Here is a 115,343-nt window from a genome sequence, read left to right as displayed (position 1 = left end):
GTCGATCGCATTCACCGTGGCTGCTGGTGTCGCGGCGAACGGCGCCACCGGCCGGACCGACGCGCGATGTGTTGAGGTCTTGCCAACGAGGCGCACTGGCTTCCCGATTGGCAGGCGATGGATGTTGGTGGAGGTTTCTACGCGTGGCGGAAGCGCGTTGAGCAGCTCGTGGAGCGCGATCAGGTCGCCGGTATCTCCGGTGATCGCAGGCGAGGACGCAGTCGGCGTCTTGTCGAACACAACCAGGCGAACAGCGATCCCCGTCCCTGTCCGGCGAAACATCTGCTGCAGGCGAACATCGAGGAGCAGCGACACGTCGTCCTGTTCCTTGGCGAAGGTGGAGGTGTCGAAGCCTTCAGGCATAATGGCGACGATCCTCGTCCGATTAGCAGCGGCCCGGATTGCACCGCGTAGGTGACGCATAGCGGTCTCACCGTCCTTGCCGCGTTCCAGGCTGTGAGCGAATGGCGGGTTCATCAGCACGGCAGACGGAACAGGGCCGCCAAGCAAGTCGGCGATCAGTTCCCCGTCATGCGCAGTGATGGTGGCCGTGGGGAAGGCGTGGGCCAGACCGTCTCGTCTTGCCGGATCGATCTCGTTGAGGAGCAGCGAAGCGTTCTGGAGGCAACCCCAGAGAGCAAGGGCACCATTGCCGGCGGACGGTTCGAGGAGCGTGTCTTGCGCGCAGACAGCTGCGGCCTTCGCCATCAGCCAGGCCAGCATTGGCGGGGTCGAGAACTGCTGGAGCTCGACCTGTGCTTCGCTGCGAACGTGCCGCGGCGGCAAGGCTGCTTCGAGCCAGTCGAACCGCGCTTCGGCTTCGTGTACATTCGTCGCCAGATCGATCCGTGAGGACTCTCGAAGCCAGAGTAGTGCGCCGATCTCGACCGCGCTGTTGTAGTCGTCGATCGTCCAGGCACCTCCCCAGTCCAGAACACCGGTCTCTTCGGCGAACAGCCCGGAAATGTCGGTACGGGTAAGATGACGTCCCGAAGCAAGAAGCGCGGCAACTCGGATGCCAATGGCATAGGCCATGGGCATGGGCGGCAACTGCTCGCCGGCGGGAAACAGGTCTGATTGAAACATGGCAATTCGTCCTCCTGATGAAGGCATCGGGACACGCCCTCTGCCGGATCAGGAATTCGAGAAGCTCTCTCTCCTCTACCGCGCCGCTTTGCGGCGCAGCCATGCTGTAAGTTCATCGTTCCAGTCGCTGTCGCGTGAGGATGGTTTGCGAACGTGGATCGTCCGCCCTTCGCGGGCATAAGCGGCCAGGCCACGCGATGCAGCCAGCTCGCCGCCAGCATCACGATCGACGAAGAGATGAAGTTCGGTGACACTCTCGGGTACGCTAACGAGGCCGAACCGCTCATTGCCCAGGGTCGCCCAGACGGGGATGCCGGTGAGAGCATAGGCCGACATCGCGCTCTCGACCCCCTCGGCAAGGCCAAGCTTGCCGGAAACTGGAGCGAAGAGACGAACAGCAGCTTCACCGAGCGCGCCGAGCGCGCGTTTCGGTTTATCGAAACCGGCCTTGGCATTGCCCGAGAGGAACGTGCGATGGATGGCGATCGGCCCCTCGTCGAGGCTGACCGCCGCAATCATGGCCGGCAAAAAGCGGGTTCGACCTTTCGGACCAAGCGGCGTTCGAGGGTGAAAGCGCAGCGCCGGCGATGCGCCCAGGATACCGCGGCTCTCCAGGTAGGCCTTTGCCGGACTGTCACGCAGTAGCTGTGCATCGCGCCAGATGCGCAAGGCAACGGCCGAAGGCTTCGCTGCAAAATTGGCATCAATCGTGGGCGCAATTGCATCTCCAGAGAACAAGGCGGACGCCGGCACGCCTTCGCGAGCGAGGCCTGCGAGCACCGACTCCTGGTCGCATCCGGCGAAGCAGTGGAGGAGAATGGCCCCACGTCCGAGCGATACGCCGAGCGAGGGCGTACGGTCGTCATGTGCAGGACAGCAAGCCATACCCTTGGCGCCGGACCATTTGCCGCCGCGGCTTTCACAGATGCGTCTCGCCGTCTCGGCGAGGGGATGGTTGGTCGTGGCAACGGACATAAGGGCTCCTTCGCAGGCTCGGGTCCCCCATGACCGCAGTCCTCCCCTCTCGCTGTCGGGTCGGACGAAACGATTTCCTACATGTTCTATTTATGTTCTATTCCGATTCGCTGCAAGCGACAGGAGTTTGAACGATGAGATTGGCCTTGATGATCGGGACGTTGGCGGTCGCCTGCCCTTTCGCACCATGCGCACAAGCGCAGGAGTACGCGTTGCTGGAACATCGCTATGAGCCGCCTGAAATCGCTGGTGTAGATCTCGGGATCAACGAGGAAACGCGATCGAGGGTACTGCTCCCTGCAACCTATCGCGAAGCACTTTACGAGCCACTGATCAGGGAAGCTGAGGTTCGGTATCGGCTTCCGCCTGGACTAATGCAGGCACTGGTCTGGGCCGAGTCCCGTTTCAATCCAATGGCTATCAGCCCCGCTGGAGCTGCCGGACTTGCGCAGCTGATGCCCGCGACAGCTCGCGAACTTGGTGTCAGCAACCGGCATGATCCTCGCCAGAACATCGACGGTGGTGCGCGCTATCTGCGGCAGATGCTCGACCGCTTTGGCAATGTCCATCTGGCACTCGCAGCCTACAATGCTGGTCCTGGCGCGGTATCTCGCGCTGGCGGGATCCCGAGAAATCGGGAAACACCCGCATATGTCAGAAGCGTTTTGCAGCGTTGGATGGCATACAGGCCCTTATGAATACGAATCGGAAACGTATTAGCGGACGGCTCGAGCAACTGCCACGCGGCTTCACCATCGTAACCGAGGCGGGCGATCACTGGGTGTTAGACGATTTCGAACCTGACAACGAACAGATTGGCGAAGAAGTGACCGCCGAGGGTGAAATCGTTGGTTTCGATCGTCTGAAAGTGGATTGGTTGGGCGTTCTGGCCGATTAGCGATTACTTGCATTTCGCGCAAAACTTTGCCCACTCTGCCATGAGCTTGCGCCGCTTTTCGAAAAAATCCGTCCTGCGATAAGCTGCTTCCACGCGATTCTGGACAGCATGTGCCAAGGCGGCTTCAGCGACCTCACCCGGAAAAGAAGTCTCTTCAGCTGCCCAATCTCGGAACGACGAGCGAAAGCCGTGGACAGTCACGTTCAACTCCATGTCTCTTAAAATCTTGAGCAAGGTCATGTCGGATAATGGGCTCTTGCGTCGCTGGCCGGGAAAAACGAGGTCGCTGGCTTCGGTCCGGAAGGCCTTTGCGTGTTCGATAACTTGTAAGGCCTGGCGAGTAAGTGGGACCTGATGCTCCTCACCCATCTTCATCCGCTCCGCAGGGATGATCCAGACACCGCGCTTCAGATCGAACTCTGACCAAACTGCATTCCGGACTTCTCCTGATCTTGAAGCGTTGAGGATCAGGAATTCGAGAGCCAAACGTCCTACCGATGATCGTTCGCGCAGCTTGGTTAGAAAAGCCGGAACATCGACAAATGGCATCGCCGCAAAGTGACCCGATTTCCGCGGCTGGCGAGGCAGACCTTTCGAGATCGAGCGCATGGGAGCTTCGCTTGTGCGAAAACCCTTCGAGAAACACCAGTCGAGCACAGTACCGATACGCTGGCGCACTCTCCGAGCCGTTTCTGGCTTTTCCAGCCAGATTTCGGCTAGAGCATCGCGGATGGCCGGAGCTTCGATGTCGGAGACCAAGACGTTTCCGAAGTGTGGATATGCGTATGCTTCGAGCGTCGAAATCCACTGATCCTGATGCTTGCCGTTCTTCCAACCCTTCTTGTGTTCAGCGTGCACCTTTACTGCAGCCTCGCGAAAAGTCGGGATTACCTCTCGTTCCTTCTTCCTTTCTGCAACCACGTCGACGCCAGCCTTCGCAAGCTTTCGGACGCTCGCAGCCAGTTCACGTGCATCAGCGAGCGAGACATCTGGATATGAACCAATTCCTACATCGCGTCTTCGACCGTTCGCCTGAACCCTAACAATCCAGCTAGCCTTGCCGGACTTGTTGCGAAACAGAATCAATCCTCCACCGTCCGAGAACCGGCCAGCCTCACGCAAATTTCGCAATCCTGTCGCAGTTAGGTTTCCCATTCCTCCGCCAAACCTTTCATCGCCTCGAACATTTCCCCACACTTTTCCCCACACTTCGTGCGAGATGCGCAGAAACATATAGGGAACATTTGAAACAAGCGCAAACGGAAAAATCCCGCAATTCTGCGGGTTACAGAGACAATCTGGGGCTATGTGAGACTGGTATGGTGGCGGAGCGGGTGGGATTCGAACCCACGATACGGGGTTACCGTATACACACTTTCCAGGCGTGCGCCTTCGACCACTCGGCCACCGCTCCGCGCGCTCTTGCATGAGCGAGCCGTGCCCTAGCCGCTCCCATTCGGCGACGCAAGAGGCATGGCGATTATACCCCCGCCCTGTTCAGATTACCGCCGAACTGCCCCGCAAGGCGGCGAAATACGCGCTCATCGCGGCGACGGATTTGTCGCTCAGCGCGATGAAGGCGCGGCGGCGGTCGGCCCGGTCCTGCACCCGCTTGAGCAGGCCCGCCTCGGTCATCTGACTGATCCAGCGAAGGGCGGTCGTCGGCGGCACGTTCGCGGCGATGCACAGGCTGCTGACCGAGACTTGCGTGCGCTCCGACTGCGCCGCGGTCAGGTCGAGCAGGATGTCCCACGCAGGGTCGGCAAACAGTTCGGAATCGAAAAATTTCGCGCGCAATTGTCGCTGCCGGATGATTTCACGGATCAGCCCCGCAGGCGGCAATGTGCCGTTGTCCCGCGCCGCGGTCGCCCGTTCGTGCCGGGGGGTGAGCGCGATGAAGCCCTTGTCGGGTTCCTTTGCCAGGTTTTCGGACGCGAAACCCTCGTCTCCGCGCCCTTCGATGCGGCGGACCAGCATGCTGACCTGTTCGGTGAGGCGCATCAGCGCGGCGCGATCCTCCGACGCGATGTCCCCCACGCTCTGCCCCGGCGCGCGCGTCGCCGCGACGGCCAGAGCCATGGCCCGCTCCGCATCGGACGGATTGACCAGGATCTGCGCATCGCCCCAATCGGCCATCCCATAAACGGTGTCGATCGCATTCGCGCTGGTCGAGAGTATGAGCGCCTCGCCCCCACGCGCCGCCCGCTGGCCCAGCCGCGCCAGCACGGCGGCGAGCGTATCGTCCACGATCGGCACGTCGATAATCAATATTTCGCCAAGGGCCGGCAATGTTTCCCCCCGCAAGGGTGCGACGTCGGCGCAATGCCGCACCTGCATGCCGGCATCGCCCGCCAGGTCGGAAAGCAGGCCGCGCACTTGCGACCGATCCGCGAATATCGACGCGCTTGCCCCCGGCGGCGATGGCGACACGCTATCGCGGTTTTCACCGAATGCGTATTCGAAAGGCGCTGCGTTCTGCCCCATTGAAGCGACCCTTTGGCGCCGGGAGGATGCCCCGGCAGACGAAGATACTGAAAATACGAAGCTTCACGGTCAAGCGATTTCCACGTTAAGCCCTGCGCCGTCCTTCGAGCATTCCCTTCGTACCGCCGCGATGGAGGGTGAATTCGATGTCCGGCCATCGCGCTCGCCACCGGCGTGCGACGACCCGCTCACCCGGACGCGCCGCATCGTCGAGCAGGACCCTTCCACCCTTGCTCAACCGGTCGAACAAATATTCCGCCGCGCCGCGTACGAACGGGTTCAAGGTCCAGGGCGGACCGTCGATGATGAGCAGGTCGATGCTATCGGGCACATGATCGAGATCGTACCAGCACGACGCCCACTCGCTATCCCGCGCAACAAGCGGGGCATGCCGCAGATCCGCTTTCAACCCGTTGTCCGCCAGCCATCGCGCGGTCGCGGCGACGAAGGCCGCGTTCTGATCGAAGCTGATGAGCGTGCCGCCGCCATGCATTTGCAAGGCCCGCGCCGCGATGAGAGAGGACGCCCCCGCGCCAAGCTCCACCACGCATGAGGGGCGCGTCGCCGCGATCGTATCGGCAATGTGGGTGAGGAAGAACGTGTCCGCCTTCCAGCTTCCCAGATTGGGCAGCGCGTCATGCGGCAGGTCGAGCCGGTCCAGCAGCGCGGCCTTGTCGCGGCGGCGCCCACCCGAAAGGCTGCGCAACAACCACGGCCATTGCACCACGGCCCACCCTGCGACGAGTGCCTTCTCCTGCCAGCTGCGGTGCAGCCCTGCCTCGCCCTGCGGCAGGTAACCCGTCGTCTCGCGCGACGTCATCGTCCGGGCCGGCGCCGCGCGATCAATCCACGAACGGGTCGCGTACCAGGATCGTATCCTCGCGTTCCGGGCTTGTGGAGACGAGCGCCACCGGCGTCTCGATCAATTCCTGCACGCGCTGAATATATTTGATCGCCTGCGCCGGCAGGTCGGCCCAGCTGCGCGCACCGGCGGTCGTCCCCTTCCAGCCTTCCATCTCTTCGTAGATCGGTTCCACGCGGGCCTGATCGGCGGCGTGGGCGGGCAGGTAATCGAGGATTCGCCCGTCGAGCCGATAGCCGGTGCAGATGCGCACGACATCGAACCCGTCCAATACATCGAGCTTGGTCAGCGCGATGCCGGTCACGCCCGAAATGCTGCACGATTGCCGCACCAGCACCGCATCGAACCAGCCGCAACGCCGTTGCCGCCCGGTGACGGTGCCGAATTCATGGCCACGTTCGCCCAGACGCTGCCCGATTTCGTCGGACAGTTCGGTCGGGAACGGGCCGGAGCCGACGCGGGTGGTATAGGCCTTTACAATGCCCAGCACGAAACCGGTGCTGGCAGGGCCGAGGCCCGAACCCGCCGCCGCGGTGCCGCTCACCGTGTTAGAGCTGGTGACGAAGGGATAGGTGCCGTGATCGACGTCGAGCAGCACGCCCTGCGCCCCTTCGAACAGGATGCGGGCGCCCGCCTTGCGCACTTTCTTCAGCCGCTTCCACACCGGCTGCGCGAATTGCAGGACGTAATCGGCGATCTCGCGCAATTCGTTCAGCAGGCTCTCCCGGTCGACCGGATCCTGTCCGAAACCGTGGCGCAGCGCATCGTGATGCGCGCATAGCCGGTCGAGCTGCGGGCCGAGCGCGTCGAGATGCGCAAGGTCGCACACGCGGATCGCGCGGCGGCCGACCTTGTCCTCATAGGCCGGGCCGATGCCGCGCCCGGTGGTGCCGATCTTGCCCGTGCCCGCGGCATTTTCGCGCAGACCGTCGAGATCGCGGTGCAGCGGCAGGATCAGCGCGCAATTGTCGGCGATGGCGAAATTTTCCGCGTCGATCTCCACCCCCTGCGCGGTAAGCTTCTCGATCTCGGCCTTGAGCGCCCAGGGGTCCAGCACCACGCCATTGCCGATGATCGACAGCGTGCCCGTTACGATGCCCGACGGCAACAGCGACAATTTGTACGTCACATCGCCCACGACGAGCGTGTGGCCGGCGTTGTGGCCACCCTGGAACCGCACCACGGCGTCGGCCCGGCTGGCGAGCCAGTCCACGATCTTGCCCTTGCCCTCATCGCCCCACTGAGCGCCGATCACCGTTACATTTGCCAAGATTTTTCGCCCTTGCTTTCAGCTTTGGTAAAGCCCGCGCGGCATTAGGGTGCCTTCGCCACCGGGGCAAGGGCACACAGCCGCCATTTGCCCGATCGATACGCATTGAAACGGGATTTTTATGGATTCGCGAGTATTTCGCCCTTTCGCCGTGATGGCGTGCGCCGCCGCCCTGACGCTCGCACCCGTGCAAACCGCGCTGGCGCAGGACGCGCCGGTGGCGGATGCGGGCTCCTATGCCGCCACGGCGATGCCTGCCCATTCCTCGATCCGCTATGGCAATGATGCGTTGCAGACGCTCGATTTCTTTCCCGGCGCCGGGTCGGGCACGGGCCCGCGCCCGCTGATCGTGTTCGTCCATGGCGGGGCATGGGTGTCGGGTGACAAGTCCGATTCGACCGGTACGGCGAAGATCCGCCATTACACGCACGCAGGCTATAATTTCGCGACGATGAACTATCGCCTGTTGCCCGATGTCGACATCCGGGATCAGGCGCAGGACGTTGCCGACGCGGTCGCGATGCTGCGAAACTCCGCCCAAACCCTTTATATCGATCCGCGCCGTATCGTGCTGATGGGGCATAGCGCGGGCGGGCATCTTGCCGCGCTGGTGGCGACCGATCCGCAATATCTGCGCGCCCGCGGCATGGCGCCCGCCGACATTGCGGGCGCGGTGCTGATCGATGCGGCCGCGCTCGATGTGGGACGGCAGATCAGGGCCGCCGGGCCGCTGCTCGGCTTTGCCTACGAACTCGCCTTTTCGGGCAATGCGGCGATGCAGAACGCGCTTTCGCCCACAGCGCATGTCGAAAGCCCGAATGCGGGCGCGATGCTCATGCTCCATGTCGATCGCGATTCCGCAGGCCAGGCCCGAATCTTTGCCGATGCCCTCGAAAACGCGGGCACGCCGGCACAGGTTTCCGCCTTTGCCGGGCGCGGGATGAGGGCGCATAACGAGATCAACAACAGGCTCGGGCGGGGCGATTATCCCGCCACGCAAATCGTCGACGAATGGCTCGCGCAGGTGACGGGTGGTTGAAATTCGCCGCAGATGGCCCAGCTTTGATGGGTACCACCCGATAATTCTTGCCGGAACGGAGCATCACCCGTTCGCGCGCAATTAAGGAGATCTATGAACGCCCCTACTGCTTTTCCCACGCTCCACCTCAACGATGGCCGCGAAATGCCGCAACTCGGTTTCGGCACGTACAAGATCGAGAACGACGATGCGACCGACATCGTCGCCATGGCGATCGACGAAGGTTTCCGCCTGATCGACACGGCCGCCGTCTATGGCAACGAGCAGGGCGTCGGCAAGGCGCTTGCGGGCAAGCACGGATTGTTCCTCACCACCAAGATCTGGAACGACGATCAGGGTTACGACGAGACGAAGGCCGCCTTTCACCAGTCGCTCGCCAGGCTCGGCCGGGACGAGGTCGATTTGCTGCTCATGCACTGGCCCTGTCCTGAAAAGGGCAAGTTCGTCGAAACGTGGAAAGCCATGACCGAACTGCGCGAGGATGGCCGCGTAAAATCGATCGGCGTGTCCAACTTCAACGCCGATCATCTGCAGACGCTGATCGACGAAAGCGGCGTCGTTCCCGCGGTGAACCAGGTCGAACTGCACCCCGCGTTTCAGCAGAAGGAATTGCGCGCCTTTCACAAGGAGCATAATATCATCACGCAAAGCTGGTATCCGCTCGGCTCGGGCGAGGCGATGAGCAACCCGGTCATTCAGGACATTGCAAAGGAACTCGACGCCGATCCGGGCGCCGTCGTCCTGCGCTGGCACATGCAGAGCGGATGTTCGCCCATTCCAAAGGCGTCGTCGCGCGAACACATGATCGCCAATCGTGGCGCGATGCAGGTGTTCCTGAACCGCGATCACATGGCGCGGATCGACGCGCTCGACGATCCTGCCGGTCGCAAGGGTCCGGACCCGAAAACCTTCTGCGACTGAACCGTCAGAGCCGGACCGGTTCCCGCCCGCGCAATACATGGGTACAGCCCAGCGCGGCGGGATCGTCCGCATCCGACAATTGCGCGACCGTCTGCCAGCCAATTGCACGCAGGCGGTCCGCGATGTCGGGATCGTATCCCTCCGGCAGGAACAGGCGGTCGGCATTGCGCGCCCGTGCGCAAAGCTGTATCAGCGGATCGGGATAGAGCGAGAAACCCGTCGCGGCCTCGTCATGGCCGCCCTCCCCGCCAATGCGATAGGTGCCGCCCCGGCCCAGCGCGCCGCGAAGCCCGTCGGCATAGATCGTGAACCCGAACCAGCTCTGATACTCGAAACCGTGCCGTTCCGAAGGGTCGAGCGTGAGCGCGGCGCGCCCGCCGACATGGTCCGCAATTCGCCGCAGCCCCGCAATCCGCGTCGCCAGTGCACCGCCCGCGTCGATGGCGGCCAGCTTCTCGATCGCGGTGTCGAACGCGCCCGTCGCATAGAGCAGCGGCAGATAATCATGCGCGTCCAGCGTCTTGAGCCCGCCCGCATCCTTTGCGTCCAGCTCGCGGCGGACCGCGGCCACCCGTTCCGGCGGGAGCGGCAGAGAACCAGCCGACAAGGTCTCCACCAGATCGGGCAGGGTGAAATCCACCGAAATGTCCTCAGCGCCTGCAGCCCTTAACGCGCCAATGGCGAGGCTGACGCATTCGCATGCGGCAGCGACCGTATCCGTGCCCACGATCTCCGCCCCGATCTGAAGCCGTTCGCGTTCCGGCTCCAGCCCGTCGCCGCGAATGGCGAGCACCTGCCCGGCATAGCACAGGCGCAGCGGACGTGCCGCACCGCGCAGCCCGGTCGACGCGATGCGCCCCACCTGCACCGTCATGTCCGAACGCAGAGCCAAGGTGCGCAGCGAAACCGGATCGGTATAGCGCACCATGCGCCGCGTGCCCGTTCCCGCCATGCGGGAGGCAAGGCTGCGCTCGAACTCGACCAGCGGTGGTTGCACCATGGCGTAGCCGTGAGCGACCATCGTGTCGGTAATCGCGCGCGTAATCTGTACTGCGCTTGCGGCCTGGGGCGGCAAACGGTCGGCCAGACCTTCGGGCAGAAGATCGGCGGGCAGGAGATCGGCGGGCGGCCCTTCGCGGACCAGTTCGGCGTCCGGCAGGCTGTTGTCCGGCTGTGTGTCGGTGGCGGCGGTCATCGTCATTTCCCTTCGTGCCGCGGCCCTAGATGGCGCCGGGGGGAGAGGCAAGCCGCTCCCGCCCGGCGCATCCACGCGTGTTTCAGAACGTAAGCGCCCGCACGACCCGCACACCGGTCAGCTGACACGCGGCGTTCAGCACATCTTCGGGTACCGGATTGTCGACCGAAAGCAGCAGCACGGCCTCGCCACCCGCGGCGCGCCGGCCGAGGTGGAACGTGCCGATATTGATGCCGTTCTCGCCGAGCAGCGTGCCGATACGGCCGATAAAGCCGGGCTGATCGTCATTGACGATATACATCATGTTGCCATCGAGGTCGGCTTCGATCCCGACACCGAAAATATCGACAAGCCGCGGTTCCGCCTTGCCGAAAAGCGTGCCGGCCACCGAACGGTCACCCGCCGAGGTGTCCACGGTCACGCGCACGAGCGTCTGATACACGCCTTCGCGTTCGTTGCGGATCTCGCGCACCTCAAGCCCGCGTTCCTTGGCGAGGAATGGCGCGTTGACCATGTTCACGCTTTGCGAAAACCGCTTCATGAAGCCGGCGAGCACGGCGCCCGTGATCGGCTTCTGGTTGAGCTGCGCGGCGGCGCCTTCGACCTCGATGCTGATCTTGGTGAGGTTGTCATGCGCCAGCTGCCCGATCAGGCTGCCCAGCTTTTCCGCGAGCGCCATGTAGGGGCGCAGCCGCGGCGCTTCCTCGGCCGAAAGCGACGGCATGTTGAGCGCGTTGGTCACCCCGCCATTGACGAGATAATCGCTGAGCTGCTCGGCAACCTGAAGTGCGACATTGACCTGCGCCTCGGTCGTGCTGGCGCCAAGATGCGGGGTGCAGATGAAATTGGGCGTGCCGAACAGCGGGTTTTCCTTCGCCGGTTCCTCCTCGAACACGTCGAGCGCAGCGCCCGCGACATGGGCCGATTCCAGCGCGGCCTTCAACGCGGCCTCGTCGATGAGCCCGCCGCGCGCGCAATTGACGATGCGCACGCCCTTCTTCGTCTTGGCCAAAGCTTCGGCGGAGAGGATATTGCGCGTTTCATCGGTCAACGGCGTGTGCAGCGTGATGAAATCGGCGCGGGTGAGCAGTTCGTCCAGATCCACCTTTTCCACGCCCATGTCGATCGCGCGTTCGGCGGTGAGGAACGGATCGTAAGCGACGATCTTCATCCTGAGGCCCAGCGCGCGGCTGGCGACGATGGCGCCGATATTGCCCGCCCCGATCAGGCCCAGCGTCTTGCCCGTGACCTCCACGCCCATGAAGCGGTTCTTTTCCCACTTGCCGGCCTGCGTGGATTCGTTCGCCTCCGGAATCTGACGGGCGAGCGCCATCATCATCGCGATGGCATGTTCCGCGGTCGTGATGGAATTGCCGAACGGCGTGTTCATCACCACGACGCCCTTGGCCGAGGCGGCGGGAATATCGACATTGTCGACACCGATCCCGGCACGGCCGATGACCTTGAGATTGGTCGCAGCCTCCAGAATTTCGGGCGTGACCTTGGTGGAGGAACGGATGGCGAGGCCGTCATACTGACCGATGATCGCCTTCAATTCGTCGGGCGTCTGACCGGTGATGACATCGACGTCGCAGCCGCGCTCCTCGAAAATGCGGGCGGCATTGGGATCCATCTTGTCGGAAATCAGGACTTTGGGCTTGGCCATGGGAAATGGTCCTTTTAACTGGGCCGGATTCGCGTCGGCGCGGCGATAACCGGCGAGAATATCAGGGAAATTGCGTGCGGCGCATGATGGCCGCACCGGAGCGGATCACGCCTTCAGCGCATTCCAGGCATAATCGAGCCAAGGGCCGAGCGCCTCGATATCGGCGGTGTCGACCGTGGCCCCGCACCAGATGCGCAGACCCGGCGGTGCATCGCGATACCCGGCGATGTCATAGGCCGCGCCCTCATCCTCGAGCAACTTGGCGAAGGATTTGATGAACGCGGCGTCCGCCCCCTCGACCGTGAGACAGACCGAGGTGTTCGACCGGATCGCCGGATCGGCCACCAGATGGCCGAGCCAGCTACGATCCTGCACGATCGTGTCGAGCGCGGCGGCATTGGCATCGGCGCGGCGTTTCATTTCGGCGGCCCCGCCGATGGATTTTGCCCATTCGAGCGAAAAGATCGCATCCTCGACCGCGAGCATGGAGGGCGTGTTGATCGTCTCGCCCTTGAAGATCCCCTCGATCAGCTTGCCGCCCTTCGTCAGGCGGAAAACCTTGGGAAGCGGCCAGGACGGCGTATGGCTTTCCAGCCGTTCGACCGCGCGGGGGCCGAGGATGAGCACGCCATGCGCGCCCTCGCCGCCCATCGCCTTTTGCCAGCTGAACGTGGCGACATCCACCTTGGTCCAGTCGATATCCTGCGCGAAAACCGCGCTGGTCGCATCGGCAAAGCTCAGGCCTTCGCGGTCGTCGGGGATCCACTCGGCCCCCGGAACGCGCACGCCCGACGTCGTCCCGTTCCAGGTAAAGAGCACGTCATTCGACCAGTCGACGGCGGAAAGGTCGGGAATCTCGCCATAATCGGCGCGCATCACGGCCGGGTCGATCTTCAACTGCTTGACCGCGTCGGTGACCCAGCCTTCGCCAAAGCTTTCCCACGCCAGCGTCGTCACACCGCGCGCACCCAGCATCGTCCACATCGCCATTTCATAAGCACCGGTGTCGGAGCCCGGCACGATGCCGATCCGATGCGTGTCGGGCAGGTTCAGCACCTCGCGCATCAGGTCGATGCAATGGGCAAGGCGCGCCTTGCCGATCTTGGAGCGGTGCGAACGGCCGAGCGATTCGCTGTCGAGTTTGGAAGCATCCCATACCGGCGGCTTTGCGCACGGGCCGGATGAGAAGAAGGGACGCTGCGGGAGCGTCGGCTTGGTATCGATCATGTATTCTCTCCTTTCAGAGAGCTCGCGCGGCGTTGGGACCGCGTGGCCCGTCGGCGGCACTACAGCGTGCGCCGCCCAAGTCAAGCCGCAGCGCGAGCGTCATATGAAATTATCGTTCGCCTTCGCGGCGGTGAATGCCGCATTGGCGTCGTGGATCGGTTGTTATAGGGAGCACATATGTCGAACCGGGTCCCACCAACGAAGTTCCGCCGCCTGCCGCGCATCAGCGTCGCCATGGCGCTCTTGCTGTCCGCCTGTGCCGGCGATGCGCCTGCACCGTCGGGTGATACCCGCATGACCGGCGCAGGCGACAATGCGTCGGTGCGTCAGTGTCATGCACTGCTCGGCGATGCCGGCGTCGCCTTTACCCCGGCACAGGACCTGTTCGCGGGAAAGGGCTGCGACAGCACAAATGCGGTGTATCTGCAAAGCCTGCCGACCGACGATGCGCGCATGTCTCTTTCCAACCTCGACCGGGTTTACTGCCCGCTCGCCGACAGTTTCGCCGGCTGGGCACGCTATGGCGTCAATCGCGCGGCGGAGCAGATCCTGGGCAGCCCGGTGGCGAAAATCGAAACCTTCGGAAGCTATTCATGCCGCAATGTCGCGGGGACGGGGCGGCGCTCGGCACATTCCAATGCGCAGGCGGTCGACATCTCGGCCTTCGTCCTCGCCGATGGGCGGCGGGTCACCGTGCTCGAGGGGTGGAACGGTTCGCGCGCCGAACGCGAATTCCTGCGCACCGTGCATCAAAGCGCGTGCAAACGTTTCGGCACGACGCTCGGCCCCGATTACAACGCGGCGCATCGCAACCATTTTCACGTAGAGCCGGGCGGTGGCGGATTCTGCCGCTAGACTTGCACGGCGCGGTTTTGTGGCGCAGGCGCCGAACCTTCCCGACATCCCCTCCCGGAGCATGACATGGACGCGTTCCTCACATCGACACTGGTCGTTGCACTGGCCGAGATCGGTGACAAGACGATGCTGCTGGCGATTGTGCTTGCCACGCGGTTCCGGTGGCCTTTCGCCATTGCGGCGGGGATATTCCTCGCCACGATCGCAAATCATTTCCTTGCGGCGCTGCTCGGCGCGACGGCTGCGGCGTGGCTCGACAGCGAATGGTTTCGCTATCTCGTGGCGGCGGGCTTCGTGGCGATGGGCTTGTGGACGCTTGTCCCCGACACATTTGACGAAGATGACGAACCGCGTTCGCGCGGCGGCGCGTTCGTGACGACGCTGATCGCGTTTTTCCTCGTCGAAATGGGCGACAAGACGCAAATCGCGACCATCGCGCTCGGCGCGCAATTCGCCTCGACCGAATGGGTGACCGCCGGGACGACATTGGGCATGATGATTGCCAACCTGCCGGCGATCTGGCTTGGCGATGCGCTGGTCCGGCGGGTGTCGATGAAGGTCGTGCGCACCATCGCCGCCGCCCTGTTCCTCGCCATTGGCATCTGGCTTCTGGTGCAGACGGCAGGCTGGCTCCCCTAGCGCTCCACCGCAATCCGTTCGAGCAGCACGACCGTCTCGCCAAGATGGCAACCCTCGCCGAAAACGCGATAGCCGAGCTTTTCCGCGACACGCAGGCTGCGCATATTCTCCGGCGATATGATGCAGACCGTCCTGCGCGGTGCGAAATGCGCATCGAACCAGCCATGCGCGGCAATCGCCCCCTCGGTGGCGAAACCGTGCCCATGCGCCGCCGACGTGAACACCCACCCAGCCTCGGGAAAACCGTCGATGCCGTCGATCCCGCGCCTGAAATCGTTCAACCCGACATTGCCGAGAAACTCATGGGTCTGTCGGTTGAACGCCATGAACATGCCATAACCCTGCAAGAGCCAGTTCCCGGCCATCCGCTGAAACCGGTGCCAGCTTTCATGAGCGGTCGTTGGGCCAAGCGCGAAATCCGGCGCGAGTTCCATCGCACGATGGGCCGGATAATCCGCCATCCGCGCCGGGCGAAGCAACATGCGTTCTGTGACGATCGGTTCCATCCGGCCCGTTTTCACGCAGGTTGCGCCAGATGACAAGGCGAATGACCCTGGCAGGCCGGATGTGCGACCCACCCGACCTGCCAGGGTTCCTTCCATGCTCGTTGTCGAACCGTTAATGCATCCAGTCGCCCAGCGACGCCTCAAGCTTGAGCCGCACTGCTTCTGCCGCGTGCCGCGCGCCGAGCTTGTCCATCATGTTGCCGCGATGGATTTCGACGGTCCGCGGGCTGATGGAAAGGTCGCGGGCGATGTCCTTGTTGCTGCGTCCCTGCGTCAGCCGGTCGAGAACTTCCCGTTCCCGGTTGGACAGGATGGAGATGCGGAGCCGTGCCTCGATCGCGCGGCGGCGGTATTCGGCCTGGTTCGCGGCCTCTGCCGAAACGCGGGTGATCGCGGCCTGCAATGCGCCGTCGTCCGCCGATTGGGAGAGATAGTCGAGCGCGCCTGCCCGCATCGCGGCCACTACCCGTTCGAGCCCCGGATCCGATGCCATCGCGATGATCGGGAGCCACCCGCCATTGTCGGACATGGCCTGTATCAGCCCGTCGATGCCGCCGTTTTCGGGATCGTCCTGCGCGAGGATGATGCCCTTGTCCGGCATGTGCTGGCACAATTCGCCGACATCGGCATACACCTCCGCGTGGTGCCCGAGGTTGAAGACAACCCGGGAAAACGCGGCACGGTTGCGGGGGTCGGCATCGACGATGTGGATTGTTGTTCGCTGTTCCATATCTCGGATGATGCACCGGTGCCCGGACCACGACCATTACGGTTAAATCCGGTATGGAGCTATTCAAAATGATTAACCACGCGCGCACCGAAAATCGGGCAAATGATCATCCGATATGGTTGCAAAGGGTGCGACGCAAAGCAGCGTCGCACCCGTTACGACTGCGAATCGTCATTAAAAAAGCTGTAATCCGGCAATGAATGGAACGCCGAGCGCAACGCCTCGCTCCATCCCGAGGAAATCGCGTTGAAGTATGGATCGTCAGCCATGATGCGCCGTTCGTGTTTCGGTTCGAACAGATCGCGTTCGAGCACCGTCACGTCGAGCGGCATTCCCACCGACAGGTTCGCGGCAAGCGTTGAATCCATCGACACCATAAGCAGCTTGACCGCGTCCTCGAAGCTCATGTTCCAGTCGTAGCCGCGCAGGATGATCGGCCGACCATATTTCGTCTCGCCGATCTGGAAAAACGGCGTGTCGGTCGACGCCTCTATGAAATTGCCTTCGGGATAGATCATGAAAAGGCGCGGTTCCATGCCTGCGATCTGACCGGCGACGATGATGGAGGCGGTGAACTTGGGTCCGCCCGACTGCCCCTTGTTCGACATCTGCCGCTGCACCACGACATCGCGAAGGAGATCGCCCACCATGTTCGCGACCTGAAACATGGTCGGCGCCTTGAAGATCGTGGGCTCACGTTCTTCAGGCGTCTTGTTGCGCTCCTCGAGCTGGCTGATGACGGCCTGCGTCGTGGCCAGATTGCCCGCAGTCATCAGAGTGATAACGCGGTCCTCACCCTGAAACGTGGTCGTCTTGCGAAAAACCGAAATGTTGTCGACGCCGGAATTGGTCCGCGTATCGCTCATCATCACGATGCCCTTGTCGAGCAGCATGCCGACACAATAGGTCATGCATTCTATCCTTTGAATCTTCGGTCTGCTGCGTCGCCCTATCGCATGTAAACCGTAATGGCGACGCCTGTGCGACGTTACGCGATGCTGCGTAAGCGTGCGGTTACTGGTCCACCGTCTGTTGCGCGACGGCCAGTTCGACGGTCATGGAATCGTTGTGCCCACCACTCGAAATGCCGGTAATCGGCGCGGCTTCGCGATAATCGCGGCCCGTCGCCACGCGGACATAGCGCGCATCGGGGCTGATCTGGTTCGAAATGTCGAACCCGACCCAGCCCAGCCCCGCCACGAATGCCTCGGCCCAGGCATGCCCCGCTTCCTGATCGACCCGATCGTTCATCATCAGATATCCGCTGACATAGCGCGCCGGCACCTTCATGATACGCGCGCAGCCCAGGAATATGTGGGCATGGTCCTGACACACGCCTGTTCCCGCGTCCAACGCCTCCGACGCGGTGGTCTGCGACGTTGTCGTGCCCGTCTCATACCGCACCGCATCGATGATCGCGGCCGAAAGGGCATGCATCGTCTTTAGCGTATCGTCCCCGCCCGACACACGGTCGACAAGCGCGCGCATCGCCGCGTCGGGCCGGGTCAGGTCCGTCTGCGTATTGAAGTGCCACAACGGAAGATCGCCGGCATGGCGCCCGATGATGCCGGCCTTGTCGTCGGTATCGACCATGCCCTTACAAGCGATCTCGACATGGGTGACGCCGGGATCGACCTCGACCAGCACGGTGAGGTTGCAATTGTGATCCTCGTAACTGAGCTGTTCGCGCGCGCCGTCATATTCCATGTCCCAGGACAGAACCTCCTGCCCGTTGGTGGATTTGGGCGTCAGGCGCAGACGTTGCAGGCCATGGACGACCGGCTCGTCGAAATCGTAACGCGTGCGGTGCGAGATGGAGAGACGCATAACCCTTGTGACTTTCTATTCGACGAAGCGGTAATCGTGCTGAATCGCGGCGGCGATACGCTGATTCTGCGCGACGAAGCCGGTGAGGAATTCGTGCAGGCCCTGCTCGAATATGCTGGAGACCGTCTGATCGTGAAGCGCGATATCGGCACCCCGCATCAATTCGTGCGCCTCGACCTCACCCCCGTATTGCAGCGCCAGATTGCCGAGATTTGCGCGCAGCTTTTCGTAGCAGAAGCTGAGCGAGCGGGGGAACCGCCCGTCGAGCACGAGGAAATCGACGATGCCGCGCGCGTCCATCTGTCCGGCATTGAGCCAGCGATAGGCCCGTTCGGCACCGAGCGAGCGCAGGATCGTCTCCCACTGCACGTTGTCGAGGCTCGACCCGACATAGGAAAGCGAAGGCAGCAGCACGTAATATTTGACGTCGATGATACGCGCGGTGTTGTCCGCCCGTTCGAGAAACTGCCCGATACGCCCGAAATTGAAGATGTCGTTGCGCAGCATTCCGCCGAGCATCGCGCCGCGCACCTGCGTGGTCTGATGGCGGATGAGGTCGAGCACATCGTTGAGATTGGTGTTGCGCACCGGCCGGCGCAGCGCATCGCGCACCGTCATCCAGCTTTCGTTGACTGCCTCCCACAATTCGCGCGTGATCGCGGCCCGCACGCCGCGGGCATTGTTGCGCGCCATTTCCAGTATGCCGAGCACGCTCGTATGATTGTCCGGATCGCGCAGGATGAAATTATAGACGTTCGGCCCGGAATAATCGTCGCGCCCGTATTTCTCCTCGAACGCGGGCTGAAGCCCTGCGGTCACGATAACGGAGCGCCATTCCCCGCTGCTCACCGTCTTGTCGCGGGTGAGCGCCATGCGAAAGCCCGTGTCGATCAGCCGCGCATAGTTTTCGGCCCGTTCCAGATAGCGGAACATCCAGTAGATATTGTTCGCAGACCGGCCCAGCATCAACGCGTCCCCCCATGATTGTCGCGCATGCTCATTCCTCCAGTACCCAGCTGTCCTTGGTTCCGCCGCCCTGGCTGCTGTTGACGACCAGCGATCCGCGCTTGAGCGCGACCCGCGTCAGCCCGCCGGGCGTGATGTCGATGCCATTCGGGCTCATCAACGCGAAGGGACGAAGATCGACATGGCGCGGCGCCAGACCCTTTTTGGTAAAGATCGGGCATGTCGACAGCGAAAGCGTGGGCTGTGCGATGTAATTTTGCGGATTCGCCTTGAGCTTGGCGGTGAATTTCGCGATTTCCCGCTTGGACGAGGTCGGACCGATCAACATGCCGTAACCGCCCGAACCATGGACCTCCTTGATCACCAGATCCTCGATATTGTCGAGAACATAGGCGAGCGAATCCGGTTCCATGCATCGCCATGTCTCCACATTGGGGAGCAGCGGTTTCTCGCCTGTATAGAACTCCACGATTTCGGGCATGAAACTGTATAATGCCTTGTCGTCCGCGACCCCGGTGCCGGGCGCGTTGGCGATGGTGATGCCGCCGGCACGGTAGACGTCCATGATGCCCGGCACGCCGAGCACGCTGTCGGGATTGAAGGTGAGTGGATCGAGATATTCGTCGTCCACCCGGCGATAGATCACGTCGATCGGCGTGAAACCCAGCGTCGTGCGCATCTGCACCCGCCCGTCGATCACGCGCAGGTCCGTTCCCTCGACCAGTTCGGCGCCCATCTGATCGGCGAGGAAGGCATGTTCGTAATAGGCCGAGTTGTAGATCCCCGGCGTCAGCACCGCGACCACCGGTTTGCGCCCGTTCGACCCGTCGAAAGCAGGCGGCGCACATGCGGCAAGACTGCGCGCGAGGCGGCGGGGGTAGTTCGACACCGGCGCGACCGAGACACGGGTGAACAGCTCGGGAAACATCGCCATCATCGTTTCGCGATTTTCGAGCATGTAGGACACACCGCTCGGCGTGCGGGCGTTGTCCTCCAGCACCATGAAATCGTCCTTGCCCGTACGGACGAGGTCGATGCCGGTGATATGCGTGTAGACATTGCCCGGCGGGGTGAAGCCCGACATGTGCGGCAGAAACGCCTCGTTCCCGTGGAGGAGCCATTCGGGCACGCGGCCGGAACGGATGATCTCCTGCCGGTGATAAAGATCGTGGAGAAAGGCGTTGAGCGCCCTCACCCGCTGCTCGATCCCGCGGGACAGGCGCCGCCATTCGCTCGCCGTGATGATCCGCGGGACAGGATCGAACGGGATCAGCCGTTCCTCCGCATCGTCCTGTCCATAAACATTGAAGGTGATGCCGGTGCGACGGAAAAAGCTTTCTGCTTCCTCGTGCTTGCGGCGCAGGATCGTGCGATCCTGTTCGTCGTACCAATCGCAATAATCTTCATAGGCGGGCCGTACATTGCCATTGGCATCGTACATTTCGTCGAAATTCGCGCTCGCGTCCCCGCTCATATGACGATCAACCCCGTTTTAATCTCAGACCCATATTAACATAAGCGAGTCAGGCCGTATCCGTTCCCGAAAGATGTCGGTCGAGCACGGCCAGAACGCGCTGTATCGCGGCGGGATGCCATGCAAATCCCATATGCGTGCATCGCACGTGGTGCATTTCGTCGCGCTCCCCCGCCTTTCCGCCGGCGCAATGGCGATGGACGATACCGTCGCGCGCGCTCCACAAGGCGATGGTGGGGACCGGCGGCTTTTCCGCCAGATCGCCGCCGACCGGCGGATCGTCGACCGGGTGCCCCGCCACCGCGTGATAGATGCGCCAGGCATTGTTGCCATGCATGTCGCCCGAAAACGGCGATCCCATGGTGACGACCATCTCCACATCGTCGGGCACGCGCTTGGCCGCTTCGCGTGCGTAGACACCGCCAAGGCTCCACCCGATGAGCACGATCGGCGCGCCCGAACTTCGCGCCATGAGCGTGACGCGCGCGCACAACCGCTCGAACTCCTGCGCATCGGCGCCCAGGTTCCAGCCGAGGCCCCAGTCGACGACCGTATGCCCCGCCTTTTCGAGCGCGCGGCGCAGCGGCGCCATGCGCCAGGGATGCGAGCCGAAGCCAGGCACGAGCATGATGGTCCGCGCCTCGTCCGCCGGCGCGACGCGCACCCGCCCGTGCGACCAGGCATAGGCATGGGGAAAGATCGCCGACGCAAACTCCGACAGCATCAACCGCGCATTGGGCCGCGCCACACCATCGGGCTGCGGCATGCGTGCAAGCGCGCGGCGACGCCGCCATTCCGACACGATAAAGCGCATCTTGTCCGACGTTCGCGAGCCGGATGCCTCCCCGCCGTTTGACGTAGCGGATGCATCGCGCGTCCTGTTCCGGTCCTCCTTCATCGCCGTCACGTCACACGATCAGGCCGCACAATCGCCCAGCCGCTCCGATTCCATGGTCATCACGATATCCATGTTCATGGCCGCATTCGTCTGGTTCATGCGCATGTCGATCCGCGATCCGGTGGACGATACGTTCCCCTCCATCGCGATCGTCACCTCGCCATCCGCCCCGCCGCCGCAGGTCAGCAAGGCATCGACATCGCCATCGTCCACGCCAAAGCGATTCCACGTGCAATCCTCGTTTTCGGTGACGCGGCGAAACTGATCCGCGAACCCTTCGCTCGCCTGTTCCGGGGTGAGGCAATAGGTGCGGGTGGCGTTCTGTTCGATGGCGCTGCGCACCTGCGCGACGATTTCGTCCGGTGCGCCCGGCATGTCGAGCGTGTTGACCGTGATCGTCTGGCGATATTGTCCGGGGTCGGGACGCTCCAGCTTTTCGGCCTCGCTCGCTGCCTGTTCGACCGTGGGGTTCTCGGTCGGCGCATCGTCGGAACATCCCGGCAGGGTGAACACCAGGGCCGAGCACAGCGCCAGCGACGCGAAACGGATTGTCATAAGCGCAATTCTCCTTGTTCCGCCATGGATGATAGCGGGCCGGCGCGCCAAGCGCCAATGATGATTATCGCGCAGGCAACGCCGCGGGCGCATCGTCGGCGATTGCGAAACGCGGCATCGCCCCCCATATCCGCCCCATGTCCGAACTCGTCATCCGCCGCGGTTTGCAAGAACCCGATACCTCCGGCAGTTTTGTCCCGCACAAACCCAACCGTCCGGAAAAGAGCGAACCGGGCAAACGGTTCGAAATCGCGTCCGACTACGAACCGGCCGGCGATCAGCCGACCGCGATCCGCGAGCTTACCGGCTCCGTGCGCGAGGGCGAGAAAACGCAGGTCCTGCTCGGCGTGACCGGCTCGGGCAAGACGTTCACCATGGCCAAGATGATCGAGGAGTTGCAGCGGCCAGCGCTGATCCTCGCCCCGAACAAGATCCTCGCCGCGCAGCTTTATGGCGAGTTCAAGAGTTTCTTCCCCAATAATGCCGTCGAATATTTCGTCAGCTATTACGATTATTATCAGCCCGAAGCCTATGTGCCGCGCTCCGATACCTATATCGAAAAGGAATCGAGCGTGAACGAGGCGATCGACCGGATGCGCCACTCCGCGACGCGCGCGCTGCTCGAACGCGACGACGTGATCATCGTGGCATCGGTATCGTGCCTGTACGGTATCGGTTCGGTCGAGACCTACTCGGCGATGATCTTCGACATAAAGAAGGACGACACCGTCGATCAGCGCGAATTGATCCGCAAGCTGGTCGCGCTTCAGTACAAGCGCAATGACGTCAGTTTCGCGCGCGGCAATTTCCGCGTGCGCGGCGACAGTCTCGAAATTTTCCCCTCGCACTACGAGGACATGGCCTGGCGCGTGAGCTTCTTCGGTGACGATATCGAGGAGATCAGCGAGTTCGACCCGCTCACCGGCAAGAAAGGCGCCTCTCTGTCGAAGGTGCGCATCTATGCCAATTCGCACTACGTCACCCCCGGCCCAACGATGAAGCAGGCCGCCGAGGCGATCCGTTTCGAACTGACCGAACGGTTGAAGGAACTCGAGGCAGAGGGGCAGCTGCTTGAGGCGCAGCGGCTGGAGCAACGCACCAATTTCGATCTCGAGATGATCGCGGCCACAGGGTCCTGTGCGGGGATCGAGAATTACTCCCGCTTCCTCACCGGCCGTCTGCCGGGCGAACCGCCGCCGACCCTGTTCGAATATCTGCCCGACAATGCGCTGCTTTTCGTCGATGAAAGCCATCAGACCGTGCCGCAGATCGGTGCCATGGCCAAGGGCGACCACCGGCGCAAGATTACGCTCGCCGAATATGGATTTCGCCTGCCGTCATGCATCGACAACCGGCCGTTGCGCTTCAACGAATGGGACGCGATGCGGCCGCAGACGATCGCAGTGTCGGCAACCCCCGGCGATTGGGAGATGGAGGAGACAGGCGGCGTCTTCGCCGAACAGGTCATCCGCCCGACCGGCCTGATCGACCCGCCCGTCACGATCAAACCGGTGGAGGACCAGGTCCAGGATTGCATCGAGGAATGCAAGGCGACCGCGGCAAAGGGCTACCGCACGCTGGTCACCACGCTGACCAAGCGCATGGCCGAGGATCTGACCGAATTCATGCACGAGGCGGGCGTGAAGGTGCGCTACATGCACTCCGACGTGGAAACGCTGGAACGGATCGAGCTGATCCGCGATCTGCGCCTCGGCGTGTATGACGTTTTGGTGGGCATCAACCTCCTGCGCGAAGGGCTGGACATTCCCGAATGCGGGCTGGTGTGCATCCTCGACGCGGACAAGGAAGGGTTCCTGCGCTCTGAAACCTCGCTCATTCAGACGATCGGCCGTGCGGCCCGCAATGTCGATGGGCGCGTGATCCTCTATGCCGATCGCATCACCGGCAGCATGGAGCGCGCGATGGCGGAAACCGACCGCCGCCGTGAAAAGCAGCAGGCCTATAACGAGGAACACGGCATCACGCCGGCCACCATCACGCGCCGCATCGCCGACATCGTCGCCGACAGCGCGGCGCGCGACGATAGCGGCGGCGAACCGGGCGAGGAGGAGCCCCGCAACCTCGCCGGGCACAATCTGCGCGCCTATATCGAGGAGCTGGAACAGCGGATGCGCAATGCCGCCGCCGATCTGGAGTTCGAGGAGGCCGGACGCCTGCGCGACGAGATTCGCAAGCTCGAAGCGGACGAGCTCGGCCTTCCGGACGAGGAGCACAAGGCACCGCGCGTCGGGCGATCGAACGAGGGAAAACCCGGCACGCGCAAATTGCGTTACGGCAAGACTCAGCGCAAATGGGGAAAATGATCCGCTTCCCTACTGCCGCTGTCGTTGTCATCGCCGCCCTCGCCCTCGCCGCCTGTTCCGCAGAGGCGGAGGACGACGCCGCGATGACGCCCGGCGGCGATGGCCCCATTCGCATCATGCTGGACGAAGAGGCGCGGACCACCCTTCCGCCAAAGCGCGTCTTGCCGCCCAATCGCGACATGCCCGGCGCCATCGACCCGCCGGCGGCGCGCTGGCGCGTGGCGAAGGATGCGAGTGCCGCCGCGTACGCAGAGCCGGGGAAGCGCCCGCTGCTCGTGCTTGCATGCAGCAACGGGACCATTTCGGCGATCCGCCCCGTCGCCGACCGTGACGGGGCGAAGGCGGTGCTGGCCTTCGTCGGCTATCGCGGGATCCTGCGCCTGCGGGTTCAGAATGACGGCGGCGCGTGGATCGGTTCGCTTCCCGCCGACGATCCGCACTGGCGCGCGGTGACCGGCGGGCCTTTCTATGCCACGGTGGCGGGCGGCGGCAAGGTGATCACACCCGGCCCCGGTGATGCGATCCGCATGTTCGAGGAATGCGAGGCGCCCGAAACCGAGCGCCTCGTGCCGAGCGCCTAGAGCTTGCCGAATTTGCTTTCGTAAGCGTCGCGGTCGCCTTGGGAGAGCAGCCGCGCCTGCTCGCGCCAGTTGTCACGCTCGATCCGGCCCTGAAAATTGCCCATCTGCGCATCGATCTTCGCCACATCCTCATCCGTCCAGGCGGCGATCTGATCGTAGCGGGAGATGCCCATCGAACCGAGCATCGCGACGAGCTTTGGCCCGACGCCCTTGATCCGGGAAAGATCGTGGGCGGCGTCGTCCGCATCGTGCATCTTCGCGGCGGCGGCGACGGTTTCCCGGTCACTGATCGCCTGATCATTGGGTTCGAAGGTATGGTCCTGCGCCCCTGTTGCCGGCGCGTGTCCCTTCTCGGCATCGGTCGGCGTCGTGGGGGTGCGGTGATCGGTGGCGATATCCTCGTCCGTGCCGGGTTCGTTCGACAGCACCGCGGCGGCCACCGCCACATCGGCACCGCCAAGGGGCGGGATCGCGGGCGGCGTCTTTTCCGCATCGGGGGCGGCATCCTCGCGCGCCAGCCGTTCGCCCGCGCTCCCGCCGATGGAATCCTGCGCCGGACTAACGGGCGGCGCCCCGGCGGGCGGCGCATCGATCAACGCCTGATTGCGGCGCGCAGGCCCGACCCCTTCGTCGAGCACGTCGGGACGGTGGCTGCGTTCGCGCGGTTTCTTCGCGCGCCCCACGATCCAGAACGCGATCAGCACCGCGAGTATCGCAACGATCAGAAAGGCGACCCAGTTCGCCTCTATCAATTGCCACATGTCATTGTTCCTCTCTTTTTCGTGCGGGCGACGCCTTGCGGCGCAATTGCAACGCGCGCAATCGCCTCCGCCGCCGCAGCCACGGCACGGTCAGTGCCACGGTCCCGGCATAGACGATCAGTAACGAGACCATCAATTCTATCCAGATCGGCATGACCTACCCCGCGTCCGGCGTGTCGATGGGCGTGGGTTGCAACGGTTCGATGGCGATTACCGAAAACTCGATGCGGCGATTGGCGGAATCTTCGGGCGGAATGCCCGCGATGGGGCGCTGCGACCCATAGCCCTGCGCCCGCAGCCCGTCCCGCGGCAATCCGCGCGCAACGAGCGCCTCGCGCACGGCGCGCGCACGTTGCCGCGAAAGCCGGAGATTGATGGCCGCATCGCCGACCGCATCCGAATGGCCGGCGATGGCGATGATGCTGCCCCCGCACGGTTCGAGCGCGTCGGCCACCTCGTCGAGCAAGGTGGCGCTATCGGCCGTGATGCTGGCGCTGCCTTCGTTAAAACGGATGACCCGCTGTGCGAGCAGGGATTCGACGTCGCGCTGGCAATGATAGGGGCCGCGTTCGGGCGTTTCGCTCGTTCCGGGGGCGGGACCGGCACCGCGGCTCGCCCAATGCACCCCGCCCGCGCCTGGAAGGGCGGCAATGGCGCGCGCGATGCGGACACGCCGCCCATCGTCCACCGATTCGCCGCCATAAAGCGTGGGATGCCGGGTCAGCGCGCCGGTCGAGGTGTGGAAATCCGCGCGAATATCCGCGCCTCCTTCGCGCACGATCACCTCCTTTGCCATCCGGTCGAGCCGGCCGACGACGACCGGTGCCGTCGCCGCATCGAAGACGAGCGCGATGCCCGCCACGACGACCGCGCCCGCGCTGAGCTTCATCCAGGATCGCAAAACAAACGCCATGGCGCATGGCCTTAGCGCGGCGGCGGCGCGTGGGGAAGCGTCTCCCCCTTCTTTCCCGCCTGTTTGAACAGGACGCGGTCCTCCGGGCCGAAACCACGCTTCCATATGACGAAGCCGTAGGTGAGCAGGATCGCCGGCACGCCGAGCGCGAGCTGCGCCCATTCCGGCGTCAGCTTGAACGCATATCCGATCAGCACCGCCGGCGCGACCGCCCACACGAGCGGCCAGCGAAAATTGCTGATCGGTTCGCCGAGCAGGCGCGACAGCATGCGCGATTTCACGAAGGACGCGAACGCCAGCGCCAGCATCAGCCCGATCGCGACGCCCGCCGCCTGAAACAGCTCGTCCAAGCCGAAGTGCCGCATGATGAGGATGGCGGCCACGCTCAACCCCGCCTGCACCGCGAGCGTTGCCACCGACAGCGCGAGATTGCGCATCCTCGCCATGTAGATGAGCGCCGCCTCCGATACGACGGCGGTCGATGCGACGACCTCTGCGGCGAGCAGGAACGCCAGCGCACCCGTTCCCGCGACGAACCCCGGCCCGACGAGGCCCATGACCCCCTCCCCCGGAATGCCGAGCGCGAGGCCGATGCCCGCCTGCGCCGCGATGATCCAGAAGCCCGCCTGGCACACCTGCCGCGCGATGGCGGGGTAGTCGCCCTCGTTCAGCTTGCGCACGATCACGGGGCCGAGGATCGGCTCGAAACTGGTCTTGAGCTTTTGCGGAAGGCTGGCGACCTGCTGCGCCACGTAATAGACGCCGACGGTCGCCGGGCTGACGAAAATGCCGAGCAGCGCGATGTCGAGCCGGCGCGTCCCCCATTCGATCGCATCGGCAAGCGCGAGCGGAAGATTGTCGCGCGCAATTGAGGCAAGCTGCATCGGCCGCGGGTTCCAGCCATGCGGCAGGCCGTAGCTGCGCAGCATCGGCACCAGCGCCGTGATCGCCGCCGCCACGACCGACACGAGATAGGCCAGCGAAAGCCCCCCGTCGCGCAACCCCGGCACGAACCAGAACACGCCCGCCATGATGGACAGCGTCCACGGCTCGACCACCGAACGGCTGCGCACCGTGGCCGCGATGTCGTAACGATAGGCGAGCGCGGCCAGCATGATCTCCGTCGTGGCCAGCATCACGATCGCGATCGGAAGATAGCGGTCGATCGGTGCGTTCATGCCATTGGGGAACATCGGCGTCGGAAACACGAACAGGATCGCGGCCATCGCCGCCGACAGCCCGAGCGACAGCAACAGCCCGTCGGCCACGACATTGGCATCGGCGCGCTGCTCGCGGGCAAGTTCCTTGGCCAGGCCACGCTTCAACCCCAGCGTCGCCAGCTGGCCGCAAATCTCCACGATGATGAGCGCGGAGGCGAACCGCCCGAGATCGTCCGCACCATAAAGCCGCCCCGCAATGAACAGGAACGGCAAACGCGCCGCCAGCCGGAGCAGGAAGCCGAAGAAATTGGTGCGCCCGCCTTTCGCGAGCGCCTGGATATCGCTGCCGTCCGCGTCCTTCGCGGGGGCCGCCGCGGCCTCGGTCAAACCGTGTTCTCCGGTTCGGTCTCGGTCCGCAAGGGGCGCGACAGCAGACGCTCGACCATGGTTTGCGCATCGACCCTCCCGTCGAGCAGCGCACACACCGCATCGGTGATCGGCATCGCGATCCCCATGTCATGGCCGAGCGCGTTGAGCACCGGCGCGGTAAAGGCGCCCTCCGCCACGGTGCGGCGATTGGCCATCAGCTCCGCGGCCGAGCGCCCCTCGCCCAGCGCCTTGCCGAGCGCGAAATTGCGGCTGCGCGTCGATGAACAGGTCAGCACGAGATCGCCCAGCCCGCACAGCCCCGCCAGCGTATCCGCCCGCGCCCCGCGCGCCAGCCCGAACCGCAACATTTCGGCATAGCCGCGCGCGATCAACGCCGCCCGCGCATTCTGACCCAAGGAAAGCCCGTCCACCACGCCGCAGGCGATGGCCAGCACGTTCTTGACCGCACCGCCGATTTCGGCGCCGGTAATGTCGTCGGAAAAATAGGGCCGGAACTGCGGCCGCGCGATGGCGGGGGAAAGCCGCCTCCATTGCGCTTCCCCACTCTCGCCCGGACGGCCCGCGCATGCGAGCGTTACCGCGGTCGGAAGCCCTGCGACAACCTCATGCGCGAAGGTCGGCCCGGACAGAACCGCCAGACCCGCGCCCGGTACGCAATCGCCCGCGACATCGGCCATCAAGCGCCCGCTGCCCGCCTCGATCCCCTTGGCACAAAGGACCAGATCGCCGTCATGGCCCGACAATTCGCGCAGGACGGTGCCCAGATGCTGCGCCGGCACGACGACAAGCAATATGTCGAGCGCCGCCAGTTCCGAAAGGTCGTTCGTCGCCCGTATCTTTGGCGAGAGCACCGCATCGGGAAGATAGACGGGATTGCGATGCGTATCGTTGATCGTCGCGACAAGCTCGGCATCCCGCGCCCAGAGCGGTACGGTCCGCCCGTCGCTCGCCAGCATCTGCGCAAGCGCGGTGCCCCATGCACCCGCGCCGATCACGCCGGTCGTCGTCACGCCTTCACCCCCGCCCCGCGCGCCGGTTCGGCATCCGGGTCCAATGGCCAGCGTGGCCGCGCCACGAAATCGAGCGGATCGCCGCCCGGTTCGACCAACCCCGCCGCGATCCGTTCCTGCCCCGCCCAGGCGATCATCGCGGCATTGTCGGTGCACAGCGCCATCGGCGGTGCGACAAACCGCAATCCGTGATCGACGGCCATCGTTTGCAATGCGCCGCGCAACGCCGCATTCGCCGCGACCCCGCCCGCCACGACAAGCGCGGTCATGCCATTGGCGGCCTGCAACGCGCGGCTCGTCCGGTCGATCACACAGTCGAGCGCGGCCTGTTGAAAGCTGGCGGCGATGTCGGCGGGGGCGTACTCGCCCGTTTCGTGGGCGCGCAGGACCGCGCTCTTCAACCCGGCGAAGGAAAAATGCGGCTCCTTCGCGCCTTTCAACGGGCGTGGCAACGGCACGGCGGCCGGATCGCCCTCTTTTGCCAAACGCTCTACCGCCGGGCCGCCGGGATAGCCGAGGCCCAATATTTTCGCCGTTTTGTCGAATGCCTCGCCCAGCGCATCGTCGATGGTGGTGGCGAGCCTCCGGTAATCGCCGACGCCGCGCACCTCCAAAATCTGACAATGCCCGCCGGATGCGAGCAATAGGAGATAGGGAAAGCCGAGTTGAGGATCGGCAAGGCGCGGAGACAGCGCATGCCCTTCGAGGTGATTGACCGCGATCAGCGGCCTGTCGCTCGCCATCGCCAGCGCCTTTGCCGTGACCAGCCCGACCATCACCCCGCCGATGAGCCCCGGCCCCGCCGTCGCGGCAATCGCATCGACGTCGGCCAGCGTCATGCCCGCATCGTCGAGCACGCGCCCGACCATCGGGCCGACCACCTCGACATGGGCGCGGGCGGCGATTTCGGGCACCACCCCGCCGAACGGGCGATGCGCCTCATCCTGCGATGCGATGGCTTGCGCGACGATGGTGCGGTCGGCCCGCACGAGGGCCGCCCCGCTTTCATCACAGCTGGATTCGATACCGAGAACGATTGGCGCGGTCATGGCGGCTTTCCCTGAACGCTTTGCGGCGCTAGCACAAGACGCGCATGACACTCTCGACCCGATCCCGATCCGCATCCCGGCCCCGCCCGGACCGACCGCTCAAACTGGGGACGCGCCGCTCCCCCCTCGCTCTCGCGCAGGCGGAGGAGGCGAAGGCGCGCCTCATTGCCGCCCATGGCTGGGACGATGGCGCCGTCGAACTCGTCCCCGTCATCGCGTCCGGCGACAAGATACAGGACCGTCCGCTGGCCGAAATCGGCGGAAAGGCCCTGTGGACGAAGGAGCTGGACGCGTGCCTTGTCGACGGGCGCATCGATTTCGCCGTCCATTCGATGAAGGATGTCGAGACGATTCGCCCCAAGGCCATCGCCATCGCCGCGCTTCTTCCCCGCGCGGACGTGCGCGACGTGCTGGTGGGGGCATCGTCCATCGCGCAAATTCCGCGCGGCGCCCGCGTCGGCACGAGCGCCCCGCGCCGCGCCGCGCAGATGCTGTCTCACCGTCCCGACCTCACCATCGTCGGCATCCGCGGCAATGTCGCGACGCGGCTCGCGAAATTGAGCGCGGGCGAGGCCGATGCGACCTTGCTTGCGGCGGCGGGGCTGGCCCGGCTCGACCAGGGGGGCGTGGGGCATGTGCTGGAAGCGGAGGAATGGCTTCCCGCCCCGGCCCAGGGCGCGATCGGCATCGAATGCCGCGCCGATCGCGACGACCTTCGCCAGATACTCGGCGCGATCGACGATGCCCCGACCCGCGCGCAGGTGATGGCGGAACGCGCCCTGCTCCTCGCGCTGGGCGGCAATTGTCATAGCCCGATCGCCGCATGGACCCGCCACGATGGTGCCACCCTGCGCATGACCGCCGCGATTTTCAGCCCCGACGGAACCGTGCGCCGCGACGCCGACATCACCTTTGCCGGGGGCGAGGTCGAACCCGCGGCGGATATGGGCCGAAAGCTGCTCGCCAATGCGCCGGACGCCATCCGCGCCTTTTTCGGCCCGCAATGACCGCCATCGTCGCGATCCGTCCCCCACCGGGCGATGCCGCGACGCTGAAACGCGCAGGCGAGGCGGGCATTGCGCTGCGCTCCGTGCCGATGTTCCGGGTGGAGCCGGTGGCCTGGACCATGCCCGACATCGCCCGCCTCGACGCGCTCCTGCTCGGCAGCGCGAATATCATGCGACACGGCGGGGCGAAGCTGTCGGCATTGACGGGCCTGCCGGCGTGGTGCGTCGGCGACACCACGGCGGAGGCGGCGCGGGCGGCGGGGTTTACGGTCGCCCATGTCGGCGCGGGGGGATTGCAACCGGTCGCCGAACGAGCGGTCGCGATGGGCGCGCGCAAGCTCCTGCGATTGTCGGGGGAGGCGCATGTGCCGCTCTCGCTGGAAGAAGGTGCGAGGCTCGACACGCGTGTCGTCTATCGCGTGGCGACGCTGCCCCTGCCCGGCGCGCTCGCGGCGCTGGCCGACGAAGGGCTGGTCGTGCTGCTCCATTCGGCGGAGGCTGCACGTCATTTTTCGGCGGAGGTCGAGCGGGTCGGACTGCCGCGCGGCCGTATCGCGCTTGCCTGCCTCGCCCCGCGGATCGCACCGGCCGCGGGCACGGGATGGCGGGCTGTCGCCGTGGCGGAGACGGTGGATGATGCCGCCCTGCTGGCCCTTGCCGCCGAAATGTGCAAAGGCGGCATGGAAAGGCGACAGGGGCCAGAAGGAACACCCGCTTGAACGATCGCATGACCGAACCGAAACGCCCGCATGACCGCCAGCGAAATGCGACCGGCCCGCGCAAATCCGGCATGCGCGGGACTTTGCTTGCCGTGCTTCTCGCATTCGTGCTCGGCGCGGGCGCGGCGGCGTGGATCGCGTGGCGCACAGGCTGGATCGCAACCGAACAGAATGCCGCGGCCCCGCAGACGAAGGCGGGCGGCGCGAACGACGGCGCCGGCCCCGGCAACACCGTGCCGGCCATGACGGCGGGTTCGGGCACCGGCGCGCCGATCGATCTGCGGCTCGACGCGCTCGAACGCAGGCTCAACCGTATCGATCTTCAGGCAGAGGCCGCGTCGGGCAATGCCGCCCGCGCCGAAGGCCTGCTCATCGCCTTTGCCGCGCGCCGGTTGATCGAGCGGGGGGAGCGGCTCGGCTATCTCGGCGATCAGCTGCGGCTGCGGTTCGGGAATGCGCAGCCCAACGCGGTCCGGACCATCCTTGCCACCGCGCGCGACCCGGTCACGCTCGAACAATTGCGGCAGGGGCTCGAAAATCTGCCGCAGGAAACGGTTGAAAAACCGCGCGATCTGAACGGATGGGAGCGGGTGAAGGCGGAGCTGGGCGAACTGTTCGTGCTGCGCCGGGCGAGCGCGCCCTCTCCCCGTCCCGAACGCAGGCTGGAGCGGGCGAGCCGTCTGCTGGACGAGGGGCGCGTCGCATCGGCGCGCGCGCTTGTCGCGAGCCTCCCCAATGCCGAACGTGCGGAAGGATGGCTGCGCGATGCGCGGCGTTATGTCGCGGCGCGCGAGGCGCTCGACCTGATCGAGACGGCGGCATTGCTCGAACCGCGCAACCTCAATGACGGGAGCGGACAACCGGTGCGGCAATTGAGCCCGGCGGCGCCTGCGGGCGGAGACCCGGCGGCAGACGAGGACGACGCCGGCGCGGGGCAAGCGCCCCCGTCGCGCGCCGCCGAACCCGCCGCCTGAGCCATCACCCCTGTAGCAGCGTCGGCAGCGTTCCGCTTACCCCGCGCGCCTCGTCCATGAACCAGCGTTTGAGCGGATTGACCCGCTCGATCGCCCCCATGCCGAGCCTGCGCACGGCGGAGGCGGCGCGGCCGGGCACGCCGAATATCCGCGTCAGCCCGTCGGTCGCGAGCGACACGGTGAAATCGTCCAATGCGCGCCATTGCTGATAGCGTTTCAAGATTTCTGCGTCCCCCGGCTCCAGCCCCAGGCGCATCGCATCGTCCAGCACTTCGGCGAGCGCCGCGACATCGCGAAGGCCGAGATTGAGCCCCTGCCCCGCGATCGGATGAATGCCATGGGCCGCATCCCCGACGAGCGCGAGCCGGTGGTCGATGATCGTCGGCGCATGATGAAAGCCGAGCGGATAGGACGACCGCGGCGAGGCCAGCGTCATCGTGCCCAGAAGCGCGCCCATGCGCTTCTCCGCCTCGGCAAGGAACGCCCGGTCGCCGAGCTTGAGCCAGCCTTCCGCGTCCTTTTCCGCGACGGTCCACACCAGCGCGGTGCGATGGCGCCCGTCCGCATCGTCCAGCATCGGCAAGAGCGCGAACGGCCCTTCGGGATAGAAGATTTCCCATGCCACGTTTCCATGCGGCTTTTCATGCGCCAGACCGCAGATGATCGCCCGGTGGCGATAATCCCACTTCGCCATTTTCAGGCCCGCTTCGTCGCGGGTGGGCGAACCGCGCCCCTCCGACCCGACGAGCAGGCTCCCCTCGAAGCGCGCACCATCGTCCCGCACCGCGATGACGCCATGCGGACCGCGATGGCGTTCGGTCACGCGGGAGCGGGGATGGAACGCGATGGCGTCTTCTTCCTTCATCGCGTCGAACAGGGCCTTGCGAAGCTGACGGTTGGCGAACATGCGGCCAAGGCTGCCCTCGCCGGGCTCGGGCCGGAAATGCAGTTCGCCGGGTTTCAACTGATCGCTGACCGCGATGGATGAGATCGGACAGCCGAACGGTTCGAGCCGTTCGGCGACGCCGATATTGGCGAACATGTTCCAGCTTGCCGTGGAAATGGCCGATGCGCGCCCGTCGAACCCTTCGGCCAGCTGCGTCTCGGGGTCGGCCGCGTCGAGGACATGGCTCGTGATGCCCGCCTTCGCCAGCGCGAGCGCCAGGCTGGTCCCGACAAGCCCGCCGCCAAGGATCACCACATCGCGCCTGTCTGTATTCGTCATCGCTCGTTCCTCGCTCCCGCCATGCTGGACACGGCGCCACGCCGCGCCTAGATACGCCATGCGGTTGATGGCGGTGCGCGGGCGCGGACGCAAGTGTCCGTATCGCCTCTCCACCGCATCAGCGAGCCCGGATACGATCATTCCCATGCCTCACCGCCTGCCGCTTATCGCCGCAATTCAGACGGCTTTGCTGCGCGTGGTGCTTGCGTCGATCGCGTTTTCGATCGTCCTTGTGACCGGCGGGCTGCCGGGTACGGCGCATGCGAACAATATCGACGCGCGGCTGGTGGCCGGCACCGCCGTGTCGGGCGGAGATGCCGTGATCGCGCTCATCATGGAGCCTGCGGAGGGGTGGCACGGATATTGGTCGAACCCCGGCGATGCGGGATATGGCATGACGCTGGACTGGACGCTGCCGGACGGGATTTCGGTGGGCGATCCGCAATATCCGGTGCCGCAGACATTGCTGATTTCCGGGCTGATGAACCATGTTTACGAAGGGCGCTATGCCGTGCTCGTCCCGGCAAATGTGTCGGCGGGCATGACGCGGCCATCGCCCGTCCCGATCGCGGTAAGGGCGCGCTGGCTGGCGTGTACCGATACGATCTGCGTGCCGGAGGAGGCGGAGCTTCGCACGGCGCTCACCATCGCGGATCGTGCGGAGGCGGACCCGCGCCTTGCCGCATGGCGCGCGGCATTGCCCGCCCCGCTGGCGCAGCCGGGTCGATACGAGATTGCGGGCGGGCGGTTGCGCGCTGCGATACCCGTCGCGGCGGGTGCAAGCCTTGCCGCACCGCACCTGTTCTTCGCCGATGACGGCGTGGTCGATTATCCCGCCCGTCAGGATTTTTCGCGCCGGGGCGACTGGATCATAGTCGAGACCGATGCGCGGGACGGTGCCCAGGCCAAAGACATGCATCGGGCGGTACTCCGGCTCAACGACGGGCGCGGCGTGTCGGTCCGGCTCGACCCCGGATCCGTGGGTCCGGCGGGGAAGCCGCTCGCTGATGCAGGGCGCGCAGATGGAACGGGGGCCGGGCCGCTGGCGCTTCTGCTCCTCGCCGCGTTTGCGGGCGGCGTGCTGCTCAACGTCATGCCTTGCGTGTTCCCGGTGCTCAGCCTCAAGGCGGTCGCGCTCGCCCGCGCGCGCGGCGACAGCAACGCCGGCGCCCGGACGGAGGCGCTGGCCTATACCGCCGGGGTGCTTGCCGCCGTCGTCGCGCTCGGCGGGGCGCTGCTCGTCCTGCGCATGTTCGGGCAGGAGGTCGGCTGGGCGTTTCAGTTGCAGGAACCCGCGACCATCGTGCTGCTTTTCCTGCTCGTCACCGCGATCACCGCAAATCTGGCGGGCGCCTATGAAATGATCCTGCCGGTGGCCATCCGGCGGCGCGGGGGCGGCGCGTTCGGGACCGGCGTTCTCGCCGCGTTCGTCGCAACGCCATGCACCGGGCCGTTCATGGCGGGCGCGATGGGCGCAGCGTTGCTTTTGCCCGCGTGGGCTGCGCTGGCGCTGTTCGCGGCGCTGGGGCTGGGGCTCGCCGCGCCGTTTCTCGCCATCGGTTTCGTGCCCCGCCTGCGTGCGATGATTCCGCAGCCCGGCCGATGGATGAACGCGTTCCGGCGCACCATGGCGGTGCCGATGGGGCTGACCGGGGCGGCGCTGTTCTGGCTATGCTGGCGCGTGGGGGGATGGGCGCTGGCGATAACGGCGCTTTTCGCCGGGGCCGGTGTGCTGGCGCTGCTGTTCATGGCGGGGCGGCAACAGGCGAAGGGGCGCGGCGTCGCCTCGCTTGCGGGTGTCGCGCTGTTGATCGCGGCGTGTGCCGGCGGGCTGGCCGCGTGGATGGATCCTGCCCCCCCCGCCGGCGATGCGGCCGCCCTTCCGGGCACGCAACCGTTCAGTATGGAGGCGCTGGCCTCCGCGCGCGCGTCCGGTCGGCCCGTATTCGCCTATTTCACGGCGGACTGGTGCGTGACCTGCAAGGTCAATGAACAGGTCGCGATCGACCGCGCGCCGGTCGCGAAGGCATTTGCCGAACATGATGTGGCGGTCCTGCGCGGCGACTTTACGCGGGGCGACCCCGCCATCGCCCGCTTCCTGTCCGAAAACGGCGCGGCGGGCGTTCCGCTCTATCTATGGTACGCCCCCGGAGAAACCGCGCGGATTCTGCCGCAGGTTCTTTCGGCCGACACGCTGATTACAATCGCCCAAGGGCAATCGGCAAACGATACCGACCCGGAATAAAGGAACTGGCGTTCGTTTTTTAATTTACCGCATGGGAACCATTGTGCCGGTGGCCTGTTCGTTTTGTGCAGAATGTTAACAATAGTTGACTGTGACCCAAGGGGGCAGACGCCGATGAAAGTGTGCGAGTGGTGAGCCAACCGCAATCGAACGTGAACATGGAAGCTGGCAATTCTGCCGAACGGGGCGCTCCGGCGCAACATATCCTCCTCGTCGAGGATGAGATGATCATTGCCTTCGACCTCGTCGATCGGTTGGAGGATTGCGGTTTTATCGTGGACGGTCCGCATCCCAGCGTCGCCCGCGCGCTGGCCGCCATCGACGCGCGCACTCCCGACGGTGCCGTGCTCGACGTACAGGTCACCGACGGGACCGTCTTTCCCGTGGCGGACAGGTTGAAGGACATGGCCGTTCCGTTCGTCTTTCATTCCGGCCATGCCAGCCCCGAAGAATTGCGCGAACGCTACCCGCGCGCCGATGTGTGTACCAAGCCATGCCCGATCGGCACATTGGAATCCCGGCTGCAGAAGCTGGTTATGAAATGAACCGCGGTGCGATTGCGCCCGCCTTTGCCATCGGTTAAGCGCGAGGCCACGGTTTCAGAAGCGAAAGGCGGACCCGATGGCGCGTATTACCGTACTCAACGGTCCCAATCTCAACCTGCTGGGCCAGCGGGAGCCGGACATATACGGCCATGAAACGCTCGCCGATATCGAGCGTCTGTGCCGCGAGAAGGCGAAAGCGCTTGGCCACGGAATCGCGTTTCATCAAAGCAATGCCGAGCACGATCTCATCGACTGGATCCAGGCTGCGCGCGCCGACGCCGCGGCCATTGTCATCAACCCCGCCGCCTACAGCCACACCTCGATCGCCATTCGCGACGCCTTGTCCGCCTTTGCCGGACCGATCGCGGAGGTTCACATCTCCAACATCCACGCGCGCGAGCATTTTCGCCACCACAGCCACGTATCGGCCGTGGCGGATCTCGTCATCTGCGGCGCGGGAACGCTGGGCTATGTCCTCGCGATAGAGGCGGTTGCGCAGCGGATTTAAGCGCGGCGCCGCACGCTACATCGCGGCGACCAAGTTCAACACGCGGGTCGCATGCTCCTTGCGGCAGAACAGCAGATCGGGCAGCGCGACGTCCGCCCGGTTGTATCGAAGCGGCGCGCCATCGATGCGCGAACAATGCAGGCCAAACGCATCGCACACCGCGGCGGGCGCGCAATTGTCCCATTCGTACTGCCCGCCCGAATGGAGGTAGATATCCGCCTCCCCGCGCAGGATCGCCATCGCCTTCGCACCCGCGCTGCCCATGGGAACGAGTTCGGCGTCGAGCGCCTCTGCCACCTGCACGGCTTCCTTCGCCGGGCGCGTGCGGCTGACCACCATGCGCAACCGTTGGGGCGCAGGCGGCAAATGTTCCGTCCGGTCGGACCGCATCGTGACATTCAGCCCCGGCAACGCCACCGCGCCGACAGCCGCCCGTCCCCCAATGGAAAGGCCGACATGCACGGCCCAATCGCCGCGCCGTTCGCCATATTCGCGGGTGCCGTCGACCGGGTCGACGATCCACACCCGGTCCTTGTCCAGCCGTTCGAGCGTGTCGCGGCTTTCTTCGGACAGGACGCCATCCTCGGGCCGCTGCTCGGCCAGCGCCTTCATCAGGAACGCATTGGCGACCTTGTCCCCTGCACTGCCCAGCTCCTTGCCGTCGAGCAAGCCGCTGTCCCGCACGGCGCAGGCGATCTGCCCCGCGGTCGTCGCGAGCCTTGCGGCCAGTTCGGCGTCGTCCTCGATACGAACCTTCGTTACCATCCCAGCAATTGCTCCACGATGCGATCCGCGGCCTCTTCCGGCGAAAGCGCGGTGGTGTCGATGCGGATTTCCGGGTTTTCCGGCGCTTCGTAAGGGCTGTCGATTCCGGTAAAGTTCTTCAACGTCCCGGCCCGCGCCTTGACATAGAGGCCCTTCACGTCGCGTTTCTCCGCCACGGAAAGCGGCGTGTCGATGAACACTTCCATGAACTCGCCCTCCTCCATCATGGCGCGCACCATGTCGCGTTCGGCGCGGAAGGGGGAGATGAAGGCGGTGATCACGATCAGCCCGGCATCAGTCATCAACCGGGCAACCTCGCCAACGCGGCGCACATTCTCGATCCGGTCGGCATCGGTAAAGCCGAGATCGCGGTTCAGCCCGTGCCGCACATTGTCTCCGTCGAGGAGGAAGCTGTGCCGGTTCATCCGGTGCAGCCGTTTTTCGACCAGATTCGCGATCGTCGATTTGCCCGAACCCGAAAGCCCGGTGAACCACAACACCTTCGGCGCCTGATTCTTCAAATCGGCGCGCGCCTCGCGCGTGATGTCGAGCGCCTGCCAATGGACGTTCTGCGAGCGGCGGAGCGCGAAATGCAGCATTCCGGCCGCGACCGTGCGGTTGGTCATCTTGTCGATGAGCACGAACCCGCCCAGCGCCGGGCTCACCCGGTCCTGCTCGTCGCGATAGGGGACGAAGGCGATGGGCCGTTCGGTGGCGAGTTCGGCGACCCCGATCTCGTTGAGATTCAGCGTCTTGGCTGCCATGTGATCCATGCTGTTCACATCGACGGTATATTTCGGCTCCTGCACGCTGGCTGATACCTGCTGCGTGCCGATTTTCATCCAGTAGGACCGACCGGGCAGCATCGCATCGTCCGCCATCCACACGATCGTGGCCTCGAACTGATCCGCGGTTTCGGGCGGGGCGTCGGCGGCGGCCATCACGCTGCCGCGCGAACAATCGACCTCGTCAGTAAGGGTGAGCGTCACCGATTGCCCGACCTGCGCCTCGTCCAGATCACCGTCCAGCGTGACGATGCGCGCGATATTCGTCGTCTTGCCCGACGGCACGATGCGCACCGGGTCGCCGGGGCGCACGGTGCCCGCACTGATCAATCCGGAAAATCCGCGAAAGTCGAGATTGGGCCGGTTCACCCATTGCACCGGCATGCGGAACGGCTTGGCAAGGTCGCTATCGCTCGACAACTCGACCGTTTCGAGATGCTCCATGAGCGACGGCCCCCGATACCACGGCGTGTTGGCGGACGGCGCGGTGACATTGTCGCCCTTGAAGCCGGAAATCGGAATGGCGGTGAAATCCTCGATCCCGATCGTCTTCGCAAATTCGCGGTAATCCGCGACGATGGCGTCGAAGGTCGCCTGATCGTAATCGACCAGGTCCATCTTGTTCACGGCGAGAACGACATTTCGGATGCCGACCAGATGGGCGAGATAGCTGTGCCGCCGCGTCTGCACCAGCACACCCTTGCGCGCATCGACGAGGATCACGGCGAGATCGGCGGTCGATGCGCCGGTGACCATGTTGCGGGTGTATTGTTCGTGGCCGGGGGTGTCGGCGACGATGAACTTGCGTTTCTGCGTGGTAAAGAAGCGATAGGCGACATCGATGGTGATGCCCTGCTCCCGCTCCGCCGCGAGGCCATCGACGAGCAGGGCGAAATCGATCTCCTGCCCCTGCGTGCCGACGCGGCGGGAATCGCTTTCCAGCGCCTCCAGCTGATCCTCGAAGATCATCTTGGAATCATAGAGCAGCCGGCCGATCAGGGTCGATTTCCCGTCGTCCACGCTCCCGCAGGTGATGAAGCGCAGCATCGTTTTATGCTGATGCGATTCCAGATAGGCGTCGATATCCTTCGCGATGAGCGCGTCGGTTTCGTAGACGGGGGTGTCGTGCGCGTCGGCCATCAGAAATAGCCCTCCTGCTTCTTCTTTTCCATGCTGGCGTCGCCGGCGTCACGGTCGATGGCGCGGCCCTGCCGCTCGCTCGTGGTGGTGAGCAGCATTTCCTGTATCACGCCCGAAAGATCGCTCGCCTCGCTCTCCACCGCGCCGGTCAGCGGGTAGCAGCCCAGCGTGCGGAACCGCACCGAACGCATTTCGGGCGTCTCGCCCTCGCGTAGGGGAAAGCGGTCGTCATCCACCATGATGAGCAAGCCGTCGCGTTCCACCACCGGGCGTTTTTCCGCGAAATAGAGCGGCACGATCTCGATCCCCTCCAGCTGGATATATTGCCAGATGTCGAGCTCGGTCCAGTTGGAGATGGGGAACACGCGAATGCTCTCCCCCTTGGCCTTGCGCGTGTTGTAGAGGTTCCACAGTTCAGGCCGCTGATCCTTCGGGTCCCAGCCATGCGTCGCGGTGCGGAAGGAGAAGATGCGCTCCTTCGCGCGGCTCTTCTCCTCATCCCGACGCGCGCCGCCGAACGCCGCGTCGAAGCCATGCTTGTCGAGCGCCTGCTTCAATCCTTGCGTCTTCCACATGTCGGTGTGGAGCGGGCCATGGTCGAACGGGTTGATCCCCTGCTCCTTCGCCTCCGGGTTCTGATGCACGATGAGGTCCATGCCGGCGTCTTGTGCCGCACGGTTGCGCAATTCGTACATCGCCTGAAACTTCCAGGTGGTGTCGACGTGCATCAACGGGAACGGCGGCGGCGAGGGATAGAACGCTTTTTTCGCCAGGTGCAGCATCACCGCGCTGTCCTTGCCGACCGAATACAGCATCACGGGGTTGTCGGCCTCTGCCGCAACCTCGCGCATGATATGGATGCTTTCGGCCTCCAGACGCTGAAGGTGAGTGAGGGGTTTGGCCATATGTCGCGCTTTTCAGGTCGGCGGCGGGCAAGGGCGTGCCCGCGTGATTGTTCAACAGATGCGCACGAGCCTAGTCGCGCACCCGTCGCATTACAGCCAAGAATTTATTGCGCCGCGCCAACGGGGATTTAGCCCGCCCGGCGCGGCCGTGATGAGGAGCGTTCAGCGCGCCGGCATAAGATCGAGAGCCGCCGCCGCCAGCGCCTCCGCCCCGGTGGCGATCACGGCGTCCGCATCCGGCGCCCAGAACGGGCTGTGCAGCGAGGGAAGCTGCGCCGTTCCCGCCTGCGCCGCCTCCCACCGGTCCATCGGCACCCCGCCGACCCAGAAGATCAGCGATTCGATCTCATCGGGCGCGGCGCGTCGATACCGGCTGAAATCCTCGCCGCCCATCGTCGCGGGTTCCTCCACCACGCGGTCCGCGCCGAACCGCGTTTCGAACAATCCGGCCATGCGCGTCGCCAGCGCAGGATCGTTGTAGGTCGCCGGTGTGAATTGATCCGCGAGCGTCACGGTCGGCATCCTGTCCTCCGGCATGCCGGCGGCGATCGCCTCGCCGCGCACGATCCGGCGTATCCCATCGATAAGACCCTGTCGGCTTTCGTCGCCATAGCTGCGCACGGTAAGCTGTAATTTCGCCTCGTCCGAAATGATGTTGTGCTTCGATCCGGCGTGGATGGAGCCGACGGTGACCACGGCCGGATCCTGTGGATCCTGCTCCCGGCTGACCAGCGTTTGAAGCCGCATCACGATGCTGCTCGCCAATACGATCGGGTCCTTCGTCATATGCGGATAGGCACCATGACCGCCGACGCCCGGAACGGTGATGTCGATGCTGTCCACATTGGCCAGCGCATAGCCGGGGGAATAGCCCACGACCCCTGCGGGAAGCGCGGCGGCGTCGTGAAACGCGATGGCATAGTCGGGCCGACCGAAGCGCTCGTAAAGCCCATCGTCGAGCATGGCGGCGGCCCCCTCGCCCACTTCCTCACCCGGCTGCGCGACGAGCATCAGCGTGCCCGACCATTCGGACCGCCGCTCCGCCAAAAGGCGCGCAGCCCCGATCAGGCCGGTCATGTGCGTATCGTGGCCGCAGGCGTGCATCACCCCGCTTTCCACGCCGGACCGCGCCGTCGCGGTCACCTGCGATGCAAAGGGAAGCCCCGTCTGCTCCCGCACCGGAAGCCCGTCCATATCGGCCCGTAGCAGCACGACCGGACCGGCGCCGTTCTTCATGATGCCGACGACGCCGGTCTGGCCGACATTCTCCGTCACCTCATAACCCAGTTCGCGCATCAGACCGGCCATTTTCGCCGCGGTGCGGGTTTCCTGCATCGACAATTCGGGATGCGCATGCAGATCGCGATAAAGCGTCATGAGTTCGGGCATGTCGCCCCGAAGATCGTCGGTCAGCGTATCGGCCCATGCCGCGCCGGGCAACATCAGGCCGAGAGTGGCAGAAAGCGAAAGCGCACGAAGCGAGGAACGTATGGTCATGAACGCCACCTTACCGCGAATGCGCCGCCCCGCAATCCCGTTTCCGTGCTTGGATGACGAACCTGACAAGCCCCTGTATCGTCTCGAAAACTTTCGCAACACGCCTCTTCTTCGCCCAAATGGCGCAGCGATGCGACGAACCGGGAAACAAAGCAATCCGTTCACCCGTTTAAACACCATACAATCCGCTAAAAAGCGGGAAAGATCAGCCGGTAGGATTATTCGGCTCCGTCTTTCATGACATAGAAAAAGGAGACCTTTCATGGCCAACCGTTTTGACAACGAACGTAGAAACGAACGCAATCGCAACTATAACCGCGATTACGACCGTTTCGACGACCGGCAGCAACAGCAATTCGAATCCGGCAATTACGGATCGGAGCGCGGATACGGTCAGCAAGGCAGCTATGACGACGGCTATCGCCAGATGGACAACGATTATGGCCGCGACGACTTCGCAAGCTACGGCCGTGATGACATGATGCGCCGCGGCGGGCGCGACAGGAACGATCGCGACGGAGCACGCACGGCCGGCGATCCCATGCGTTACGACAACCGGGGCGACCGTTTCGGCAGCTTCAATTCGAACGATTATGGCGGCCGCGATTTCGAACGTGTCCAGAACCGCGGATATGGCAGCGGCAGCTACGGCAGCGGCGGCGGCGGCGGTGCCTATGCCGGGACGATGGGCCACAACCGCCGCCGGAACGAAGAGCGCGGCTTCTTCGACAAGGCCGGTGACGAAATCGCGAGCTGGTTCGGCGACGAGGATGCGGAACGCCGCCGGGAGCGTGACCATACCGGGCGCGGACCTGCGAATTACAAGCGTTCGGACGAACGTATTCTCGAAGATGCCTGCGACCGGCTGACCGATGACTGGGGCGTCGATGCGTCCGAAATCACTGTCACCGTACAGGATGCCGAGGTCACGCTCGACGGTTCGGTCGAGGACCGTCGGGGCAAGCGCCGGGCAGAAGATTGCGTCCACGACATTTCCGGTGTGCGCCATGTGCAGAACAACCTCCGCGTGACCGAACTGGACCAACGGTACGACCGGACCCGGACGGCGGAAGAAACGACAGGTTCGTGATCCCGAACAGGGTTTGTGAAATACCCTGAAGAAAGGCCCGGCCATTGCGGTCGGGCCTTTTCGTCGTCGCACGACACCGCGCTCCGCACCGGTCAACAAACGGACAGCATTATGACATCCACTCTCGACCCCATCCTTCCCGACGATCTGATCGAACGGGCACACCGCGTTCTCGACCTCGCGCATGAGCGGAAGGTTTCGCTGACCACGGCGGAAAGCTGCACTGGCGGGCTGCTGGCGGCGTTGCTGACCGATGTTCGCGGCCGTGGCCATGCCTTCGATCGGGGGATCGTGACCTATTCGGTGGATGCGAAATGCGATCTGCTCGACATCGACCGGGACGAGGTCGAAAGCTGCGGCGCGGTCAGCAGGCCGATTGCCATCGCCATGGCACGGGGTGCGTTAAACCGCTCCCGCTCCGCCATTGCCGTGTCGATCACGGGATATGCCGGCCCGGGCGGGGATGACGCCGAAGAAGGGCTTGTCCATTTCGGCTGCGCCGTGAAGAATGGCGACATTCACCATCGGGAGGAACATTTCGGGGCGATCGGTCGCTCCGGCGTTCGCAAGGCGGCGCTGAACGTGGCGCTCGACATGATGGAACAGGAACTGCTGAAAATGGACGAGGGTGCGCAGCGATGAACGACACAGGGACGGCAAACGGCGATTTCTTCTCGCTCCACCGCCATGGCTTCATCCGCGCGGCGACCAGCACGCCCCGGGTGCGCACGGCGGACATATCCTTCAACCGCGACGCGATTTTAAAGGAGGCGCGGCGGGCGCACGAGGCAGGGGTCGACCTGCTCGTCTTTCCCGAATTGTGCCTGACGTCCTATGCCATCGATGATCTGCATATGCAGGCGGCATTGCTCGACGCGGTCGAGCGCGCGCTTATCGATATTGCGGAGGCGAGCGCGGAGCTGTCGCCGGTGCTGATGATCGGCGCGGCGCTTCGCCACGAGGGGCGCATCTACAATTGCGCGATTCCGGTGGCGAAGGGGCGCATTCTGGGCGCGGTGCCCAAAAGCTACCTGCCCAATTATCGCGAATTCTACGAAAAACGCTGGTTCGCGCATGGCCGCAATATCACCGGTCAGCATATCGCCGTCGGGGGTGCCCGCGTTCCGTTCGGCACGGACCTCATCTTCGCCGCGAGCGACGTCCCCTCGTTCAAGCTGTTCGCCGAAATCTGCGAGGATTTCTGGGCCGCGACGCCGCCATCAACTCATGGCGCGCTCGCAGGTGCGACGGTCATCGCCAATCTCTCGGCCAGCAATATCACCATCGGCAAGTCGGATGAGCGGCATCTCTTGTGCCGTGCGCAATCGTCGCGGACGCAGACCGCCTACCTCTACTCCGCCGCGGGGCACGGGGAAAGCACGACCGATCTCGCCTGGGACGGCCAGGGCATCATCTACGAACTCGGCGATCTTCTGGCCGAGAGCGAGCGTTTCTCGCTCGACGCGGAATTGTGCATCGCGGATATCGATTGCGACCGCATCGTGCTCGACCGGCAACGGCTGCAAACCTTCAACGATGCCGCAGAACATGCGGGTCTGCCGCAGACACGGTTCCGCATGGTGGAATTCACGCTCGGTAACGGCATGCGGGACATCGGGCTCAATCGCCCGATCCGGCGCTTTCCCTTCGTCCCCAACCGCCAGGAAAAGCTCGACGAGGATTGTTTCGAGGCGTTCAATATCCAGGTCGATGGCCTGATGCGCCGGTTCGAGGCGACGGGCGGCGATACCATGGTGATCGGCATATCGGGCGGGCTCGATTCCACTCATGCGCTACTCGTCGCGGCGCGGGCGTGCGACCGGCTGAATCTCCCGCGCAGCACGATCCGCGGCTATACTATGCCCGGTTTCGGGACCAGCGAGGGCACGAAATCGAACGCGTGGAAGCTGATGAAGGCGATCGGCATCGTGGCGGAGGAGATCGATATAAAGCCCGCCGCGCGCCGCATGCTGGAGGACATCGGCCATCCGTTCGCCGATGGGGAGCCTGTGTATGACGTGACCTTCGAAAATGTTCAGGCGGGCCTGCGCACCGATTATCTGTTCCGGCTTGCCGGACATCATTCAGGGTTCGTCATCGGCACGGGCGACCTGTCCGAACTGGCGCTCGGCTGGTGCACCTATGGCGTGGGCGATCAGATGAGCCATTATGCCGTGAATGCCGGCGTGCCCAAAACGCTCATTCAATATCTCATCCGCTGGACCGCGCGCACCAATCAGCTCGACCATGCCGCGGATCAGGTGCTGGAGGATATTCTCGCGACCGAGATTTCCCCCGAACTCGTCCCGCAGGGCGAAGACGGCGAGATACAGAGCACGCAGAGCAAGATCGGGCCGTATGAACTGAACGATTTCTTCCTCCACCACATCATGCGGTTCGGACAGAAACCGTCGAAGGTCGCCTTCCTCGCCTGGCACGCATGGCGCGATGCGGAGCGCGGGCTGTGGCCGGCGGAATTTCCCGACGCGCTGAAGAACGCATACGACCTTCCCACCATTCGCAAATGGCTGGAGAAATTCTGCTGGCGTTTCTTTCAATCGTCGCAGTTCAAGCGGTCGGCCATTCCGAACGGACCCAAAGTATCCTCCGGCGGCGCGCTTAGCCCGCGGGGCGACTGGCGTGCGCCGTCCGATTCGGTCGCCGATGTCTGGGTGCAGGAATTGCGGGACAACGTGCCGGAATGACCGGGGCGGTTCAGCCCGGTTTCGTCATGGCCTCGGGCTTCACGATGCGGTCGTAATCCTCGCCGGTGACATGGCCGCTGTCGATCGCGGCTTCGCGCAGGGTGACGTTGCGTGCATGCGCATCCTTCGCGATGGCGGCGGCCTTGTCATAGCCGATCGTCGGCGCCAGCGCGGTGACCAGCATGAGCGAGTTTTCGACCCCCTTCGCGATATTGTCCTCCCGCGGCTCCAGCCCGGCTAGCAGGTTTGTCGTAAAACTGTTCGCCGCATCGGCCAGCAGCCGCACCGATTGCAGGAAATCATACGCCATGACCGGGCGATAGACATTCAGCTCGAACTGCCCCTGGCTCGCCGCGAAGCTTAGCGTGGCGTGATTGCCGAACACCTGCGCGCACACCTGCGTCATCGCTTCGCACTGCGTCGGGTTTACCTTTCCGGGCATGATCGAACTGCCCGGCTCGTTCGCCGGCAGGGCCAGCTCGCCAAGACCCGAACGCGGCCCGGAGCCGAGATAGCGGATGTCGTTGGCGATCTTGAAAAGGCTCGCCGCCAGCGTATTGAGCGCGCCATGCGCAAACAGCAGCGCATCGTGCGCGGCAAGGCTTTCGAACTTGTTGGCCGCGCTTCGGAACGGGTGGCCCGTATCCTTCGCAATGGCTTCGGCGACGCCGGTCCCAAAGCCGTCCGGCGCGTTCAGCCCGGTGCCCACCGCCGTGCCCCCCTGCGCCAGATCGTAAAGACCGTCCATCACGCTATCGATCCGCGCGATGCCAAGCTCCACCTGCCGCGCGTAACCGGAAAATTCCTGTCCGAGCGTCAGCGGTGTTGCATCCTGCGTATGGGTGCGGCCGATCTTGACGATACCGTCCCATCGCCGCGCCTTTTGGTTCAGATCCTCATGCATCGTGTGCAGCGCGGGCAACAGCCTTTCGGCAATCTGGGTTACGGCGGCGATATTGATGGCGGTGGGAAACGTATCGTTCGACGATTGCGACATGTTGACGTGATCATTGGGGTGCACCGGGGATTTTTCGCCCGGTTTGCCGCCCAGCATCACATTCGCGCGGTTGGAGATAACCTCGTTCGCGTTCATGTTGCTTTGCGTTCCCGAACCCGTCTGCCACACGACGAGGGGAAATTCGGCATCGAGCTCGCCCGATACCACCTCGTCCGCGGCGCGGATGATGGCGTCCGCCAGATCGGCATCGAGCAGGCCGAGATCGCGATTGGTCCGCGCCGCCGCCCGCTTCACGATGCCCAGCGCGCGTGTCACGGGGCGGGGCATGACCTCCTCACCGATACGGAAATTTTCGCGCGAACGCTGCGTCTGCGCGCCCCAGAGGCGGTCCGCCGGAACGTCGATGGCGCCCATGGTGTCGGTTTCGCTGCGTGTGTCGGTCATGGCTTTTCTGGCCCCTTTCATCGGATGCTTTCGTGCATGGCAACAAGCCGTCCCCGCGCTGCGTTCCCTGCGATCCGGTTCGATTTCCGGCGCGGCGCGTCAATGCGTGCGCCCCGTCGCAGCCACGGGGCGCCCTGACCGACGCGCGGAACACGATGGCGGACCAGCGGCTTCTATCGGTAACAGAGATCGGAGATTGCATATGAAATCGGATAACAGGGAACTGGGCGCGCTGGCCGGGGCGGGCATTGCCCTTGGCGCGGCGGCGGTCGGCGCGTGGCTTTCCACGCGAGAGAAGAAACATCACCCCGACAGCGCGCCCGGATGGACGCAGCGTCGCAATTTCGGCGATTACGAGGTTGTCGGCCGCACCGTCACCATCCGCAAGCCGCGCGCGGAGCTTTTCGCGTTCTGGCGCGAGTTTCAGAACCTGCCCCGCTTCATGGAAAACGTGGAGCGCATAACGACGAAAAGCAGCGACGGCCGCGCCGTGTGGACGATTAAGGCGCCCGCCGGACAATCCGTGGACGTCGAAACCGAAATCGCACGGGAGGAGCAGGACAAGCTCATCGCCTGGCGCTCCGTCGAAGGGTCGGACATCGATACCGAAGGCCGCGTCACGTTCGAGGATGCGCCTGGCGAACGCGGCACGCGCGTCTCTCTCGTCATTGCGTACAAGGCGCCGGGCGGAAAGATCGGCCAGGCCATCGCCAAGCTGTTCATGCGCGAACCCGAAGTACAGGCGCGCCACGATCTCAAGCGTTTCAAGATGCTCATGGAAACCGGCGAAGTCACCACCAGCGCGCGCCGCAAGGATCAGACCCGCGCCGCCCAGTATCAGAACGATCAAGCCGATCAGCAGGAGAATGCACGATGAAAGCTCTCACCTGGCATGGAAAGCATGACGTGCGCGTCGACAATGTCGACGACCCCGAAATCGTGAACAGCCGCGATGCGATCATCAAGGTGACGAGCACCGCGATCTGCGGCTCCGACCTCCACCTTTACGACGGGGTGATCCCGATGGTGCAGTCGGGCGACATCCTGGGCCATGAATTCATGGGCGAGGTCGTGGAAACCGGCGCCGACAGCACGTTGGAAAAAGGACAGCGCGTCGTCGTTCCATTCACCATTTCATGCGGCGGCTGTTTCCACTGCAACATCAAGCAATACAGCTGCTGTGAAAATTCGAACCCGGCGGAAAAACAGGACGCATCGGCGACGCTTTACGGGCATCCGATGGCGGGGCTGTTCGGCTATTCCCATCTCACCGGCGGATATTCGGGCGGGCAGGCGGAATATGTCCGCGTCCCCTACTCCGATGTCGGGCCGATCGTCGTTCCCGACCACCTCGACGATGACAAGGTGTTGTTCCTGTCCGACATTCTGCCGACCGGCTGGATGGGTGCGGAAAATGCGGAGATCAATCCCGACGATACGGTCGCGGTATGGGGCTGCGGCCCGGTGGGGCTGTTCGCAATTCAATCGGCCATCGTGATGGGCGCATCGAAGGTGATCGCGATCGATCATTATCCCCACCGGCTGGAGCTTGCGAAAAAGCTGGGCGCCGACACGATCAATTTCCGTGAAACCGACGTGCGCGAAGCCTTGATGGAAATGTCGGGCGGCATCGGCGTGGATGCGGTGATCGACGCCGTCGGCATGGAAGCGCACGGCTTTGCCTATGACAACATGATGGACATGGTGAAGCAGACCGTCGGCATGGGTGCCGACAGGGCGAGCGCATTGAAACAGGCGATCCTGGCCGTGCGTCCGGGCGGGCGCGTGTCGATCCCCGGCGTCTATGGCGGGATGACCGACAAATGGCCGCTGGGCGCGATGATGGAAAAAGGACTGCAACTGCGGGGCGGGCAGACGCACGTGCAACGCTATACCAAGGATCTGCTCGACAAGATCGAGGACGGCACGCTCGACACCACTTTCCTCATCAGCCACCGCCTCCCCCTGACTGAGGCGGCGGACGGCTACAAGAATTTCCACGACAATCAGAACGAATGGACGAAAGTCGTCCTAAAACCCGGAATGGAGGCCTGATCATGGCGAAGGACATCGACAAATTGCATGGGCTGGTCGTCATCACCGGCGCGTCGAGCGGGATCGGGCAGGAGCTGGCGAAGCTGGCGGCGAAGGACGGCTGCGACCTGATCCTCGCCGCCGACCGCGACATGAGCGAAACCGAGGCCATCGTGAAACAGCATGGCGCGGCCTCGGTCGCGACCGTGACGGGCGACCTTGCCACGCGCGACGGGATCATGGCTCTGATGACCGAAATAGGCGATCGTCCGGTGGACTTCCTGCTCGCCAATGCAGGGCACGGGCTGGGCCATGCCTTCCTCGATCAGGAGTGGAAGGACATCGCGCATGTCATCCACACCAATGTCACCGGCACGACGGCGCTGATCTACTATATCGGCAAGCGGATGCGCGAACGCGATGCGGGCCGGATCCTGGTTACCGGGTCGGTTGCGGGGCATTTGCCGGGGGCGTATCAACTCGTCTACAATTCGACGAAGGCCTATATCGACGATTTCTGTTTCGGCCTTCGCAACGAGTTGAAGGACACCAATGTCACGATAAGCTGCCTGATGCCCGGCGTGACCGATACGCAATTCTTCGACCGCGCGGGCATGGAAGATACAGGCGCCGGACAGTCCGACAGCAAGTCCGACCCAGCCAAGGTGGCAAAGGACGGCTACGACGCCCTGCTCGAAGGGGACGCGCATGTGGTATCGGGCTTCATGAACAAGGTTCAGGACGTGTTCGCCAATGTCATTCCCGATACGATGCTGGCCGAAATGCACCGCAAGATGGCCAAGCCCAAAAAGGAACACGCCGATTGACGCAGACCCCGCCATGATGGCGCCCCGATGGTGAGCGCGCGCCGGACGGCCGCGCCCACCGCGGCGGTGAAATCCCTCCTCCGCGCGCAGGTTCGCGCCGTGTTCAACGACGCGAGCCGCGGGGAAACGCCGGTTACCCGATCCGACACGGCGATATATCCGCCCGGTTCGGTCATTCGCGCCGTCCATGCCGATGTGGTGTCGATGATGGTCGGCGGCATGGCCGCTTTGTTGTTACAGATGCTGCACCCCGCGGCGCTTCGCGGCGTGCTCGACCATTCGGATTTTCGCGCCGACATGCTCGGGCGGCTGCGGCGGACGGCGCGTTTCATCGCGATCACCACCTATGCGGACCGCCATGAGGCGGAGGCCGCGATCGATCGGGTCCGCCGCATCCACCTGCGCGTGACGGGAACGCTCCCCGATGGAACGGGCTATCGCGCCTCCGATCCCCGGCTGCTGGCGTGGGTCCATGTGTGCGAGGCGCTGTGCTTCCTCGATGCGTATATCCGCTATGTCGATCCGCGCATGAGCGCGAGGGATCAGGATATCTATTTCGCGCAGGCCGCCCATGTCGCCCGCGCGCTGGGCGCCGATCCGGTCCCCGAAACGCGTGCCGCGGCAGAGGCGTTGCTGGCCTCGTTTCGGGGCGAGCTTGCCGTGCTTCCCGAAACGCGGGAGGTGGCCGATCTCGTGCTGACGCCGGCGGCGGGGAACCCTGCGTCGGCGGCGCCGCATCGCATGCTGGGCAATGCGGCGCTCGACCTGTTGCCGCGATGGGCGCCCGCCATGTTGAACCTGCGGCCGGGGCGGCTGACCGCGCTTCCCAACAGGCTGGCGACCTATGCGATGGGCGCGGCGCTCAGGTGGAGCTTTCGCGAATGATCCGCCTTCGGGCCGAGATAGGCTGGGGATAGCGGCGCGCGATGGCTTTGGCTGCGGCGCGCGGCCCGCTATTGCCTGATACGTGAGCAATTCGATCATCATCGGCAGCGACAATCGCGACACCAGCGTTCCCATCGATATCGAGGAATTGCTGGCCACGCGTCTGCTGGTGCAGGGCAATTCGGGATCGGGCAAATCGCATCTCCTGCGCCGCCTGCTGGAGGAAAGCGCCGGGCTGGTGCAGCAGGTCGTGATCGATCCGGAGGGTGATTTCGTGACGCTGGCCGAACCGTTCGGCCATGTGGTGATCGACGGCGCGGATTACGGCGATACCGAGATCGTGCAACTGGCCGCGCGTATCCGGCGCCATCGCGCCTCGGTCGTGCTCGCGCTCGACGGGCTTGAGGTGGAGGCGCAGATGCGCTGCGCCGCGATGTTCCTCAATGCCCTGTTCGATGCCCCGCGGGAGGAATGGTACCCCGCGCTCGTCGTCGTGGACGAGGCGCAGATGTTCGCACCGGCACAGGGCGGCGACGTCAGCGACGAGGCCCGCCGCCTCTCGCTTTCGGCGATGACCAACCTGATGTGCCGGGGGCGCAAGCGCGGCCTCGCCGGCGTCATCGCGACGCAGCGGCTGGCGAAACTTGCCAAGAATGTCGCGGCGGAGGCGTCGAATTTCCTGATGGGGCGGACCTTTCTCGATATCGACATGGTGCGCGCTGCCGACCTGCTCGGCATGGAACGGCGGCAGGCGGAACAGATCCGCGATCTCGACCGCGGCATGTTCCTGGGCCTTGGTCCGGCGATTTCCCGGCGCCCCGTATCGGTCCGTATCGGAAGCGTGCGGACCGGCACGCGCGGTGCGGCGCCCGGCCTCTTGCCGCTTCCCACCGCATCGGCGGAGGAGATGGAGGCATTGCTCCATGCCGCGCCGGAAACGACCGAACCGCCGCCCCCCGCCCCGCCCCGTCCCAGCCCGGGCGAGCAGGCCGACGCGCTGATGGAACGGATCGCGATACAGGATGCGCCCGCGCCGGATACGACCGGGGATCAGGCCGACGATACGCCCGACGCCGCCCCGATCATCGCCGAAGTGCTGCGCGAAATGGCGGCCGAGCCCGACAGTGCGTTTCAGACATCCGCCGCCCTGTTCCAGGATTTCACCCTGCGATGCCGCGCCCGCCGGGCGCCGCTTCACGGGCTCGACATGACGCAATTCAACCGCCGGTTCGCTATGGCCCAGGCCGGCATCGACACGGACAACGACGATCACGCCGCGCTCGTCGCGTTGTCGCAGAGCGTGCCAGACGACATGCTGGCCCCGTTCCTCGCCATCGCGCGCGCGGCGCAGGACGAGGCGCCCTGCCCCGACGACGATACGCTCGCCCGCATTTACGGCACGAGCAGTGCGGGCCGCATCCGCCGCCTGCTCGACAATTTCGAGCGTATGGAACTTCTCGTGATCCGCACCGATTTTTCGGGGCGGCGGACGGTCACCGTGCCGCGGCTTGGCCTCACGACGGCGGCGGTCTGAAACGGACATGGCGGGGCGTCGTTCATGACATCGGCGGGGCTTGCGATCGTGCTGGGCCTCGTGTTGCTCATCGGCGGGGGCGAATTGCTCGTGTCGGGCGCGGTAAAGCTTGCGGCAAAGGCGCGGGTTGCGCCGCTGTTCATCGGGCTGGTGGTGGTGGGGTTCGGAACCTCCGCCCCCGAACTGGTCGCCAGTGTCGAGGCGGTTCGCGCGGGCGCGCCGGCGATCGCGTGGGGGAACATCGTCGGCTCCAACATCGCGAACACGCTGCTGGTGCTCGGCGGGGCATCGCTGGTCGCGCCGATCCGCGTGGCGGCGGCGGGGCGGATGCGCGATCCGGTGGTGGGGCTTCTCGCCGCGCTGCTGCTGTGCGGCGTGGCGGTGACGGGCTTTTCCGGCGTGGCGCTCGGCCTTGCGATGATCGGGCTTTTGCTTGTCTATATCGCCTATTGCTTCAAGGCAGAGCGCACGCCGCCCGCGCACGATATCGCGCCGGATACGCCGCCGCCCGGCTGGTTCCGCCCGCTGTCCGGGGCGGCGGTCGGGCTCGCGCTGTTGATCTTCGGGGGCAGGATACTGGTCGGTGGGGCAACCGATCTGGCGCGGCTGGCGGGGATGAGCGAGACATTGATCGGGCTTACCATCGTGGCGGTCGGCACGTCGCTTCCCGAACTCGTGGCGAGCATTGCCGCCGCGCGCAAAGGCGAATCCGAAGTTGCGCTGGGCAGTGTGACCGGGTCCAATCTCTACAACACATTGTTCATCGGCGGCACGACCATGGCGCTTTCGGGCGATGCTTTGCCGGGCGAGCTATGGCCGTTCGACCTGTTGGCGATGGGGGCGTCGGCGGCGGTGCTGACCATGCTGATCCTATGGCAGAGGGGCTTGCCGCGCTGGTGTGCGGCGATGTTCCTTCTCGCCTATGCGGGTTATCTGGCGATGCTGGCGGCGGGATGATCGCGGGCGGCGCAATGCCCTCCTATACGATCGCGGCACCGGCGATGATGCCGAGGATGCCCGCCATCGCGCCCACGGCCCGGCGATAGAGCGCAAGCGCGCGCCAGATATCGCCCACCGCCGGATCGCGCGCACCGGCGTTCAACCACGGCTCGTCCCGCATCGCCCCATCATATTCGCGTGGCCCGGACAATCGAATATTCAGCGCACCGGCCATCGCACTTTCGGGCCATCCGGCATTGGGCGAACGGTGGCGCGAGGCGTCCCGCCGCATTGTCGCAAACGCGCGGCCTGATCCGGCGCAGAAAGCGAAAATCGCCCCTGTAAGCCGCGCCGGGATCAGGTTGGCCATATCGTCGATCCGGGCCGCGATCTTTCCGAATGCCTCGTAACGCATGCTGCGGTGGCCGATCATGGAATCGAGCGTATTGATCGTCTTGTACGCGAACAGCCCCGGAAGCCCGAACAGCGCCCCCCAGAATAGCGGCGCCGTCACCCCGTCCGAGGTGTTTTCGGCCAGGCTTTCGATGGCGGCCCGGGCGATCCCCGCCTCGTCCAGCGTCTTCGTATTGCGTCCCACGATATGCGACAGTGCGACCCGCGCCGGATCGAGCCCCCCTTCCCGCCACGCGGTGCCGACCGCCGCGGCATGATCGTGCAACGACCGCGGGGCCAGCAGGCTCGCCGCGATGACCGCGGACATGGCAAAGCCCGCAACACCGGCCGGAACGATGCGCGCGACCGCCGCGCCCACAGCGCCGGCCAGCAGGATCAGCACGACGGCACAAACCCCGCCCGCCGCGATCCGCACGGCGCGCGGCGGCCCCGGCGCATTGGCAACAGGCTCCACCAGCATCACGATCCACCCGAACCAGCGCACCGGATGACCGATCCGCCGGTCGAGCGCATCGGGCCAGCCGACCGCGCATTCCAGCGTTAATGCCGCAAGCATGACCGCCGCATTGGCCGCGACCATCATCACCGGGCCAGTGCGAAGAGCGCATCGATGTCGAGCGCCGCCTCCAGCCCGTCGGCGAGCATGTCGAGCGCCCGGTCCACGCCCGCCTCGTAATCGAGCGCGCTTACGCGTCCTTCGCGCATTCCCGAAAGCCATCGCGCACGGAACGCATCGCTTGCGAACACGCCGTGGAGATAGGTGCCGATGATGCGCCCCTCCGCCGCGAAGGCTCCGTCCTGCGTTCCGTCGTTCAGAACGCAGAACGGGTTTGACAGCGCGGGCCCGCTCGATCGGCCGGTATGAATCTCGTACCCGGTGAGCGCATCCCCATGCGCGGTGGTGCGGCCGCTGACGGGGCGCACGATCTTTGCGCCCGACATCGCCGTCTCCATCGCGAGCAGGCCGAGCGCATCTGCCGTGCCCCCCGTGCCGTCGCGCCCGTCCGGGTCAGTGACGCGCGTGCCCAGCATCTGAAACCCGCCGCACAGACCGACGATATGCGCCCCTGTCCGGTATGCGGCGAGAATGTCGTGGTCCCACCCCTCCGCCCGCATCATGGCGATGTCGGTCAGCGTCGATTTGGTACCCGCAAGGATGATGGCGTCGGCTTCCCTCGGGATGGGGCGTCCGGGCGGGATGAAGCGGACATCGACATCGGCCTCGGCGCGCAGCGGGTCGAGATCGTCGAAATTGCTGATCCGCGACAGCATGGGCACCGCGATCACGATCCCGTCCCGTCCCGCGGCCGCATGGTCGAGCACCACCGCATCCTCCGCCGGGAGCGCGCGCGCCGATCGCAGCCACGGGACCACCCCGAAACAGCGCCAGCCGCAGCGATCCTCGATGAACCGCACGCCATCGTCGAACAATGCGGGATCGCCGCGAAACCGGTTGATGGCAAAGCCCGCGATCATCGCCGCATCGCCGGCATCGATGACCGCCTTCGTACCGACGAGCGAGGCGATCACACCGCCCCGGTCGATGTCGCCGACAAGGATGACCGGTACGTCGGCGGCGCGGGCAAAGCCCATGTTGGCGATGTCGCCCCGCCGCAGATTCACCTCCGCCGGGCTGCCCGCCCCCTCCACGATGATGAGGCCGTGACGTGCGCGCAGCCGTTCGAAAGCGGCCAGCACATCGGGCAACAGGCTGCCGCGCCGGGCCATGTATCCCGCCGCCTCCGCGCTTTCGACGACGGCGCCATTGACGACGAGCTGCGCGCGCCGGTCCCCCTCGGGCTTGAGGAGGACCGGGTTCATGTCGGTCGTCGGCGCGATACCGGCGGCACGCGCCTGCAACGCCTGCGCGCGGCCGATCTCGCCCCGTTGCGCACAGGCCGCGGCATTGTTCGACATGTTCTGCGGCTTGAACGGGGCGACCGGAATGCCGCGCCGCCGCGCGATCCGGCACAGACCGGCGACGAGCACCGATTTGCCCACGTCGGACCCTGTGCCCTGAAGCATGATCGCGCGGCCGGCCATGGCGACTACATCCGGTAGCGCAAACCGCCGAACGCCATGCGGCCCGGCTGTCCATAGCGGAATACCGTTTCATATTCGGCGTCGAACAGGTTTTCGATCCGGCCGAACAGCTCCACCCTGTCGGTGAGCGCGTAGCTTGCGCGCAAGTCGCTCACGACATAGCCGTCGAGGCTTCGCGTGTTCGTGGCGTTATCGAAACTGTCCCCCACCATGAGCACGGTCGCACCGAACCCGATGCCGCCGCGCGTCCGGTAATCGAGGACGAGGCTTGCCTTGTCCCGTGCGCGGCGGGCGAGCCGGTTGCCGGTCATGTCGTCGAAGGCGTCCGCGATGCTGTAATTGAGTGCGACGTCGAAACCGTCCACCGGTCGCAGCGCCACCCCGAATTCCCAGCCATCGGCGCTCGCCCGCGCAATATTGTCATAGGTGCCGGAGGGACGATCGGAACAGATGGGCGCGGGATTGTCGAAACAGGAGACAAAGGCGATGAGGTTCGTGGAGGAACGCTCGAAATAGGTCACGCCGACCTCCGCGCGATTGCCGAGGAAGCTGTGCGTGAGCCCCACGTCCCAGCTTTCCGCCCGTTCCGGCAGCAGCGCGCCATTGCCGTATTCGCTGTAAAGCTGAAACAGCGAGGGCGCCTTGAAACCCTCGCCATAGCTTGCGCGAAGGACCGTGGCGCCCGCATTCGGCGAATAGGCCCCGCTCGCCGCGAAGGTCGTCGCCCCGCCGAAGGTTTCGTGATCGTCGCGGCGCACCCCGCCGGTGAGCGACAATCCGCCGAGCGGCGTCAGGTTCACCTGGCCATAGGCGCTGTTGATCGCGACATCGGCGGTGTTGGGCGCGCTGTCATATTCGGATTCCTCGCGCTCCGCCCCGAACACCAGCTCGGCAAAATCGGCCGCATCGACGATACCCTGATACTCAAAACGCCGGTTTTCGCCATTGGCGGCAAAGGTTTCGGTTTCGCCGTCAAGGCTGGGATCGACATTGCGGCGGTCGATATTGGTATAGGCAAAACCCAGCCGATTGCGGAACCGCCCGTCGAGGAACGCGACATTAACCCCGGCATAGCCGACGAAATCCTCCCGATGCGAAACTTCCGGCGTGTCGGCAAACGCATAGAGCGGCGCCGGAAAACCGTCGATGCCGACGTCGCTATCGGCATAGAAGCCCCGAAGGTCGAGCGAGAGATTGGTGGCAAGCGCAATGTCCAGCTTGCCGTTCACACCAATGCTTTCAAATTCGTCCTTCTCGCGTCCGCCCCGCGCCTCGCTGAAGGCCGAGATGCCGTCGGTGCGCAGATAGCTGGCGCCAAGGCTGGCGGCCACCGGCCCGACCCTGCCCGACACATTGCCGATCAGCTCGGCCGTATCGCGCGATCCGTACTGTGCGCTTGCGAACATGGCCGGTTCGTCACCCGGCGCACGGGTGATGAGATTGACCACGCCGCCGATCGCCTGGCTTCCGTAAAGCACCGATTGCGATCCGCGCACAACTTCCACCCGCGCGATATTGCCCATAATCAGCGGTCCGAAATTGAACCCGCCGCCGGTCGAGGCCGGATCGTTGAGCTTCACCCCGTCGATCAGAACGACGGTCTGGTCGCTGTCCGCGCCGCGGATCGAAACGCCGGCATTGGTGCCGATGCCGCCATTGCGGGTGAAGGTCACCCCCGGCACGGTGCGCAGGATGTCGAGTGCGTCGCTGGGTTGGCGGGCGATGATTTCGGATTCGGCGACGACGGTGACCGATTGGCCCACCTGGCTGATTGCGCGTTCGGTGCGGTTGGCGGTGACGACGATGGTGTCCTGCGCAATCGCATCGCCGCGCGGCAGGTCGATGGGTGGCGGGGCGGCGATCTGCGCAGAGGCGGCATTCGCGGCGATAAGCGCGGACACCGATGCGGCGGCCAGAAGACGGATATCAAAAGTCATGTGAAACGTCCAAAGCAATACCCGCGCGAGGGCCCCGATGCCCGCGCGGTTCGTTCGACAACAAAGGCCTGCCGACAGGTCATCGACCTGCGGCACCGGAAACCGGCCAGGCTGTCGCTACTTCGGAAAGAAACTTTCCTGTCCCTGTGGGCTGGACCCGGCCCCGGACGAACGACGCGACGGCAGGTTTCCTGGCTCACCGATCAACACCTTCGAACCGTCTTCCCGGCGTGCCTTGCAAAAGGCATTGCCAGTGACATGGTGGTTCGAGGCTCCCGGCCTACAGTTGCGGGCACAGCGCCGGCATCGCACCGGCTTCCCTCTTAGCTTCCACATGTTTTCGCATGCGCAGCACCGTCTGCGCGCAGCCATTGCGAAAGCGCGCTCGGCTTGTCAATCCCGGAAGGTTCAGAAATCGATGCCTTGCTGCGCACGGATCCCGCCGTGATAGGCGTGCTTCACCTCCGTCATTTCCGTCACCGTATCGGCATAGTCCATCAAAGCTTGCGGCGCGTCCCGCCCGGTCAGGATCACCGCCGTATCGCCCCTGGACTCCAGCGCGGCGATCACCGCATCCACACGCAAATAATCGTAGCGCAAGGCAATATGGATTTCGTCCAGCACGACGAGATCGTATTTCCCCGACGCGATCAGCCCGGCCGCGGTCGCGAGCGCCTTTTCCGCCGCCTCGATATCGCGTGCGCGGTCCTGCGTGTCCCAGGTGAAGCCTTCGCCCATGACGTGCCAGTCGATGGCATCGGGAAAGCGGGCGAAGAAATTCTTCTCGCCGGTCTTCCATTTGCCCTTGATGAACTGGACGACCGCGATCTTCTTGTCCCAGCCGAGCGCGCGCGCCATCACGCCAAAGGCCGAGCTCGATTTCCCCTTCCCATCGCCGGTATGCACCAGCACCAGCCCCCGTTCCGGATCGGTCAGCTCGCGCTGGCGCCTGGCCTGTGATTTCTGCATCTCTCGCATGCGGGCCTTGTGCTGTTCGGAGGTTTCGTCGGTCATGATGGCGTTCCAGTTCGTGATGATCTTTCCGCCATGGCTAGCAGCAATCGCGCGGGGCGCAACACACCGCCATTGTCTGCCATACACGGTGCCACAAGCCGTCTAGGCAACGCCGCCGCCCCTCGCCTATAGCGGCGCGCGAGGGAGACAGCGGATGTTGCAAGGGTTTCGGGGTCACGGGCGGGTATTGCTGGCGAGCATGGTCGGCACCGCGGTCGAATTCTACGATTTCTATGTCTATGCGACCGCCGCCGCGCTGGTCTTCGGGCCGCTGTTCTTTCCGGCGGAATCGCCGTCGGCCCAATTGCTCGCCGCCTATGCCAGCCTTGGCGTCGCCTTTGTCGCGCGGCCGGTGGGCGCGGCGGTGTTCGGTCATTTTGGCGACCGGATCGGACGCAAATCGACGCTGGTCGCCTCGCTCATGCTCATGGGCGGGTCCACCTTGTTGATCGCGTTTCTCCCCACCTATGAAATGGCGGGATGGCTGGCGCCGTTCCTGCTGTGCATCCTGCGTTTCGGGCAGGGGTTCGGCCTTGGCGGGGAATGGGGCGGCGCGGCCCTGCTGGCCGTGGAAAACGCGCCGCCGGGTTACAAGGCACGGTTCGGCATGTTCCCGCAACTGGGCGCGCCGATCGGCTTCATCCTTGCCAATGGTTTCTTTCTGTTGCTCGGCTCCACGTTGAGCGATGCGCAATTCGTCGAATGGGGCTGGCGCGTGCCGTTTTTGCTGAGTGCGGTGCTGGTCGTGCTGGGCCTGTGGGTGCGGCTCAAGCTGACGGAGACCCCGGCCTTTGCCGCCGCGATGGAGGAGGCGCCCCCGGCCAAGGCGCCGATGGCCGATCTTTTGCGCTCCCACCTTCCCGCGACGCTTGCGGGCACGTTCTCGGTCGTGGCCTGCTTTGCGGTATTCTACCTCTCGACCGCCTTCGCGCTGGGATACGGGACCACGACGCTCGGCTATGGCCGGTCCGAATTTTTGATGGTGCAGCTTGGCGCGATCGTTTTCATGGCGCTCGGCATCGTGCTCGCGGGGGTTGCGGCGGACCGGTCCTCGCCGCGCCGCGTGCTCATTGCCGGATGCATGGGCGCGATCGTCGTCGGGCTGTTGATGGGGCCGCTGTTCGGCGGGGGTTCGCTGTTCCTGATATGGCTGTTCCTGTCGCTGGCGCTGTTGTGCATGGGGTTTTTGTATGGCCCACTCGGCGCCTATCTCCCCGAACTGTTCCCGGCGCGCGTCCGTTACAGCGGTGCGTCGCTGACCTTCAACGTGGGCGGTATCCTTGGCGGAGCGGTGGCCCCGGTCGCGGCGCAGGCGCTCGCCGAAATCGGTGGGCTTGGTTTCGTCGGGCTCTATATCGCAGGGGCCGCATTGATCAGCATCATTGCTCTCGCGCTGAGCCGGGAGCGCGCGCGATCATAAACCCATCCGTTTCCGGACCGTTCACACGGCATGTCGGGACGCGAATATAAAGGTTTTGCAAAGAATAATTGGCTAGGCTCACCCCGGAATCGACAGAAATCGGGACGCGCAAAATGAACGAGGAACAGCGGCTGGCCACACTGCACGGTTATGGCCTGCTCGATACGCCACCGGAAGAAAAATTCGACGATGTCGTGCGCCGTGCGGCAAAACGGTTCGGCGTGCCGGTGGCGTTGATCTCGTTGATCGATGCCGACCGGCAATGGTTTAAGGCGAAGATCGGCCTTGAACCGAGCGAAACGCCCCGGTCGATGGCATTCTGCTCCTACGCGATCGAGGGGGACGACGTGATGGTCGTCTGCGATGCGACGGCGGATGATCGCTTTACCGACAATCCGCTCGTCACCGGCGATCCGTCCATCCGGTTTTATGCCGGCGCGCCGATCGTCGCCGATGACGGAAGCAAGCTTGGCACGGTATGCGTCATCGACCGTAAGATGCGCGATAATTTCGACGAGACGGAGCGCGCCGACCTGGTCGGATTTTCGCGCGAGGTCAGCGCGATTGCCGCAGCCCGGCGCAAGAATGCCGAAGAGCAATCGTGACCGATCTGGCACGATTTTCCAAAATGCGCTTACCAGGAAAATTTGTGTCCGCTAGGCTCGATAGTGGCGGGGCGGTTCGCTTTACGCTCGTTTCGCTGTGCTATTTCCTGCTGGCCATTGCGGCGCTGGAACTTGCGCCGCCGCCGGGCAGTTCGATCGTCATCTGGCCGGCCTCGGGCGCGGCGATCGGCGCACTGGTCATCCTCGGCTATCGCATGGCGGGCGCGGTTTTTCTAGGCGCGATGGCGAGCAATCTGTATTTCTTTTTATCCCGCGGTTTTGGGCCGTCCACCGAACTCGCGCTGTTGACGGCGACACTCGCCGCTGCGGCATCGACGGCGCAGGCCGCGTTCGGCGCATTCCTCATTCGCCGGCAGGTCGGCTTTCCGATACGTCTGGCCGGCGGACGTGATGTGTTGCGGCTGATGTTACTCGCCGTACCGGTGATGTGTCTAGTCGGGACGGTCTTCGCCATCGGCGCAATGTATGCAGCAGGTTTCCTGAATGCGTCCGACCCTCTCGCGGTAGCGCTGCGCTGGTGGTTGGGCGGCGTGAGCGGCGTGCTGATCGTGCTGCCGCTGTTTCTCCTGGCGCCGTGGATGCGGAACAAGGTGTTCTGGCGCGACAAGCCGCTCGATCCGTTTCCGCCGCTTCCATTCATGGCGGTCATACTGATGCTGATGGCGACGCTTGTCGGCTGGCACATCGCCACGCACAACCGTCATCAACAGGTGCAGGCAACGTTCGACGAATTGGTGAACGACAATGCGCAGGCGCTCACCAACCGGATGGAATCCTATGGACAGGCGCTCGACGGTGCGGCCCGGCTTTTCGAGGTATCCGATAATGTAACACCCGACGAATGGCGTACCTATGTGCTCGGTCTGCTTTCGGGCGGAACATTGCCGGGTATCGCCGGGCTCGGCATTATCGAGCCTGTGGCCGATGATCGTGTCGAGGCATTCATCGCGCAGAAGAGAGCCACGGGCCTTGAAGGCTTCGACGTTCATCCGGTCGACGACCTCGGCGAAAATCTCGTCATTTCCCTTGCCGAACCGATCGAGCGCAATGCCAAGGCCATAGGCTTCAATATCGCGTCCGAGGACCATCGCCGGCAGGCCGCGCTGCAATCTCGCGATACGGGCGAAGCGGTCATTTCCGATCGTATCACGCTCGTGCAGGATGAAACCGAGAGCGTCGGCTTTCTCCTCCTCCATCCCGTTTACGAGGCCGACATGCCCACCGGCACCGTTTCGCAACGGCGCGCGGCATTGCGCAAATGGGTCTACGCGCCCTTCATCGCGCCCCGTTTCATGAACGGACTTTCGGCCAGTCAGAACGAATTGCTCGACGTCGCGATCTATGATGGCAGGCGACCGGACGCCGACCGTATCCTCTATACCAATGTCGGCGGCGACCCGGCAGAGCGTCAGTCCATGTTCGCGCGGCAAAAGACGATTGAGGTCATGGGCCGCGACTGGACCATCGTATGGCGCAGCACGCGAGCCTTCGAAGAGCGGATGAGCACGTACGAGGCGCATCTCGTGCTTCTGGGCGGGTTGCTGCTTACGCTTATCTTCGCTGCCGTGCTGCTGGCCGGGCTGCGCCGCGAGGCCGAAGTGCGCGCCGAAGTGGACAGCCGCACCGCGCAATTGCGCGCCACCGTGACCAAGCTGCGCGACAGCGAGCGGGAATTCGCCAATCTTACCGGCCTGTCGCCCGCCGGCATATTTCGCACCGACCCGTTCGGGTTCTGCACCTATGTCAACAAGGCATGGCTGCGCACGACGGGGCTCAAAGCGTCGCGTGCGCTCGGTGCGGGGTGGATCGATGCGGTCCACCCCGACGACAAGGCCCATTTCAAGAAGAACTGGCTCGATGCTGTCCATCATTCGAAGCAGCTGAGGACCGAGGTTCGCTTCTACAAACCCGGCTTTCCGCCCTATTGGGTCGATCTGATCGCCGCGCCCAACAAGGACGAAGATGGCAATACGCTCGGTTTTATCGGCGTGGCCATCGATATATCCGAACAAAAGCGGGCGTCCGATGCGTTGAAGGAGAGTGAGGAACGCTTTCAATCGCTTTCGAACCTTTCGCCTGCCGCCATTTTCCGTACCGCACCGGATGGAATGTTCACCTATGTGAATGCGGTCTGGTCGCGCATGACCGGAATGGAGGCGCACGAGACGCTGGGCCTTGGCTGGACCAAGGCGATCCATCCCGATGACGTGACCCAGCTCATGAAACGCTGGTTCGACGCCGCGGCGAAGCGGGTCGCGCACCGGCATGAATTTCGCTTGCGAAACCGTGTGGACGGCACGGTCTTCTGGGTGGATGCGATCGCCACGCCCGAATGGGACGATAACGGCGAATTGCGCGGTTACATCTGTGTCGCCATGGATATTACCGAGCGAACGCAATTCGAAAAGGATCTGGCCGAACGCGACGCTCAGCTTTCGCTCCTCGCGCAGAACGCCACCGATGCCGTGTTCCGCATCGCGCTCGACGGCATTTGCATCTATGCTTCGCCCTCGACGCGCGAAGTGTTCGGCGTGCCGGCCGAACTGCTCATCGGCAAGGATTCGCTCAGCCTCATTCACCCCGAAGACGAAGAGATGGTCCGCGCCGCCTGGGACGATCTGATCAGCGGCCGAAAGGACAGGAACATCCTCGCCTACCGGTCGCGCATTCCGGAAACCGACGGGGATTATCGCTGGCTGGAGGCGAATGTTGCGCTGATCCGGGATGCCGCGACCGGGGGAGCGCGCGAGGTTTCGGCATCGATCCGCGATATCGAGGATCGCAAGCAGCTGGAATTCGACCTGATCGCGGCACGCCGGCGCGCCGAAGCCGCCGCCGCCGCGAAGGCAACCTTCCTCGCCAATATGAGTCACGAAATCCGCACGCCGATGAACGGGGTCGTTGGGTTCACCGAAATGCTCCTCGACAGCGATCTCACCCCGGATCAACGCGACAAGGCCCGGCTTATCGCGGATTCCGGGCGCGCGATGATGCAGATCCTCAACGATATTCTCGACATTTCGAAAATCGACGCAGGACAGATGAAGATCGAGCGTCAAAGCTTCGACCTGCGCGAGACGATCGGCGCAACCATGCGTCTGCTGGAGGCGACGGCCCGGCAGAAACAGCTTGAATTCACGCTCGACGTCGCGGACGACGTACCGCAGGCCGTGCTGGGCGATGCGCTTCGGCTTCGTCAGATCGTGACCAATCTGGTCGGCAATGCGATCAAGTTCACGAGCAGCGGTTTCGTTCGGACCGATGTCACCATCAGCCCGCATCAGGGTAACGATTGCCTCGTCATCGCGGTGCGGGATACAGGGATCGGCATTGCCGAGGACCGGCTCGAAACCATATTCCGCGAATTCAGTCAGGCGGACGAATCCACCGCGCGCCTGTTCGGCGGGACGGGGCTCGGCCTTACGATCAGCAGCGAGCTGGCCCGCCTGATGGACGGCAATCTTCACGTCGAAAGCACGCCGGGCGAGGGTTCGATTTTCACGCTCACCATTCCGGTCGAACTGACGCGCGAAGCGGTTGCCGCCGACGATGCGTCCGAGGCCCTGGAATGGCCAGGCTTCGCCAGCCCGCCCCGCGTGCTCATCGCGGAGGATCACGACATCAATCAGGTGCTCATCCTGTCGATGGCGGACAAGCTGAAGCTCGATGCCGATATCGCCGAAAACGGCAAGGAAGCCGTCCGGCTGGCGCGGGAGGCGAAGCAGTTCGGCACCCCCTACGCGCTCGTGCTGATGGATATGCAGATGCCAGTGATGGACGGGCTCGAGGCCGCGCGGACCTTGCGCGCCGAAGGGTTCGACGCACGCGAGCTTCCCATCGTCGCGCAGACGGCCAACGCCTATAGAGAGGATATCGATCGCTGTCTCGCCGCCGGGATGCAGGATCATGTGGCAAAACCCATTCGCCTCGACCTGCTCAAGAAAAAGATCGCGCGGTGGATCAATCGCGACCTTGCCGTCGTGACCCCGCCCCCGACGCCCGCGCCCGCCCCGAAGAACAGCGCGGCCAGCCCGGTCGAGATGCGCTACCTCACCCTTCGCCGAGAAACCCTGGATGCCGTGCACGCCATCGATCCCGACAATGCCGACGATGATGCGATAAAGGGCATCGTCAGCCTTCTGCATCAGCTTGCCGGGGTGGCGGGCGCATTCGGCGAAGAAAAACTGGGCGAAGATGCGCGGCGACAGCAGGCCGCCCTGAAAGGGAGCACGGGCGCCGCGCGGCGTGCCGCGCTTGCGGAGACGAAGCGTGCCTTCGCGCAGAACGAGAGCGCCCGTTGACCGGCGTGCGCCGTGCGATGATAATCCGCGACGAAGCGCCCTGCGCGCAGTGCAACAGCCGCGAAAATGGATCAATTCGACCTTTCGTTTATCCGGTTCGTCGCGGATAGTTGGCGACCATGTCTCTTTCCCTGCGCGGCCTTGCCTTTGCTCTTCCCATCGTGGGCCTTGTCATCGGGGTGATGACGTGGTTCGCCTACAACTCCACCGTAGCCGATTATCGCGACAATCGCCTTGCCGAACTGGTGACATCCAACGCGTCGGTCCATGACAGCCTGCGCCGGGAAATGCAGCTCATCGCCAATGTACAGCGTCAGGCCGCCACGATCATGGCCCGGCGGATCGAGGCAGGCCCGGATACGCGTTTCGACCGCATCTTTGAACAGGCACCGGACGGTGCCTATCATACGCGCGACGATCTCTGGTCGGGACGCCAACTCGATAGCGGCATCGTCGTAAAGGGGCTCGGCGGTTTCGTGCCGCCCGATCTGTCTGCCGAGGCGCGGCGCACCGTGCTGCCCGCCGCGTTCGAAACCATCGCGCAGATGGTCGGCGGCCTGCCTCACACGGTCGAAAGCCTCTATTTCTTTTCGCCCGACAATGAATTGCTGATCTATGCGCCGCAACGCGCCGACAGGCTCGGTTTCTATCGCAGTGCGCCGGCGGATTTCGATTTTCAGGATCTCGAATTCACGCGCATCACTACGCCGCGTAACAATCCGGCTGGTGAGATGCGCTGTACCAGCCTGCAAAACCCCGCCTATGACGACACCGGCCGGTTTTGGACGACGGGTTGCATGCTGCCCTTTCGTCCCGATGACCGGCACATGGGAGCATGGGGGATAAGCATCCCGCTGGAGGCGATGACGGGCGGGCTGCGCCCCCCTCCCCCCGGCGCGCGCACCATCATTCTGGGCCGGGAGGGGAAGCTCGTCCACGATTCCGCGTTGATCGAGGAAGGATCGCGCGGTTTTTCAGCCAATATCGACCTTTCCGTTTCAAAGGACGATGTGCTTCGCAATCTCGCGCTTTTGACCATGCGCGGCGAACTCCCCGACAACGGTTATGTTCGCCCGCTCGACGCGTATGTCTCGGTCCATCGGCTGGCCTCGCCGAACTGGACCATCGTCACCATGCTTCCGCAGTCCGAACTGAATGCGCGCGGCTGGGCCATTGCATGGCGGGTCATCGTGGTTTCCGCGTCGGGGACCATCATTCTCGCGCTGCTGCTCGCCGCGATATTCGACCGGTTTGTGGCCGCGAGGATCACACGGCTTGCCCGCCGGGCGGACAATATCTCCGCAACGCATGACACGCCCGAAACGGAAGCGCGCGCCAATGAGATCGACCGCCTCGAACAGGCGTTTCACACGATGGAACAACGGCTGGAGGCGGATCGCGTACGCGCACGCCGGTCTTTCGACACGCTGATCGATGCGGCGCAGGGCTATGCCATGGTGTTGTTCGATACCGATGGCACGGTATTGCGTGCCAATCGCGGTGCGATCGCGCTTTTGGGTGAACAAGGCATTCAGAACCTTGCCCCGTTGCGCGCGCTGGAAAATGATGAATCCTCTGCGCCCCGGCTTGTCGAGCGTCCGCATCGCAGCGGTGGCAATCTGTGGCTGGAAGAGAGCTTTCTTCCCCTGCACGATGATAACGGCGTCCTGTTCGGTGCCGCCTATATCGCGCACGACCTCACCGATCAGCGGACCAGGCAGCGCGAGATCGAGCAGAACCTGCTTTTCCTGGAACTTGCGCAGACGAATGCCCGCATCGGACATTTCATGCTCGATCCGGGAACGATGCGCGTATCGCTTTCGCGCTGGATCCGCGACCGTATCGGTATCGAGGAGGAATACATCCCGCTCGGCGAGCTGGTCAGCGTGTTCGATGCCGATAGCCAGAGCGAAACCATCGCGACAATACGCGACGTAATCGGCGAAACCGGCCCGTTCAGCTTCGAGACGCAGGCGCGCGCTGCTGACGGGACGAAAATAGACATCCTTATCAAGGGGACGGCCGTATCGGAAAAACGCGGTCAATCGGAACAGATTTCGGGTTATTACGGTATCGTTCAGGATGTGACCCGCGAAAAGGCGGCGCAGGCCGAAATCCTGTCCGCCCGCGACGCCGCACAGGCGGAGGCGGAGGCAAGAAGCGACCTTCTTGCCGTCGTCTCCCATGAAATCCGCACCCCGATCTCCGGTATTTTCGGGCTTATCGATCACGTACGTCGCGAGCGTTCGCCTGACGAGCGGAACCGCATCCTCACGCTTATCAAGGATTCAGCAGAGGCGTTGCTGAGCACGCTCGACAACACGTTGCAAGGCATGCGGGCCGAGCGTCAGGGCGGCGCGGGGGAAATCGAGAATTTTCGCCCGGACGATCTCGTCGGCCGGGTCGCGGAACTGTTTCGCCCGCTGGCCCGGCGCAAGGGTCTCATCATCGAAATGAACGCCGACAAGGGGACCGTCGCGGGCCGCCCCGCACGAATTCAGCAGATCCTCGCGAATTTCATTTCCAATGCCGTGAAATTCACCCCGTCGGGTCGCATCTCGATCCGTGCCATCGCACCTTCCGATCCGTCTGCAACAGGTGACGACGCCGCGGTGTGGACCTTTACCGTCACCGACACAGGGGGCGGGATCCCGCCAGAGCGGTTGAGCCGTCTGTTCACCCCCTTTGCAGGAAGCAGCGCCGACACTCTGGGCCGGCGATCGGGTTCCGGTCTCGGCCTTTCGATCACGCGAAAGCTTGCCGAAGAGATGGGCGGCACCGTTTCGGCGAGCAGCGAGGAGGGCAAAGGAACATGCATGACATTGCGGCTGCCGCTGCCCCCTGCGGAAAACAAAAGCGGGCAGGCAAGGATCTGCGGAACGATCGCCATCGAACTGAGCAGTGCGACGCTCGCAATTCAGGTAGAGGCAATCGCCGCCGCGCATGGTTTCCTGCCGCCTTCGGGCGATGCGCCGTCGGACGCCGCCAATATCGTGGTTGCGGACCGGATGCCGGAAGAGACGGACCATGCCGAACAGATCATCGTGGTGGGTGAACATACGCCGGGCGCAAAGGATACCGTCCGCTTCGTGCCTGGCCCGCGCGAACTGATCGACATATTGCCCGACGTGCTGCAGGCGTGCGGCGATGCGTAAGATGGACGAAATCCCCGCCGAACAGCGCGCCGAAATCCTCGCCCTCCGGCTGGAGCGGAGCGAACGCGCCCTTCGCGAGACGGAGAGCGCACTCGAAGAGCGGATGAAGGCGCTCGACCGTGCCAATCGCGGGCTGCGCTTTCGTGAAACCGAACTTGCGCATAATCTCGAGATCGAAAGCGCGCTTCTGCTCAGCGCATTGGCGACCGCGAAGATGGTCACGATCTACGGGGAGCGTGCCCGCGGGTTCAGCTTCTCGGGCGGTGCGGCCGCGATGCTTGGCTTGCCCGAACATGCCGAGGTCACGATGCAGACGCTACTCGACGCGATCCATCCGCTCGACCGGGCGCGGATCGAAAAGGCGGGCCGGGAATTCTTTTCCAGGCGTGAAGCCGGTGTCGCGCACGAATATGACCACCGCATCGTGCGGGCGGACAATGGCGAGATACGCTGGCTCAGCTGGTCGATCCGGCGCGAACGCTCGACCCGCATGCGTCCTGCCTATGTTCTTGGCGCGGTGCGCGAAATTACCGAGGAACGACGCAATCGGCGCCAGGTGCGCGCCTTGCAGCTTCGCGCGGAACGGCGTGTTGCCGAGCTGAACCGGTTGCAGGCGGAACTGGCCGCGGCGAAGGACAAGACGGAACGCACGCTTGCCCACAGGCAACAGTTCATCACCGAAATGGCGCATGCGATACGCACTCCGATGGGCGGACTTACCGGAGGGGTGGAACTGCTCGGCGGAAAGCTCGATGAGGGCGATCCCGATCTTGCCATCGTTCGGCAATCGGTTGGCGAACTCGACGAAATCGCCTCTCGCCTCCTCGAAAATGCGGGGACCGACGGCGATCATGCCGCCCACCCCGCCCCCAACCCCCTGCCGACACCGATCCATGCCGTGTCCGGTGAGGAGGACATGCACGAAGCGCCGCGCGTGCTTCTGGCCGAAGATACCGAGAGCAATCGTTACGTCATCGAGCGCATGCTCGAGGAAATGGGATGCGATGTTGAAACGGTGGAGAACGGCGCCGCCGCGGTGGAGGCCGTTCGCGCGCGCGATTTCGACCTGATCCTGATGGACGTGATGATGCCGATCATGAGCGGGAAGCAGGCGACGCAGGCCATTCGCAACCTTCCCGGCCCGGCCGCGCGCACCCCTGTGATCGGGATCACCGCACACAGCCTTCAGGAAGAGCGCGAACGCCTGTTATCATCGGGCATGACCGCGTGCCTTGCGAAACCCGTCCGCCGGGAAGCGTTGGAAACCGCGATCCGTACGGCGATGCTGGGCGGGCGGGCGGCGACGGGGGAGCAGGCTCGTTTCGACCATCAACTGCTTCGCCATACGTTCGAACAATTGCCGGCGGCGTACCGTACCCGCATGCGCGATGCCGCGAAAAAGGACATCACCCGCTATGCGAAGGACGCCCTTGCCGCGATTGCGGCCGGCGATGACGAGGCGTTGTCGCGGGCGGCCCATTCGCTCAATGGTGTGGCGCTGAACGTGGGGGCGGTGGGCATCGTGGAGGAACTCGCCCATTATCGCGAAGCGGCAGGCGCGGTTTCGCCCGAACGCTTCCGCGCGGAGGTCGCCGCGTGCCTTCTGGCATTCGACGACCTCTACGAAGCGTTGATCGATGATGTTTAGCATGCACCCCGCCCGCCGATCACGGCCGGCACCGTCGCGGCGAGCAGGCGCATGTCGGTCATGAAGGACCGCTTGCGAAGATAGGCCCGGTCCATGATGGCCTGACGCTCGAACGGGATCAGCGCGCGCCCCTTGACCTGCCAGGTGCAGGTGATGCCGGGCGCACCGTGGAGCCGCTCGATCTGGTTGCCGCGATAGGTAACGACCTCGTTGGCGAGCGCGGGGCGCGGGCCGACGATCGACATCGAGCCGGACAACACGTTGATAAGCTGCGGCAATTCGTCGATCGAGTAGCGGCGAAGGGTCCGCCCGACGGTCGTGATGCGCGGATCGTTCGTCATTTTAAAGCAAGTGCCCTGACGATCCGATCGGGCGAGCAATTCGGCACGACGCGCCTCCGCGTCCGTGTACATCGACCGGAACTTGAGCATGGTGAACGGCTTTCCTGCGCGGCCGATCCGCGTCTGGCGAAAGAAAACCGGGCCGCGATCCTCCATCCACACCGCGAGCGCGGCGACGAGGAAGATCGGCAACAGCATCAAGAGCGCGCACACCGCGACGACGATGTCGATCGCCCGCTTCGCCATTTCGGAGGCAGCACGGTCGAGCCCGCGCAATTTCGCCGCCTCCAGCGCCGTATGCGCAAGGAAAACGCCATTCCCGATGAGGTAGCGACCGGCCATCCGGCGCGGTTCCATCGCCAGACGCCATGCCCATTCCCCGCGGCATGCGCGGATCATCGCAGGGGCACGGGTAATACGGCCCGAATAATAATCGAACAATCCCCCGACGCCGAGAACGACCGGAATGTCCAGCCGATGCCGATTGCGCGCGATCCAGTTTTCCTGAAGCGGAACGCCGAACCCGACGAACAGCATACGTGCACCGGACCGGTTGATCCTCTCGATCACGGCGTCTTCGTCCGCGCGATCGAAATATCCGTCCTGCGTACCGGAAATGCGCAGGGCCGGCCATTCGCCGCATGCCCAGGCGGCGGCGTCCTCCGCGACGCCTTCTTTCCCGCCGAGCAGGAAAATGCCGACGCCGGAGTTCGCGGCGCGTTCGCACAGCATCGGGAAAAGATCGGTCCCGTTCAGGTTCTCGATCGGGGGCTGGCTGAATGCCTTTGTCGCGATTTCCATCCCGGCGCCATCGGGCAGTAGTATATCGCTACTGCGCAGGGCGGCGCGATAGGTGCGGTCCTTCTTCATCGTATTGACGCAATGGGCGTTGACGAAATTGATCGTATGCCGTGTCGCCGAGCGGGCGAGCGCGACGATATGATCGGCCGTATCTTCGCGGCTGGCATTCGCGATCGACAGCCCGAACATATCGCGGGTTTCAAACGGGCTTTGGGTTGCGAAACGCGTCGCCGGGACCGGGAACGGAACAGTGGCAGTGCGAAAGGCGGAAGCGGGTATGTTTTTCATGGTCAGGCTCCTTTGACGAACGATGCCAACCGTTCCGCAAAGCCTGTGCCAAACCTCCTAAGCTTTTGTTTATACGCTATTTAAAACCGCACCCTCCCATTTTGCGTCACCGGTCGCTCACACCAATTTCGCAAATTGCAATGGTTTGGCCGCCATTTGCGACGGACCTTTGTTGCAAATTGCGAATGGCCCCCGGCAAAATTGGCCATCACCTCGAAAAAGCGCGGAAATCTGCCCTTGGCACGGATTTTGAATAGAGGGGGCCATACCGCAAGCCGAGGACATGATGACCCATACCCCCGCCACCTCTTACACCGGACGTCTGACGACGCTGATGCGTGCGCCGCTTGTCCAGGGGCTGGTTGCCTTCGCCTCGGCAGAGGCGGCGACGCGGGTCGTTCGGCTCGCCGCCTTGCTGGTCGTTGCGCGGGCTGTTGCGCCCGAAACGATCGGTGCCGCCGCCCTCGCCCTCAGCCTTTTCGAACTCGTCCGCGTGCTCGCCAACGCAGGCATCGGACAGCGTTTGATCGTGGCCGATGACAATGCGCTTCCCGCCCTGTGCCGGACCGCCTACCGGCTGTTCTGGCTTGTTTGCCTCGCGACCGCGACGGTGCAGCTCATTGTCGCGGCGATCCTCGCCCTCGTGTTCGGGATGGCCGAACCGGCGGCGATGCTGGCCGTTCTCTCGCTCGTCTATATCGCGATGCCGCCGGGCCTGGTTCAGATTTTCCTGACCATGCGTGCCAATCGCATGGGGGCGTGCGCCCGCATCGCAGCGACGCAGAACATGACCGATAGCGCGATGACGCTGGCCCTCGTCCTCATCTGGCCGAGCGCGTGGGCGATCGTGCTGCCAAAACTGCTGGCGGCGCCCGTCTGGACCGTGCTCGCCCGCCGCTCGACAGTGTGGCAACCGGCCACGGTCGCCCCGGCACCGTTGCGCGAATTCGCTCTCTTCGGGCCCGCCATCCTTGGCACGGAAATCCTCAACGCGCTGCGCATGCATGGTGACAAGCTGGTCATCGGCGCGCTGCTCGGCACCGAGATGCTCGGCCTCTATTTCTTCGCCTTCAACGCCGGGCTCGGCATCACGCAAAGCTTTATCGCGGCGTGCAACATCGTCGTCTTCCCCCACCTCGCCAAGGCAGGCCAGGCCGGCGGCCTGCGCGAATATCGCAAGGCGTTCGCCACCGGCCTCGTGATGCTGACCCCGGTCGTCGCGGCGCAGGCTTTGCTCGCCCCGATCTATGTTCCCGTCGTCTTCGGCGCGAACTGGACCGATGCGGCGCCGCTCGTCGCGCTGCTTTCCTGCGCTGCGCTCCCGCTGTTCGCCGGTTCGCTGGTCGGTGCGAAAATGCGGGTCGCCGGCCGACCGCAGGCCGAGGCCATGCTGACCGGTGCGGCAACGGTTTCCGCGATCGCCGGGCTTTCCATCGGGGCGGCGGCGGGGCTTGCCGGCGCATGCATCGGCTTTGGCCTCGGCCTTGGCGCCGTCCTTCTTCCCGCCGCGGCGATCAGCCTGCTGCCGCGGCGCCCTTCGCTCAATTCATCCACCGCTTGTTTCAAAGGAGCCACGTCATGACCGCCCCCTTCTTTTCCGTCGTGATCGCCGCGTTCAATGCCGAACGCACCATTGCCGAAGCGATCGACAGCGTGCTCGCCCAGACCGAGCAGGATTTCGAGATCATCGTCATCGACGACGGTTCCACCGACGGTACCTTGCTTGCCGCGATGAAGCGGGCCGAAACCGATGATCGGATCAAGTTGATATCGCGGAACAATTCGGGCGTTTCGGCGGCGCGCAACTGCGGGGTCGGCAATTCGCGCGGACGGATGCTCGCCTTTCTCGACGCCGACGATGCGTGGCACCCGGAAAAGCTTGAAACGCACCGCCGCCTTCACGAGGCCGACAACACGCTTGCCGCAAGCTTTGCCCGGATCGCGTTCTGTCCCGACAGCACGGACGCGCTGCGGCCCGGCCGCACGGTTTCGACCGTGACCGGAAAGGATTGCACGTTGAACGATGTCGTGATCGAAAACGCGGTCTGCACCATGTCGAACCTCGTCGTCAGCCACGCCGCATTCGCGATGGTCGGCAGGTTCGATGAAACCATGCGCTATGTCGAGGATCAGGATCTGCTCGCGCGGCTCGTCGGCGGCGGCTACCGCCTTTGCGGGATCGACGAAACGCTGGTCTTCTACCGGCTTAGCGAAAATGGGTTGAGCTGCGATTTTTCCGCGATGTTCGATGCCTGGCATGGTCTTGCCGCGCGATGGGCCGACCGGATCGACCTGCGCCGGGGCGAGGCGCTGTATTGCCGCTATCTCGCACGCCGGACGCTGCGTGCGGGCGGCCATGCGCGCCGGGCCCGCCGCTTCGTGAAACAGGGGCTTCGCAGCGATCCGCGCGCATTCATGTCGGGTGGGATGCGCGGCGCGCTGACCGCCGCCGGCGCCCTGTTCGGTGACGTTGTGCCGGTGAGTGCGCGCACCACGATCTTTGCCTGAATCTCCGTTTGAAAAAGAGGAATGATCCCATGACCCTTCCCCGTATGTCCGTCGTGATGCCCGTCTATAACGTCGAAGCCTATGTCGAAGAGGCGATCCGATCCGTCCTCGATCAAAGCTTCACCGATTTCGAACTGATCGTGGTGGACGATGGCGGCAATGACAATTCCATGGCTCTTGTCCGCAATTTCGACGATCCGCGCATTCGCATCGTTTCGCAACCGAACCGGGGATTGCCCGGCGCGCGCAATACCGGCATTGCCCATGCCCGCGCGCCTTATGTTGCGCTGCTCGATTCCGACGACCGCTGGAACCGGGAAAAGCTGATGCTGCACTATATCCATCTCGAGGCTAATCCCGATGTCGGCGTCAGCTTCTCGGGCTCGCGCCTCATCGATTGCGATGGCAATGTGCTGCGCGTCGCGATGAAGCCGAAGCTGAATGCGATCACCGCGCGCGATATCCTGTGCCGCAATCCGGTCGGCAACGGCAGCGCCCCCGTCATCCGGCGCACCGCGCTCGACACCGTGGCCTTCCCCCATCCCGAGGAAGCGGGCCGCACATGCTGGTTCGACGAAAGCTTTCGCCAGTCGGAGGACATCGAATTGTGGGTGCGCATGATCGCGCGTCATAACATCCGTTTCGACGGGATCGCCGGGCAGCTGACCGATTACCGTATCATCGGCGGCGCATTGTCGGCCAATGTCGTGCAGCAATACGCAAGCTGGAGCCGGATGATGGACGCGCTGCGCCGGACCGCGCCCGAACTGGTCGCACAATTCGGCGATACGGCCCGAGCGTATCAGCTTCGCTATCTCGCGCGGCGTTGCGTACAGCTCGGCAATGGCTCGCTCGGCCATGATTTCATGCGCCGCGCCATGCGTTCGGACCGCCGGATCCTGGTTCAGGAGCCGATCAAGTCGCTCACCACCTGGGCCGCCGTTCATGTCGCCAGGCTGGCCGGGCCCGACCGTTTCCGCGCCCTTGCGCGCCCGTATATGAAGGCCGCGGCATGATCAGGGTCGTTCATCTGCTCGACGATTTCGCCATGGGCGGCGTCACCCGCGCGCTTTCGATGTTCTCGCACCCTCGCATAGCCCTGCATGCCACGTCGCGGACGGTGGCGATGGGCCGCACCGCGCGGGAGGCGACGCATCTCGATGCCGATCTCATCGTCATCCACGTGCCGCCGCGGTGGAGCCGTCTGCCCTATCTCGCCGCATTGCGCCTGCGCAATCGCCATGCGCGGATCGTCCAGGTCGAGCATAGCTATACGCGCGCGCTGGAACGCGATCTGGTGACCTCGCGGGGGCGTTTCCGCTTGCTTATCCGGCTTGCCGCGCGGCTTGTGGACGAGGTGGTCGCCGTCTCGACCGCGCAGCGCGAATGGCTGGCGGAGGTGGGCGTGCCCCGGGCCAAGCTGACGACGATCTATCCGTGGAGCGGGCGTTTCGACCTGTTCGACATTGCCGAGGCGCCCCCCCGCGATGGCCCGCTTCGCCTGCTCGGCTATGGCCGGTTTTCGCCGGAAAAGAATTATGCCGCGCTGATCGAGGGGGTTTCCTCCCTCTCCCGGCACGAGGCGACGCTGACGCTGTTCGGGGATGGGCCGTTGGCCGCCGACCTGCGCGCGCGCGCGTCCCTTACCGACAATGTCGAGGTTCTGCCCGCGTGCAGCGATCCGGCACCTTTCCTCGAAAAATGCCATGCGGTCATCCTGCCCTCGCGTTTTGAATCCTTCGGCCTCGTCGCGACGGAGGCCCGCATGGCGGGGCGCGCGATCGCGGTGGCCGATATTGACGGGCTTCCCGAACAGGCACGTTGTGGCGGCGGGATGGTGCGTCCGATGAACGATGCGGACGAGATTGCCGCCGCGATTGCCGAATTCGCCTATGTCGACGTGGTGCAGATGGGGCGGGAGGCGCGCAATGGCGTGCGCGCGCAACACGACCGGATCATAGAGAGCTGGCGCGCGCTGTTTCACCGGGCGGCGCGTTGAGCGCGTCCGGCACGTCGTCCGCCGTATCTTCGGCGATGGCCGGATCGTCATCGGGCGAGGAATCGCGAAAGGCGAGAGCCCGCCCGATGACGATAAGCGCGGGCCAGTAGAGATAGGCGAGAATCTCCAGGTTTTCGCCGAACGAATACAGCACCAGGATCAATACCATCGCCAGCGCCGTGCGATGCAGCGCGCCCAGCCGCGCCCGCCATAGCAGCACCGCCACCGTGACCGACAACGGCACCGCAAGCGCGAGCGCCCCCATAAGCCCCTTTACAAACAACAGGCCGTACCAGCTGTGATGGCTGCCGATGGGCATGTATTCGACGAGATGCGGGCCGTTTTCGACGATGCCGTGCCCGAACCAGAACGCCTCCTTCTCCCACCTGTCCATCGCGATGCGGCCAAGGGCGGCGCGCACGCGGCTGGAATCCGCGCGCGCGGATGAAAAATCGCTCATCATCTGATCCGCGAAGGTCATGAGGTCGGATGCGAACAGGCCGACAAGCAGCAGTGCCGGAGCCGCAAGGAACCATACCGGGGCGCGGTTCACCCGCGCAACCGCCCATACGATCGGCACAAGCGCCACCATCGCCACCAGCGCCAGCCGCGATTGCGACAGGACCGCCACCGCGAGGAATCCGACGATCCCGATGACCTTCCAGAAAAGGTCCCGTTCCTGCGCCGCGAGGAAGACATAGACGACCGCCACCATGCCCGCCGCCGGCGACCACGGCGCAAAGAATTGCCAGCGCGGCGTGCCCACCCCCGGCTCGATCGTGTAGAGGATGGTGGCGAAATATTCCGGCCCCGGCCCGCCGACCGCCTTCAATGGCGAGACATAGAGCATCTCGGGCAGACCGACGAACGGCGCGGCCAGAAACAGCGGCAGCATCACCAGCGTCCACATCCCCAGCCGGCATACCGCGCGCGCAATGACGCAAAGCCGCACATCGAGCACCGCGCCCGCCATCGGAAACAGCGCGATCAGCGCCCACCCCTTGGCCCAGCCGATGCTGCTCTTGATCGTCTGCCCGGTGCCGAGCGAGAAATTCGCGTGACCCACCCACAGGATGACGAGCATCGCCGCCATCCCCGCGTGCCACAACCATATCGTGGCGGGAATGGCGGCGATGTTCTTGCGGCCGATGTAAAGCGCGAGGAGGACCATCCCGGTCAGGACCCAGCCGATGACCGGCCCCGCGATATACAACCCCCCGATCAGCCAGAGCAGCCAGGTCGCCGTAATGCTCCGCGCGATCAGACGTTCGGCAGCAGTTTCCGGATGATGGGCTGGCGCAGCCATATCAGCATGAACCCCATGAGCGTGATCAGCGATGCGGCGATCGCCCCGATGATAGCAAGCATGGGCGTAGGCGAGGAGCGTTCGCGGGGCAATGACGGCTCTTCGAGCGTCTGAACCAGCGGGTAGGACGCAAAGGGGTCCGACTTGTTCGTGTCGAGCCGGGCGAGAGCGGAGCTGAACACCGCCTCCGCGACGCGCAGGTCGCGCAGCAGGCTGGCGAGGCGCGATGCCTGCTCGACCTGCTCCTGCGTGCTGGCATTCTGCGCGCCGATCTGGCGGCGAAGCTCGGCCAGAGCGGCGGCATGGCCTGCAACGCCCGCATCCCGTTCGGTCAGCGTGGCGAACAGGTTTTCACGCATGTCCGAAACGGCAAGGTCGGCAAAGGACAACACGGCCTCGGCGCTCGTGCCCGCAACCTGTGCGCCGCGGCGGCCGAGCGCGTTGCGAAGCGCGGCATCCTCGGCGGAAAGCTCCTCCATCGCGGCATGCGCATCGCCCAGCGTGGCGCCGCGTTCCGTCCGCTGTGTCGCGATGTCGGCATAGCGGGTGAGGAGCGCGCGAAACCGCGGATCGGCCTTCAATTGCATGGCCATGCGCGCCTGCGGCAGGCTGATGCCGAGCGTTCGGGCGAGGCGCCCGGTCCCGGCGCTGTTTTCGGCGAGATGGACGCGGCGGTCGCGTTCGCTCGCGCGCAACTGGTCGAGCGCGCTCACCCGCCCGGCGAACTGGTCGAGCGAGACGAGGCCGGTTCGCCCCTGAAACGCGAGAAGCGCCTTTTGCGCCCGGTCGACCTTCGCTTCCAGCTCGGCAATGCGCGCGGCGTCGGCATTTTCGCGGCGCTGCGCCTCGTCCGAACGCAGGTCTTCGAGCGCGGCGAGAAATGCGGCGCGCAAGGCTTCCATGCGGCCCTGCGCCTTTTCCGGCGCACCGGCCGATATTTCGATTTCGATCAGATTGGTCTGGTCGATGAGCTTGATCGCGGGGGCAGGAAAGGCGCTTTCATCCTCCCCTGCCCGGCGCGCCGCATCACGCAGCACCACGTCGGAGGTCAGCAGACGCTTGTAATTTTCGGTCGGGCTGAGCGTGGAACTGGAAAAGGCGGACGATGTCATCGAGGTCGCCTGACCGATCGATTCCACGTTCATCGAACCGCCCACGCCCGTCCCCGGCAGGATCAGCGTCATGTTGCTGTCGAACCGGTCCGGCGCAACGGCGAGATACGCGAACGTCAGCCCCCAGATCGCGGCCAGCGGCCCCGCCAGCGCCACGAGATAGCGCCGGTAGCGACCCACCGACGGCAATCCGTCACGCACGATGAGCCACAACCGTTCGATACGGCGTTTGGGAGCGGAGGGATGACCGGTCATGTCCATTGTCGCGTGCGCCTGCTTACAATGCGTTGTCGAGGAGAATGGCCGGCGTAACCGCGCCGAGCCCCTGCGATACGACGCCGATCGCCTCGCTCAGATTGGTCCAGCGGCTGTCGTAGCAGGCAATGGCGTCGCCGGGCATGAGATAGGGGTCATCCGCATCGCGGGTGGCATCGCGGACAAGCGTTTCGATGTCGCGTTCGACGACCACGCTGCGCCCGTTGATGCGGTTGCGCGAAATGAGCACGGCGCGCCGGTCGGACTGCATGTAGCTGCCGCCGACGCAATTCGCCGCGACGAGCGCCTGAAGCAGGCGTGTGCCGTAGGGCAGCGAAGTGGTCTTCTCCCCGATGGCGGCCCCTGCGTTGTTGTTCGCACTGCGCGTGAGGTTCGACATGTAGACGCGGATCCCCGGCGGGGTCAGCGGCGTCGGACGCACGAGCCCTGCATCGAAACAGCGCCGGCTCGGCACGAGAATGCGGTCGCCGGTCGTCACGGGAATATCCTGGCTCGCCCAGCCATGGACGAGGCCCGACAGGTCGAGTGCGACATAGCGTCCCTCGCGGATGAGATAGACACGCTGCACATCGGCGTCGGGGCGCACCCCGCCGGCGGCACGAATGGCCGCCGACACGGTGCGGCCGGTGTTATCGTCGCCCGCGATGCCGCCCGCGGCGACGGATCGCAGTTCCGGCGACCGTTCCCCTGCGCGGACCGCGTGCGGCTCGAACACCGCGCCGCTCACCGCGACGGAAACGCCCGCCGCCTCGATCAGGGACACGGAGACCGCATTGCGGAGCGGGCGGACCAGATTTGCGGCCACGAGCCGTGCGCGCAGGCGATCCTGCAACATTTCGGGCGATCCGCCGACCGCGCGGGTGGGGGCGATCCCGCGCAGGTCGACGGTGCCGTCACTCGCGACGACATAGGTGCCCGACAAGCCGTCCGGATCCCCGATGACCCGGATCGAGACCCGGTCGCCGGGCGCGAGCGGCGCGTTGATGTCGGCAAATTCCTCCACCCGCGCCCGGCGGTAATTGTCGAGTTCGCGCGGCACGCGCCAGTCGCAGGCCGGTGCGCCGCGCGCGACAGGCGTTGCCTGAACCCAATCGCCACGCGGATGCCCCGCCCGCCCCGTGCCGAGCTGCTGCGGCGCGTAGAGCGCGGTTTCGTAATTGCTCGGCGCCGGTCCGGACATGCACCCGGCGAGCGTGGCCGTCATGGCAATGGCGGCTGCTCCTTTGCGGAAGGCGGAAATGGACATTGCAAAAGCTCCGTGTTGGCGTTTGCCCCTGTCTTTCAAGAGCCGTGCCAAACTGCCCCGCCCCGGTTCAGACCGGCGCCTGATGCGAAATGCCACGGTCTCTTTTGCAAATTGCGAAAGGATCGTTGCAATTTGCATCGGTGTTTTGCAAAATGCGACATAGGCCATGCCCGCAATGGCCGGCCTACGCAGGCGCGTCGATGGTATGAAACTTGCATGGATCCTGCCGTCTGCAACCATAGAGGAGTGTTTCATGCGGGGCGTGGTCTATACCGAGCTGGTCGATTTTCTGGATGAAACGGGCGGGCCGCTTTTCGCGGAGCAAGTCCTGTCACAGGCCGATCTTCCGCATGGCGGTGCCTATTCGCGCATCGGCTACTATCCGTGGGAGGAGGCCGTGCGCGTCGTGACCGCAGCGGCCGAACTCAGCGGGAACGAGGTGAACGCATTGTGCCGCGCATTCGGCGAATATTTGTTCGCGCGCTTTACCGTGCTTTATGCCGATATCGTGAACGGATACGGGAGCGCGGATGCCCTGCTCGCCCATATCAACGACCATATCCATCAGGAAGTGCGCGTCCTTTATCCTGACTCCAGCCCGCCATCCGTCGTTGCCCGCAACGAGGGCGACACCCTTGTCATCACCTACGCCTCGCACCGTCCGTTCGCGCATATTGCCCATGGGCTCGTCGCGGGCGCGATGAAACATTTCGGCGATACGCGCGATCTCGACTGGATCGCGATGTCCGACGATGGGACCGCCGCTTCGTTCGCCATTTCCCGACCGGTGGGGACGAGCGCCGCGCATGGCTGATCGTTCGGTTCTAATCATCGAGGACAGTGCCTCGCTCGCGCTTGGCTATGTCGCACAGCTCGAGGAGGCGGGATATGTGGTCACGCTCGCCACCACGCTTGCCGAGGCGCGCGAGCAGCTTTCGAGGGAGCGTTTTGCCGCGGCCCTGCTCGACCTGCAATTGCCCGATGGCGACGGGCTGGACCTGCTCGGCGAAAAGACGGAAGGATCGCCGTCCTTCGTGGTGGTCACCTCCGATGGGTCGCTGTCGCGGGCCATTGCGGCGATGCGGTCGGGCGCGTTCGATTTCCTCGTAAAACCGGTCGCGGGCGCGCGGCTTCTGTCCACCATCCGGGCCGCGGTCGAACATGCGCCCGATGCGGAACCGGCGGTGCAGAAGCTGCCCGACGGGCCGGGATTTCACGGTTTCGTCGGGCGTTCGCCCGTCATGCGCAAGGTCTATGAAACCATTGCGCAGGTGGCCGATTCGCGCGCCGCGGTGTTCGTGACCGGCGAAAGCGGCACGGGCAAGGAGGTGACGGCCGAGGCGCTCCACGAGGCGGGGCGCCGCCGGCACAAGGCATTCGTTGCCATCAACTGCGGTGCGATCCCGGAAAACCTGCTCGAAAGCGAGCTGTTCGGCCATGTGAAAGGCGCGTTCACCGGCGCCGTCGAAAACCGCATCGGCGCGGCGAAGGCTGCCGATGGCGGCACGCTTTTCCTCGACGAGATTTGCGAGATGGAGCTCAAACTTCAGGTGAAGCTGCTCCGCTTCCTGCAAACCGGGATGATACAGCGTGTCGGATCGGCGCAGGCGGAGCCGGTCGACGTGCGGATCGTGTGCGCGACCAACCGCGACCCCTATGTCGAAATGGCGGGGGGGCGCTTCCGCGAAGATCTGTTCTATCGCCTGAACGTCATCCCCATCGCGCTGCCGCCGCTGCGCGAGCGGGGAGAGGACGTGATGCTGCTCGCCGAAACGCTGGCCGAACGCATCGCGCGGGAGGAAGGGCGCGGCCCGATGCGGTTGAGTGCGGACAGCCGCGCGACCATCCTCACCAATCCGTGGGCGGGCAATGTCCGCGAATTGCAGAACGCGCTGCGCCGCGCGATCGTCACCGCGCCGGGCGACACGATCGAACTGCACACGCCGATGGCCTTCGAAATGACGCCGCCCCCGCCTGTGGCCCCCCGCGGCGCCGGCGGCGGGGCCGCGTTCCACGCCCATCCCGCCGAACAATCCCCGGCTTCGGGTAATGGTGTCCTCGACCTTGCCGGGCGGACCCTTGCCCAGATCGAACGCGATGCGATCGAGGCGGCAATCGCGCGCCATGGCGGTAACATAACGCGCGCGGCGCGCGAACTCGACGTCAGCGCCTCGACGCTTTATCGCAAGATGGAGAAATGGCGCACCGTTTCGTAACGGCCGCACGCGTCATATCGCGACCGCATCGAGGACATCCGCAATCGTCGCATAAACCCGGTCGAGCTGCGTCTCTGTAATGCAGTAGGGCGGCATCACGTAGACCGTATTGCCGAGCGGGCGCAGCAGCACGCCGCCTTCGCGAAACATGCCCATCATGCGCGGCGCAAGGTCCGAAAGATATCCGCCCCCGTCCCCCACGTCGAACGCCGCGATGGTGCCGCAGCGCCGGATATTCACCACCCCGCCCCGATGCGATAGCGTATCGAGATGCGCGGCCTGCCGTGCGGCCAGCGTGGCGATCCTGTCCGTCACCGGCTCCTCCCGCCAGATGGCGAGATTGGCATTCGCCGCCGCGCAGGCCACAGGGTTCGCCGTATAGCTCGACGAATGAAAGAACATGCGCGCCCGGTCGGTGGACAGATGCGCGTCATAGACAGGCTCGCTCGCCATGGTGACGGCAAGGGGGACGGCCCCGCCCGTCAGCCCTTTCGACAGGCACAATATGTCGGGCACCACGCCGGCCTGTTCGCACGCCAGCATCGTTCCTGTCCGCCCCCACCCGGTCATCACCTCGTCCGCGATGAACAATGTCCCGTGCGCCGCGCATATCGCCCGCATCCTGGCCAGCGTGTCTGTGGCATACATCATCATGCCCCCCGCGCCGAGCACGAGAGGCTCGACCACGAAGGCCGCCGCCCCCGCGGCACATGCCGCATCGAGCGCGTCGAGCGTGGCCTGCTCCGCGCCGCCGGCGGGAAAGGGGATGCTCGTCACATCGAAGAGCAAGGGTTCGTATGCGCGGTTGAACGCGCCGCGCGCGCCGACCGACATGGTCCCGATCGTATCGCCGTGATAGCCGTGGTCCATCACCACGATCCCGTGGCGCGCCTCCCCCCGGTGCAGCCAATAGCCCAGCGCCATCTTCAACGCGACCTCGACCGAGGTGGAGCCGGAATCGGAAAAGAACACGCGCGTCAGGCTTTCGGGCATGATCGTGCGCAGCGTCCGGGCAAGCTGCTCAGCCGGTTCATGGCTCCACCCGGCAAAGATGATCTGATCCAGCCGGGCGGCCTGTTCGGCGATCGCGGCGGCTATGCGCGGATGGGCATGACCATGCGTCGTCACCCACCATGACGATATGGCATCGACGATTTGCCGCCCGTCATCGGTATGAAGGATCGCGCCCTCCGCCCGTGCGACGCGCGGGATCGGTTCGTTCAGCCCATGCTGCGTAAATGGGTGCCAGATCGGGGAGGATGTCATCGCCATTCCTTGAGGTCGAACCCGTCCGCGGCGAAACCGTGCACGAATGCGGCATACAGGTTCCGGGCATCGAGCGGCGAAAGCTGCGGCAACCGGCCGAGATGACTCACATCGCCCATCTCGCAGATGATGCGCTCGCTATCTACCACCTCCTCGCCGACGAAGGCGATGCCGAGGATCGGCACACCGCGGCTGCGCAACGCCTCGATGGTCAGCAGGCTGTGATTGATGGTGCCGAGCGTGGTCCGCGCCACGATGACCACCGGCGCACCCCACCGCGCGAACAGATCGGCAAAGAGCAGATCGCGCGTCACCGGCACCAGCGCACCGCCCGCCCCCTCCACCACCAGCGGGCCATTCACCGTCGGCACCATCAATCGCGCAACATCGATATCCACGCCGTCCCGCTCGGCCGCGAGATGGGGCGAACATGGCGTCGTCAGACGATACGCCTCCGGCACGATGCGCGCCCGTGGGACGCCGAGCGTTTCGACCGTCCGGCTGTCGCTCCCATCGTTCAGCCCGGCCTGCACCGGTTTCCAGTAATGCGCGCCCATCGCGGCGGTCAGCCCGGCGGCAAACACCGTCTTGCCGATATCGGTGTCGGTGCCGGTGACGACGATGGTGCGGCTCACAACAATCGCTCCAATACGTGGATGAGCGCGTCCATATCGTCCGCCCCGCTGTTGAGCGTGATCGAGATGCGCAGCCGTGCGGTGCTCTGTGGCACGGTGGGCGGGCGAATGCCGCGAATGTCGAATCCCTCGTTCTGCAATGCGGCGGCGATATCCATCGTGCGTGCCTCGTCCCCGATGACGACGGGCTGAATCTGCGACCCGCTGGCCGCGATGCCGAGGGCGGCGAACCGGTCGGCCGCCCCATCTACCTGTGTGCGCAGCCTTTGGCGAAGGTCGTCCCCTTGCGCTATCAGGCGCAGCGCATCGTTCACCACCGCGGCCATCAACGGCGACGGCGCGGTCGAAAAGATGAACGCCCGGCCCCGGTTGATGAGGAAGTCGCGGATCACATCCGAACACAGCACCAGCGCCCCTTCGCAGCCCAGCGCCTTGCCGCAGGTGGCGAGCACGATTCCGTGTTCCTCCCCCTGCAAGGCAGAGGCCAGCCCGCGCCCCTGTGGCCCGTAAACGCCAACCGCATGCGCCTCGTCGACAAACAGCATGGCGCCGACCGTCCGCGCCAGTTCCGCAAATTCGGCAACCGGCGCCCGGTCGCCATCCATGCTGTACAATGTCTCGAACGCGATCCATGCCGTGCCGGACCCGCCCGATGCGCGCCATCGGGCAATCGCATCGGCGGCGGCGTTCACGTCATTATGGGCAAAGGGTTGCGACCTTGCGCGCGACAATCGCATCCCTTCATGCGCGCTCGCATGGATGAGGGCATCGTGAAAGATGCAGTCCTCCTTCTGCGGCAGCGTGGAAAACAGGAGGCTGTTCGCGGCGAAACCCGTGCTCATGAACAACGCGGCCTCCGACCCGAAAAACCGCGCGGCATCCTCCTCCACCCGTGCATGTTCCGCCCTGTGACCGCGCAGCAGGCGCGACCCGCCCGATCCCATCGGCACCCCGCGTTCGAGTGCATCCATCGCCGCATCGCGCAACGCATACGACCCGGCCAGCGCCAGATAGTCGTTCGAGGAAAAATCCCGCCCACGCGGAAGAGCGAGCCCGCGGCGGCGCGCCATCGTGTCGAGTCGGGCAAGATCCTGCGCGTAGAATTGCGGCAATGTCACCTCTCGCCCTCCTCAAAGCCGTGCGATCCGCGCCGTTGCGCCGATGTCCGCCCGCCCCGCAATAGGCGGGCGCTGTGCATTCACAACCCCCCGCTTTCGGCCCGGCAGCAAAATGGCGTTCAGCGTTCCTGCAACACGAACCCGGCGATCGCATCGACCACGCCCGGCGCGACCGGCAACGACGGATCGGCATAGCTTGCCATATTGGCCGCGCGATCGCCCTGTGGCACCTCTTTCAACACATGATTGACCCCCGGCAGCAGCGCGAGCGTCGCATCGGGATTTGCCGCGTTCAGTAGCCGGGCGTCATGGGGCGTGACCTGAATATCCTCTTCGCCCTGAACGATGAGCACGGGTTTCGACACATCGGCGACAAGCGCGGCGGGATCGATGGCGAAGCTGTCGATGAGGAACCCCTGCACGGCCGGGGCGAACAGGTTGGCGAGCGCCGGGTGCATTCCGCCTGTATCGACGCGGCGCCCGTCCTCCAGCGTGGCAATCGCGGCAAGCGCATCGTCCAGCACGGGGGCGTTGGCGGGGTTCGCCTTCAACTGCTCGGCCATGATCGTGCCCAGCGGCCGGCCCGGCGCGGCGAGCGTGACGACGCCGCAAATGTTGCGCGCCGCCTCCCCCTGCGCATTCGCGGCGGCCAGAAGCGAAACCGTGCCGCCCTCGCTATGGCCGAGCAGCCAGACGCAGGTCGCGCCCGTTTCCGCCACGATCGCCCGCGTCCAGGCATGCACGTCGTCGGCATAATCGCCCATCGTCACCGCATTGGGGTCGGCGATGGCATCGGCGCTTGCGAACATGCCGCGCTTGTCGATGCGCACGCTGGCGATGCCCCTCATCATCAGCGCTGCGGCGAGCCGGCGATAGCTCGCGGCCTTGATCCCGGCGGGGCTGTTGCCATCCCGGTCAGTCGGGCCGGACCCCGGCACAATCAATACAACGGGCCCGTCATTGTTGCTGACCTTCTGGAACGTTCCGTGCAGCGTTCCCTCCGGCCCCCGTGCTTCGATTTCGCGTTCGGGATAGGGCACGTTTGTCGACGCGGCGGGGGCCAGCGATAGCCCCGTCACCACGGCAGAAAGCGCAAAAATGGCACGGCAACGCGGCGGTACGGCGGGACGAAAGCTGCGCATGTGTGCATTCTCCGAAGCAATGGATCTGGCCGGGCGCCAGGAATCCGCGCCCGCCATGAGGCTATCGCAAAACGCCCGACGCCCGCAAGCCGCGGGGGAGCGAAGCATGAAACCGGCGCCGCGCCTATTGAAAGTATGACGCAGTTGCGCGCGGGCAAGGCGCGCCGGGCTTCCCTTTCAAGCGCCCACTTGTATGACGCTGCAAAACCGCCGAATTCGTCACAAACCCGTCATAACCACGCGCCACTAACGCGCGGCAAGGCGGAGTTTTCAACCATGGACGTAGTCAACATCTTCACGACGGCGGCGCACACCGCTGCAACAGGCGACTTCGTGCATGGTTCGCAGCGGTTCGTTTTCGATTATCTGGACTGCGAAGGTCCGCAACGCCTTGTCGAAGGGCCGGTGTGGGCCTTCATCGACTGGGTCATGCCGGAGATGTCGGGACTGGAAATGTGCCGCCGCCTGCGTTCCGATCCGCGCATGGATCACGCCCATGTGACGATGATCCTCGAACAGGACGATGCCGGCGACAGGCGGCGCGCCCTTCGCGCCGGTGCCGACGATTACATGATCGGTCCGGTCGACCGCAACGATCTGCTCGACCGCGTGCTTGCGTTGCAGGCGCGGCGACAGAATTACCACGCGGCCAATATCGTCGAACTGGGCGATCTGGTCATCGACCTTGGCGCGCTTCAGGCACGGTGGGACGGCACGCCGGTCGACCTTCGGCCCAACGAGTTTCGCCTGCTCCGCTATTTTGCCGAAAACCCCAATCGCGTGTTTTCGCGTGCGCAGCTTATCGGCGGATTGGGAAAGCAGGAACCGCCGATCGACGAACGCACCGTGGATGTGTGGGTGGGCCGCCTGCGCCGCGCGCTGAAATGCGCAGGGGCGGGCGATCCTCTGCGCACGGTGCGTTCGATGGGCTACGTCTTCGACATGCCGTAAGGCGTCGCGCCGCGCCGCTATGACAAAGCCCCGGATCGCCTGCGCGCCGGGGCTTTGTCATATGGGTGGCAAGGATGTCCGGCAAAAATGTCCGGCGGCAGGGGCGGAACCGATGACGGCCCCGCCCCCCGCGCTCAGAATTCGACCGACGCGCTCAATGCGAAACTGCGTCCCACCTCGTAGGTGTTGATCTCGATCCGGTTTTCGCCGTTCGACTGATATTCGAAATGGTCGCGCCCCGTAATGTTGCGCGCCTCGAACTTCAATTGCACCGGCACACCCATGAAATCCGCTTCCTCGCGCGCGACGAAATCCACGCTCAGCCCCGGATTTTCGAGGATGTCTGGCAGCGCATTGGTACCGCGGCTCGTCACACGCTTGCTGGCATAGGAGAAGAGCAGCGTGAATTGCTGCAACCTGTCGATATCCTCAAGCCCGAGTTGCAGATTGGCGAGATGGTCGGACTGTCCGGTGAGCGCTGCCCCGTCCCGGAAATAGTTCGATGCCGGCTGACCGCCACGCGGGAACACCTGCGTCACGTCGTCCTCGCCCACTTTGATCTCGGACTTGGTATAGGTGTAGTTGGCGACGATGACCGCGCGCTTTGTCGCGAACGCCTCGCCAAGGCCGTAGAGATCCTTGCTGTACTGAAGATCGAGCTCGGCGCCATAGAGCGTCGCCTTGGGCGCATTGGCAAAGCTGGTCACCTGCGCATTGTCGGAGAAGCTGGAATAGGCCTCGATCGGGTTGTCGATATCCTTGTAGAAACCGGCGATCGAAATCCGGTCGCCGCCGCCGAGGTAATATTCGGCGCGTGCCTCGGCATTGATCAGCTCGCTGTCGATCAGGAACGGATTGCCGTTGAACTGCCGGTTGGTGTCGGGATCGTAATAGGTCTGGAAGATCAGCTCGCGAAATTGCGGGCGGGCGATCGTCTTCGACGCGGCCACGCGCAACTGCAAATCGTCGCTCGCCTCGAACGTCAATGTCGCGGCTGGCAGGAAATAATCATTGGCGAGCGCGGTGCTGCTGCCCGAATTGGTCGGCGTGGCGAACAGCTCGACCGGGTTCACGGTCTGATCCGCATCTTCGTAACGAACGCCGATGTCGAGATTCACGCGGTCGAGCGGATTGACGCGCAACTGTCCATATCCCGCATGGATGGTGAGCCCGGCATCGAAGGCCGGATCCGCCTGCGTGCTTTCGATGAGGCCAATGTCGAAATAATCGATGATCGCATCGCCCAGCAGGAGATCGGGCCGCAGCGCGCCGACGCCATCGGGAAAATCGGTCGAGGCGTTGAACAGGAATTCGCGCCGTTCCGAATAGCGGTCGGTATCGGTATAGGCATAGCCCACGCTCGCCCGCAGCCAATCGGACAATTCGTACCCGAAATCGAGCCCGCCGTAATAGAGGTCTTCCTTCAGCTGCGAAAACGTGACCGAGGCCGCGCCGCGCTGCCGGTCGAGCACGTTGACGAACAGATCGCCGAACGGATCGTTGGGCTCGTTCGTGCGGACATATTCGAAGCTGTATTCGTACGGCGCCTCGCGCTGCGTCTGCGCATAGCCGCCGCGAAGGTCGATTTCGAGCCTTCCGAATTCCATCTCGCCCACGAATTGCGTGTCGAGCAATTGCCGCTCGAACCAGCCATTGTTCTGAATCTGTTTGGAAAAACCGGACTGAAACTCGTCGCCGACCGAAATCTGCGTCTGTTTCAGCGTGTCGCGGATATAAAGATTGGTCCAGCGAAAACTATGCTCGCCAAGCTCCAGCCCGAAGCCGAGCAGGCCGTTCACGACGATGCGGTTGTCGGTCGTGTAATCGCGGAAATCGGTGTTGAGATCGAGGTCGGCGTTCACCGCCGTCTGCGAGATGATCGCCCGGTTGCGCCAGCTATTGCTGATCGAGGCGGTCGCGATCACGCCGAGCCTGCCGTCCGAAAACACGTCGAAACCGGTTCCCCCGGTGATCGAGCCGGAGAAATTGACCGGCAAATTGCCGAGGCGCTGCGCCACGACGAGATCGGGATTGCCAAGCTGTTTCGCGATTGCGGCCTGATCGACGCCGAGGTCGGACAGGCGCGCGCCGCTGTCGAAGAAATCCTGCAATGCGGGCGGCGCATCGCGCGTGCCGTCGTCAAAACCAAATGCGTCGATGTCGGAGCCGTAATAGCTGTACCCGTCATTGCCGGTCGTCTGCGTGTCGCCGCTCACCCCGCCGCCGATGCGCAGGAAGCTTTCGGTCGGCACCGCGCGGGTGGTGAGGTTGATGACGCCGCCGCCGAATTCGCCGGGGAAATTCGCCGAATAGGTCTTCTGCACCAGCGAAGACGCGACGATATTCGTCGGAAAGATGTCGAGCGGGACAACGCGGCTCAACGGTTGCGGGCTGGGCAGGGGCAAGCCGTTGAGCAGCGCCAGCGAATAGCGATCGCCGAGGCCGCGCACGAAGACATTGCCGTTGCCGACGATGGAAAGCCCGGTCACGCGGCTCAGCGCGCCGGCGATGTTGCCCTCGCCCGTGCGGGCGATCTGCTCGGCCGAAAGGACCGAGAGCACCTGCGTGCTGGCGCGCGATACGTCGCGGATGCGGCGACCGGTCACAACGATCGCGCCGCCGCCGCCGGGAATGGAAATGTCGGATTGATCGAGGCCATCCTCGATCGGTTCGCCGTCGACGCCCTGCACCTGATCGGTGAGGTCGTCATCCGCGGAGGGCCGCGGCGGGATGGCGCTTTCCCCGGTGGTGGGCGGTCCGCCGGTGCCCTGGGCCAGCGCGGCGCCGGGCAGGACCATCGCGGATGAAAGCAGCAGCAGCCCTGCGAAGCGCCTGCCGAAAGGCTGAAAGCCGGTGGACATGGTGTAAGACCCCCTCAAATTACAGGTCCGAAAAACAGATATTCGCGTTCGATGCGCGATACAGAGTGGGGCCGCCCGGATCCTTCGGACGGCCCCGTATCTGCTGCGCGTGCTTAGTAGATCGGCAGGCTGGTGCAGGTGCCGACATTGCTGCCGAAGCTGATCGCCGCCGAATTACAGGTCCATCCGGTGGTCCAGTTGTTCGCGCTGTCGCGAACGGCGCCGATGAAGTTCACGTTGTCGAAGAAGCTGGACAAGGCGGTCGGGTCGAAGGCCACCGCGCCATTTTCGTTGGAGCCATTGATGAACAGCATCGAAAGCGTGTTGGTGAAGTCCTTGTTGTTGTTCGATCCGGCATCGAAGATCGCCTGCGCCTGGCTTGCGCTGACATCGCCGCCGTCGCGGAAATTGCTCGCGCAATCGAGGACGACCGAATTGAAGCGCGGTGCGCCCCGCTCATCCGCGCCGGATGTCTGGATCGTGGCCGTGTCGTCGAGCCGGATGCAGGGCACGCCGCTCGGCGCGACGACGACGCTGTTCACCAGCGCATAATCGGTGCCGCCGCGGATGCGGATCGCCTGGCTCGACGAGGCATTGCGGTGGATGAAGGTCGCGTTCGAAATCTGCGTGTTCTGACGCGGGGTCGAGTTTTCGAGGCCGTTGCTGGAATCCGCCTCGATGATGGTGTCGCCCGCACCTTCGCGCTGCACCGCGATGACATATTGCAGATTGGCCTTCACGCCGGTGTCGGTGTCGATCGAATCGTCCTCGGCACCCACCACGATCAGGTTCTTCAGATTGACCCGGCCACCGAAGAATTCGACGCCGTCGTCGGACGAATTATAGGACATGATGTGGTCGAGCTGCGTTCCCGAACCGCTGCCGCCGGTGGTGAGCGACTGAAGCTCGCTGTCGCCCGACAGGACGAAGCCGGAATAGCGGATCTGCACATAGCTCATCCGGCCCGAGCTATCGTCGGGCGTCGCGCCGCCGAACAGGGCGGGCTGCGCCGCGCCTTCGACCTGGCGTTCGCAACCGGTCGTGCCCGGCGTTGCGCCCGGCGCGATGCAGTCGGTCACCGGCGCGCGGCCCGCGAGCACGACGCCGCCCCACTGACCCGAGGAATTTTCGTTGTTGAGGCCGAGCACATTGTCGCGGCTGGTGAAGAGGATCGGACGCGAGGCCGTGCCGACCGCGTTGATCTTGTTGCCGCGGTTGACCATCAGGAACGACGATCCGCTGGCATAGATCATCGCGCCCGGCTCGATGGTGAGCGTCACGTTGGTGTCGCTGGCGCCGTCGCTCGCATCGGCGGTCGGCCCGCCATCGGTGCCGACATCGACGCGGCCCGCCATGCGATAGAGCAGACCTTCGACATAGGGCAGCGTCGAGGAGGTATTGAAACGCGCCGGCATCGCGCAGACGCGATATTCGCCGGTCGGGCCCGAAATCGTGCCTTCGTCCGAAAGGCCCTGCGCATCGGCGATGGTGGGGCAGCCGTTCGCGGCCGTCACCGACCCGCCCGGTGTGGGCGTAGGCGTCGGCGCGGGCGTGGGCGCCGGATTGTTGATGATGACATTGCCGCCCGTGCCGGGCGATGCGATGTCTTCCGGCCCGCAGGCGGCCAGCGCCAACATGCTGCAGCCAAGAACGAGCGTACGGGAAATAGTGGTCACGGCGGCGGTCCCCCTCAAGAAAAAACCGAGAATCAAAACATGCGAATTCGGCTTCGCGAAGGCGGACCTAGATGGGCCTTGTGACAGTTTCTTTGCGCTAGTCTGATAATTCGGACGGGACGTGGCGGGGAACGCAAATCACGCGTTTCGCATGTGGCTTTCGGCGAATGTTACAAATCAATGACATTGTGACATTTTGATTGCACAGACCGGCCAAAAGACGCAAAATCGCTTTCAATAACAAATTTAGATGGAGAAATGCCATGGCTATTGCCGCCCTCGTCCTCAGCCTGATGATGAGCCCCGCCCCCGCGATCGGCGCCGAACGTGTCGACGTCGCCTACGAAGCGATGCGTGCGGGACAGGATGCCGCCGCCATCCGCCAGATCGAGGCGAACGAAGCATTGGCCGAGGACGATCCTGCCCGCCTCATCAACCTCGGCATCGCCTATGCCCGGCAGGACGATACCGCCGCAGCCCGCACCATGTTCGAGGCCGCCGCGAACAGTGCCGACCGGTTCGCCCTCGAAACCGCAAGTGGCCAGTGGGTCGACAGCAAGGTGCTCGCCCGTAGCGCGCTTGCCATGCTGGAGCGCGGCGAATTTTCCGAAGGGGAGCGGCTCGCCACCGCCGACTGACATTATATAGGTGCGGCGGATGCGCGTGTCGCTCCGCCGGCCTTTGGCGCCATGTGCGTATATTGATGCCTGCCGCACCGTTCGCGTCGTATGACAGTGTGCGGCAATCGCCCCCGCATCGGATTTCGGGAACGCTTCTTGCAAAGCCGAGTTTTTGAACTCGTGCCCTGAACGCGAGCCTGTCACACGCGTGTCATTAATCGGGTCCATTCGCCTCCTCAAGGGAGGCATTCATGATTCTTGCGCGGGACATACTGGCATTGGGGTTGGCGCTTTGCGTGCCTGCCATGCCCGCATGCGCCGATGTGATGGAGATTTCCGCCGACGGTCACCGCTGGATTGCCGGCGATCTGGTTAACGCACACGATGCCGCACCGACCGCAGCCGATGATGACATGCCCGCCGTGCCCGGCGCCGCGCTCGCGAATATTTCCGATCATGCCGCACTGTTGCCCGCGCGCTATGCCGCGAAGGTGCACGAACTATCGGCGCGCTTCGACCTCAGCCCTGCACTGATCGAGGCGCTCGTCTGGCAGGAGAGCCGCTGGCGCGAGGATGCGCGCTCGCCCGTCGGCGCGCGCGGCCTTGCGCAACTCATGCCCGGAACGGCGCGCGATCTCGGCGTGAATGCCGACGATCCCTTTGCCAATCTCGAAGGCGGCGCGCGCTATCTGCGCCAGCAGATCGACCGTTTCGACGGCGATATCGAACGCGCGCTTGCCGCCTATAATGCCGGGCCGGGCCGCGTGATGCGCGCCGGCGGCGTGCCCCGCATTCGCGAAACCCAAACCTATGTCGCGGCCGTCATGGGCCGCCTGTCCGACCATTCCCGGAGATGATTGCCATGTCTGCCGCTCGTTCCAACATGTTCACCCGCGCTTTCGCACGGCTCATTGCCGTTCTCGCGATTGCCCTCCCCGGCACCGCCATGGCGCAGGGCGCCGATCCGCAAGGGTCGGGTCCGATCGTGTCCGCGCTCGCCTGGCTTCAGGGGACGATGCTCGGCAATGTCGCCACCGCGGTCGCGGTGATGGCGGTCGCGGCGGTGGGTTTCATGATGCTGACCGGCCGGATGAACTGGAAATTCGGCGGCACGGTGATCCTGGGCTGCTTCATCCTGTTCGGCGCGGCCTCGATCGTGTCCGGCATTCAGTCGACCGCGGCGGTAGGCTGAGCCCGTGACGGCATTGTCCCGCCACCCGGTGCATCGCGCGCTGACCCGGCCGCAGATGTTCGGCGGCGTGACCTATAATTTCTTCGTCATCAACGCCGCCGTCACGACCGAGCTGTTCCTGATTACCGGAAGCTTTCTCGCGCTGCCCGCGGCGCTCGCGATTCACTGGGTCGGCTATTTCGCGTGCCTTCGCGAGCCGCGCGTGTTCGATCTGTGGCTGACGAAGGTGAGCCGTTGCCCGCGGGTGAAGAACTGGAAACGCTGGGGCTGCAACAGCTACGCCGCCTGAAAAGGAACGCATTCATGGCAAAGCAACGCAAATGGATCGGCGCCGCCGGGTGGAGCGACAAGGAAGCCCGCGCGGGCGACCGGCTGCCCTATGCGCGGCAGGTGGACGAACATTGCGTGATGCTGCGCGACGGGTCGTTGATGATGGCGATGCAGGTGCCCGGCCTCCTGTTCGAAACAGAGGATAGCGAGGCGCTGAACGCCCATGCCGCCGCGCGTGAGGTGATGCTGCGTTCGGTGCTCGATGCGCGTTTCGTGCTCTATCACCATGTCGTGCGGCGGCGGGTCGCGGTCGATCTCGATGCCGAGTTCGCCGATCCGCTTTCGGCCCATATCGACGCGCGCTGGCGCGAACGGCTCGCCGACGGATCGCTTTTCGTGAACGATCAGTTCGTCACGCTGATCCGCCGGCCCGCACGGGGCAAGGCGGGGCTTGCGGAAAAGGCGGGCCGACTGCTGCGTCGCCGCCAGGGTGAGGTCGAGGCCGACCCAAGGGATCTGCGCGCCCTTCGCGCCGCGATCACCGGCATGGCCGCATCGCTGGGCGCCTATGGCGCGCGGCTCCTCGGCGATTACGAGGCCGGCGAAGGCCGCGTGAACAGCGAGATCCTCGAATTGTTGAGCGCGGTCTACAACGGGGAAATGCGCCCCGTGCGCCGCCCGGCCGAAGATACCGACATCGGCCACATGCTGCCCTATCGCCGGGTCAGCTTCGGCCTTGACGCGATGGAATCGCGCGGCGGCGGGGGCAGCGATTTTGCCGCGATGCTGTCGCTCAAGGATTATCCCGACGCGACATCGCCCGGCCTGCTCGACGGGCTGCTTCGCCTGCCGTGCGAAATGGTCGTCACCGAAAGCTACGCCCCGACGGAGCGTCAGACCGCGCGCGAACGCATGGACCTCGCCCTGCGCCGCCTGCGCAGCGCGGACGAGGAAGCCGCCGCCGAACGGGCCGAGATGCTGTCGGCGCGCGATGCGCTCGGCGCGGGTGCGACCGGGTTCGGCGACCATCACCTGACCGTGCTGATCCGCGCAGCCGAGCTGCCCGCGCTCGACGACATGACCGCCGCTGCCGCTGCCGCGCTCGCCGATACGGGCGCGATCGCCGTGCGGGAGGATGTCAATCTGGAGCCGGCCTTCTGGGGTCAGTTTCCGGGCAACGAAGGCTATCTCGTGCGGCGGGCGATGATTTCGACCGCGAACATGGCGGGCTTCGGCTCGCTCCACGGTTTTGCGCTGGGCCAGGCCGACGGCAACCATTGGGGCGATGCCGTCACATTGTTGCAGACGACGAGCGCGACGCCGTTCTTCTTCAATTTTCACCACGGCGACCTCGGCAATTTCTCCGTCATCGGGCCGTCGGGTTCGGGCAAGACGGTGGTGATGAATTTCCTCGCCGCGCAGGCGCAGAAGTTCGAACCCCGCACGATCCTGTTCGACAAGGATCGCGGCGCCGAGGTTTTCGTGCGCGGCATCGGCGGGCGATACGACCGCATTTCTTCGGGCGAGCGGACCGGGTTCAACCCGCTCTCGCTTCCCGATACGGCGAGCAATCGCGCATTCCTGCGCGACTGGCTCGGTCTCATGCTCAAGGCCGAAGGGCCGGAGGAGCTTGCCACCATCGCGCAGGCGGTCGACGCCGCCTATGCCAATGATGCACGCTTGCGCCGCCTGCGCCATTTCCGCGAGCTTTTGTCGGGTGCGCGCCGCCCGATGCCGGGCGACCTGGCCGACCGGCTGTCCCCGTGGATCGAGGATGGCGAACATGGCTGGCTCTTCGACAACGATGTCGACCGGCTCGACCTTTCGAACCGGGTGCTGGGCTTCGACATGACGGCGCTGCTCGAAAATCCGCGCCTGCGCACGCCGGTCATGATGTATCTGTTCCACAGGATCGAAGAACGGCTCGACGGGCAACCGACGATGATCCTCATCGACGAGGGATGGAAGGCGCTCGATGACGAGGTGTTCGCCGCGCGCATCCGCGACTGGCTGAAAACCCTGCGCAAACGGAACGCACTGGTCGGTTTCGCGACGCAGAGCGCACGCGACGCACTCGACAGCCGGATCTCCACCGCGCTCGTCGAACAGACCGCGACGATGGTGTTCATGCCCAATTCGCGGGCGCGGGCGGAGGATTATTGCGATGGCTTCGGCCTGACCGAACACGAGCTTGCGTTGATCAAGGGGTTGCCTGCCCATTCGCGCTGCTTCCTCGTGCGGCAGCCCGATGCCTCCGTCGTGGTGCGGCTCGACCTTTCGGGCGCGCCGGAGGTATTGACCGTGCTGTCCGGCCGGGAAAGCATCGTCCGCAATCTCGACCGTATCCGCGCATCGGTCGGCGACGATCCGGCGCAATGGTACCCGCAATTGACAGGACAGCCATGGCCCGGCGGAAGCGCCGATGATTTCGCGCTGTGGAACGCGGCGGAATGAACGGCTGCGCAACCGAACTCGACAATGTCGGCAATGGCATTGCCGCCGCGCTGCGCGGGGTGGATTGCCTCGCCGCCGACACGACGCAGGCCGCCTTCGGGCGCCTGTTCGGGGCGGGCGGCGCGCTGGTGCCGGCGCTCACGATCCTGCTCACCCTGTTCGTGGCGCTGTTCGCGTTCGGCCTGCTTACGGGACGCAGCCGGATCGGTATTGCCGCGCTGACCCCGCGCATGATGACACTGGGCCTGGTGCTGACCTTCGCGACGAGCTGGGTCGCGTATCAGAGCGTGGTGTGGACCCTCGCCACCGGTGCGCCCGACCAGATCGCGTCGATCATCACCGGGAGCGAAGGGAGCGCCACGATTGCCTTTGCCGACAAGATCGACATCGCCTTTGCCGTCATCGGCCAGATCGCCGGGCCGGAGCAGCAGCAGGACATGAGCATGTTCTCCCCGCCGGGCCTGCTCTGGCTTGGCGCGACGCTGCTTCTGCTGGGCACCGTGGGCATATTGGTGACGACACGGATCGCGCTTGCCGTGCTGGTCGCGGTGGGGCCGGTGTTCGTGGTGATGGCATTGTTTCCAGGCACGCGGGGATTGTTTGCAGGCTGGCTGAAAGGTCTGGTCCTGCTTGCCATCGCGCCGTTGTTTGCGGTGCTGGGCGGCGGGATGATGCTGGAACTTGCGGTGCCGGTGCTCAATGCGCTGGGCCAGACGCCGGGGCAGATCGACCCGCGCGCCGCGATGGGCTTTTTCCTGATCGGGGCGGTGCATGTCGCGCTGATGATGCTGGCGTTGAAGACGGCGACGGCGATGGTCGCCGGATGGGATGTGTTCGGTCTTGCGGCCAAGGGGACGGAGAGCCGCACCCAGTCCGCCGTGCAATCGGTTGCCGCCCCGCCCGCGCCGGCCGTGCCCGCCCCGCCGGCACCCGCGGTGAGTACCGACCGCCGTATCGCACAGGCCATTGCCGTTCCCGCCCCCGCCAATGACCGGTTCGGCAGCCCCGCGCCCGCCCCGCAGACGCGCGACATCCGCATCGCCGCACATGCCGCGCATCCCGGCGCGCAGCCCGCCGCCACCGCGGCCCGTTCGCGTGCACACGGCATCGGCAGCCGTTTTCGCAGCGCGCCCGCACGCTCCACGGAGAAGTTGAAATGATCCGCCCGCTTTGCACTCTCGCCCTTGTCGCCGCGACGATGGCCGTGCCCGCCCACGCCGGTGATCCCCGGCTCGTCACGCGGATGTATGACGAAGACGCCGTTGTCCGCATCGAAGGCCGCACCAATGTGCAGGCGACCGTCGCCTTCGCGGATGACGAGAGAATCGAGAATGTCGCCATCGGTGATTCCGCAAGCTGGCAGGTGACGCCGAACAAGCGGGCCAACCTATTGTTCGTCAAACCGCTCGAACCGACGGCGGCGACCAATATGACCGTGGTTACCGACCGCCGCACCTATTACTTCGACCTGGTGGCCAGTCCGCGGGCCAAGCCGTTGTATCAATTGCGTTTCGCCTACCCTGAAGAGCCGGTGGAAGACGCACCCGCCCGCATGGCCGCCGCGCCCGGTTCGATCGAGATGCAGGCCGCGACCGATCCGCTCGCCGTGACCGATCCCGCGTCGCTGAATTTCGCGTGGGGGCGCAGCGGGGATGCAGCCCTCCTTCCCGAACGGGCCTATGACGATGGCGAGGTGACCTATCTCGCCTGGCCGCAGGGGCGCGATGTTCCCGCCATACTGGTCACCAATGCGGACGGGCGCGAAGGTCCGGTCAATTTCACGGTGCGTGGCGAGAACATCATCATCGAAGGCGTGCCGGGACGCATCATCCTGCGTTCCGGCGACAACGATGCCTTTCTTGTCAACAACGGGCCGCCGCGCCCGCCGCGCAAATTGAACGATGCTGCGCTCGCCCGCGCAGCCGATCGTACCCTTGTGGAGCAGAACTGATGCGTCTCGCCGCCAGGCTTCCCGCCGATCCCGCCAATGACGTCGATCCGCGCGAAACCGAAAGCGCGGAAATCATCGACCTCGCCAGCCGCAATTCCTTTCCCGCCGTGACGCAGCGCAAGGGCAAGTCCGACGGGCTGGGCCTTGCCGCGGGGGTTGCGATCGTCGGCCTGCTGGGTGCGTTCACGCTGTGGGGCATGAACAGCGCGCGGATCGAGGAACCGGCAGCCCCCGCACCTGTCGCTGCCGCCCCGGTCGAGACAGCCGCACCGGTCGATACGCCGCTCATCGTGCCTGACACACCGCCTATTGATGCCCCATATGCCATGCAACAGCCCGATCCCGGCCCCGCACCGGTATTGTCCGCGCCGCCGCAGATGGACACCGGCCCCGCCTCGAATCCCTATAGCAGCCCGACATTGGTCTTCGATGCGGGCAGCGCCTATGACGCGGTCGAGGACACAGGTACCCCTTACAATGGCGAAAACGCATCGACCGGCAATTCCGCGTCCGATTTTGCCAGCCGCATCGGCGGCGTCGGCGGCGGCCCGGCGCAGGCCGCGCGCATGGTCGATCCCGGCACCACGGTGACGCAGGGCACGCTGATCCCCGCGATCCTCGAAACCGCGATCGACACCGACGTACCCGGATACGTCCGCGCCGTGGTCAGCCAGGACGTGAAAAGTTTCGACGGACGCCGCGTCCTCGTCCCGCGCAGCAGCCGGCTCATCGGGCAATATCAAAGCGGGCTTCAGGCCGGGCAGAAACGCGCCTATGTCATCTGGACCCGGTTGATCCGGCCCGATGGCGTGTCGGTCAATATCGGCTCGCCCGCGACCGGCTTCGACGGCACGACCGGCCTTCGCGGCAAGGTGGACAGCCATTTCTTCAAGCGGTTCGGTTCGGCGATGCTGCTCTCCGTCGTGGGCGGATTGTCGGCGATGGGCACGGGCGGCGCGTCGGTCGTGCTGGGCGGCGGGCAGAGCGCGGCCGCGGCCGCCGTGGAAGAAAACAGCAAGATCGGCCCCACCGTGCGCGTGCGCCAGGGCGAACCGATCCGCGTGTTCACCGCGCGCGATCTCGATTTTTCGACCGTAACGAAATGAATGCCGCGATCCTTCCGATGAACCCTGACCTGCCCGCCGCCGCCGTCCCGAGCGCGGGGAGTGTCTATCTCGATGCGTATCTCGCCCCGTTCCGCCCTTTCCTCTTGCGGGACACGGTGACGGAAATCCTCGTCAATGCGCCGGGCGAGGTGTGGGTGGAGGACGCCGGCACCGCCGGGATGCAGCGGGTCGCGGTGCCCGAAATCGACGACCGGCTGATACAGCGCCTCGCCGAGCAGGTCGCGCGGGTCAGCCATCAGGGCATCAACCGGGAGCATCCCTTGCTGGGCGCGACCTTGCCCGATGGCGCGCGCGTGCAGTTCTGCGGGCCGCCCGCAACGCGCCGACACTGGACCATGGCGATCAGGCGACACCGGCGGCTCGACCTGCCGCTCGACGCCTATGACAGCGGGCCTTTGCGCGGCGCGGCGGAGCCGGCGCTCCCCGATGCGCAGGATACGCCGGTCGATTTCCTGCGCGCCGCCGTCCGCCATCGCAAGACCGTGCTGATTTCCGGTGGCACCTCGACCGGCAAGACCACCTTTCTCAATGCGCTGCTCGGCGAAATCCCGGCTCACGAACGCGTCATCCTGGTCGAGGATACGCCAGAGCTGAAACTGCCCGGCGCGAACGGGGTCGGGCTGGTCGCGGTAAAGGGCGAGCTTGGCGAAGCGAAGATTACCGCGAACGAATTGCTTCAGGCCGCGCTTCGCCTTCGGCCCGACCGCGTGGTCCTCGGCGAATTGCGCGGCGCCGAAAGCGTGAGTTTCCTGCGCGCGATCAACACAGGCCATCCCGGCAGCTTTTCCACCATCCACGCCAATTCGCTGCGCGGTGCGCTCGAACAGCTCAGCCTGATGGTGATGCAGACCGGCATCGGCCTTACCCGCACCGACACGCTCGAATATGCGGCCTCCGTCATCGACGTGATCGTGCAGCTTGGCCGGGTGGACGGGCGGCGCGGCATCGCCGCCATCGGACGCAGCGAAGACATACTCGCGCAGATCGGGTGAGCGTGGGCGAGTTCCGCCGCCCACGTTTCGCATGTGCAGCATCGCGGGCTTGACCCCGCCCGGCCGCGGGGCCAAGACGGCGGGGTGACACAGCATCTCCCCCCGCCCGCGCCGATCGATTTTTCCGGCGATGCGCTGTTCCTCGATTTCGACGGAACGCTTGTCGAACTGGCCGACCGGCCCGATGGAGTCATCGTCGGCGAACGGTTGATCGCCACGCTTCACGCATTGTCGGATCGGCTGAATGGCCGGCTCGCCCTCGTCAGCGGGCGCGACATCGCCACGCTGGACGGTTTCGGGATGGCCGGCCTCGCCATCGCGGGAAGCCACGGGGCCGAATGGCGGCTCGCCGACGGAACGGTGAGCGAAACCGCCCGCCCCCCCGGCATGGACGACGCGCGCGGGCGGTTCGAACAATTTGCCGACACGCACGGCGGCGTCTTGTTCGAGGACAAGCCGCTGGGTGCCGCGCTGCATTACCGAATGTCGCCGGAATGGGGGCAGGAATGCCGCGCGCTTGCCGAAAATCTCGCGCAAGCGCACGGTTTTCATGTGCAGCACGGTCACGAGATGGTCGAATTGCGCCGGGCCGGCGTCGACAAGGGCGTCGCCATCGCCGATATCCTGAAGCGCGCGCCGTTTGCGGGGCATCGCCCGGTATTCCTGGGCGACGACGTCACCGACGAAGCCGGCTTCGAACAGGTGGCCCGGTCTGGCGGGCATGGCGTGCTCATCGGCACGATGCGCGCGACCGCCGCGACTTTCCGCTTGCCGGATGTTAGTTCGGTGAACGAATGGCTGCACCATTCGTTAAAGGGGGGGCCGGAAGATTAGGAATTTCAGGGGGACATCATGAGCCGTCTTATCGTTGTATCGAACCGCGTTTCCATGCCATCGCCAGACGGGGCACAGGGCGGGTTGGCGGTGGCCCTTCAGGCGGCCCTGCGCGAAAGCGGCGGATTGTGGTTCGGGTGGTCCGGACGCGAGGTCGAGGAATTCACCGGCAGCGTCAATTTCGAGGAAATCGACGGCGTGCGATCCGCCGTGGTCGATCTCGAGGCGCAGGATGTCGAGGAATATTACAACGGCTTTGCCAATCGCACGCTCTGGCCACTGTTCCATTACCGGATCGACATCGCGAAATACAACCGCAGCTTCGGCGAGGGATACGAACGGGTGAACCGGCGCTTTGCCGAACCCCTGCACGTCATGATCGAGCCGGACGACGTCGTGTGGATCAACGATTATCACCTGATCCCGATGGCGATGCTGCTGCGCGATCGGGGCGTGCGCAACCGGATCGGTTTCTTCCTCCACACGCCCTGGCCGCCGACACGCCTGCTCGTGTCCCTGCCCTATCACGAGCGGCTGGTGCGCTCGATGTTCTTCTACGACGTGATCGGGTTCCAGACCGAGGAATGGCTGGAAAGCTTCCGCCATTATTGCTAGCACGAGCTGGGCGGGCGCAGCGAGGGCGAATATATCCACGTCGGCGAAAAGATGGTGCGCGCGGTGGTGTGCCCCATCGGCATCGATTTCGACAATTTCCGCGAGGCGAGCGAAACGCGCGAGGCGAACGCGATTGCCGAACGCATGCGCACCTCGCTGCGGCAGCTGACCATGATCGTCGGGGTCGACCGGCTCGATTATTCGAAGGGGATCGAGGAACGGCTCAACAGTTTCGAGCATCTGCTCCACACGCATGAGGAACTGCATCGCTCGGTCGTGCTCATCCAGGTGGCGCCCCCCTCCCGCGGCGAGGTCGAACAATATCAGAAGGTCCGCGAGAAGCTGAACGAGCTGGCCGGGCGCATCAATGGCGAGTTCGCCGAGGTGGACTGGACCCCGATCCGCTACGTCAATCGCGGCTATGCACGGGCCGAACTTACCGCGCTCTACCGTGCGGCGCGGGTGGGCCTCGTCACGCCGCTGCGCGATGGGATGAATCTTGTCGCGAAGGAATATATCGCCGCGCAGGATCCGGAGGATCCGGGCGTGCTGATCCTGTCGCGCTTTGCCGGCGCCGCTTGGCAGATGAAGGAAGCTCTGCTCGTCAATCCCTACTCGCCGGAGGAAGTGGCCGAAGCCTTGCAGCAGGCATTGAAAATGCCGTTGTCCGAACGCAAGCGACGCTTTGAAACCCTGCTCGACGGCGTGCGGACGGAAAATGTCCATTGGTGGCGCGAAAAATTCGTCGCGATGATCACGGAAACCAAAGTTCCGCCCGGCAAGGAATAGCGTCGCGCAACCGGCCATATTTGCCGCCCGCAATATCGCCGGGCGATGGTCATAACGGGCAAATGCCTAAACGCGCCTAAGGATAAATTAGGCTTGCCGTCTCATATCTTGCACGATGAAGTTTCATTGGCTCAGATTTCTTGACTGGCTGAAGATTTCTTCGGTGCCGGACGCGCTTGCGATCGCGCAGCATGACGAATTGCAGCGTCAGATTCCGATGCTCTATGCCGTGTTGAGCGTCAACGCCGTGGCCGTGGCGGCGACCCATTTCCACGTCGCGCCGCTCTACATGACCTTGTGGATCCCGCTCGTGCTCGTGACGATGAGCATAGTGCGGGCGATCGCATGGCGGTTCCGCCCCCGGATGAACGTGAACGGCGCCGGCGCGATCCGCATGTTGCGCCGCACAACGCTGCTCGCCGCGTTCATCGCCTTCGCCTACGTGAGCTGGTCGCTCGCGCTGTACAGCTTTGCGCAAGACGAGCAGCGCGCCCATGTCGCGTTGTTCATCGCCACGACGGTGATCGGGTGCATCGCGTGCCTGACCTATCTGCCGCAGGCCGCCATGCTCGTCACCGTCATCGTAATGGTACCCTATCTATCCTATCAGCTGTCGATGGGCGGTCCGATCTACACCGCGATTGCGTTCAACATCCTGCTCGTGCTCATCATGCTTATCCGAGTGCTGCTCAACAATTATCATGGCTTTCAAAAGTTGGTGGAGGCCCGCATCGAGAGCGAGAGACTTCACGAGGAGGTCACCCATCTCGCCAATACCGACACGCTGACCGGATTGCCCAACCGGCGTTATTTCTTTGCGAAGAGCACCGCCTTGATGGAGCGATGCGCGCACGATGGCACGCCGCTTGTTTTCGGCACGATCGACCTCGACCGGTTCAAGGCGGCGAACGATACGTTCGGCCATGCCCTGTGCGACACGCTGCTGGCGGCGGTCGCGGAACGGCTCTGCGAGGCGCTTGGCGAAGACGCGATGATCGCCCGGCTGGGCGGGGACGAATTCGCCTTTGTCCTGCAAACCGACCTGCATAGCGCACAGCGGATGGCGCAGGCGGCATGTCGCAAGATCGGTCAGGCGTTTTTCCTGGGCGACACGAGGATCACCGTAGGTGCGAGCTGCGGCCTTGCGATCTGCGGCGACGAACACGCGGACATCGTCTCGCTCTATGATCAGGCCGATTACGCGCTCTATTACGCCAAGAATCATGAGCGCGGTTCGTCCATCACCTATTCCGCCGAGCTGGATCAGACGATGCGCTTCGAACGCCAGCTCGAAACCGCGTTGCAGAACGCCGATTACGAGGCGGAATTCGATATTGTCCTGCAACCGATCGTGCGATTGTCCGACTTTCACGTCATCGGCGGCGAAACGCTCGCGCGGTGGAACAGCCCCACGCTCGGACCGGTGGAGCCGGCCGTGTTCATTCCCGTCGCCGAACGGCTGGGGCTGATCAACCGGCTGAGCCTCGTGCTGCTTGGAAAAATGCTCCGTGCGCTCGGCCAGATGCCACGGAACGTAGTATTGGGGTTCAACCTGTCGGCCTATGATTTGGCGAGCGAGGAGACCGTCGCCGCCATCGTGGACTCTATCCGGGGGAGCGGTGCCGATGCCTCGCGCATCGTGCTGGAGCTTACGGAAACGGCGATGCTGCGCGATCTGGACCTGGCACGTAGCGCGATGGAAGAGTTTCACGCGCTGGGCGCAAGGATCGCACTCGACGATTTCGGGACCGGCCAATCGAGCCTGAGCTATCTCCACAAGCTGCCGATCGATGTCGTGAAACTGGATCGCTCCTTCATCGTGGAAAGCAGGATAAAGCGAAGCCGGGATTTGCTCCAGGCGGTCATTACCCTGTGCCGCACGATGGGGCTGCCCTGCGTGGCCGAAGGGGTGGAGGAAACGGAGCAGCTCAACATGCTCCGCGTAATGGGGTGCGACAATATCCAGGGTCATCTGTTCAGCGCGCCCATGACCGTCGAACAGTTCGAAGCCATGGTGAAACAAGCATCGGACCCTTCAGCCTCCGTCGCCTGAGCTTCGGCCCCGCGCGTTTGCCCCGCCACTTCCACGCCGTCATCCGCCGCGCAGCAATTGCACCCCGTAATCCCGTTCGAACAGATAGAGCAGCGTGCGCGCCGCATCGCCGCGCGCGCCCGTCAACCCGCCATCGCGTTCGATCAGCAGGCGCGCATCGTCATGCGCCGGCTCCAGCAGATCGCCGATCTGTTCGTGGGTCGCCACGGCAAAGGCATGTTCGCCCGATTGCCGCGTGCCGAGCAGTTCGCCGCCGCCCCTCAGGCGCAGATCCTCCTCCGCCAGCCGAAACCCGTCCTGCGTCTCCCGCATGAGCGCGAGCCGGTCGCGCGCCGTCTCGCTCAACGCCTGTCCCCGCAGCAGCAGACACACCGATTCCGCCGCCCCGCGCCCGACCCGTCCGCGAAGCTGATGCAGCTGGGCAAGGCCGAAACGCTCGGCCTGCTCGATTATCATGAGCGAGGCATTGGGCACGTTGACCCCCACCTCGATCACCGTCGTCGCGACGAGCACCTGCATCTCGCCGCTCGCGAAACGCTGCATGTTGGCGTCCTTCACATCGCCGGGCAATTGTCCGTGGACCAACGTCACCCGGTCGCCCAGCACGTCGCGCAACGCATCGAAACGTTCCTCCGCCGCGGCGAGATCGGCGCGTTCGTTTTCATGCACCATCGGACAGACCCAGTATGCCTGCCCGCCGCCCTCGACATGGCGGCGAAGCCCTGCGACGACATCGTCCATCCGCTCCACCGCGACGACGCGCGTGTCGATCGGCTTGCGCCCCGGCGGCAGCTCGTCGAGCTTCGACACCTCCATCTCGCCATATTGCGCGAGCGTCAGCGTGCGGGGAATGGGCGTCGCCGTCATGGCGAGGCAATGGGCCGTCCCCTTCGCCTTTTGCGTCAATAGGAGCCGTTGCCCCACGCCGAAGCGATGCTGTTCGTCAATGACGACGAGAGCGAGATTGCGATAATTCACCGCGTCCTGAAATATCGCGTGGGTGCCGACGATGATGTCGATCGTGCCGTCCATCAATCCCATCAACGTCGCCTGGCGCGCGCGCCCCTTGTCCCGGCCGGTCAGTATCGCGATCTCGACGCCGGTGCCGCGCGCCATTTCGGTGAGCGTTTCGTAATGCTGCCGCGCGAGGATTTCCGTCGGGGCGAGCATCGCGGCCTGCGCGCCGGCTTCCACCGCGATCAGCATCGCGGTCAGCGCCACGACCGTCTTGCCCGATCCGACATCGCCCTGAAGCAGGCGCAGCATGGGATATTCCTGCGCCATGTCGCCCTCGATCTCGCGTATCGAACGCTGCTGCGCACCGGTCAGGGAAAAGGGCAGCTTCAACCGGTCGCGCAGATGTCCGTCGCCCTGTAATGACGGCCCGCGCCGCCGGCGATTGTCCGCCTTCACCAGCATCAGCGCCAGCGCGCTCGCGAACAATTCGTCATAGGCGAGCCGGTCGCGCGCCTCCCGATGTCCACCACGATGGGCGAGCATGAGGGCATCGCGCCAATCGGGCCAGCCGCGCTTCTCCTTCAACCCCGCATCGACCCATTCGGGCAGTTCGGGAACCAGCCCCAATGCCTGCTCCACCATCGCGGCAAGCCGGTTCTGCGTCAGCCCCTCGGCCAGCGGATAGACAGGCTCGCACTCCGCCCCCATCACCGCCGCGCCGTCGGGCGAAACGTGACCGGGATGGACGATCTGCAACATGTCGCCATATTGTTCGAGCTTGCCCGCCACCCATCGCGCCTCGCCGGTGGGCAGCAGTTTTTTCGCCGAATAGGACGCGCGCCCGAAATAGGTCAGCGAAACCATGTTCCCGGCCGCATCGCGCGCCTGCACCCGGAACGGGCCGCGGCCGGTGCTGCTCCCGCGATGGTCGGTGACGGTCAGGCGGACGATGATATGCTCGCCGACCTGCGCCTCGTCGAGGTCGGCGACCTGCCGCCGTTCGACGAAACGGTCGGGCAGGTGATAGACGAAATCCTTCACCCGCCGCAGCCCCAGGCGGTTCAACGGTTTTTCCAGTTTCGGCCCCACGCCTTTCAACGTGTCGGCACTGGCGAACAGGGGATTGAGCCTTTCGGGACGCATGCCGGGGGCTATAGCGGTGTTTTTCGCCGCTTGCACCGCGCAAGCGCGCTCGCTACCCGGTTTTCATGGCCGATCCTGTTCCCTTTCACGAACCCGCCCGTTTTGCCCGCGCAAAATTCCGTGCCTGGCATCGCGGCACGCGCGAGGCCGATTTCATGATCGGCGGCTTTTTCGACAAATATTCCAACACCTGGGACGAACGCGAGCTGAAATGGTTCGAAACCCTGCTGGACGAGGATGACGTCGACATCATGGCATGGGCGCTTGGCGTACAACCTGCCCCGCCGCTTTACGAAGGGCCGATGATGGACGCGATGCGCCGGCTCGATTACGTGCACGTCCACCGATAATCATTGCGGGAACCGCCCCGCCCCCCGTTCGTCCCGAAGGACACATGGCCGAAATTTCCGATATCACCACCGCCCGGCGCCCGTTGGTGCTGTCCTCCCTCGCGCGTGGCGCGTTGCCCATGGTCATGGCCGATCTTGCCCGTGCCGCAAAGGGTCGCGCCGTGTTCATCGCCCCGGACGAACAGGCGATGGCCGCCGTCACCGATGCGGCCCCGTTCTTCGCGCCCGAATTGCAGGTCATCGAATTTCCGGCATGGGACTGTCTCCCCTATGACCGGTCGAGCCCCGCGCTTTCGGTGAGCGCGCGCCGCCTCTCCGCGCTTCAGGCGTTGCAGAGGAAACGCAGCGGGCCGCAATTGCTCGTCACGACGGTCAATGCGGTGCTCCAACGTGTCCTGACCCCGTTCCGCATTCGCGAGGCGACGCGCATGCTCGAACCCGGCATGTCGGTCGGGCATGAAAGCCTGATCGCGCTGTTGCAGCGGCAGGGTTACAGTCGCGCCGACACCGCGATCGATGCCGGCGAATTCGCGGTGCGCGGCTCGATCTTCGACATCGTGCCGTCGGGCCTTGGTGAAAAGGACAAGCGACTGGGCCTCCGGCTCGATTTCTTCGGCGACGAGCTGGAGACATTGCGCCTCTACGATCCGGGCGATCAGCGCAGCACGGGTTCGGTGAAGAGTCACCTGCTGCTCCCCGCCAGCGAGGCGCTGTTCGATGATGATACGATCAAACGGTTTCGCGGGCGTTACCGCGAAATGTTCGGCGCGGCCGCCACGTCCGACCCGCTGTATCAAGCGGTGAGCGAAGGTCGGCGGCAGGCGGGCATGGAACACTGGCTGCCCCTGTTCGAGGAAAAGCTGTCGACATTGTTCGATCATCTCGACCCGGACGATCTGGCCGTGGTGGATGGCGGGGCGATCCGGTCGGGTGAAACGCGGTTGGAGGAGATTGCCGATTATTACCGCGCCCGCCGCGAAAGCGCCGCGCAGGCACCGGGCAGCTACCGTCCGCTCGCGCCCGAATCGCTCTACCTTTCGGAGGCGGAATGGACCGGGCGCATGGCGCAGCACCCCATTCACCGCACCTCGATCTTTGCCGAGCCGGAAAGCGACGGCGTCGTCGATTTCGGCCTTCAGTCCGCCCGCGATTTCGCGCCCGAACGCAGCCGCGGCGAAAACGTATACGAAGCCGCCGCCGCCCATCTCGCCAAAACGGCGAAGGAGGGACGCAAGCCCATCCTCGCCACCTATTCCGAAGGGTCGCGCGCCCGCATCGTCAACCAGCTTGGCGAAGCGGGCAAGAGCGCGCCGGCCATCGCCGATGGCTGGCAGGATGCGCTCGGCATCGCGGCGAAGGGCAAGGCGGTGGCCGTCGTGCTGCCGCTGGAATCCGGGTTTGCGAATGACGATCTCGATGTTCTGACCGAACGCGACCTTCTGGGCGACCGGCTGGTCCGCCGGAAAAAGCGGAAGAAGGACGCCGACGCCTTCATGGCGGAGCTGGCCGCGCTCACCCCCGGCGATCTCGTTGTGCATATGGATCACGGGATCGGGCGCTATCTCGGTCTCGATCCGATCAGTGTGGGCAAGAGCAAGCACGATTGCGTCGCGCTTGAATATCATGGCGGGGACAAGCTCTATATTCCCGTCGAAAATCTCGACGTGCTGTCGCGCTATGGCAGCGAGTCCGAAGGGGTCACGCTCGATCGCCTGGGCGGCGAGGCGTGGCAGAAGCGCAAGAGCCGGCTGAAGGAGCGCATCCGCGAAATCGCACATGACCTGCTGCGCACGGCGGCGAAACGGGCGTTGCAGAAAGCGCCGGTGATCGAGCCGGACGAACAGAGCTATGCCCCGTTCGTCGATCGCTTCCCGTGGAGCGAGACGGACGATCAGGAGCGTGCCATTGGCGATGTGCTGGGCGATCTGGCCGATGGGCGGGCGATGGACCGGCTGGTGTGCGGCGATGTCGGTTTCGGCAAGACGGAGGTCGCCCTTCGCGCCGCGTTTGTCGCGGCGATGAGCGGGCGGCAGGTCGTGATGATCGCGCCGACGACCCTGCTCGCCCGGCAACATTACAGCAATTTCGTCGAACGGTTCGGCGGCTTTCCCCTCAATATAGGGCGGCTGTCCCGGCTCGTTCCCGCAAGGGAAGCGGCCGCGACGCGTGCGGGCCTTGCCGATGGAACCATCGACATCGTCGTCGGCACCCACGCCATCCTGTCGAAATCGGTCGAGTTCAAGCGGCTCGGCCTCGTCATCGTGGACGAGGAGCAGCGGTTCGGCGTCACGCACAAGGAAAAGCTGAAATCCTTGCGAACCAATGTGCACGTGCTCACCCTCACCGCGACGCCGATCCCCCGCACATTACAGATGGCGATGTCGGGCCTGCGCGAATTGTCGGTGATACAGACCCCGCCGGTCGACCGGCTTGCGGTGCGGACCTATGTCATGGAATGGGACGACATGGTCATGCGGGAGGCTTTGCTGCGCGAACATCATCGCGGCGGGCAGAGTTTCATCGTCGTGCCGCGCATTTCCGACATGCCGGAAATCGAGGACTGGCTGCGCGAATATGTGCCGGAGGTGAAGGCCGTGTTCGCCCACGGGCAGATGGGCGCGAACGAGGTGGAAGAGCGGATGAGCGCCTTCTACGAAAAGAAATACGATGTCCTGCTCTCGACGACCATCGTGGAAAGCGGGCTCGACATTCCGTCGGCCAATACGATCATCATTCACCGCGCCGACCGGTTCGGCCTTGCCCAGTTGTATCAGCTGCGCGGGCGGGTGGGCCGCTCGAAACTGCGAGCCTACGCCTATCTCACGCACAAGCGGGGCGAGCAATTGTCCGAGGTCGCGGAAAAGCGGCTGAAGGTGCTGGGCGATCTCGATTCGCTGGGCGCTGGGTTTCAATTGGCGAGCCACGATCTCTACCATCGCGGCGCGGGCAATCTGCTCGGCGACGAACAATCGGGGCAGATTCGCGAGGTCGGCTTCGAACTGTACCAATCCATGCTGGAGGATGCGATCCTGGCCGCCAAGGCGGGCGATGCCGGGTTGGAGGAGGATCGCAGCGGGTTGTCGCCGCAGATCACCGTCGATGCGCCGATCATGATTCCGGAGGATTACGTCCCCGACCTTGCCGTGCGCATGGCATTGTATCGCCGTTTGAACGACGCCGCCGACAGCGAAGCGATCGAGGCGCTGGCCGCCGAAATGATCGACCGCTTCGGCCCCCTCCCCTCCGCGACCGAAAACCTCGTTCGCCTGATCGAGATCAAGGCGCTCGCGCTGGAGGCCTGCATCGCCAAGATCGATGTAGGTGCGCGCGGCACGCTGGTCAGCTTCCACAATGACCGCTTTCCCGAGCCGGCCGGCCTCATCGCCTATGTCGAACGGTTGAAGGGAACGGCGAAACTGCGGCCCGACATGAAGCTGGTCATCAATCGCGCGTGGAACGATCCGAAGGCGCGGCTCCACGGCCTGCACCAGTTGACGAAGGGGCTGGCGGGGATCGTGCGGCGCGCGCAAAAGCCGAAACAATCGGCCTGAACCGCGGTGCGCCGCGTTGCCAAGCCCGCCAACCGCCCATAGGGTCGCGCGCACAAGGGGAAGGATACGCCGCATGACCGAGCTGAAACCGATTTACGAAAAGCTCAGCCTGTTCGTGTCGCCGACCGAGCGTGCGCAGGACGCCGCACGCCCGCTGCGCGATGCGCATGACTGGGTGCCGCTCGCCGATGCGGACGCGATCGTGGTTTTGGGCGGCGACGGCTTCATGTTGACGGCGCTGCATACCATGCTTGATGCCGGGCGGATCGTACCGGCCTACGGGCTCAATCTCGGCACGGTCGGCTTTCTCATGAACAAGTACAAGAGTGCGCGCCCGTTGATGGAGCGGCTTGCGCGCGCAAGGCCGCTTACCGTGTCGCCGCTCTTCATGAAGGCGGTCCGGCAGGACGGGTCGAGCTTCGAGAATTGCGCCATCAACGAGGTTTCGCTGCTGCGCGAAACGCGGCAGACGGCAAAGCTGGAGGTGTCGGTCGGCGGGAAGGTGCGGATTCCGGAACTGGCATGTGACGGGGTGCTGGTCGCGACGCCGGCGGGATCGACCGCCTATAATTTTTCCGCCAACGGCCCGATCCTCCCGCTCGCATCGGGACAGCTCGCCCTCACCCCGATCAGCGCGTTTCGCCCGCGTCGATGGAAAGGCGCGATCCTGCCCGACCATCTGCCGATCGCGTTCCGCGTTTTGGAGGCGGAAAAGCGCCCGGTTTCCGCCGTCGCCGATCAGAAGGAAGTCCGCAATATTGCCACGATCGAGGTTCGCGTCGCGCATGAGCGTGACCTTACCTTGCTGTTCGATCCGGGCCACAGCCTGGACGAGCGGATCGTCACCGAACAATTCGTGATCTGACCAAAAATTTTTGCGATTTTTTGCAAGAGACGGCTTGTCAAAAATCTCAGCGCTGTTATACGCCCGGTCCTGCCTTGCAAAGGGCTGCTCCCCGATAGCTCAGCGGTAGAGTAGGTGACTGTTAATCACTTGGCCGTAGGTTCGAATCCTACTCGGGGAGCCACTACCTCTTTTCATCGACGTGCAATTTGGGGCAGGAACCTTGCGTTTCTGCCGTTTTTGCGCTGTTTGATGGTGCATGGAAGTGCATAAAAGAGCAGGTAAGCGCGGACAGTTTGGGGGTCTCTTTGGGGGTTCCGTTTCGGGGGCTCAATGCTGACCGATGCAGCCTGCCGGACAACGAAGCCTTCAGCCAAGAATCGAAAGCTTTCCGATTCGGGTGGCCTCTTTCTGCTGGTCAGGACAACCGGCTCCAAGAGCTGGAAATACAAGTACCGATTGCGCGATGGTCGCGAGAAGCTGCTGACCATCGGCAGCTATCCACAGACCTCTTTGTCGGAAGCGAGGAAGGCGCGCGACCTAGCACGCGAGCAGTTGGTTTCCGGCATCGATCCTTCGGCCGAGAAGAAACGGCGAAAGGCTGCGGACGCACTTGCCGCGCTAGAAACCTTCGAGGCCGTCGCGCGTGCATGGCACCGCGAGAAGCAAGCAACGCTGGCTCCGCGCTATGCGAAGCAAGTACTTGTGCGCCTCGAGGAGAATATGTTCCCGATTATCGGCGCCATGCCGATCGACAGTATCAAGCCCCCGCAAATACTCGAAGCGATACGCCACATCGAGGCGCGCGGTGCCAAGGAAATGGCACATCGGGTGCGAACGCACACCTCCGACGTCTTCGTCTGGGCGATCGCGTCGGGAATCTGTCAGCAGGATCCTGCCGCGATTATCCGCAAGGCATTGAAGCCTACCGATCCGAAGCTGCGCCCTGCTCGCACCAAGCTGAAGGACGCTCGCAAGGTTCTCACCTCGACCGAGGTGCTGAACGATATTTGGTGGGCGACGCGACTTGCCTCCCGCTTGTTGGCGCTGACTGCGGCGCGACAGGGCGTAATTCGGTTGGCCGAGCGCGCGGAATTCGAGAACCTGGACGGCAAGCAGCCGATCTGGCGAATTCCCGCGGAAAAGATGAAACTCACCCGCGAGCGCAAACGCGACGCGGCCTTCGAGTTTGTCATACCGCTCTCGCGCCAATCCGTCGAAACGGTAAAGGCGGCGATGGAAGCCAGCCCCAGCCCGCAATGGCTGTTTCCCGGCATCGGCGGCTGGCGCAAGCCGATCAGCGATTCGACATTAAGCAAGCACTATCGCGATGCGGGCCTCGGGGGCCTTCACGTGCCCCATGGCTGGCGCTCGAGCTTTTCGACGATCATGAACGAACGCGCGGCCGTGGAGGATCGCGAGCGCGACCGTGCTATCATCGACCTCATGCTGGCGCACGTACCCGAAGGTGTCGAAGCGGCCTACAACCGAGCCGCCTATATGCCCCGGCGACGCGAGTTGGCGCAGGTGTGGGCGGACCTGTTAATGGATGGCATGCCGCCGCCTGGAACGCTGATCCCGCGCTGACAAGCGCAGGAGGCCGCGCATGACGGCCTCTGTTTTCGGCGACAAGCTTTCGAATGGCAACGACGGCGTCCGCTCGATCGGCGCGATCGCCGCCCAGCTCGTCGGCGTCAAACTGGATCGCAAGGTACGTGCCCGGCTCGGCCGAGGCGACAGCCCGCGTACCGGCGAACCGGTCTGGCGCAACAGCTATTCCCGCGGCCAGATGGAGGACCGCCTCTGGCGACCGATCCACGATGGCACGAAACGAGGCGGGGCACGCTGGACGCGGGCGCTGCTGAAGCGTGCGCGTGAACTCGAATTTGCGTCCCGGCTCAAACGGCGCGAGAAACTGCCTGGAAGCGAGAACGGCGTCATCGGCCATGTCGGGCTTGAGGTGCTTGAATACATGTTTGGCATCGTCGACTATGAGACAGGACGCCTCGAACCTGCCATCGCAACAATCGCCGATGCAATCGGACGATCATATTCCGCAACCCATCGTGCCCTCGTCCGGCTGCGCGAATGCGGCTTCCTTCGCTGGATGCGGCGCAGCGAGCCGATCGAGAACCCCGAACCCGACGGCCCGCAGGTCCGGCAGATCAGCAATGCCTATGCCCTGCTCGTGCCCGAACAGATGCGCAATTGGCTCGGACGGCTCCTGCGGCCTGCACCGACGCCAGCATGCGCGCAGGACCGCGTAGCGGCCGACAAGGCGGAGCTGGACCGGATTGCGGGAAGCATGACCGCCGCAGACTGGCAAGCAGCGTTCGGCGCGACGAAGAACGGCGACGTTCTGGCCGATGTCGCTCGCGCGATCGACGCCCGTGATGCCGTGACCGCGAATCCTCCAGTGCTGGAGAAACCGGGGGATCATTCTGATCCATGAAAGGAATGAGAAGGCTTTCGCCTTCTCATGCGCGGGCTACGCCCAATATCTTTGCTGACCGGCCCCGAAACGTTCGAATTAATCTGGAAAGAACCGATGGACGCACCGTCGGACGGAGCGGCTTGCGCCACTCCGATGCTCGGCGAAGGGCCGAGGGGCAAAAGGCGTGCCATTCATGATCGAAGCGCTGTTCGCAGCCGTCGCGACCGCACACGATTCTGTGCATCATATCGCATCACCGGGCAGAGACGTCCGGTCTTGGCGCATTCGGGGGGTAGCTGCGGTTTTCAGCACTTCAGCGACTGCATCAAAAGCGGGGCAAAAAGCCTGCGGGCGAGGCGTGGGGGCAAGCGCGGCGCTCGGGGTGGCGGCGGGGCGCCCTCGCCATCAGTCCCGCGCGAGTGGCCCAATCGATTGCGGCCGCCGCCCACAGGCGCTGCACCGGAACCGGGTGGCCGCGCTATCCAGCCCGATCGGCCAGCGCTTTTCATGGAACCGCTGGACAACGGCCCGTCCCGACAGCATGGCCCGATGCCCACAGCTGCAGCGCAGCTCGACATCGTAACCGTGCCCGGCGAAATCATAGATGGTTCGGAAAAGCTTGCTGCCCATCCACCCGCTAGAACAAAATGAGAACGTAGTTGCAAGCCCGCCGCAGCGCAAAGCTGAGGGCAAATGCGCCGCGGCAGCGGACCGGCGAGCTAGGCTCAGGACCTATTAAATCGCTTGCTCTGGACGCAATCGGTTGATTCAGTGGCGCACCGAGGAGGTGCTGCCGATGTCCGAGCTGTGGTTGTTGAGCGAGGCGCAGATGCGCCGGATTGAGCCTTATTTTCCACTGTCGCACGGTATCCCGC

At 64.5% G+C, this 115,343-nt stretch carries 94 protein-coding genes, 2 tRNA genes, 2 pseudogenes and 1 riboswitch (1 of these 99 running past the window's edge); of the genes and pseudogenes, 53 read left to right on the top strand and 45 right to left on the bottom strand.

Going from position 1 to position 115,343, the window contains the following annotated elements:
* Positions 1-1,086, bottom strand: a pseudogene (locus tag K4G67_RS11900) (strawberry notch-like NTP hydrolase domain-containing protein); it reaches 2,927 nt to the left of the window's first position.
* A 75-nt stretch (positions 1,087-1,161) separates the two neighbouring features.
* A complete protein-coding gene (locus K4G67_RS11895; RefSeq protein ID WP_239806578.1) occupies positions 1,162-2,061 on the bottom strand; it encodes a DUF7146 domain-containing protein in 900 nt (299 codons plus the stop codon).
* A gap of 134 nt (positions 2,062-2,195) precedes the next feature.
* Between K4G67_RS11895 and K4G67_RS11890 the strand changes: the two genes are divergently transcribed.
* Entirely contained in the window at positions 2,196-2,759 is a 564-nt protein-coding gene (locus K4G67_RS11890; protein WP_239806577.1) for a lytic transglycosylase domain-containing protein, read from the top strand.
* Entirely contained in the window at positions 2,756-2,959 is a 204-nt protein-coding gene (locus tag K4G67_RS11885) for a DUF5818 domain-containing protein (protein ID WP_239806576.1), read from the top strand. The genes K4G67_RS11890 and K4G67_RS11885 overlap by 4 nt, the downstream gene beginning before the upstream one ends.
* 3 nt (positions 2,960-2,962) lie before the next feature.
* Here the strand turns inward: K4G67_RS11885 and K4G67_RS11880 are convergent, their stop codons facing one another.
* The 5 genes from K4G67_RS11880 to K4G67_RS11860 all read right to left on the bottom strand — a co-directional run bounded on the left by K4G67_RS11880 (position 2,963) and on the right by K4G67_RS11860 (position 7,575).
* Positions 2,963-4,192: a tyrosine-type recombinase/integrase gene (locus K4G67_RS11880; protein ID WP_239806575.1), complete on the bottom strand. Its 1,230-nt coding sequence runs from the start codon at positions 4,190-4,192 to the stop codon at positions 2,963-2,965.
* A gap of 90 nt (positions 4,193-4,282) precedes the next feature.
* Positions 4,283-4,373 (bottom strand) — tRNA-Ser (locus K4G67_RS11875).
* Between the two features lie 83 nt (positions 4,374-4,456).
* Positions 4,457-5,443, bottom strand: coding sequence for a winged helix DNA-binding protein (locus K4G67_RS11870; protein ID WP_239806574.1), 987 nt, complete (start codon positions 5,441-5,443; stop codon positions 4,457-4,459).
* 85 nt (positions 5,444-5,528) lie between these two features.
* On the bottom strand, positions 5,529-6,263 hold the full coding sequence (locus K4G67_RS11865) for a class I SAM-dependent methyltransferase (protein ID WP_239806573.1): 735 nt from the start codon (positions 6,261-6,263) through the stop codon (positions 5,529-5,531).
* A 22-nt stretch (positions 6,264-6,285) separates the two neighbouring features.
* Positions 6,286-7,575 (bottom strand): adenylosuccinate synthase, encoded by a 1,290-nt coding sequence (locus K4G67_RS11860; protein WP_239806572.1) that lies wholly within the window; start codon positions 7,573-7,575, stop codon positions 6,286-6,288.
* 154 nt (positions 7,576-7,729) lie between these two features.
* Between K4G67_RS11860 and K4G67_RS11855 the strand changes: the two genes are divergently transcribed.
* Entirely contained in the window at positions 7,730-8,614 is an 885-nt protein-coding gene (locus K4G67_RS11855; RefSeq protein WP_239806571.1) for an alpha/beta hydrolase, read from the top strand.
* A 93-nt stretch (positions 8,615-8,707) separates the two neighbouring features.
* Positions 8,708-9,535, top strand: a complete 828-nt coding sequence (locus tag K4G67_RS11850) for an aldo/keto reductase (protein ID WP_239806570.1) — start codon at positions 8,708-8,710, stop codon at positions 9,533-9,535.
* 4 nt (positions 9,536-9,539) lie between these two features.
* Here K4G67_RS11850 and K4G67_RS11845 read toward each other — a convergent pair whose 3' ends face one another.
* The 3 genes from K4G67_RS11845 to K4G67_RS11835 form a co-directional block, all read right to left on the bottom strand.
* Entirely contained in the window at positions 9,540-10,730 is a 1,191-nt protein-coding gene (locus K4G67_RS11845; RefSeq protein ID WP_239806569.1) for an ATP phosphoribosyltransferase regulatory subunit, read from the bottom strand.
* An 82-nt stretch (positions 10,731-10,812) separates the two neighbouring features.
* Positions 10,813-12,396, bottom strand: a complete 1,584-nt coding sequence (serA, locus tag K4G67_RS11840) for a phosphoglycerate dehydrogenase (protein ID WP_239806568.1) — start codon at positions 12,394-12,396, stop codon at positions 10,813-10,815.
* A 105-nt stretch (positions 12,397-12,501) separates the two neighbouring features.
* A complete protein-coding gene (locus tag K4G67_RS11835) occupies positions 12,502-13,623 on the bottom strand; it encodes a phosphoserine transaminase (protein WP_239806567.1) in 1,122 nt (373 codons plus the stop codon).
* Between the two features lie 177 nt (positions 13,624-13,800).
* On the opposite strand from K4G67_RS11835, the gene K4G67_RS11830 reads away from it, so the two are divergent.
* On the top strand, positions 13,801-14,478 hold the full coding sequence (locus K4G67_RS11830) for an extensin family protein (RefSeq protein ID WP_239806566.1): 678 nt from the start codon (positions 13,801-13,803) through the stop codon (positions 14,476-14,478).
* Positions 14,479-14,544: 66 nt separating this feature from the next.
* Positions 14,545-15,117: a TMEM165/GDT1 family protein gene (locus K4G67_RS11825; RefSeq protein WP_239806565.1), complete on the top strand. Its 573-nt coding sequence runs from the start codon at positions 14,545-14,547 to the stop codon at positions 15,115-15,117.
* Here K4G67_RS11825 and K4G67_RS11820 read toward each other — a convergent pair.
* From K4G67_RS11820 to K4G67_RS11785, 8 genes are all read right to left on the bottom strand, one after another.
* Positions 15,114-15,599 (bottom strand): GNAT family N-acetyltransferase, encoded by a 486-nt coding sequence (locus K4G67_RS11820; RefSeq protein WP_239806564.1) that lies wholly within the window; start codon positions 15,597-15,599, stop codon positions 15,114-15,116. The two genes, K4G67_RS11825 and K4G67_RS11820, sit on opposite strands and share 4 nt — an antisense overlap.
* A gap of 136 nt (positions 15,600-15,735) precedes the next feature.
* On the bottom strand, positions 15,736-16,353 hold the full coding sequence (locus K4G67_RS11815; RefSeq protein ID WP_239806563.1) for a response regulator transcription factor: 618 nt from the start codon (positions 16,351-16,353) through the stop codon (positions 15,736-15,738).
* Positions 16,354-16,508: 155 nt separating this feature from the next.
* Entirely contained in the window at positions 16,509-17,264 is a 756-nt protein-coding gene (locus K4G67_RS11810) for a proteasome-type protease (protein WP_239806562.1), read from the bottom strand.
* Positions 17,265-17,367: 103 nt separating this feature from the next.
* Complete coding sequence (locus K4G67_RS11805) at positions 17,368-18,180, bottom strand: transglutaminase family protein (protein ID WP_239806561.1); 813 nt, start codon at positions 18,178-18,180, stop codon at positions 17,368-17,370.
* A gap of 15 nt (positions 18,181-18,195) precedes the next feature.
* The gene (locus K4G67_RS11800; protein ID WP_239806560.1) at positions 18,196-19,146 is read right to left on the bottom strand and encodes an alpha-E domain-containing protein; all 951 of its coding nucleotides are present in this window, start codon (positions 19,144-19,146) and stop codon (positions 18,196-18,198) included.
* 31 nt (positions 19,147-19,177) lie between these two features.
* Positions 19,178-20,620, bottom strand: a complete 1,443-nt coding sequence (locus K4G67_RS11795) for a circularly permuted type 2 ATP-grasp protein (RefSeq protein WP_239806559.1) — start codon at positions 20,618-20,620, stop codon at positions 19,178-19,180.
* Positions 20,621-20,669: 49 nt separating this feature from the next.
* Positions 20,670-21,386: an esterase/lipase family protein gene (locus K4G67_RS11790; protein ID WP_239806558.1), complete on the bottom strand. Its 717-nt coding sequence runs from the start codon at positions 21,384-21,386 to the stop codon at positions 20,670-20,672.
* 150 nt (positions 21,387-21,536) lie between these two features.
* A complete protein-coding gene (locus K4G67_RS11785) occupies positions 21,537-22,073 on the bottom strand; it encodes a DUF3617 domain-containing protein (protein WP_239806557.1) in 537 nt (178 codons plus the stop codon).
* A 137-nt stretch (positions 22,074-22,210) separates the two neighbouring features.
* Here K4G67_RS11785 and uvrB point away from each other — a divergent pair, with 137 nt between their 5' ends.
* Complete coding sequence (gene uvrB / locus K4G67_RS11780; RefSeq protein WP_239806556.1) at positions 22,211-24,397, top strand: excinuclease ABC subunit UvrB; 2,187 nt, start codon at positions 22,211-22,213, stop codon at positions 24,395-24,397.
* Positions 24,394-24,978 carry a hypothetical protein gene (locus tag K4G67_RS11775; RefSeq protein WP_239806555.1) on the top strand — a complete coding sequence of 195 codons (585 nt, stop codon included), beginning with the start codon at positions 24,394-24,396 and terminating at the stop codon, positions 24,976-24,978. The genes uvrB and K4G67_RS11775 overlap by 4 nt, the downstream gene beginning before the upstream one ends.
* On the opposite strand, the gene K4G67_RS11770 is transcribed toward K4G67_RS11775, so the two are convergent.
* The 6 genes from K4G67_RS11770 to tsaD are packed head-to-tail and all read right to left on the bottom strand — an operon-like array spanning position 24,975 to position 30,261.
* Complete coding sequence (locus K4G67_RS11770; RefSeq protein ID WP_239806554.1) at positions 24,975-25,739, bottom strand: hypothetical protein; 765 nt, start codon at positions 25,737-25,739, stop codon at positions 24,975-24,977. The two genes, K4G67_RS11775 and K4G67_RS11770, sit on opposite strands and share 4 nt — an antisense overlap.
* Before the next feature lies 1 nt (position 25,740).
* On the bottom strand, positions 25,741-25,893 hold the full coding sequence (locus tag K4G67_RS11765) for a hypothetical protein (protein ID WP_239806553.1): 153 nt from the start codon (positions 25,891-25,893) through the stop codon (positions 25,741-25,743).
* Between the two features lie 3 nt (positions 25,894-25,896).
* On the bottom strand, positions 25,897-26,652 hold the full coding sequence (locus K4G67_RS11760) for an OmpA family protein (protein ID WP_239806552.1): 756 nt from the start codon (positions 26,650-26,652) through the stop codon (positions 25,897-25,899).
* Between the two features lie 11 nt (positions 26,653-26,663).
* Positions 26,664-28,199: a lipopolysaccharide biosynthesis protein gene (locus K4G67_RS11755; protein ID WP_239806551.1), complete on the bottom strand. Its 1,536-nt coding sequence runs from the start codon at positions 28,197-28,199 to the stop codon at positions 26,664-26,666.
* On the bottom strand, positions 28,196-29,212 hold the full coding sequence (locus K4G67_RS11750) for an NAD(P)H-dependent glycerol-3-phosphate dehydrogenase (RefSeq protein ID WP_338026430.1): 1,017 nt from the start codon (positions 29,210-29,212) through the stop codon (positions 28,196-28,198). Before K4G67_RS11750 ends, K4G67_RS11755 begins: the two co-directional genes overlap by 4 nt.
* Complete coding sequence (tsaD, locus tag K4G67_RS11745; protein ID WP_239806550.1) at positions 29,209-30,261, bottom strand: tRNA (adenosine(37)-N6)-threonylcarbamoyltransferase complex transferase subunit TsaD; 1,053 nt, start codon at positions 30,259-30,261, stop codon at positions 29,209-29,211. Before tsaD ends, K4G67_RS11750 begins: the two co-directional genes overlap by 4 nt.
* Before the next feature lie 44 nt (positions 30,262-30,305).
* Between tsaD and hemC the strand changes: the two genes are divergently transcribed.
* The 3 genes from hemC to K4G67_RS11730 are packed head-to-tail and all read left to right on the top strand — an operon-like array spanning position 30,306 to position 32,961.
* Positions 30,306-31,268 carry a hydroxymethylbilane synthase gene (gene hemC, locus K4G67_RS11740; protein WP_239806549.1) on the top strand — a complete coding sequence of 321 codons (963 nt, stop codon included), beginning with the start codon at positions 30,306-30,308 and terminating at the stop codon, positions 31,266-31,268.
* Complete coding sequence (locus K4G67_RS11735; RefSeq protein ID WP_239806548.1) at positions 31,265-31,987, top strand: uroporphyrinogen-III synthase; 723 nt, start codon at positions 31,265-31,267, stop codon at positions 31,985-31,987. Before hemC ends, K4G67_RS11735 begins: the two co-directional genes overlap by 4 nt.
* Complete coding sequence (locus K4G67_RS11730) at positions 31,984-32,961, top strand: hypothetical protein (RefSeq protein WP_239806547.1); 978 nt, start codon at positions 31,984-31,986, stop codon at positions 32,959-32,961. Before K4G67_RS11735 ends, K4G67_RS11730 begins: the two co-directional genes overlap by 4 nt.
* 4 nt (positions 32,962-32,965) lie before the next feature.
* On the opposite strand, the gene K4G67_RS11725 is transcribed toward K4G67_RS11730, so the two are convergent.
* On the bottom strand, positions 32,966-34,186 hold the full coding sequence (locus tag K4G67_RS11725; protein ID WP_239806751.1) for a UbiH/UbiF/VisC/COQ6 family ubiquinone biosynthesis hydroxylase: 1,221 nt from the start codon (positions 34,184-34,186) through the stop codon (positions 32,966-32,968).
* A 145-nt stretch (positions 34,187-34,331) separates the two neighbouring features.
* On the opposite strand from K4G67_RS11725, the gene K4G67_RS11720 reads away from it, so the two are divergent.
* From K4G67_RS11720 to aroQ, 3 genes are all read left to right on the top strand, one after another.
* On the top strand, positions 34,332-36,431 hold the full coding sequence (locus K4G67_RS11720) for a protein-disulfide reductase DsbD family protein (RefSeq protein ID WP_239806546.1): 2,100 nt from the start codon (positions 34,332-34,334) through the stop codon (positions 36,429-36,431).
* A 131-nt stretch (positions 36,432-36,562) separates the two neighbouring features.
* Positions 36,563-36,976 carry a response regulator gene (locus tag K4G67_RS11715; RefSeq protein ID WP_239806545.1) on the top strand — a complete coding sequence of 138 codons (414 nt, stop codon included), beginning with the start codon at positions 36,563-36,565 and terminating at the stop codon, positions 36,974-36,976.
* Between the two features lie 76 nt (positions 36,977-37,052).
* The gene (gene aroQ, locus K4G67_RS11710) at positions 37,053-37,484 is read left to right on the top strand and encodes a type II 3-dehydroquinate dehydratase (protein ID WP_239806544.1); all 432 of its coding nucleotides are present in this window, start codon (positions 37,053-37,055) and stop codon (positions 37,482-37,484) included.
* 15 nt (positions 37,485-37,499) lie between these two features.
* Here aroQ and K4G67_RS11705 read toward each other — a convergent pair whose 3' ends face one another.
* The 4 genes from K4G67_RS11705 to K4G67_RS11690 all read right to left on the bottom strand — a co-directional run bounded on the left by K4G67_RS11705 (position 37,500) and on the right by K4G67_RS11690 (position 42,576).
* Positions 37,500-38,249, bottom strand: a complete 750-nt coding sequence (locus K4G67_RS11705; protein WP_239806543.1) for a 3'(2'),5'-bisphosphate nucleotidase CysQ — start codon at positions 38,247-38,249, stop codon at positions 37,500-37,502.
* Complete coding sequence (gene cysN, locus K4G67_RS11700; protein ID WP_239806542.1) at positions 38,243-40,174, bottom strand: sulfate adenylyltransferase subunit CysN; 1,932 nt, start codon at positions 40,172-40,174, stop codon at positions 38,243-38,245. Before cysN ends, K4G67_RS11705 begins: the two co-directional genes overlap by 7 nt.
* On the bottom strand, positions 40,174-41,079 hold the full coding sequence (cysD, locus tag K4G67_RS11695) for a sulfate adenylyltransferase subunit CysD (RefSeq protein ID WP_239806541.1): 906 nt from the start codon (positions 41,077-41,079) through the stop codon (positions 40,174-40,176). Before cysD ends, cysN begins: the two co-directional genes overlap by 1 nt.
* A 162-nt stretch (positions 41,080-41,241) precedes the next feature.
* Positions 41,242-42,576 (bottom strand): amidohydrolase, encoded by a 1,335-nt coding sequence (locus K4G67_RS11690; RefSeq protein ID WP_420830031.1) that lies wholly within the window; start codon positions 42,574-42,576, stop codon positions 41,242-41,244.
* A 262-nt stretch (positions 42,577-42,838) separates the two neighbouring features.
* On the opposite strand from K4G67_RS11690, the gene K4G67_RS11685 reads away from it, so the two are divergent.
* From K4G67_RS11685 to K4G67_RS11675, 3 genes are all read left to right on the top strand, one after another.
* Positions 42,839-43,666, top strand: coding sequence for a BON domain-containing protein (locus K4G67_RS11685; protein ID WP_239806540.1), 828 nt, complete (start codon positions 42,839-42,841; stop codon positions 43,664-43,666).
* Between the two features lie 111 nt (positions 43,667-43,777).
* Positions 43,778-44,308: a CinA family protein gene (locus K4G67_RS11680; RefSeq protein ID WP_239806539.1), complete on the top strand. Its 531-nt coding sequence runs from the start codon at positions 43,778-43,780 to the stop codon at positions 44,306-44,308.
* Positions 44,305-46,371, top strand: coding sequence for an NAD(+) synthase (locus K4G67_RS11675; RefSeq protein WP_239806538.1), 2,067 nt, complete (start codon positions 44,305-44,307; stop codon positions 46,369-46,371). Before K4G67_RS11680 ends, K4G67_RS11675 begins: the two co-directional genes overlap by 4 nt.
* 10 nt (positions 46,372-46,381) lie before the next feature.
* Here the strand turns inward: K4G67_RS11675 and fumC are convergent, their stop codons facing one another.
* Positions 46,382-47,773 (bottom strand): class II fumarate hydratase, encoded by a 1,392-nt coding sequence (fumC, locus tag K4G67_RS11670; protein ID WP_239806537.1) that lies wholly within the window; start codon positions 47,771-47,773, stop codon positions 46,382-46,384.
* Positions 47,774-47,975: 202 nt separating this feature from the next.
* On the opposite strand from fumC, the gene K4G67_RS11665 reads away from it, so the two are divergent.
* From K4G67_RS11665 to K4G67_RS11640, 6 genes are all read left to right on the top strand, one after another.
* Complete coding sequence (locus K4G67_RS11665) at positions 47,976-48,650, top strand: SRPBCC family protein (RefSeq protein ID WP_239806536.1); 675 nt, start codon at positions 47,976-47,978, stop codon at positions 48,648-48,650.
* Positions 48,647-49,828: a zinc-dependent alcohol dehydrogenase gene (locus tag K4G67_RS11660; protein ID WP_239806535.1), complete on the top strand. Its 1,182-nt coding sequence runs from the start codon at positions 48,647-48,649 to the stop codon at positions 49,826-49,828. Before K4G67_RS11665 ends, K4G67_RS11660 begins: the two co-directional genes overlap by 4 nt.
* 2 nt (positions 49,829-49,830) lie before the next feature.
* Positions 49,831-50,634: an SDR family NAD(P)-dependent oxidoreductase gene (locus K4G67_RS11655; protein WP_239806534.1), complete on the top strand. Its 804-nt coding sequence runs from the start codon at positions 49,831-49,833 to the stop codon at positions 50,632-50,634.
* Between the two features lie 27 nt (positions 50,635-50,661).
* Positions 50,662-51,519: an oxygenase MpaB family protein gene (locus K4G67_RS11650; RefSeq protein ID WP_239806533.1), complete on the top strand. Its 858-nt coding sequence runs from the start codon at positions 50,662-50,664 to the stop codon at positions 51,517-51,519.
* 82 nt (positions 51,520-51,601) lie between these two features.
* Positions 51,602-53,053 carry a helicase HerA domain-containing protein gene (locus K4G67_RS11645; RefSeq protein WP_239806532.1) on the top strand — a complete coding sequence of 484 codons (1,452 nt, stop codon included), beginning with the start codon at positions 51,602-51,604 and terminating at the stop codon, positions 53,051-53,053.
* Between the two features lie 24 nt (positions 53,054-53,077).
* Positions 53,078-54,010 (top strand): calcium/sodium antiporter, encoded by a 933-nt coding sequence (locus tag K4G67_RS11640; protein WP_239806531.1) that lies wholly within the window; start codon positions 53,078-53,080, stop codon positions 54,008-54,010.
* Between the two features lie 22 nt (positions 54,011-54,032).
* Here K4G67_RS11640 and cbiB read toward each other — a convergent pair whose 3' ends face one another.
* From cbiB to cobO, 4 genes are all read right to left on the bottom strand, one after another.
* Positions 54,033-54,989 (bottom strand): adenosylcobinamide-phosphate synthase CbiB, encoded by a 957-nt coding sequence (cbiB, locus tag K4G67_RS11635; RefSeq protein ID WP_239806530.1) that lies wholly within the window; start codon positions 54,987-54,989, stop codon positions 54,033-54,035.
* Positions 54,989-56,431: a cobyric acid synthase gene (locus K4G67_RS11630; RefSeq protein WP_420830030.1), complete on the bottom strand. Its 1,443-nt coding sequence runs from the start codon at positions 56,429-56,431 to the stop codon at positions 54,989-54,991. Before K4G67_RS11630 ends, cbiB begins: the two co-directional genes overlap by 1 nt.
* A 23-nt stretch (positions 56,432-56,454) precedes the next feature.
* Complete coding sequence (locus K4G67_RS11625) at positions 56,455-58,386, bottom strand: TonB-dependent receptor plug domain-containing protein (protein ID WP_239806528.1); 1,932 nt, start codon at positions 58,384-58,386, stop codon at positions 56,455-56,457.
* Positions 58,387-58,550: 164 nt separating this feature from the next.
* Positions 58,551-58,760: riboswitch (cobalamin riboswitch) on the bottom strand.
* A gap of 34 nt (positions 58,761-58,794) precedes the next feature.
* Complete coding sequence (gene cobO, locus K4G67_RS11620) at positions 58,795-59,400, bottom strand: cob(I)yrinic acid a,c-diamide adenosyltransferase (RefSeq protein WP_239806527.1); 606 nt, start codon at positions 59,398-59,400, stop codon at positions 58,795-58,797.
* Between the two features lie 154 nt (positions 59,401-59,554).
* On the opposite strand from cobO, the gene K4G67_RS11615 reads away from it, so the two are divergent.
* The 5 genes from K4G67_RS11615 (at position 59,555) to K4G67_RS11595 (ending at position 70,550) form a co-directional block, all read left to right on the top strand.
* Positions 59,555-60,820, top strand: coding sequence for an MFS transporter (locus tag K4G67_RS11615; protein ID WP_239806526.1), 1,266 nt, complete (start codon positions 59,555-59,557; stop codon positions 60,818-60,820).
* Between the two features lie 68 nt (positions 60,821-60,888).
* Positions 60,889-61,425 (top strand): GAF domain-containing protein, encoded by a 537-nt coding sequence (locus tag K4G67_RS11610; protein WP_239806525.1) that lies wholly within the window; start codon positions 60,889-60,891, stop codon positions 61,423-61,425.
* Positions 61,426-61,469: 44 nt separating this feature from the next.
* Positions 61,470-65,747, top strand: coding sequence for a PAS domain S-box protein (locus K4G67_RS11605; protein WP_239806524.1), 4,278 nt, complete (start codon positions 61,470-61,472; stop codon positions 65,745-65,747).
* A gap of 119 nt (positions 65,748-65,866) precedes the next feature.
* Complete coding sequence (locus K4G67_RS11600; protein WP_239806523.1) at positions 65,867-68,902, top strand: ATP-binding protein; 3,036 nt, start codon at positions 65,867-65,869, stop codon at positions 68,900-68,902.
* A gap of 1 nt (position 68,903) precedes the next feature.
* Positions 68,904-70,550, top strand: a complete 1,647-nt coding sequence (locus K4G67_RS11595; RefSeq protein ID WP_239806522.1) for a response regulator — start codon at positions 68,904-68,906, stop codon at positions 70,548-70,550.
* Here the strand turns inward: K4G67_RS11595 and K4G67_RS11590 are convergent.
* On the bottom strand, positions 70,547-71,980 hold the full coding sequence (locus tag K4G67_RS11590; RefSeq protein WP_239806521.1) for a WecB/TagA/CpsF family glycosyltransferase: 1,434 nt from the start codon (positions 71,978-71,980) through the stop codon (positions 70,547-70,549). The genes K4G67_RS11595 and K4G67_RS11590 overlap by 4 nt on opposite strands.
* Before the next feature lie 283 nt (positions 71,981-72,263).
* Here K4G67_RS11590 and K4G67_RS11585 point away from each other — a divergent pair, with 283 nt between their 5' ends.
* From K4G67_RS11585 to K4G67_RS11570, 4 genes are read left to right on the top strand one after another with little or no spacing between them, the layout of a single operon-like run.
* Positions 72,264-73,562 carry an oligosaccharide flippase family protein gene (locus tag K4G67_RS11585; RefSeq protein WP_239806520.1) on the top strand — a complete coding sequence of 433 codons (1,299 nt, stop codon included), beginning with the start codon at positions 72,264-72,266 and terminating at the stop codon, positions 73,560-73,562.
* Entirely contained in the window at positions 73,559-74,488 is a 930-nt protein-coding gene (locus K4G67_RS11580) for a glycosyltransferase family 2 protein (RefSeq protein ID WP_239806519.1), read from the top strand. Before K4G67_RS11585 ends, K4G67_RS11580 begins: the two co-directional genes overlap by 4 nt.
* A 29-nt stretch (positions 74,489-74,517) precedes the next feature.
* Entirely contained in the window at positions 74,518-75,504 is a 987-nt protein-coding gene (locus tag K4G67_RS11575) for a glycosyltransferase family 2 protein (protein WP_239806518.1), read from the top strand.
* Positions 75,501-76,487, top strand: coding sequence for a glycosyltransferase (locus tag K4G67_RS11570; protein WP_239806517.1), 987 nt, complete (start codon positions 75,501-75,503; stop codon positions 76,485-76,487). The genes K4G67_RS11575 and K4G67_RS11570 overlap by 4 nt, the downstream gene beginning before the upstream one ends.
* On the opposite strand, the gene K4G67_RS11565 is transcribed toward K4G67_RS11570, so the two are convergent.
* The 3 genes from K4G67_RS11565 to K4G67_RS11555 are packed head-to-tail and all read right to left on the bottom strand — an operon-like array spanning position 76,444 to position 80,427.
* Positions 76,444-77,793, bottom strand: coding sequence for an O-antigen ligase domain-containing protein (locus K4G67_RS11565; protein WP_239806516.1), 1,350 nt, complete (start codon positions 77,791-77,793; stop codon positions 76,444-76,446). The two genes, K4G67_RS11570 and K4G67_RS11565, sit on opposite strands and share 44 nt — an antisense overlap.
* Positions 77,748-79,166: a GumC family protein gene (locus tag K4G67_RS11560; RefSeq protein ID WP_239806515.1), complete on the bottom strand. Its 1,419-nt coding sequence runs from the start codon at positions 79,164-79,166 to the stop codon at positions 77,748-77,750. Before K4G67_RS11560 ends, K4G67_RS11565 begins: the two co-directional genes overlap by 46 nt.
* Positions 79,167-79,182: 16 nt before the next feature.
* The gene (locus tag K4G67_RS11555) at positions 79,183-80,427 is read right to left on the bottom strand and encodes a polysaccharide biosynthesis/export family protein (protein ID WP_239806514.1); all 1,245 of its coding nucleotides are present in this window, start codon (positions 80,425-80,427) and stop codon (positions 79,183-79,185) included.
* Positions 80,428-80,632: 205 nt separating this feature from the next.
* On the opposite strand from K4G67_RS11555, the gene K4G67_RS11550 reads away from it, so the two are divergent.
* Both K4G67_RS11550 and K4G67_RS11545 read left to right on the top strand, forming a co-directional pair.
* Entirely contained in the window at positions 80,633-81,241 is a 609-nt protein-coding gene (locus K4G67_RS11550) for a heme NO-binding domain-containing protein (protein WP_239806513.1), read from the top strand.
* Positions 81,234-82,643, top strand: a complete 1,410-nt coding sequence (locus K4G67_RS11545) for a sigma-54-dependent transcriptional regulator (protein WP_239806512.1) — start codon at positions 81,234-81,236, stop codon at positions 82,641-82,643. Before K4G67_RS11550 ends, K4G67_RS11545 begins: the two co-directional genes overlap by 8 nt.
* A gap of 12 nt (positions 82,644-82,655) precedes the next feature.
* On the opposite strand, the gene K4G67_RS11540 is transcribed toward K4G67_RS11545, so the two are convergent.
* The 4 genes from K4G67_RS11540 to K4G67_RS11525 all read right to left on the bottom strand — a co-directional run bounded on the left by K4G67_RS11540 (position 82,656) and on the right by K4G67_RS11525 (position 86,804).
* Complete coding sequence (locus K4G67_RS11540) at positions 82,656-83,909, bottom strand: adenosylmethionine--8-amino-7-oxononanoate transaminase (protein ID WP_239806511.1); 1,254 nt, start codon at positions 83,907-83,909, stop codon at positions 82,656-82,658.
* Positions 83,906-84,544, bottom strand: a complete 639-nt coding sequence (gene bioD / locus K4G67_RS11535; RefSeq protein WP_239806510.1) for a dethiobiotin synthase — start codon at positions 84,542-84,544, stop codon at positions 83,906-83,908. The genes K4G67_RS11540 and bioD overlap by 4 nt, the downstream gene beginning before the upstream one ends.
* Entirely contained in the window at positions 84,541-85,662 is a 1,122-nt protein-coding gene (locus K4G67_RS11530) for an 8-amino-7-oxononanoate synthase (RefSeq protein ID WP_239806509.1), read from the bottom strand. The genes bioD and K4G67_RS11530 overlap by 4 nt, the downstream gene beginning before the upstream one ends.
* A gap of 119 nt (positions 85,663-85,781) precedes the next feature.
* Positions 85,782-86,804, bottom strand: coding sequence for an alpha/beta hydrolase (locus K4G67_RS11525; RefSeq protein WP_239806508.1), 1,023 nt, complete (start codon positions 86,802-86,804; stop codon positions 85,782-85,784).
* 276 nt (positions 86,805-87,080) lie between these two features.
* On the opposite strand from K4G67_RS11525, the gene K4G67_RS11520 reads away from it, so the two are divergent.
* A complete protein-coding gene (locus K4G67_RS11520; RefSeq protein ID WP_239806507.1) occupies positions 87,081-87,755 on the top strand; it encodes a response regulator transcription factor in 675 nt (224 codons plus the stop codon).
* Positions 87,756-87,889: 134 nt separating this feature from the next.
* On the opposite strand, the gene K4G67_RS11515 is transcribed toward K4G67_RS11520, so the two are convergent.
* A complete protein-coding gene (locus tag K4G67_RS11515; RefSeq protein WP_239806749.1) occupies positions 87,890-90,616 on the bottom strand; it encodes a TonB-dependent receptor domain-containing protein in 2,727 nt (908 codons plus the stop codon).
* A 113-nt stretch (positions 90,617-90,729) separates the two neighbouring features.
* Positions 90,730-92,292: a hypothetical protein gene (locus tag K4G67_RS11510; RefSeq protein WP_239806506.1), complete on the bottom strand. Its 1,563-nt coding sequence runs from the start codon at positions 92,290-92,292 to the stop codon at positions 90,730-90,732.
* A gap of 263 nt (positions 92,293-92,555) precedes the next feature.
* Between K4G67_RS11510 and K4G67_RS11505 the strand changes: the two genes are divergently transcribed.
* From K4G67_RS11505 to K4G67_RS11450, 12 genes and pseudogenes are all read left to right on the top strand, one after another.
* A complete protein-coding gene (locus tag K4G67_RS11505; protein WP_239806505.1) occupies positions 92,556-92,930 on the top strand; it encodes a hypothetical protein in 375 nt (124 codons plus the stop codon).
* Positions 92,931-93,163: 233 nt separating this feature from the next.
* On the top strand, positions 93,164-93,769 hold the full coding sequence (locus tag K4G67_RS11500; protein WP_239806504.1) for a lytic transglycosylase domain-containing protein: 606 nt from the start codon (positions 93,164-93,166) through the stop codon (positions 93,767-93,769).
* 26 nt (positions 93,770-93,795) lie between these two features.
* Positions 93,796-94,104, top strand: coding sequence for a TrbC/VirB2 family protein (locus K4G67_RS11495; protein ID WP_420830036.1), 309 nt, complete (start codon positions 93,796-93,798; stop codon positions 94,102-94,104).
* 4 nt (positions 94,105-94,108) lie between these two features.
* Positions 94,109-94,393: a VirB3 family type IV secretion system protein gene (locus K4G67_RS11490; protein WP_239806502.1), complete on the top strand. Its 285-nt coding sequence runs from the start codon at positions 94,109-94,111 to the stop codon at positions 94,391-94,393.
* A 14-nt stretch (positions 94,394-94,407) separates the two neighbouring features.
* The gene (locus tag K4G67_RS11485) at positions 94,408-96,828 is read left to right on the top strand and encodes a VirB4 family type IV secretion/conjugal transfer ATPase (protein WP_239806501.1); all 2,421 of its coding nucleotides are present in this window, start codon (positions 94,408-94,410) and stop codon (positions 96,826-96,828) included.
* A complete protein-coding gene (locus K4G67_RS11480; RefSeq protein WP_239806500.1) occupies positions 96,825-97,988 on the top strand; it encodes a TrbL/VirB6 family protein in 1,164 nt (387 codons plus the stop codon). Before K4G67_RS11485 ends, K4G67_RS11480 begins: the two co-directional genes overlap by 4 nt.
* A complete protein-coding gene (locus K4G67_RS11475) occupies positions 97,985-98,779 on the top strand; it encodes a TrbG/VirB9 family P-type conjugative transfer protein (RefSeq protein ID WP_239806499.1) in 795 nt (264 codons plus the stop codon). Before K4G67_RS11480 ends, K4G67_RS11475 begins: the two co-directional genes overlap by 4 nt.
* Positions 98,779-99,885, top strand: coding sequence for a TrbI/VirB10 family protein (locus tag K4G67_RS11470; protein ID WP_239806498.1), 1,107 nt, complete (start codon positions 98,779-98,781; stop codon positions 99,883-99,885). Before K4G67_RS11475 ends, K4G67_RS11470 begins: the two co-directional genes overlap by 1 nt.
* Positions 99,886-99,902: 17 nt before the next feature.
* Entirely contained in the window at positions 99,903-100,898 is a 996-nt protein-coding gene (virB11, locus tag K4G67_RS11465; protein ID WP_239806497.1) for a P-type DNA transfer ATPase VirB11, read from the top strand.
* A gap of 84 nt (positions 100,899-100,982) precedes the next feature.
* The gene (gene otsB, locus K4G67_RS11460) at positions 100,983-101,732 is read left to right on the top strand and encodes a trehalose-phosphatase (protein ID WP_239806496.1); all 750 of its coding nucleotides are present in this window, start codon (positions 100,983-100,985) and stop codon (positions 101,730-101,732) included.
* Positions 101,733-101,750: 18 nt separating this feature from the next.
* Positions 101,751-103,136 (top strand): annotated as a pseudogene (gene otsA, locus K4G67_RS11455) (alpha,alpha-trehalose-phosphate synthase (UDP-forming)).
* 163 nt (positions 103,137-103,299) lie between these two features.
* Complete coding sequence (locus K4G67_RS11450) at positions 103,300-105,189, top strand: putative bifunctional diguanylate cyclase/phosphodiesterase (protein WP_239806495.1); 1,890 nt, start codon at positions 103,300-103,302, stop codon at positions 105,187-105,189.
* A 39-nt stretch (positions 105,190-105,228) separates the two neighbouring features.
* Here K4G67_RS11450 and recG read toward each other — a convergent pair whose 3' ends face one another.
* Positions 105,229-107,289 carry an ATP-dependent DNA helicase RecG gene (gene recG / locus K4G67_RS11445; protein WP_239806494.1) on the bottom strand — a complete coding sequence of 687 codons (2,061 nt, stop codon included), beginning with the start codon at positions 107,287-107,289 and terminating at the stop codon, positions 105,229-105,231.
* 65 nt (positions 107,290-107,354) lie between these two features.
* Between recG and K4G67_RS11440 the strand changes: the two genes are divergently transcribed.
* From K4G67_RS11440 to K4G67_RS11415, 6 genes are all read left to right on the top strand, one after another.
* Entirely contained in the window at positions 107,355-107,639 is a 285-nt protein-coding gene (locus tag K4G67_RS11440; RefSeq protein WP_239806493.1) for a succinate dehydrogenase assembly factor 2, read from the top strand.
* Between the two features lie 44 nt (positions 107,640-107,683).
* The gene (gene mfd, locus K4G67_RS11435) at positions 107,684-111,190 is read left to right on the top strand and encodes a transcription-repair coupling factor (protein WP_239806492.1); all 3,507 of its coding nucleotides are present in this window, start codon (positions 107,684-107,686) and stop codon (positions 111,188-111,190) included.
* A 73-nt stretch (positions 111,191-111,263) separates the two neighbouring features.
* Entirely contained in the window at positions 111,264-112,055 is a 792-nt protein-coding gene (locus tag K4G67_RS11430) for an NAD kinase (protein ID WP_239806491.1), read from the top strand.
* Between the two features lie 88 nt (positions 112,056-112,143).
* Positions 112,144-112,218: transfer RNA gene (locus tag K4G67_RS11425), tRNA-Asn, on the top strand.
* Between the two features lie 149 nt (positions 112,219-112,367).
* Positions 112,368-113,621 carry a tyrosine-type recombinase/integrase gene (locus K4G67_RS11420; RefSeq protein ID WP_239806490.1) on the top strand — a complete coding sequence of 418 codons (1,254 nt, stop codon included), beginning with the start codon at positions 112,368-112,370 and terminating at the stop codon, positions 113,619-113,621.
* A gap of 19 nt (positions 113,622-113,640) precedes the next feature.
* Complete coding sequence (locus K4G67_RS11415) at positions 113,641-114,486, top strand: hypothetical protein (RefSeq protein WP_239806489.1); 846 nt, start codon at positions 113,641-113,643, stop codon at positions 114,484-114,486.
* The last annotated feature ends 857 nt before the right edge of the window (positions 114,487-115,343 follow it).

This window comes from Croceicoccus hydrothermalis (assembly GCF_022378335.1).
Classification (GTDB): domain Bacteria; phylum Pseudomonadota; class Alphaproteobacteria; order Sphingomonadales; family Sphingomonadaceae; genus Croceicoccus; species Croceicoccus hydrothermalis.
The sequence above is the reverse complement of the archived record's forward strand: the minus strand, read 5'-3'. Positions and strand labels throughout refer to the sequence as shown.

What these genes read in the sequence shown, in the direction of transcription:
- K4G67_RS11850 (WP_239806570.1), top strand. Translation starts at nt 8,708, where the DNA reads ATGAACGCCCCTACTGCTTTTCCCACGCTCCACCTCAACGATGGCCGC.
- K4G67_RS11480 (WP_239806500.1), top strand. Translation starts at nt 96,825, where the DNA reads ATGAACGGCTGCGCAACCGAACTCGACAATGTCGGCAATGGCATTGCC.
- K4G67_RS11485 (WP_239806501.1), top strand. Translation starts at nt 94,408, where the DNA reads ATGGCAAAGCAACGCAAATGGATCGGCGCCGCCGGGTGGAGCGACAAG.
- K4G67_RS11565 (WP_239806516.1), bottom strand. Translation starts at nt 77,793, where the DNA reads ATGGCTGCGCCAGCCCATCATCCGGAAACTGCTGCCGAACGTCTGATC.
- K4G67_RS11675 (WP_239806538.1), top strand. Translation starts at nt 44,305, where the DNA reads ATGAACGACACAGGGACGGCAAACGGCGATTTCTTCTCGCTCCACCGC.
- K4G67_RS11495 (WP_420830036.1), top strand. Translation starts at nt 93,796, where the DNA reads ATGTTCACCCGCGCTTTCGCACGGCTCATTGCCGTTCTCGCGATTGCC.
- K4G67_RS11540 (WP_239806511.1), bottom strand. Translation starts at nt 83,909, where the DNA reads ATGACATCCTCCCCGATCTGGCACCCATTTACGCAGCATGGGCTGAAC.
- K4G67_RS11690 (WP_420830031.1), bottom strand. Translation starts at nt 42,576, where the DNA reads ATGACCATACGTTCCTCGCTTCGTGCGCTTTCGCTTTCTGCCACTCTC.
- K4G67_RS11630 (WP_420830030.1), bottom strand. Translation starts at nt 56,431, where the DNA reads ATGCTTCAGGGCACAGGGTCCGACGTGGGCAAATCGGTGCTCGTCGCC.
- K4G67_RS11560 (WP_239806515.1), bottom strand. Translation starts at nt 79,166, where the DNA reads ATGGACATGACCGGTCATCCCTCCGCTCCCAAACGCCGTATCGAACGG.
- K4G67_RS11640 (WP_239806531.1), top strand. Translation starts at nt 53,078, where the DNA reads ATGACATCGGCGGGGCTTGCGATCGTGCTGGGCCTCGTGTTGCTCATC.
- hemC (WP_239806549.1), top strand. Translation starts at nt 30,306, where the DNA reads ATGACACTCTCGACCCGATCCCGATCCGCATCCCGGCCCCGCCCGGAC.
- K4G67_RS11825 (WP_239806565.1), top strand. Translation starts at nt 14,545, where the DNA reads ATGGACGCGTTCCTCACATCGACACTGGTCGTTGCACTGGCCGAGATC.
- K4G67_RS11665 (WP_239806536.1), top strand. Translation starts at nt 47,976, where the DNA reads ATGAAATCGGATAACAGGGAACTGGGCGCGCTGGCCGGGGCGGGCATT.
- K4G67_RS11775 (WP_239806555.1), top strand. Translation starts at nt 24,394, where the DNA reads ATGATCCGCTTCCCTACTGCCGCTGTCGTTGTCATCGCCGCCCTCGCC.
- K4G67_RS11830 (WP_239806566.1), top strand. Translation starts at nt 13,801, where the DNA reads ATGTCGAACCGGGTCCCACCAACGAAGTTCCGCCGCCTGCCGCGCATC.
- K4G67_RS11475 (WP_239806499.1), top strand. Translation starts at nt 97,985, where the DNA reads ATGATCCGCCCGCTTTGCACTCTCGCCCTTGTCGCCGCGACGATGGCC.
- K4G67_RS11420 (WP_239806490.1), top strand. Translation starts at nt 112,368, where the DNA reads ATGCTGACCGATGCAGCCTGCCGGACAACGAAGCCTTCAGCCAAGAAT.
- K4G67_RS11525 (WP_239806508.1), bottom strand. Translation starts at nt 86,804, where the DNA reads ATGCGCAGCTTTCGTCCCGCCGTACCGCCGCGTTGCCGTGCCATTTTT.
- K4G67_RS11685 (WP_239806540.1), top strand. Translation starts at nt 42,839, where the DNA reads ATGGCCAACCGTTTTGACAACGAACGTAGAAACGAACGCAATCGCAAC.
- K4G67_RS11890 (WP_239806577.1), top strand. Translation starts at nt 2,196, where the DNA reads ATGAGATTGGCCTTGATGATCGGGACGTTGGCGGTCGCCTGCCCTTTC.
- K4G67_RS11515 (WP_239806749.1), bottom strand. Translation starts at nt 90,616, where the DNA reads ATGTCCACCGGCTTTCAGCCTTTCGGCAGGCGCTTCGCAGGGCTGCTG.
- K4G67_RS11585 (WP_239806520.1), top strand. Translation starts at nt 72,264, where the DNA reads ATGATGACCCATACCCCCGCCACCTCTTACACCGGACGTCTGACGACG.
- aroQ (WP_239806544.1), top strand. Translation starts at nt 37,053, where the DNA reads ATGGCGCGTATTACCGTACTCAACGGTCCCAATCTCAACCTGCTGGGC.
- K4G67_RS11790 (WP_239806558.1), bottom strand. Translation starts at nt 21,386, where the DNA reads ATGCCGCAGCCCGATGGTGTGGCGCGGCCCAATGCGCGGTTGATGCTG.
- K4G67_RS11600 (WP_239806523.1), top strand. Translation starts at nt 65,867, where the DNA reads ATGTCTCTTTCCCTGCGCGGCCTTGCCTTTGCTCTTCCCATCGTGGGC.
- K4G67_RS11545 (WP_239806512.1), top strand. Translation starts at nt 81,234, where the DNA reads ATGGCTGATCGTTCGGTTCTAATCATCGAGGACAGTGCCTCGCTCGCG.
- uvrB (WP_239806556.1), top strand. Translation starts at nt 22,211, where the DNA reads ATGTCCGAACTCGTCATCCGCCGCGGTTTGCAAGAACCCGATACCTCC.
- K4G67_RS11855 (WP_239806571.1), top strand. Translation starts at nt 7,730, where the DNA reads ATGGCGTGCGCCGCCGCCCTGACGCTCGCACCCGTGCAAACCGCGCTG.
- K4G67_RS11720 (WP_239806546.1), top strand. Translation starts at nt 34,332, where the DNA reads ATGCCTCACCGCCTGCCGCTTATCGCCGCAATTCAGACGGCTTTGCTG.
- K4G67_RS11655 (WP_239806534.1), top strand. Translation starts at nt 49,831, where the DNA reads ATGGCGAAGGACATCGACAAATTGCATGGGCTGGTCGTCATCACCGGC.
- K4G67_RS11800 (WP_239806560.1), bottom strand. Translation starts at nt 19,146, where the DNA reads ATGCTGGGCCGGTCTGCGAACAATATCTACTGGATGTTCCGCTATCTG.
- K4G67_RS11835 (WP_239806567.1), bottom strand. Translation starts at nt 13,623, where the DNA reads ATGATCGATACCAAGCCGACGCTCCCGCAGCGTCCCTTCTTCTCATCC.
- K4G67_RS11760 (WP_239806552.1), bottom strand. Translation starts at nt 26,652, where the DNA reads ATGGCGTTTGTTTTGCGATCCTGGATGAAGCTCAGCGCGGGCGCGGTC.
- virB11 (WP_239806497.1), top strand. Translation starts at nt 99,903, where the DNA reads ATGAACCCTGACCTGCCCGCCGCCGCCGTCCCGAGCGCGGGGAGTGTC.
- cysD (WP_239806541.1), bottom strand. Translation starts at nt 41,079, where the DNA reads ATGGCCAAACCCCTCACTCACCTTCAGCGTCTGGAGGCCGAAAGCATC.
- serA (WP_239806568.1), bottom strand. Translation starts at nt 12,396, where the DNA reads ATGGCCAAGCCCAAAGTCCTGATTTCCGACAAGATGGATCCCAATGCC.
- tsaD (WP_239806550.1), bottom strand. Translation starts at nt 30,261, where the DNA reads ATGACCGCGCCAATCGTTCTCGGTATCGAATCCAGCTGTGATGAAAGC.
- K4G67_RS11505 (WP_239806505.1), top strand. Translation starts at nt 92,556, where the DNA reads ATGGCTATTGCCGCCCTCGTCCTCAGCCTGATGATGAGCCCCGCCCCC.
- K4G67_RS11660 (WP_239806535.1), top strand. Translation starts at nt 48,647, where the DNA reads ATGAAAGCTCTCACCTGGCATGGAAAGCATGACGTGCGCGTCGACAAT.
- K4G67_RS11895 (WP_239806578.1), bottom strand. Translation starts at nt 2,061, where the DNA reads ATGTCCGTTGCCACGACCAACCATCCCCTCGCCGAGACGGCGAGACGC.
- K4G67_RS11575 (WP_239806518.1), top strand. Translation starts at nt 74,518, where the DNA reads ATGACCCTTCCCCGTATGTCCGTCGTGATGCCCGTCTATAACGTCGAA.
- cysN (WP_239806542.1), bottom strand. Translation starts at nt 40,174, where the DNA reads ATGGCCGACGCGCACGACACCCCCGTCTACGAAACCGACGCGCTCATC.
- K4G67_RS11615 (WP_239806526.1), top strand. Translation starts at nt 59,555, where the DNA reads ATGTTGCAAGGGTTTCGGGGTCACGGGCGGGTATTGCTGGCGAGCATG.
- K4G67_RS11735 (WP_239806548.1), top strand. Translation starts at nt 31,265, where the DNA reads ATGACCGCCATCGTCGCGATCCGTCCCCCACCGGGCGATGCCGCGACG.
- K4G67_RS11570 (WP_239806517.1), top strand. Translation starts at nt 75,501, where the DNA reads ATGATCAGGGTCGTTCATCTGCTCGACGATTTCGCCATGGGCGGCGTC.
- K4G67_RS11810 (WP_239806562.1), bottom strand. Translation starts at nt 17,264, where the DNA reads ATGACCTATTGTGTCGGCATGCTGCTCGACAAGGGCATCGTGATGATG.
- K4G67_RS11415 (WP_239806489.1), top strand. Translation starts at nt 113,641, where the DNA reads ATGACGGCCTCTGTTTTCGGCGACAAGCTTTCGAATGGCAACGACGGC.
- K4G67_RS11885 (WP_239806576.1), top strand. Translation starts at nt 2,756, where the DNA reads ATGAATACGAATCGGAAACGTATTAGCGGACGGCTCGAGCAACTGCCA.
- K4G67_RS11470 (WP_239806498.1), top strand. Translation starts at nt 98,779, where the DNA reads ATGCGTCTCGCCGCCAGGCTTCCCGCCGATCCCGCCAATGACGTCGAT.
- recG (WP_239806494.1), bottom strand. Translation starts at nt 107,289, where the DNA reads ATGCGTCCCGAAAGGCTCAATCCCCTGTTCGCCAGTGCCGACACGTTG.
- K4G67_RS11795 (WP_239806559.1), bottom strand. Translation starts at nt 20,620, where the DNA reads ATGAGCGGGGACGCGAGCGCGAATTTCGACGAAATGTACGATGCCAAT.
- K4G67_RS11815 (WP_239806563.1), bottom strand. Translation starts at nt 16,353, where the DNA reads ATGGAACAGCGAACAACAATCCACATCGTCGATGCCGACCCCCGCAAC.
- K4G67_RS11725 (WP_239806751.1), bottom strand. Translation starts at nt 34,186, where the DNA reads ATGACGAATACAGACAGGCGCGATGTGGTGATCCTTGGCGGCGGGCTT.
- K4G67_RS11845 (WP_239806569.1), bottom strand. Translation starts at nt 10,730, where the DNA reads ATGACCGCCGCCACCGACACACAGCCGGACAACAGCCTGCCGGACGCC.
- K4G67_RS11555 (WP_239806514.1), bottom strand. Translation starts at nt 80,427, where the DNA reads ATGTCCATTTCCGCCTTCCGCAAAGGAGCAGCCGCCATTGCCATGACG.
- K4G67_RS11440 (WP_239806493.1), top strand. Translation starts at nt 107,355, where the DNA reads ATGGCCGATCCTGTTCCCTTTCACGAACCCGCCCGTTTTGCCCGCGCA.
- K4G67_RS11550 (WP_239806513.1), top strand. Translation starts at nt 80,633, where the DNA reads ATGAAACTTGCATGGATCCTGCCGTCTGCAACCATAGAGGAGTGTTTC.
- K4G67_RS11785 (WP_239806557.1), bottom strand. Translation starts at nt 22,073, where the DNA reads ATGACAATCCGTTTCGCGTCGCTGGCGCTGTGCTCGGCCCTGGTGTTC.
- cobO (WP_239806527.1), bottom strand. Translation starts at nt 59,400, where the DNA reads ATGACCGACGAAACCTCCGAACAGCACAAGGCCCGCATGCGAGAGATG.
- fumC (WP_239806537.1), bottom strand. Translation starts at nt 47,773, where the DNA reads ATGACCGACACACGCAGCGAAACCGACACCATGGGCGCCATCGACGTT.
- K4G67_RS11705 (WP_239806543.1), bottom strand. Translation starts at nt 38,249, where the DNA reads ATGGTAACGAAGGTTCGTATCGAGGACGACGCCGAACTGGCCGCAAGG.
- K4G67_RS11870 (WP_239806574.1), bottom strand. Translation starts at nt 5,443, where the DNA reads ATGGGGCAGAACGCAGCGCCTTTCGAATACGCATTCGGTGAAAACCGC.
- K4G67_RS11500 (WP_239806504.1), top strand. Translation starts at nt 93,164, where the DNA reads ATGATTCTTGCGCGGGACATACTGGCATTGGGGTTGGCGCTTTGCGTG.
- cbiB (WP_239806530.1), bottom strand. Translation starts at nt 54,989, where the DNA reads ATGATGGTCGCGGCCAATGCGGCGGTCATGCTTGCGGCATTAACGCTG.
- K4G67_RS11650 (WP_239806533.1), top strand. Translation starts at nt 50,662, where the DNA reads ATGGTGAGCGCGCGCCGGACGGCCGCGCCCACCGCGGCGGTGAAATCC.
- K4G67_RS11595 (WP_239806522.1), top strand. Translation starts at nt 68,904, where the DNA reads ATGGACGAAATCCCCGCCGAACAGCGCGCCGAAATCCTCGCCCTCCGG.
- K4G67_RS11590 (WP_239806521.1), bottom strand. Translation starts at nt 71,980, where the DNA reads ATGAAAAACATACCCGCTTCCGCCTTTCGCACTGCCACTGTTCCGTTC.
- mfd (WP_239806492.1), top strand. Translation starts at nt 107,684, where the DNA reads ATGGCCGAAATTTCCGATATCACCACCGCCCGGCGCCCGTTGGTGCTG.
- K4G67_RS11805 (WP_239806561.1), bottom strand. Translation starts at nt 18,180, where the DNA reads ATGCGTCTCTCCATCTCGCACCGCACGCGTTACGATTTCGACGAGCCG.
- K4G67_RS11520 (WP_239806507.1), top strand. Translation starts at nt 87,081, where the DNA reads ATGGACGTAGTCAACATCTTCACGACGGCGGCGCACACCGCTGCAACA.
- K4G67_RS11880 (WP_239806575.1), bottom strand. Translation starts at nt 4,192, where the DNA reads ATGTTTCTGCGCATCTCGCACGAAGTGTGGGGAAAAGTGTGGGGAAAT.
- K4G67_RS11865 (WP_239806573.1), bottom strand. Translation starts at nt 6,263, where the DNA reads ATGACGTCGCGCGAGACGACGGGTTACCTGCCGCAGGGCGAGGCAGGG.
- K4G67_RS11625 (WP_239806528.1), bottom strand. Translation starts at nt 58,386, where the DNA reads ATGACTTTTGATATCCGTCTTCTGGCCGCCGCATCGGTGTCCGCGCTT.
- K4G67_RS11430 (WP_239806491.1), top strand. Translation starts at nt 111,264, where the DNA reads ATGACCGAGCTGAAACCGATTTACGAAAAGCTCAGCCTGTTCGTGTCG.
- K4G67_RS11820 (WP_239806564.1), bottom strand. Translation starts at nt 15,599, where the DNA reads ATGTTGCTTCGCCCGGCGCGGATGGCGGATTATCCGGCCCATCGTGCG.
- K4G67_RS11680 (WP_239806539.1), top strand. Translation starts at nt 43,778, where the DNA reads ATGACATCCACTCTCGACCCCATCCTTCCCGACGATCTGATCGAACGG.
- K4G67_RS11770 (WP_239806554.1), bottom strand. Translation starts at nt 25,739, where the DNA reads ATGTGGCAATTGATAGAGGCGAACTGGGTCGCCTTTCTGATCGTTGCG.
- K4G67_RS11580 (WP_239806519.1), top strand. Translation starts at nt 73,559, where the DNA reads ATGACCGCCCCCTTCTTTTCCGTCGTGATCGCCGCGTTCAATGCCGAA.
- K4G67_RS11765 (WP_239806553.1), bottom strand. Translation starts at nt 25,893, where the DNA reads ATGCCGATCTGGATAGAATTGATGGTCTCGTTACTGATCGTCTATGCC.